Here is a 99,277-nt window from a genome sequence, read left to right as displayed (position 1 = left end):
ACAATTGTAAAATGAGTAATTAATAACTCAGGTAGAATTAACTTTAATAAGTCTAAGGACAGTTCCATTTTTTTTACAAAAATCCAACTTCTATTTTAATTCACACACAACTTTTAGGAATGATCCCATAAGTGGGTGATCACATTTTAAAAAAGTGTAGCTTTCAGCACACTTTTTTAAAATGTGATCGTTCCTACGAATTTTATCGGCTTTCTCTTGTGATTATTGTGCTTATTGGTTTTTATAGCTTTCGGCACACTTTTTAGAAAAGGATCGTTCCTACGGACTCCATCGGTTTTCTTTTATAATTGCGCCTTGTAGATGTTTTTGCTTTCGGCACACTTTTTAGAAAAGGATTGTCCCTACGGATTCCATCGGTTTTCTTTTATAATTGCGCCTTGTAGATGTTTTTGCTTTCGGCACACTTTTTAGAAAAGGATCGTTCCTACGGACTCCATCGATTTTCTTTTATAATTGCGCCTTGTAGATGTTTTTGCTATTGGCACACTTTTTAAAAGATGATCGTTGTTACGGGTTTTATCGGCTTTCTTTTGCTAGTTTGACTCTTATTGGTTTTTTGCTTTCGCACACTTTTTAGAAAATGATCGATACTACGCGACTTCATCGGCTTTACTTTGTATCGGTTTACAAGTTTTTAGAATAGGATTGCTTTTACGTATTACATTGGCTTTTAAAGAAACTGTTTGAAGAGTATTTTTAACTACATATCCTTAGCTATTCGAAGTTTATACTGTTTTGATTATTAAAACCCTTCGACAGGCTCAGGATGACAATTAGTTTGTTGAGGCACTTTTGGAGACATTGCTTAATAAGACACTCATTGTAGCGAATTTTGTTGGTTTTCATTTTGTAATTCCTTTGCAAATTGACTTTCCTTGTTTTAATCACACTTTTTAAAAAGACGACTATGATTATTATAATACTGATTTTGTGAAAGCTATTCCTAAATGAAGTGGTTCTGAGTCCTAATCCTCTCAAAAGTCATTTTTTTTTCATTAATTAGCAATTCTTAACATATATCAATTAGTATACTACTTATGAAAAAAATAATTTTTGCTTTAGCCTTTTTAGGAGTATTCACTGTACAAGCACAACAAAAAGCCGTTACTGAGGTTGGAGATGAAGTACTTCTATTTGATAATGGTACATGGAGGTATGCAGATAACAGGGCATCAGAAACTTCAAATGAGGTGCCTACCAATCCAGAGCGCTTTGTAAAAGATCCAGAAGCTACATTTCTTCTTAAAAGTACCAAAGTTGACATTGGGGTTTGGCTTGATCCTACAGAATGGAGTTTTCAAAAAGCACAAGACAATCCAGAAGCAGAATATGAGTTACAATTAAAAGGGGAAGATTTATACGGCATGATCATCGCAGAAAAGTTAGAAATCCCTATCGAAAATCTAAGGGATATTGCTTTAGAGAACGGAAGAGAAGCTGCTCCAGACCTTAGCGTTATTCAAGAAGAATACAGAATTGTAAATGGACAGAAAGTCCTATTCTTACAACTCAATGGTACCTTACAAGGAATTAAATTTACGTATTACGGATATTACTATTCGAGTCCAAGTGGCACTGTACAATTTATCACATACACCTCACAAGGACTTTTAAATTCGTATATTGAAGATTGTGAAAAAATATTAAATGGCTTTGTAAAAGTTCAATAATAAAGAGTCCGTTAGAGCTCAATATACATCTAACTCAACCAACTAGAGGAATTCCCTGTCTAAATCATTTTAGATGGGGACTTTCATTTTATAGGGTATCGATTATTCTTGGGCAGCTTTTCGCTCTTGGATCAATTTTTCAAGCTGTTTCCCATACTTAGAACGTTTTATTTTATTTGGAAAACGCTTGTATATAGTGTCTAGATACGTCACATTGGCATCTGGAATCTGACTTAAGATAAGAAAGGGAGCCATTTCTAAGTCTGCATGTGTAGATGCAAACTGACCTGTGTACCTATATTTAGATCTAAGTAAGCGTTGTAGAGAATCGTCATATTTAAGAATATCTTCTTGTACACCAGAAACTTGTGCGTCATAAGATCCTTTAATGAGGTCTACATTTTTATCATTAAACTTTTGATTCATTTTTTGAAACTCAGTCCATCTCATTTGGTTTTCTGCACCCATTACAGCGGCAAACCCTTCAAAATTCTTAAGGGAAGTCGTAATATTCATTTCGCCAGGTTCAGCAAAAAACAGGATACGATCATCATATCCCGAAGCATCAACTTTATCTAAGTGTAAGTAAAGAACCTCAGGCTCATCAATGGTAAGGGAAAACTCAAATTCTGGATCACCATCTACTACGATAGAATCTATGTTTACCAATGCAGTATCTTGAATGCGTTGTAAGTAGAGAGTTCCTTTTTTAAGACCTTTTACGGTTCCAGAAACTGTAAAATTGGTTGATTCTGAGCAAGCTACGAGTAGGCCAGTTACTAATAAAAGTGTGAAAAATCTTCTCATTAAAATGGGTTCATTTAAAGCACAAAGATGCTATTATTTTTACTGAAATACTAGCTTGTCGCAGCGATTTCCATTAAAATTGTACACAAAATCGCACCGTAGGTCCCCACCACGTATCCAAAAACAGCTAGTAAGACACCCACACTCGCTAGGGAAGGATGAAACTCAGCTGCAACAACGGGTGCTGAAGCTGCCCCGCCTACGTTGGCTTGACTCCCTACCGCAAGAAAGAAATAGGGGGCTTTAATCAATTTTGCTACTAGGATCAGTAATCCAGCATGGATACTAATCCATACAAAGCCTATGGCAATGAGTCCTGGATTTTCAAAAACACTTCCTAAATCGATACTCATTCCAATAGTTGCCACAAGAATATAAATAAAAACACTTCCGATTTTACTAGCTCCCGCACCTTCATAGTTTTTGGCCTTTGTAAATGATAAACCTACCCCAATAATAGTAGCTATAGTCACTAACCAGAAGAATTGTTTTGTAAATGTATAGGCAGTAGAACTTTTTGGAACATCAGCAAAGAATCCTGTAATATAATCTGCTCCAAAATGCGCAATGCCTGTCGCTCCAAATGCAATTCCAAGGATAATCATCAAGTCATTTAAAGAGGGATTTCTTTTGACACTTTCTGAAAATTCAGATACTTTTTTCTTTAAATTTTCAATAGAAGACCTATCGGCTTTGAGCCATTTGTCTATTCGTTTGGTCTTACTTATACCCAATAGAAGGATGGCCATCCAAACATTTGCCATAAGCACATCTACAAGTATCATTTTACCAAATTCGACCCTGTCATATTCATAAATTTCAAGCATAGCGGCTTGATTAGCACCTCCACCAATCCAACTTCCTGCAATCGTTGACAGCCCTCTCCATACTTCGGTGGGGCCAGAACCACCTACCGTTTCGGGTGAGAAAACAGAGATAATTAATATAGCGATAGGACCTCCTATAATAATACCAACTGTTCCCGTGAGAAACATAATCAATGCTTTAGGTCCTAAGTTGATAATACTTTTGAGATCTACGCTTATCGTAAATAATACAATACATGCGGGAAGTAAATAGCGACTTGCTACAAAATATAGCTGCGAAGATTCAGCGTCTACAAGATCAAACAGATTGAGAACTGCAGGTAACATATAGCATAATAATAATGCAGGTATGTACTTATAAAATTCACCCCAGAATCCTTCTTTTTTATTTGAAGTGTAAAATATGAAGCCAAGAATGATGGCTAATAATCCAAAAACAACGGCATCGTTTGTAAATAAAGCGTGTTCTCCCATAGGTGTTTGTGCTAAAACAGATGATTTCTAATGATTTATTATATGCTTTCGCGAAAGCGTACTTAGCCCCACAATATACTTATAAATATAACCAATAGGTAACTTTTAAATTAAGAGAGCGCACACGAGGAGCAAAGACATTATCTGTAAAGTAGTTGTCATTGTAGACCAAGAAAAGATCTGAAAGCGGTGCAAAACGCCACTGAAGCCTAGAGTTAATACCAAGGTTATCTTGTAATGAGCTGTATTGAATAAGAGTATTCCAAAATAATGTTTTATTAAAGGTCACTTCCATGCGCGGACTAATCAACCAGATTTCATTATCTGAGAAAGGATCTGGTAGGTCTATGTTATCATAGCGTAGATTTAACCCAAAAACCAAATGGGGCTGAAGCCTTAGATTAAGCCCTCCTTGTACCGTGAGTAAATCTCCATTGAAAAATTCACCAAAGGTTGTGTTCACATTATAGGAAAATACACGACGTGTATCAGATTGATACTCGGCTTCTACACTCTCATAATAGTACTCTGTATTTGCAGCAAGTTCTAACCCATCTGAGCGTGATGGATCAAAACCTTCAAAAAGGAAAGTATATCTGGAGCGTCCCGTAACACTAAGATTGCTAGTGTTTTTAAACTCAGCTTGCCAGCGAGGGGCAAAGGTATGGTCTCCTTTTTGAAAATCTAATCCTGGACGGAAAACAAAGAAGGTTCCTAGCGAAAAAATATGTCTGTTAATGATTCCTTTTTTAGGGAATATAAGGCGTTCTACTCTATTAAAAGACCTGTAAATGTCCTTACGAGGAATAAATCCTAAATCTGAATTAAAATCTTCACCTACAAAAATATTAGAAAAAAGGACCCGCCAGTTATTACGATTGTATTCTAATCGTAGACCTCCTGAGAAATCATTACTTGTTGTATTCGGCGTAAAAGATTTGTGTAAGAAAAACTTACCGTTCCAACTATTATCTTTATTGGCTAAGTTGTAATCTAACCCTATAAGTCTATTGTATTCTTCATCTGGAGTAACAAAGGGCTCATTGCTTGTGTTTTGCCGGTTCACATAAATTAAACCTATATTGGAGCGACTAAAGACTCTGTGCTGAAGCGCAACTACGGTATTATTATTTCCAGCAATCTCTTGTTCTGCATCATTTGCAGTTTGTATGTTGAGAAGACCGATTCTAAAGTTATTATTCAACTTTCCGCTTAATCGAGCTCCTGCGAGTATATCATTTTCAGTAGTATTTCCGTCTATATCTGTAGCAATGCCAATTCTTCTAGAGAAGAAAGGGTTTGCAGCACGTGAATCTCCAAAATCTGCAAAGAGATCATTATTTTCAATAAAAAACTGACGACGTTCTGGTAAATTTACTTCAAATCGGGTCAGGTTGGTAATCACATTATCTACTTCTACTTGTGAGAAATCTGGGTTGATGGTGACATCTAGGTTAAGACTGTTTCCGATGGTAAATTTTGCATCACCGCCAACTTTAAAATCAGTTGTTTCTTCGTTAGTTTCAAAATCTTTACCCACTAATCCATTTACGTACGGAATTATAGATATGGGACTACGGGGACTGCCTAGCGGTTTTTCAAAAACCATATCTCCCATGTAGGCTAAATTAAAAATAAACTGACTCTGCGGAATGTTGATCCATGTATTTCGTTCGTTTCCTTGAGTATCAAACTGATAGGAGTTAAAACGCCATTTTGTTTCGCCTTCGCGAAATTTTAATGCTGAGAAAGGAATTGCCCATTCGCAGATATAATACCCATCATATTTTTGAGTTTCACCCACCCATTTTGTATCCCAGCTTGTTGTAAATCCTCTTAAATCAACACCCCCACCAGAAACTAGGGCTTCTCTACGAACACCTTCTGGATTAGACCCAAAAAGAAAAGCATTCACACCATCGTTAAAAGTATCAAACATCAATGTTACATTATCACTTCCGCCAGCTCTAAAGTCACGTCGTAGGGAAGGAACAATATAATCATCAGCAGGTGCGTACACTTTGATTCCTACATACAACTTTTGGTCATCATATAGGAATCTGATTTCTGTTTGATTGATGGCTTGAATGGTATCGGTAGGGAAGTATTCCCAGAAGTTTTTTGCGGGTTCTACTTGACTCCAGAGTTCTTCATCCAACCTACCGTCTATGGTTATTTCTGAATCAATATATTTTACAAAGACTTCTTTCCCTTGTGAAAAGGATAAAAAAGTAGAATGCAAGATGATTAGGAAGAGTAGTTTTCTTTGCATGAAAGCAAATATATACCTAATACTTTGTTAAATTATTTTTTTTATGATCCTTTTAACCAACTTTGACGAAGCCTTAATTCAGGGCCTTCCACAAAGTATTGTAACTCAATGATAGTAGCTTTATTAATCATTGGGATGGTCACTTTGCCTTCTACTATTATTTCTTGATCTTCTCTTAGTATTGTAAAGCTAATAGCATCTCCTTCCTTCCAAGAAGCAGCTTCTCCAATAAGTGCATATACGTTTGACAAGTTATATGAAGTCCCATTAATTGTTTTTATAACATCACCGCCTTGAAGTCCCATCTCCTTAAAAAACGAATGAAGCTCAATACCTTTTCTTATAAAAATAGATTTGTCTACTTGTGAAACATCTATGTAAGGGGTTCTTGTTTCCTGATCTAAAAAATATTCTGTAGGAACTTGATATGAATTGTACTCTAATCCAACTTTACTAAAAAATGCACTGTAGTTAATTGGAACGGTTCCTATCACGTGTTTTTCAAAAAACTCACCTATAGCGGGGTATGTCATGGCTGTAATTTGAGGTATAATCGCTTGATCTTCAAAAGGACGATTAGGTCCATACCGATCTGTAAGTTCCTTCATTAGGGTTAATAAGCTCCTTTCTCCGTTACTGTTCTCACGCATTAATATATCTAAACACATACCTATAAGTGCTCCTTTTTCATATACATTCCCATAATTGGACGCGTAGGGTTCGTCTAAGATATTTTGGCTCATTTCTGTAAAAGACATGTTCTCATCATAGCTTTTAGAATTAGCAATTTTATTAGCGATAGTTGCGTAAAACTCTGTATTTGTAACGAGCCCTTGTTGTACTTGGAAGTGTTGAGCAAAGTATTCTGTAATGCCTTCATACATCCATAAATGCTGACTCATTTCTGGATCATTATATCTAAATTTATGAATTTGTGTGGAGTGTAAATTTAAAGGGGTCACAATATGAAAAAATTCATGAGCAACTACGTCTATGATCGCCTCATCCATAGCTTCTTTAGGGAGCATTTCTGGTAAAACCACCACAGTTGATTTATGGTGTTCTAGTGCTCCAAAGCCCTGAGCATCTTCTGCATCCATGGTACTTAAATACAGTAATATACTGTAGCGATCTGTGGTATTTATATCACCTAAGTATATTTTTTGTGCTTTCATCATACTCTCAACAGTTTCCTTAAGGTCAGCTGCTTTTACAGCGTCATTTGGACTATATACACTGAGTTCGATGGTAATTCCTTCTATATCAAAAACCTCTTTGTTGGGTTTATTATACATGATCGGATTATCAATAACTTCAAAATATCGCTTTGCTAGATAGCTATCTATTTGCTTGGGATTATCAAAAGTAGCTTTCGTATATGTTTGGCTTTCTTGTTTTGATAAAGATGTAGTTCCTTCTATAGTTTCAGGTCTGTTTATGTCTATAGCATAGGTATATTCTTCTTGATCTTTTATGTAACCTACCAATCCGTGGAGATTCAATAGAAACTGTTCATTTTCTTTAAAATTAGTACCCGATGGGGAAAAAATAGAATGCTCTGCCTCTATATCGTAGGTGTCGTTAACTTTATATTGGATATGGTTAAGTTTCTGCGCATCTTTAATGAGCCAAGTGTTGGGAGAGGTTCTTTCTACGTTTAATGTTGATCCTGACTTAGAGAATACTTGTAGGTCATCAACATACGTTCCGTAGTCATCATCACTATAAGTACCTGGTACGGTTTCTGGAATGTAGAATACAACATCAGGAGTGCTTATCGTACCTGGATGAATACGAACATTTACTTTGTCATCAATAACATTTACAAGGTCTATAGCAACTTGAACGTGGGTGTTTTTTGAGTTTGTGGTATTTTGTGTAGGGCCACACGAAATGATAAACGCAATAATAAGAATGTAAAAAGGAATCTTTTTCATAAAAAATTTTCTAAGAAATGTAAAAGTAAGGAAAGCACTGTTTATTTATCAGTAAAATGATTTTTTTAGAGTAAGATATTTGAAATGACTAGTAGAACTAATTCATTTTTATCAAGTATATATAACTCACTTAAATTTTAGAGGAGCGTAGCGCCTAATACTTCGAAGCTAACCTCTAAAATCAAAACATAGCATGTTGCTATTTTTTGATAAAACTAGTAATCACATCAGTGAGTTCTTGCGAAATAGGACGATTGGCTTCGTTATATGATTTTGTATTTTCCAACGCGTCTGTGCTTTCTATAATACGTAAAACATGGTTCATATCTTTAATGAGTACTAATTTAGCATCTGGTTTTGCTTGTTTTAGATCTTCGGCTTCCTTTGTATCTATCTGAACATCATTTGTTCCATTTATGATTAGGACTGGGATCTGTAGTTTTTTAATTTCTTCAGTGGGAATATATTGCATCCAACTAACCATAAAGGGCTGAGACTCTTTTCTGAAAATAGAGGCCAATGCTGGGCTATAGCTTTTTACTTTTCCATTTTCTTTTAATTGTGTAAAAGCTTCTTGCGCATTTTCTTTAAGTTCAGGCATCTGTAATGCTATTTGACTCACAATTGTATTATCTATAGATTTCCCGGGACCTGCTAGTGAAATAAACCCTGTAACATTAGATTGCTGTGCAGCAATCATACCCACTAAGGATCCTTGGCTATGTCCTACAATATATATATTCTGATATTTGTTTCGATCTCTAAAATAGTTGACAGTTGATACAGCATCTTTAACAAAATCTTCAAATCGTAATTTTTCTTCTTCTAAATTCCCTCTTTTTAATAACGTGAGTACTCTTTTATCATATCTAAATGTGGCAATACCTGATGCAGTTAGTTTTTCTGCCAGTAATCGTAAAGCATTATTACGTGATAGTTGTAGGTTGCCATTTCTGTCTGTAGGACCAGAACCAGGAATAATAATAATCAGGTCATTGGCTCCTTCTTTGGGTTGTAATAAGGTGCCATATATGTACTGATTAATTTTTACATCATTCTCTACGGGAGTATTTTGCGTGATTCCAACCTGTGAAATTAAAAAAACAAATGCGCATACATGTAGGTATCTCATAATCTTAACTATTAAATAGAATCTATTTGTAAAGGTACTAATATGTATTGTTAACAATACGCTATTCTTAACGATAACAATAACAAAATGTTTCTATTTTCATCGTATTTTTACAAAAAAACACAAAATGAAACATAGTATCATCGCTTTATTTTTACTGAGTTCTTCCTTTCTACAAGCTGCAGAAATTGTTTGGGGAAACACGGGACATAGGGCTACTGGGGCTATCGCAGAGCAGTACCTTTCGCGAAAAGCAAAAAAAGAAATCAACAAATTACTTGATGGACAGTCCTTAGCACTGGTTTCAACATTTGGAGATGATATAAAGAGTGATGATAGATACCGTTCTTTTGGAGTATGGCATTATGTGAACATTCCTTTTGATAAAACCTATGATACTCACCCTAAAAACGAAAGAGGTGATATCATACAAGGAATCAATACCTGTGTAGAAATTATTAAAAACCCAACAAGCTCTAAAGAAGACAAGGCTTTTTATCTTAAGTTGCTTATTCACTTTATAGGTGATTTGCATCAGCCTTTACATACGGGATTAGGAGAAGATAAAGGAGGAAATGATTTTCAGGTGCAATGGTTTAAAAATGGAACCAACCTTCATAGAGTTTGGGATTCACAAATGATAGAACGTTTTAATATGTCCTATTCAGAACTGGCAACGACCATGCCTAGGTTATCAAAAAAACAGGTGACACTTTTACAAGAAGGAACGGTTAGAGATTGGATGGAAGACAGCCGTACACTAGTTAAAGATATTTATAAGAATACCAAGAAAGGTGATAACCTTGGGTATAATTATATGTATCAATATTTTGATCCGTTACGATCTCAATTACAAAAAGGGGGAATACGATTAGCAGGTTTACTCAATGAATTGTTTGGATAAATAGCGATCATTTTTACATCCTATGATCTTCTTTTAACATCTCATTTTTATATTGTTTTGGGGTTAGGTTGTTGTATTTTTTGAAAATACGTGTAAGATGACTTTCGTCTGTAAACCCTAATTGATAAGCGATTTCAGAGACGGTTAATTCTGTGTTTTTTAATCTGTATTTGATAAGATGCAATTTATACATCAAAATATAGTGATGTATCGATTCTCCAGTTTTCTTCTTGAAGTACAAACTGATACCACTATTTGTCATATTAAAATGAGTTGCTAGTGCGCTGACTTTCATGAGGTTATTTTCAGATACGTGCTGACGTATGTATTGTATGATTTGGTCAATGGTAGTGGGGACGTCTTTAATAGAACTTTCTCTTTCAGGCTGAAAATCTCGTGTAATATTACGAGCAATAATACTTAAAGTAGTACTTACCATATTAGAAATATTATGTTTATAATATTCTTTTTGGCTTATGTACTCTTGGTTAATAACGTCGTGAATATGCCATATAAGCTTTCGATCGTATTTTTCTTTTATGATATCACCAGGTAAAAGGTTAGGGTGATGTATAATTTTTTCTATACGATGGAGCCAGTATGACCTATCAGGAAGGTTCATTTTACTAGAAAATAGCAATTCAGTGAACTGAAAATAGCAAAATGTGGTTTCTTTTTCTATTTCAAAATGATGCTTGTCTTCTGGGGCAACAAGAAAGACATCTCTCTTCTCATAGGTTACAATAAATTCGTTAATAAAGTGTTTCCCAGTTCCCTCTTCAATAAAAATAATTTCAAAATAATTTCTAGGCTCAGGGTCTTTATGATGTCCCGTTTTTTTTATTTTTTTTATCAGGAATATATCTTGTAAACTAAAACTCTTCATCATCATGTTTTTATTTTTTACAATTAGTTAAATTCCTTCTATACAACGAAAACGATATAGTTGTATTAATTATCAGTAAGTTACAAATTTTGTACAATTTTTAATGAAAAAAATACAAGATTTACTATGCGTGCTTAGTATAATTTTGCACCCGGTTAATAAAGTGATTTTCATGAGAGTAGAGGTGCTGTCATATATGATCACTACGAGTGAGATCAACTCATTTATGTGGTCGCTACTAGTATATAAATTATTAGATATTGTTTTTGGATTCATTTATATTTTTTAAAAAGGATTAGTAATTAGAAATTATTTCCCCCAGACAGCGCCTCTTTCCTTTCAATTAATTTGCTTTAAACTCCTACTAATTATAGTCTGATGCTGCTAATTTTCATATAAATTATCAATACAAACATAGTTAGTTGCAAGAATTTGAGCTACTTGTAAAAAAACTCAAGGATATACATCTTGAAGAAAGTATATGCAACCCAATCTAGAGTGAGTGATTTGTATAAAGAGCGTACCCCCTAGGATTTAGCTTTAATGATTTCGCTCTAGATTTTAATAGAATAGCTTTCACCCCTTTATTATCCGGAATGTAAGATTTATCCTAGGTTCCACAAATTTTGAAGTCTTTGGTATTTGATGTTGCCAGTTATGCTGTGTTTCATCTTTCATAAGTAACAAGCTTCCATGTTCAAGAGACATGGAGTGTACCGAAGACTTTGTCGTTTTATCCCTAAATTTAAAGACCCTACTTGCGCCTAAACTTACAGAGGCAATGGTAGGGTTTTTACCTAACTCCTTTTCGTCGTCTGCATGCCATCCATTACTATCTTTTCCGTGTCGGTAAAGATTTAATAAACACGTAGTGAATTTGGCATTTACCAGTGTTTCTACTTTCTTTTTTATTTCGCTTAAAGCGAAAGTAAACGCTAGCGGATGCATGGTAATATTTGAATAGGAGTAGGGGAGGTTATTGGTCGCATACAGAGCCGTGAGCCGAGGTTGCGGATGTACTTTTCCAAATACCTTAATATCATCTTGACGCCAAGGTGTTTCTTTATATAAGATATCATAATAATGAGAGGCCTCTTCTTGAGTCAAAAAATGAGGATGATACGTGACATGAGCATCAGGTAGGTCTAATCGATACGGCTCTAATGGAAATAATGACATTTTTACTATGATGATTTAAAGATAAAAATACGCCCAATACATCAATCCAAATTGTAATAAAAATCGAAACCAAAGCACAGATTTAGGAAATTTTTCATGAAATTTTTTATCTGCAATCATATACCAATGCACCGTCAAAAAAACAATAAGCATCGCAATAATTCCCCAAATAGCATAGGTTCTTGTTACGTCAAAACACAAAGCAATGCCTAAACAAATTTCGGCAATTCCGCTAGCATACACCATTTGTAATTCTGCAGGTATATAGCGAGGCATCACACTTAAAAAAGCCTTAGGTTTGATAAAATGCATACAGCCTATACAGATATACATGATTGCCATAAGATACAGATGCCACGGAGTACTCATACAAAGTAAATAAAGTGATTAATGTTGTGTTTTACTCCAAAGATAACCGACATCTGTGGATAAAAAAATAGTCCTACATATTACTTGCAGGACTATTTTAAAATTAGTAAATAATGTACTTACTGCTTGATCACTCTTTGAGTAGATATTCCAGCAGAAGTTTCTATTTTTAAAATGTATACACCTGTAGCAAGACCACTCATATCTAGTGTATTGTTAATTAATTGAACTTGCGTATTTTTTCCAGTAATATCAATAAGAGATACTTTTTCAATAACAAGTCCAGAAGGTACTGTTAAGCTTAACTGCCCCGCAGTAGGATTAGGATACGTTGTAACCTTAGCTAGTAGCTCATCTTGAATTCCTAAATTACTACAATCACCACCAAATAAGAAGTTACCAAATAACTCACCACTATCATTAGCACCTTCTAGTTCTATAGAACCAATAGGCTCATTTGCATAAAAGCCAAAAAATGTTTGAGTATTTGTTGGTGTGTTTGCGTTGAAGGTGTCTATTAGATCACCACCAAGGCTAAAGACTCTAATGATTGTTACAGGGTCAATATTTTCCCAAATATCGAATGCCACTGCCTGCGGTGACGGATCAAATTCTATAATTGTAAATGCAGCAAAGCTAGTAGCTCCTACAAGCGAATCTGTATTTCCAATAGCTCCAGGAGGAATATTAACAACGCTTGATGGATCTGCACTTGAAGATACGACAAACCCAGTTTCGAGCTCTCCTGCAGGAAAACAAGCACCCCCATCAGCAGCACTAATCGTTTCGCCACATGTGGTAATAGCTCCTGGTCCATTTGTAAAATCTTCAGATTGAAGCGTGTCATCTGTACAGGCTAGTACAGCATCATTAAATTCAGCTAGCGTTGTAAACGTGTCTACAACAGCAGCTCTACCATTATCTACACGTGTGATTGTAGCAATTGTTGTCTCCCCTGTATTTGAAGAAGGTATAGTTTCTGAATTGTAACTTGTTTCTTGTTGTGCAAAGGCAGTTGCAGTTAAAAATGCCAATAAATACGTAGTTTTTTTCATGTGTTCTGTCTTTTATTAATTATAAATAGGATTAAAAATTAAATATACTCAAAAATTACAATAGTTCTTAGCTAATTCTTTGTATTAACTAAGTTTATTTATAAGAGTTTACATAGTACATCCTATAGGATGAATTACTTTTTTACTAAAAAAGATGAATAAGTGTGCGTATTAATAAGAAAGGTCTTTGAAAATCAGAAAACAATATGTACTTTTGCACACCTTTTTGACAACCTTTCGAAAGCCGTCAATGAAGGAATATATAAAACGAAAAAAACCACTTTTACGGTTTTGAGGTTGAAAGAGCTTTCGCGAAAGCGTAAAATACAAAAACCCATCAGTACCATAAATTTAAGTGTATACTGATGTAACTTTTAGCAAATGGCTGAAGAAACAAAAAATCCTGAAGTTCAGGAAGAAGCTGCAGTAGCAGCACCAAAAGTTGAGCAATCTCCTGCTCAAGAAAATCCAGAACAATTTCTTAAAGACTTTAACTGGGTAAAATACGAAGAAGGTATTGATGTAGTAGATGACAAGCAACTAGAAGAATTTGAAGCACTTGTGGCTCAGAATTTTGTAGATACGCTTAATGACGAAGTAGTAGAAGGAACTGTAATTAGTATTACAGATCGTGATGCTATTATAGACATCAATGCAAAGTCTGAAGGTGTAATCTCTCTTAATGAGTTCCGTTACAATCCAGATCTTAAAGAAGGAGACAAGGTAGAAGTACTTATTGATGTGCGTGAAGATGCAACAGGTCAGTTAATACTGTCTCACCGTAAGGCTCGTGTTATTAAAGCATGGGATCGTGTAAATGCAGCTCACGATGAAGGAACGATTGTAAACGGGTTTGTAAAAGCACGTACAAAAGGAGGAATGATTGTAGATGTTTTTGGAATTGAAGCATTCTTACCTGGATCACAAATAGACGTAAAGCCTATCCGTGATTACGATCAGTATGTAAATAAAACAATGGAATTTAAAGTGGTAAAAATTAACCACGAATTCAAAAACGTTGTTGTATCGCATAAAGCACTTATCGAAGCAGATATTGAAGAGCAGAAAAAAGAGATCATTGGGCAGCTTGAAAAAGGACAAGTTCTTGAAGGTGTTGTTAAAAACGTTACTTCTTACGGAGTATTTGTTGATCTTGGAGGTGTTGACGGACTTATCCACATTACAGACCTTTCTTGGTCTCGTATCAACCACCCGAATGAAATCGTTGAGCTTGATCAGAAATTAAATGTTGTAATCCTTGACTTTGATGAGGATAAAACACGTATCCAATTAGGTCTTAAGCAACTTTCTAAGCACCCTTGGGATGCTTTAAGTGAAACGCTTAAGATTGGTGATAAAGTAAAAGGTAAAGTTGTTGTAATCGCTGATTACGGTGCCTTTATCGAAGTAGAAGAAGGAGTAGAAGGATTAATCCACGTTTCTGAAATGTCTTGGAGTACACACTTACGTAGTGCACAAGATTTTGTAAAAGTAGGAGATGAGGTAGAAGCAGTGGTTCTTACCTTAGATCGTGATGATCGTAAAATGAGTCTTGGAATTAAGCAATTAGCTCCAGATCCATGGACTGATATTACTTCTAAATATCCTGTAGGCTCACGTCACGAAGGTGTGGTACGTAACTTTACAAACTTCGGTGTGTTCTTAGAACTAGAAGAAGGTATTGATGGATTAATCTACATCTCTGACCTTTCTTGGACTAAGAAAGTAAAACATCCATCAGAATTCTGTGCAGTAGGAGATAAGCTAGAAGTAGTGGTTCTTGAGCTAGATGTTGAAGGACGTAAGTTAAGTCTTGGTCATAAGCAAATCGAAGAAAATCCTTGGGATAAATATGAAGCTGATTTTGGAGTAGGTACTAAGCACACTGCTAGTGTTGACGAGATCGTAGATAAAGGTGCAACCGTTACTTTTAACGAAGATATCGTAGCATTTGTTCCATCACGTCACTTAGAGAAAGAAGATGGTTCTAAACTAGGAAAAGGAGAAGAAGCTCAATTCCAAGTAATCGAATTCAATAAAGACTTTAAGCGTGTGGTTGCATCTCACATGGTGATCCATAAAGAAGACGAAGCAAAAATCGTTAAGCAACAAGCTAAGAAAGCAAAAGCACAAGCAGATGAGGCAAAACCTACGTTAGGTGATGCTAATGATGCTCTTGCCGCTCTTAAAGCTAAAATGGAAGGTAAATAATCTAATTCTCTCGTAGAATAAGGATTCTATCTTTATCAATATAAAAACCCATCATAGTTCGCTATGATGGGTTTTTTAATGGTATTCAGTGAAGTGTAAGTAATACCATTTACCAATTGAATTTACTGTAATAAAACACCCTTTTTTCCTTTCTATTTCACAAGAAAAAAGAAACCGTAGCTTAGGCTATGCTTTAGTTTTCTTTCTCATATAAAGAAAAAAATCATCGTTTTCTTTTCCAGTAAATTCAATTAATAACTGGTATAAAAATATTTTTAATGTGACACCCTCTGTTTTAATGTCTGTTGGCGCTTCATCTTTTAAGCACATAGTTTTACAAACTCAAAAAAGAAGTGCAATAAAGAGGTGCTCTTCTTTATGAAATTAAAATAGATAGGAGTGTGGGTTCAATGGTTAAGTGATAAGTATATCAGTTAGGGAGAAATCTAGTAGGTTTCTTTTAGTCTCTATACTCATTTTAAGAGTTTATAGATATCTATTTGGTTTTTTTTTAACCAATGATGTTAGAGCACATATTTAAAGATTACAACACGTTAATTAATCTTCGTTACCTTTTTTTTTAGATCTTCTGTCGTTTGAGGTTTTTCGGGTGCTTTACCAAGTTTAAGTCGTTGTGCTTTGGATACCCAGCGGTCATTTTTAATACGATCAGGAAAGAATTTGATAAGTTTTGTGACAGCGGTAATATCCTCGTCTGTAAAGTTACTAATCTGTTCAAACGTAAAAATACCAAGATCATTAAGTTTGGTTTCCGTATATGGCCCTATACCTGTAATTTTTTGAAGATCATCTTTACTTTCTGCAGTCGCAAAACCAATGCGTTCAAAATTAATTTTTGCTAATATTTGCGTATCCGTGGTGCTTTTAGAAAGTACATCTTCAGAAAAGGCTCTTTTTTGAAAATTTACCTGTTCGTATTCTTGATCCATTCGATCTTTGCGGTAGTCAAATTTTCTATGCTGTAATTCGTTTTCTTCTTTTAATTCACGAATTTCTTTTTTGAGAAGATTAATATCATTGTCGGTATCTTTTTGAGCTGTTTTATGTCGATAACGCTCATAAATAGTAGCACCTATATATCCAATAGCAAAAGCGCCAAGCATCATCACAAACGCCTCTACGTAGGCTGTAGGGATAGATATGGTATCTTGGGTTTTAAGTATGTTACTAGTCAACAATAATCTCAATTCTATTATTTTTTTTGCGGCCCCAAACACTTGCATTGCTCTCTATTGGAGTGGATTCTCCTCTAGATATAGCGGTTACTTTTGATCTTTCTATGCCTCTGCGTGCGGTAAGATACCATTTTATTTGTCTTGATTTTTTTAAACCAATCATAAAATTATCTTTAGCATTTCCTACATTATCAGTGTGGCCTATAATCGTTACTTTCTTCGTTGGATTTTCTTCTAATATTTTCTTTAGTTCCGTAGCATATGCAATAAGATCTTTTCCTACGATTAAGTCTGTATTTGCATATCCTGGATAAAAAATTTGAGAAGATACATTAGGGTTATTTTTAATAACAGTTTCTCCTCTATATTCAATCGTAGGTTCGTCTTTATCTATATCTACCGTGTCACTTATCGCTATCGATTTTTTAATTTCATCGGCTAATAACTGAGAATCTACTGTTGTGTTTTCACTAATATAAATGTCTTTATTACTGTCAGGAGATTTAGAAAGCGAATTCATATCTATACCAACAACATTATCAGATATCGAATCAATTTTTAGAGTATTCAAATCAGTGAGCGTGATATCAGATACTATTTTAGTGGTGTCCGCTTCTATTTCAATTTTCTCACTACTATTTTTATAAGTATCTGATTTTAAATCATCAGGGTCTTGTTTTTTGATGGAAATTTGATCAGGGGTATCTATGGAAGCATCTTTGTTCTCCTTTGTGTGTATGTAATATATTCCAGCCGAAGCCCACAATAGAAATATAAAAAAAGTACCCCAAAAACCTTTCATTTACTGTTTTGCCCCAATAGAGTATAAGTGATTTCACATCAAATCTACTAAAAACTTTTTACTGTTAAGTAAATATTAAATTGCGTTATACACTTGTTTTTAACAAAAAATGGAATACTTTTGTACTCGTTATGAAAAACAACACCATACATCATCATCATTTTACTTCTGTCGCTCGAGCGAGGTAAACTGATATGTGTATATATAAGATATCAAAAACCCGTTTGAGTTATTCAAACGGGTTTTTTGTTTTGTATAACTCAAGCACTAATTAGTTAAAGAAAAATGAACACAAAAATTAGAATTGCTGTCCAAAAATCTGGACGACTCAATGAAAAATCATTAGCACTCCTTGAAAATTGCGGGATTTCTATTGACAACGGACAAGATCAACTTAAAACGACTGCGAGAGATTTCCCTTTAGAAGTTTTTTACCTACGTAATGGCGATATTCCTCAATACCTAAGAGATGGGGTGATTGATATCGCTATTCTGGGGGAAAATACACTCATTGAAAAAGGAGAAGACTTACAAATTATTGAACGTCTTGGGTTTTCAAAATGTAAAGTATCCCTTGCCATCCCTAAAAATGAATCCTATACCTCTGTTAAGGACTTTGAAGGAAAACGTATTGCCACTTCATACCCTAATACAGTAAGTCGTTACTTGAAAGAAAAAGGTGTTTCTGTAGAACTGCACGTTATTAATGGCTCTGTAGAAATTGCACCTAATATTGGACTTGCAGACGGAATCTGTGATATAGTTTCCAGCGGAAGCACCTTATTTAAAAATAATTTAAAAGAAGTAGAGGTCATGCTTACCTCAGAGGCGGTACTCACCGTTTCTCCAAAAATTTCAGAAGAACGTAAAGAAATATTAGAAAAACTTCGCTTTAGAATCCGTAGTGTTCTTAAAGGAAAGCAAAGCCGTTATGTGTTGATGAATGTGCCTAATGACAAATTAGATGCTGTTTTCCAAATACTCCCTGGTATGCGAAGCCCTACTGTCCTGCCACTAGCAGAAGAAGGATGGAGCAGTGTACACAGTGTTATTGACCAACATAAATTCTGGGATGTGATTGATCAACTCAAAATAGCAGGAGCCGAAGGTATTCTTGTATGTCCAATCGAAAAAATGGTACTCTAATGAATATAATATACAACCCAGCACCCAGCGATTGGCAGGAGATCCTCATGCGACCTACGCAAACGGTAGAAGATATTGAAGCAACAGTAACAGATATTTTTAAAGAAGTAAAATCAAAAGGGGACACCGCTGTCGCGAAATACACGGCGATCTTTGATGGGATTACGTTAAACACAACAGTGGTGTCTGCTCAAGAAATTGAAGCAGCAACCGCTACTCTAGACCAAGATGTAAAAGATGCCATACAATTGGCTAAAAGCAACATCGAAAAATTTCACCAAGCCCAAAAAACAGAACGCGTTCTTGTAGAAACTACGCCAGGTGTATCTTGCTGGCAAGAAAAACGTCCGATTCAAAAAGTAGGTCTTTATATCCCTGGCGGTACTGCTCCTCTGTTTTCCACCATATTAATGCTCGCTGTCCCTGCAAAAATAGCAGGATGTAAAGAGATCGTATTGTGTACGCCTCCTTCAAAAGATGGTTCTATTCACCCAGCTATCCTTTATACCGCTCAGATATGTGGTGTGACAAAAATCTATAAAGTGGGAGGGATTCAGGCGATTGCAGCGATGACTTTTGGAACAGATACGATTCCTCAAGTGTACAAAATATTTGGTCCTGGTAACCAATTTGTTACTGTCGCAAAGCAGTTAGCAACCAATTATGGCGTGGCGATTGATATGCCCGCAGGTCCTTCAGAATTGCTTGTCGTGGCAGATGATACAGCAGATGCCGCCTTTGTCGCTTCTGATTTGTTGAGTCAAGCCGAACACGGAACCGATAGTCAAGTGATCTTAGTATCTACTTCACGCGATTTGATTACCAATGTCGAAAAAGAAATTCAAGTGCAAATGGGTACGCTTTCGCGAAAGCGTATAGCCCAAAAAGCTATTGATAACAGCAAGCTCATTTATGTGGAAGACGACGCTACAGCACTCGCACTTATTGATGAATATGGTCCTGAGCATTTTATTGTTTGTGTAGCGAATGAAGATTTTTACGTGAACGGAATCCAAAATGCAGGCTCTGTTTTTATAGGAAATTACACACCTGAAAGTGCTGGGGATTATGCTTCTGGAACCAACCATACCCTACCTACCAATGGCTACGCGAAGCAGTATAGCGGTGTGAACTTAGATAGTTTCTTAAAGAGTATGACTTTTCAGAAAATCACAAAAGAAGGGATTAAAAACATCGGAAACGCCATCGAAATCATGGCGACTGCCGAAGGTCTTGATGCACATAAAAATGCAGTCACTTTGAGATTAGAAGCATTAAAGCAAGAGTAATGAGAAAGCCATTTGATATTCAAAACCTTGTCCGCCCTAATGTGGCAAAAATGACCGCGTATAGCTCTGCGAGAGACGAATTTACTGATTTTGATAAAGAAATGGTGTTTCTGGATGCCAACGAAAATCCTTTTGATAATGGCGTGAATCGCTATCCAGACCCACAACAAGGGAAACTGCGACAACTCATTGCTACCCAGAAACAGTTACAAGAAGCGTCTATTCTTTTTGGAAATGGGAGTGATGAAGTACTAGATCTTATTTTTAGAGCTTTTTGTATACCCGGAAAAGACAATGTGATTAGTTTACCACCTACCTACGGGATGTACAAAGTATTGGCAAGTACCAACGATATTGAAAATAGAGAGGTGTTGCTCAACCAGGATTTTCAACCCGATATAGAGGCTATTTTTCAAAACGTAGATGCAGATACAAAACTGATCTTTTTATGCTCACCAAATAATCCGACAGGCAATATTATCGATGCTGAAAAGATCGAAGAAATCCTCACGCGATTTGATGGTCTTGTCGTAATTGATGAGGCGTATATTGACTTTGCTTCCGCTCCAAGTTGGCTCAAAAAACTCGATCAGTTTCCTAATTTGATCGTCACACAAACGCTTTCTAAAGCATATGGAATGGCAGGAATTCGATTGGGAATGGCCTTTGCCTCCGAAGCGATTATACAAGTTCTTAAAAAGATAAAACCACCGTATAATGTAAACGAACTTACGCAACAAAAAGCAGTTCATCATATTACAAAATGCGATTTAATTAAAAGTGAAATCAACTCAATACTAGATAATAAGGATATTTTATATAAAGCGTTACTTGATATTGAATTTGTAGAAAAAATATTTCCCTCAGAGGCAAATTTTTTATTAGTTCGTGTGGATGATGCGGCAAAAAGATACCAGCAATTGATCCAAAAAGGTATCGTCATTCGCAATCGAAGCACACAACCACTTTGTGAAAACACGCTACGTTTTACCATAGGAACCTCGAGAGAAAATCAACAATTAATTGACGCATTAAAAGAGATTTCACGATAAACCAAAATACGTAAGAGAATGTCTTAAACAAGAGTTTGTCCGTTCGAGCGCAGTCGAGAACTCAACATAAATGATCAATAATTAATAAAGGTTTAAGCACTCTTATAAAAACATAGATATGAAGAAAAAAGTTTTATTTATAGACCGTGACGGCACCATTATCAAAGAGACAGCTGATGAGCAAATAGATGCTTTTGAAAAAATGATATTTTATCCGAAAGCCTTTACTTGGTTGGGTAAAATTGCACAAGAACTCGATTATGAGTTGGTGATGATTACCAATCAAGATGGCTTAGGAACTAATGTATTTCCAGAAGACACGTTTTGGCCAGTGCATAATTTCATTCTAAAATCATTTAAGAACGAAGGGGTCGTCTTTGATAAAGTTTTTCTAGATCGAACGTTTCCGCATGAAAATGCAAATACCCGTAAACCAGGGACAGGCCTATTGACCGAGTATTTTTCTGATGCGTATGATCTTGAGAATTCTTTTGTGATTGGTGATCGATTAACAGACATGCAACTCGCCACAAATCTAGGAGCTAAAGGGATATACATCAATGATGAAACGCATTTAGGAACAGGAGAAATCACCATCGAACGCTCAGAACTCGATAAGGATATTGCTTTAGAAAGTAATGATTGGCAGAAGATTTATGAGTTTTTAAAACTAAAAGATCGAGTGCGTACGCTTTCGCGAAAAACAAACGAAACTGATATTCAAATTACGATCAATCTTGATGGTACGGGAAAATCATCGATAGATACAGGGATTGCCTTTTTTGATCACATGCTCGATCAACTCGCGCGACATGGGGCGATGGATTTGGATATCCAGGTAAAAGGCGACTTAGAAGTTGATGAGCATCATACTATTGAAGATACTGCGATTGCTCTGGGCGAGATCTTTGCCGACGCATTAGGAAACAAACTGGGTATCGAACGCTACGGGTTCTGTTTACCGATGGATGACTGTCTAGCGCAGGCTGCTATTGACTTTGGAGGCCGTAATTGGCTGGTTTGGGAAGCCGATTTTAAACGGGAAATGATTGGAAAAATGCCGACAGAAATGTTTTATCACTTCTTTAAATCTTTTACAGATGGCGCTAAAGCCAACCTAAATATCAAAGCCGAAGGCACCAATGAACATCATAAAATTGAAGCTATTTTTAAAGCTTTCGCGAAAGCCATTAAAGTAGCGGTTAAAAGAGATCCAGATAAAATGATTTTACCAAGCACGAAGGGAATGCTGTAGCCCCCTAGCCCCCGAAGGGCGGATAGAAAAGGGATGAACGAAGTTGAGGGTTTGGTTTTTAAAAACAGAGATTCAGCATTTTAAAAATAAATAAGAACGTGTGAGATGAGATATCCGTCTGAATTTACACTGAGTGTAACCGAAGTGCGGATATATAATGAAAAAATAAACACAAGAAGAGAGTTCTCCCTTCAGGGGCTAGGGGACTGCTATAGAAAAGAAGAAATATGGAAAAGGAGAATATTCCCCCTTCGGGGGCTAGGGGGCAAATCGTCATCATAGATTATGGAGCTGGAAATATCCAGAGTATTAAATTTGCGATAGATCGTTTAGGATATACAGCAATATTAAGCCATGATCCCCAGGAAATAAAAAACGCCGATAAAGTAATTTTCCCTGGTGTAGGGGAGGCGAGTAGTGCCATGAAAAAGCTTAAAGAAAGTGGTTTAGATACGCTGATTCCTACCTTACAACAGCCTGTTTTAGGCATCTGTTTAGGCATGCAATTGATGTGTAATTATTCCGAAGAGGGTAATACTGATGGATTAGGAATTTTTGATGTAAATGTGGTACGCTTTAGTGAATCTTCCTCGCCAGCAGGCAGGGATGTGAAAATTCCGCAAATTCAATGGAATAGCATTTCAAAGCTTTCATCGCCTCTTTTTAAGAATGTAGCAGAAGACGCTTTTATCTATATGGTGCACAGTTATTATGCCCCAGTTACTGATCAAACCATTGCAGTGAGTGATTATGGAATTCCGTATAGTGCCGCTTTCGCGAAAGCGAACTTCTACGGAACACAATTTCACCCAGAAAAAAGTAGCCGCGTAGGAGAACAGATATTGAAGAATTTTTTACAATTGTAAAAAATAAAAGTAGAAATTAGAATAACGAAATTTAGAAATAGAATTGAATTGCCCCTCGAGCGCAGTCGAGAGGTCTTAAAATGAAACATAGTAATAGGTTCAGCTTGCGACTAGCAAAAAAAAACAGAGATTAGAAAAACGAAATTTGGAAATTAAGTAGTTATGGTAGACATGAAAATAAGAACGAAGAAATTTGCAGTCGATTGTTGGAATCTCTGCTCACAATTACCTAAAACTCGTGAATACAATAACCTCGTTTTTCAATTATTAAAGAGTTCTAGCTCAGTAGCGGCTAATTGGAGGGCGTCGCAACGTCCAAAATCAGAAGCTGATTTTATAAATAAACTTAAAATCGTTGAAGAAGAAGCAGATGAAACCTGCTTTTGGTTAGAATTAATTATAGAGATAAGAGATGAAGATACGACCGAAGTAGAACGACTTTGGAAAGAATGTGATGAACTGTTACGGATTACAGTAGCTTCAATAAAAACAACAAAAAATAAACAAGTAAAGTAGTTCAACATTCGTTTTTCTACTTTCTAATTTGAGAATTATTAGCCAAGCTATTCGGATTTACAGTAGCTTCCATTAAAACAACAAAATAAACAAGTAAAGTAGTTCAATTTTCGTTTTTCTACTTTCTAATTTGAGAATTATTAGCCAAGCTATTGGGATTTACAGTAGCTTTAATAAAAACAGCAAAAAATAAACAATCAAAGTAGTTCAACATTTCGTTTTTCTACTTTCTACTTTTGAATTATGAGAATCATACCAGCCATAGACATTATAGAAGGAAAGTGCGTACGCCTCTCAAAAGGGGATTATGACACCAAAAAAATATACAATGAAAACCCGCTAGAAGTTGCTAAAAACTTTGAAGCGCATGGCATCAAGTACCTACACCTTGTCGATCTTGATGGCGCTAAAAGCAAACATATTGTCAATCACAAAATTCTAGAGCAAATCGCTTCTAAAACGAGTTTAAAAATTGATTTTGGTGGTGGATTAAAAACCAATGAAGATCTACGAATCGCTTTTGATAGTGGGGCTTCACAAATCACAGGGGGAAGTATCGCGGTAAAAGATCCGGCAGTATTTGAAAATTGGATCACTACCTATGGATCGGATAAAATTATTTTAGGCGCTGACGCCCAAAATGAAAAAATTGCGATCAATGGATGGCAAGAAGAAAGCACCAAAGACTTACTTCCTTTTATTGCTGGGTATATGGAAAAAGGAATTTCGTATGTCATTTGCACCGACATTAGTAAAGATGGCATGTTGGAAGGCCCTAGTTTTGACTTATATGAAAAAATTATACGTTCTTGTCAGCCAGCGCCTGTCAAAGGTCAAAACAAAGAGGTGCTTCGACAAGCACAGCGTGACACTGCCATTAAACTCATCGCCTCTGGTGGAATTTCTACCTTTGAGGAACTTCCTAGATTGGCTGCACTAGGCTGTGAAGGGACGATTATAGGAAAAGCGATTTATGAGAATCGCATTTCTTTAAAACAACTCGAACACTTTATTTTAAATCAATAAGTATGGAATCACCTTGGGTTACTGATTTTAAGGAAAACACACTGTATCGCATTGATGAAAGTACGCGTATGGTGGAGATCGCTTTCGCGAAAGCGGCCTCCTTCACTCATCCCAAACCCGTGGAAGATTTGATATGGAAACGTCCAAACCCTACGAGTAATAGTATTGGGAATCTGATACTACATCTATGTGGAAATATGACGCAGTATGTGATTTCGAGCCTCGGAGAACAAGAAGATACACGTGATCGGGATGTTGAGTTTGAAACCAGCGAAGGGTTTACAGCCTTCCAACTGCTTGAAAAACTAAAAGAAACAGTTACCTCGGTAAAAGAAACCATTCAAAAAGCTACAGAAGCGCAACTTCTTAAGAAAAGAAACGTACAAGGCTTTTATTTTTCAGGAATGGGGTGTGTGATTCATGCGGTAGAGCATTACAGTTACCACACGGGACAAATTGCCTTTTGGGTAAAACAAGTAGTGAATCGTCCGCTTGGATTTTATGACGGACAGGATTTGAATGTTAAAAATGAGTGTGGAGGTACGAGCGACGAGTAGCGAAAGTTTGAACGACGAAAATTTGAGTTTGCAATAATGAATCATTAGCAATTACAGTAGCATGCATTAAAACAGTTAGAAAAAGAATAACCAATTAAAAAAATAGATAGAATTACTGCTTTTGAATTCATTATTCGTCGCTCGTAATTCAAACCTCGTACTTTTAAACATGATAACAAAAAGAATAATACCCTGTTTAGACATCAAAAATGGTAGGACCGTAAAGGGAACTAATTTTGTAAATCTGCGTGATGCAGGTGATCCAGTAGAATTGGCAAAAGTATACTCAGACACAGGTGCAGATGAGCTTGTATTTCTTGACATCTCTGCCACCGAAGAGCGTAGGAAAACCTTATCTGATCTTGTATTACGTGTCGCCTCACAAGTAAACATTCCTTTTACCGTAGGGGGTGGGATCTCTTCTGTAGAAGATGTGGATATCTTGCTTAAAAATGGTGCGGATAAAGTATCCATAAACTCAAGTGCGGTAAAACGCCCAGAACTGATTAATGAATTGTCAGCCAAATTTGGCTCTCAGTGCGTTGTGGTGGCGATAGACGCAAAATATATAGATGGCGAATGGATTGTGCATCTAGTAGGAGGAAAAGTACCTACAGAACGTCGTCTGTTTGATTGGGCAAAAGAAGTAGAACAACGAGGTGCAGGAGAAATCTTATTCACCTCTATGGATCATGACGGTACCAAGGATGGGTTTGCCAATGTAGCACTAGCACAACTCTCTGAGGAACTAAATATCCCTATCATCGCAAGTGGCGGTGCAGGAACGATCCAACATTTTAAAGATACATTTACAGAAGGAAAAGCAGATGCTGCGCTTGCAGCAAGTGTTTTTCACTTTGGAGAAATACCCATACCAGTATTAAAAAAAGAATTAAAAGCGCAAGGTATTACCGTGCGTATCTAACCTCAAAATAAAAGAAAAATGACAATCGACTTTTCAAAATTTTCAGATGGCCTCGTTCCTGCAATTATTCAGGATGCAGAAACAAAATCCGTACTCATGCTTGGGTATATGAATGAAGAAGCGTATGCGCAAACAATAAAAACACAGCGTGTTACTTTTTTTAGTAGAAGTAAAAATCGTTTATGGACCAAAGGGGAGGAGTCTAATAATTTTTTAGATCTCGTAGATATAAAAATAGATTGCGATCAAGACACGCTATTGGTGTTTGTAGAGCCTATGGGACCTGTATGCCATAAAGGAACAGATACGTGCTGGGGAGAGCGCAATGTGCCTCAATATGGTTTCTTTTCACATCTAGAGGAGGTGATACGAGATCGTAAAGACAATCCTGAAGACAATCCAGATTCGTACGTAGCTGGCTTATTCAAAAAAGGAATCAATAAAGTTGCTCAAAAAGTGGGTGAAGAAGCTGTAGAAGTAGTCATCGAAGCAAAAGATGATAATGACTTATTGTTCTTAAATGAAAGTGCCGATTTACTCTTCCATTTTATGGTGCTATTGAGAGCTAAAGGATTTGGTCTTCGTAGTGTCGAAAAGACATTAATCTCTAGGCATAAGTAATCAATAAAACGTACGTATAGTTAGTATCACTAATTGGATATTTTCCTTTTTGGAAAGGTTGAGTACGCTTTCGCGAAAGCGGTATTTGTCAGAAATTATTAATACATCCTCTCATCCCTCTGTAGGAGTGAGAGGATGTTTATCATTGTTTTTTTAAAGATTAGAAACCATATCTATCATGGCTTCTACATTTGGATATTTTAAGAGTTTTTCTTCAGATTCTTTCAGTAAAGCCGCGAGTTCTTCTTTTTTAGTAACAATAGCTTTTACCTTACTATCTATTAGGTTGTGCATCTCATCCGGATCTTTTTCTAAGTTATATAATTCGTACTCGGTAGGATAGCTTCCTAAGGCATGAAAATAGTAGGTATACTTCCAAGTTTTAGTACGTATGGAGCGAACTCTATTAGCCGCAAACACTGCTGATGGGACATCGGCAGAACTTGCTTTGGTATCATCAAAGGTAAACATGATAGATTCCTGAACTTCTGTATTGTCTCTCATAATAGGAACAAGGTTTTTTCCTTGGAGTGACTTTGCAGGTTTCTTAATCCCTACCAAGGCGGCAATCGTGGGCATGATATCAATGAGTGATGCCAAGTTATCTGACGATTTTAAGACTTTATCATCATCTTTTGGAAATAAGATAGGGTTGGAGATGACCATGGGCACTCTTAAAGTCTCTTCATAAGCATTAAACGCTTTTTGTCGCATACCACCATGCGCCATTCCCATTTCTCCATGATCTGAAAGTCGAATTACCACGGCGTCGTTGGCTAATTTCTTGCCATTTGTGGCTTTGTATAACTCATCGATAAACTCACCTATTTGTCCGTCTATTTTTTTAAGGGTATGTCCGTAAAAATTGATGTAATTTAATTTGTCCTCTCTTGTTGGTAATGCGCCTAATAATTTTCCTGCAAATTTCTGAATCTGAAATTGCGCCATAGGCTTATTGTTTTTCAATAGATCTTCTGTGACAGATTTTGGAAGATGAATCTCTCTGGATGACCAATCACTTTCATAATACCCATAATCTGTACCATTAGGATAGGCTAATACATCGTGTGGATTGACCAATGATAAGACGAGGCAATACGGAACTCGGTCGGCGCCAGAGGCTCGTTGTTCTCTAACCTTTTTCAAGTATTCAGTTCCTTGTTTAATATACATTTCATCATGATTTGCATATCCGCCGCCAAAGTTTTCAGGTTTTACATCTTCTCCAGCATCGGGTGCGACCCATCCTTGAAAACCCGTTAAGGCGATTTGTGAAGCGCTTAAATCATTTTCGGTGTCTCCTTTGTTTAAATGCCATTTGCCTCTGTACTGTACGTCATATCCTTCTTCCTGTAACATTCTCGCCATATTAAAAAGGCTAGGATCTAATGTGATTTCTGCATCCGAATAACGACCTCCCCACGTAAGGGTTTGTGTCACGCCATGATGGGCAGGATAAGTGCCTGTAAATAAAGTAGCTCTACTGGGTGAACACATACAGGAATTACAAAAAGCACGATTAAAAGAAAAACCATTTTCTTTCAGAAAGGTCATGGTTTTTAAATTAGTAGTTTCCCAATTTTCAGGAAAATGCTGGGTAGCTCTTTCTTGATCGGTGATAATGATAATTAGATCAGGTTGCTCTGGTAATTGTGCACGTCTTTTAGAAAAACTCATAGTGTATTTTTAAAGGTTAATTTTATAAAATTACATAAGCTTCTGTAGTGATTTTACCGTAGTATTACCTGATTATTAGATAGATAAATGTTTGATCTACCATGTTTTTATTGGACGATCTAGAATGAAAAGAAAAACCATTGCGATTCGAGAAGTCAAACCCGAATGCAATGGTTTTTACAGAAAAACTCTTTGTGCGTTATATTAAGGTAGCTGTTCGTTTATGATGTCTAGTGTTTGTGCTATCCAATCTTTAGAGAAATCTAATGCCATTTGCGGTTGGATACCCACCATCTCATAGTCAATAAACTTATGGAAATTCATATCGGTTGGGTAGAAAAGAAAGTTCCCGGTAGGGGATTCATAGCCTGTTCCGTAGTTGAGACCGTAGGCTATAATTCCGTTGGTACGTTGGCCTAAATGAACTGCATTGTCAAGTTTTCTAAGTTTTAAGGTAAACTGTTCTCCATTACTTCCCGTAAAATAGTTGGTAAGGATATACACCTTTGCACCTGATTTCTTCAGAATCTTTACAAAAGGATCACTGTATTTCGAGTTTCCACCAACGTTGTTGCGTAGATCCACAATAATATTGGACGCTTTTATTTGATCTTTATAGGTAGCGTAAAATGTTTTAAACGCGTCTACATTGCTTTCTCTATTGGAAAACGATCCAAAATATAAATACTGTGTATCTTCTGTGAGTTGTTTAAATTCCCAATCTCCGTTTTCTTCAGGGGCTTCTGTAAAGTTTGGACTATCTAACGGTTTTTGTAATCCCCATAATTTTCCATTGTACGCTAACATTGATTTTTGGAACCATAACATTCGAGTATACGGATGATAGCGTAATACTTGATATTCGTCTCCTTGGATGTTATGAATGTAGTATGCTATTTGCCCTTCACCCCAAAAATCTGACGTCGATTTCAAGACAACCGCGACATATTCTCCAGTCTTAGCGGTCTCATACACTGCTAGCTCACCTACATATTTGTCTACATAAATACCTTCTATAGCGTCAAAAAAGGTTTTTGCTAATCGAGTGCGTAAGGCATTTAGATTTTCAGAAACGGTGGGATGGTTTTTAAAGATTTCTGATTGCTTAAATTGAGCGACATAGAGGCTATCTTTATATTGCTCGGACGTAATAGGTGCGTTATTTGATGAGAGACTTGCATGTTTGTCTTTGACGACACTTAGGAGTGTATTTAGTTTAAACATGCAGTCAACTTGAGTGATAGGTGTTTCCATTTCGGCAGAAAGGGAAGTATATACTTTTTGGAATTCGGCGACTTTATCTCCTTTGATTTGTTTTTTGTAAGAGATCATGTCCTCCATTTTGGAAGCTAAAAAATCTAGGTCTTTTTTACAATCACAGAATTCGGCTGTTTGTGTTGTTTGTGCTCCTGCCTGTCGTGCTATATTTTGCGCACTAGCGGCAGACATGTTCGCGAAAGCGAATACAGTAATACATACAATAGTTACAATAGTAGTTAATGACGTTTTCATAAGTTAGTTTTTTACGTTTGACTTCTGATTCAAAAGTATTAGTAAAAACTCGCTTAGACTAGTATATACGGTGCTTTGGGGTGAAACATGTCTATTTTGTGGTGGAATTTATAGCTGATTTTACCCTAGTGGCGTAGGTCTTGGATATTGGGATGAAAATATCATTAGAAGCGACCACGCCTAACTTGCCATTTTCGGTTTTCCAGGATTGAAAATGATACGGATTTAGTAAAAAAGAGCGATGTGTACGAAGCAATTTTGGGAAACTCGTTTCAATCACGGAGAGTTTATTCCGGATTAATTGTTTTTTAAGGATGTTGTTATCCAAAAAAGAAACCTCCACATAATTATCTGATGATTGCACACAAATTAAATCATTATACAATAATCGTAAACTCTCATAGTTTCCTTCTCCTTGAATTTCGATTTTAGCATCTTCAAGGCGTTTGTTTTTATATTTTCCTAATGCCCATCTTCCTAAAAGAACGATGGGAAGAATCGTGAGTATGGCAGGAATAAAAATGCCTGTAGTGTAGTACCATAAACTATAGGGATTGGGTTCTCCACGCACAATCACAAAGCTATAATAGCTACGTGCTAGGATAAATGAAAATATAACAAATACTAGATTAAATAACACTTCGTTTTTTAGCGACCATTGTTTTTCTGATCGCTTATACATATAGCTTTGCAACGGAAGCATGATGGCATAGCACAACGCACCAATAAGGCCATACACTGGGAGATAGATGAGTTTTTCGCGGTTACTAAACTCATTAACATCCAGCGGTTCTGTAAAGAATAAAAACACAAAAATCCATAGGGCAAGCGCTAAGCCTACGAGTAAATGGTGTTTTAAGGAAGCATCAAAAGGATATTTTTTCAAGCGTATTTTTTTGAGATTCTAAATATACTGCTTCTTGTGTTGCAGTCAAAAGCTGTTTTAAAAACTACCTGTAATACATAAAATTTGCTTGTTCAGATCATCCTAGTCTAGGGTCAGTATTTTGGTATAGGTCACATACTTTTCTGCTTTTAGTACGTCCATTAGTGGAGCATAATCGGCTTCTTTTTGCGTATGCATTAGGATAATTGTGCTTTCTGTATTTTTATCGTAAAACGTAGTCAAAAAGGACGTATTCTTGGGGATTTTCTTAGGGAAGTCTGGAAACTGCTTTTGGAGTATCGGCACAATGGTTTCATGCTCTTGATCTACAACGATGAGTTTTGTTCTATTGCTTTCGCGAAAGCGTGTCAACGATTTTTCATTATTAATAGGACTCATAAAATACGCCGATCGCATTCTAAAACGTTCTCTAACCCCTGCAAAATAGGCATCCATGGTGGATTCTTCTTCACTTTGTGAGAAGAGGTTGAGGTTATTCATAAGAATATCAAGATCTACAATGGCTTTTGGAAAAGCTTCGCCAAAAAGGACAATCGCTTTTTCTATAAACGCCTGATCAATGGTTCGGTTGGTGTCCATATAGGTTTTTACCAAGGGATATAATTTTTTTCCATACCCATTGACATACTCAAAATTATACCATTCTTTAGTGTCTAGTTGGCCATTGAGTTGCTCATACGCCCAACCATTTCCCACAGCCGTGGCGAGTCCTTCATCAAAAAAATCGTATGCTAGGGGCGCATAGGGATTGGTCGATGTTGTAAACCACGCATCAATATTTTCTTGTAATTCCAACGGTTGTGCATCAAATAAAATATGATTCATCTCGTGAATGGCGATGCCTATAATATCTTCGGCTTCTTTTTCTCTTTTAGAAAGATAGGAACAGATCAGGTTATTTCCTTTGGGAATTGCTGTCGTGCCACCTCTTTTAAGCGGAATGGGGTATAGCATGATTTTGAAAGGCGTTGTTTTGGACCAATTACTTCCTAAAAACACATCGACTTTATTAAATAAAGTTTCTATCTGCGAGCTGAAAGGACGTAATGCTTGCTCCATTGCCATGCGTCTCGTTTTGGTAGGTTCCCATATATGCTTGGTGTAATAAGGAAGTACATTTTTTAAAATATCTGTAAGTTCTGTGTGATCATTAGGAGGTAAAAAACCAATGGTTCGGATCGCAAAGTCATCGACACTCGTCGAATTTGCGCTGGCAATCCATAATAAGTCCATGGTGCTCGTAAAAGGATGTCTTTTTTCAGGGAATTGCTTACGGTGAATACTTGATTGTACCTCTATTTTTGAAAAACGTGCTGCTAACGATTGGAATGCCGGATCACTTCCTACAAGAGAATCTATATATGTTTTGTAGGAAGGTGCGGTGCCTGGCTGATTACTCGCAGCAGAAATAAAGGTCAACGAACCTAGAATCTGATTGTGTTCTATTTTTATAAAGTCTTGTTGTGCAAAAAGAAATGCCGGAATGCATAGAAGTATGCATAGAAAAGATCGTGTTTTCATTGATTTGATTGATGTTGATTGGTGATAATTGCTATTGTAAAGGACGAAAAAAATATTGAAACGTTACGTATTTTTCATGATTTTGGCACTACCACCAAACTACAAAACACTTATCAATACTGTGATCTGCTTTCTTAATCCATAGCATAGGTGCTCTTTTTACCTGATGCTTTGCGTGAATTTTGGGGAGTATTTCTTGATGCGAAGACCAAGACACTTCATTATGTGGAATATGAATCCATTCAGATTTATAGGTAATGTAATAGGTATGTGCTTTAAAATCATCCAATTCAAAATCATGCATGTGCACCCAATAGCCTACTATACAGTCTGTTTGCAAAGGCGCTATTGAGGGGACACTTGTGTGATAGGGCGTGAATATCTGTCCCATAAACAAAACTTTCTGATTAATCTCCGTAGGATCAATACCAAGGGTTGTAAGCGTTTGTATTCCTTCTTCTGTAAAAACTAAGGGTAATTGCTTCTGTTTGGTTTTTTCTAGTTTGGCAAAAAAAGCATCTTTCCGATTCGGTCCTACGAGCTGATGTATAGGATCAGCGATGGTTGGATCTATGATGTAAAATTTATAGGTAAGTTCTAGATGAAGGAGTTTTTTACTGTTTTGATTCGTCTCTTGACAGGTTTCGCGGAACTGCCTCGCCGGCAGGCTAGAGCGTATCAAAAAATCTAATTCTCCTACTGTATCATTTCCTTTTTTAATCTGAATATTATGGGCAATCACTTCATACGGATCTAGATGTGATACTAACTGATGAAAAATATATTCTATCTGATGTCCAAGTCGTAATTTCTCAGGAATAGGTGTCGGCTCAAAATGAGTAAGATCCAGCGGTGGGAGTTCAAATTGCTGGAGTCCAAATTGTGTTCCTTTCCAAAGGGGAGAAGATGCTAAAAAACCATGTATATGTTTCACAATTCAAAGATACTATTTGTCTAAGTATCTACGTATTGTTGCGCCTTCTTATATGCGCGTATATTCCTAAGGTAATGAGTAAAGGGTCATCAGTGTCTGTTTCCATAGTACCGCTAGCAAATGATGGATGGTAGGTATAGATGATGTTGTCGTCATGATACATTTTAAAACGGCTACCCAATAAAGAATCATACTTCATTTGATAAGCCGTTTGTTTATATGTTATGGAAACAGATCGTTTCCAAGTATGAAATATCAATATAGCCATAGGTTCTGATGCTCTAGTAGCATATAGTTCGAGGGTTTTTCCTAAAAAACCAGTCCTTTTACAACGATACTCTTGGTGAAGCAACTCCATACGGGTTACCCCAAAAAAATTGATAGAAAAGTACCCAATGTTTTTGTGATCTCTCGCTATTGCTGTTTTAGAACTAAATATGTTTGATTTCCAAGTGTATTGCGTCATCTATAAAGGAGCTGTTTCCTAATAAGTAGTAAAGCTTTCATAGATGTTACATCTTTTTAGTGTAACACACCTTTCTCTGCATTGTTTTTACTAAACAGGTACAAGAATACGCCTACGAGTATAACAATGCTTGGCATTACATATGCATCTACTGGGCCTAAGACATCTCCCCATTTCATAAAAAATATACCGTATCCCATTTGAATAATGATGCATATTAATGATAGTAGAAATAATGGAATGGCAAGTTTCTTACGCATGAGTAGCATAATACAGGCAAGTACGCCACCTATGGTTGCAATACCATACACGATAACTCCCCAAGAAGGAGCACTTTCCATAAGTTCTAATTGTTCTGGAGGTAAAGCAGCTTTAATTTCGTCTGTCATCATAAAGTTTTCTGCTAGCCAAGAAAATAGTCCTACTAAATTCCATAAAAGCGCAATAATCGCTACGACCCAGAAGAGTGTTGTTGGTTTGTTTGAAGAAGTCATTTTTGTCGGTTTTTGGTTGTTTGTACCAACAATGTACAATTTTTTTCAATTTTGTTATTTGAAATAAAAATTTCAAACCTACATTCGTATCTATGTTTGACAAACGATTCTATTACTTATTAAAAATCCAATACTTAGGATTTCGATATCATGGGTGGCAAAAACAACCTGATGTGCTTACCGTAGAGCGTATGATGGAACGCACATTTTCGTATGTGTTAGGTCATAAGAATTTTAAGTTATTAGCTTCTGGTCGTACGGATGCTAAAGTCTCTGCAAATGTGGCGTATGCGGAGTTATTCTTAAAAGATGCTCCTTTGCCAGAAGACGACTTTTTAAGGCTTTTTAATGATAATTTACCACAGGATATTCGTTGTTTGGAAATTACTGAAGTAGATGAGCAATTTAATGTCATGGATGCGCCCAAAGAAAAAGAGTACCTCTATCTTTTTTCTCATGGCGCAAAAAATCATCCGTTTGCTGCACCTTATATGGTGAATATTGCAGCAACACTCGATATTGATCTTATGAAAGAAGCTGCGCAGTTGTTTGTGGGAACCCATGATTTTAGGACCTACGCCTATAAACCGAATCCTGAAACTAGAACTATCAATACGTTAGAAGTCAGTGAGATTGTCACTAACGATTTGTACACGGCTAGCTTTTTTCCAGAGGAGAGTTTTATATTTCGCGTATGCGGAAAAGGATTTAAACGCCATCAAGTGCGCTTAATGATGGGAACGCTTTTTGATCTTGGGCAGAGTAAAATAAATCTGGATTTTATCAAACAAACGCTTGTTCCTGATAACGGCATCAAACTAGAACATATCGCACAACCTAGCGGTTTGATGCTTCATAACGTACGGATTTAATCTTGTGAAAATAGTATCTTAGTATTTTAAAAAAATAGTGATGACAACCATACCCAAGACTTCTTTTTTGTTTTTAAAAGCGCTCAAAGAAAATAATCATCGTGATTGGATGACCGATCATAAAAAGGAATATCAAGCCAGTGAAAAGGCACTCAAAGCCTTTTATGCTGATATCCAAGCTGGACTCAATCAGCATGATGAAATTGAAAAACTGAAGGTGTTTCGTATCAATAGAGATATTCGGTTTAGTAAAGATAAGACGCCGTATAATGTGCACCGAAGTGCGAGTTTCAGTAGGGCAGGGGCACATCGTAGAGGAGGGTATTATTTACGATTAGAGCCAGGTAATAAATCGGTAGTGGCGGGTGGTTTTTTTAATCCAGAGCCAAAAGATTTGTTACGGATTCGCACCGAATTTCAGATGGATAGCACAGAGATTCGTGAGATTCTTTCTGAGCCCGCTTTCGCGAAAGCGTATGGAGGTCATTTTGAAGCTTGGGATCCTGTAAAAACAGCACCAAAAGGCTTTAGTAAAGACGACCCCAATATTGATCTCATCCGACTCAAAAGCTTTTTTGTGTCACACAGCTTTACAGATGCTGAGGTGCATGCTGCCGATTTTGGAGAAAAAGTACTATATCACTATCAGTTGTTACGTCCTTTCTTTGATTTAATGAGTGATGTATTGACTACCGATTTAAACGGCGTTTCTCTGTTGGATTAGTTATTATTCTTGCGTTTCTTTCTAGCCACAAAATACACTACAATCAGCAGTATTGGTAATGCAATAAAGACAATCAACTCCACAGGAGACGACGGATCAATGGGTGCATTACTTTGATTTTTTGGGATTTGCACTAACTTACTTTTGTCAAAGTCAGAGGACGTTCAAATACCTGTACGTTACTAACAAGGCGTTCTTTTGCAATATTCATCATACGCTTATTCAAAGCCGATGAGTTTTGAATATAAGTGAGATATTCTTCGACTGTAAACTGACCAATGATAATCCCTTTAAGGCTATTACGAAATTTCATGTCTTTTTGAATCGCATTCTCCATATAATCGATTCTTTTTTCAATAGAAAGACCGTAAAATACATTTTTGTGCTTTGCAATATAGTTTCTGAAAACTTCAATGAGTAAAGGGCTTTGAAGTTTCATGATCGGTCGGATGGTTTCGTTTTGAAACCGCTCCTCGCTACTCATTTGATCGTATACCCTTGCCGAAGGAATTTCCGGGCGTATGCGTTTAATATCATTAGGCCTGTCGTTCATAATTTGAGTTTTACTAAAAATACGAATAGGAGGTATGCTTTCGCGAAAGCGCACGCAGAGGTTATCAACCAGTTATTAACTAAAAAAAGGTCGTCTAAAAACGACTAGACTTCATTAAGATTATCTTTTTAAAATTGCTTTATAATAGATACTAAAACTACCCCACATAGTATCATAATTATCTGGTGTGAAATCTTGTATGTTACCAATCACTAAACTGTCAGCACTAGCTACTATTAAATCAATATAGTCAGAAGGGTACAGTCCATCATTTAAAATTATTTCGTTTCCTGTGTCTGATAATTTCCAATTGCCGTTTGCAATCGAGTTATCAGATTCATATTTAGTGTAGGTTAAATCATCTGAAAATAGGAAAGACATCTTTTTAGTTTTAAGTGATATTAACTGGGGTAGTTCGGTCTCCCAATATTTACCCATCTGTTTGATTGTATCTAGTTTAATAACTTTATCTATTTTCCATGTGTAATTTTGGATATGATGTTGGATTTCTTGTTTTTTAACCTCTGAGATATATTTTATTTTTTTTAAACTAGCTTGAACATCAGGATTCCTAAGAGATTCTAATGTGACTAGAGAATCTCCCTGATACTTTTTAATTCTATAAAGCTCGTCATCAGTCTGATTAAAGGTCTTAACAAATAGTTGATTGTTATTAATAGTCACCACATCCCATTTATCAATTATATCCATAAAACGACCTTCTTGAAGGTTTTTTTGAATACACAATTTATCTTCTAAATCATCAAAATATGGATAGTCAGTTAGTATTAATTCTCTTTTAAAATCATTGTATGATAGAATCCAATGTTTATGTTTCCACAATGCTGGTTTTTGAATCTCAGTGTGTTCATTGCCTAATCTGACAAATTTTACTCTAGCAATATCAATAATGTCTAATATTATGCTATCAGAGTATTTTGCATATGTAGTAGCCCAGAGTGTATCGTTTACATATAATTCTTCATTATCTAAACGATACTCATGTGATTGGCTATTTTTTTCATAAACGTTTCTAATACTTAATTGACTGTCTGTAAAGTGCAATATTGCTCCATCTACAACACTACATCTAGTGCTTGGAGGAATAGGGGATGAGTCTACTGCTACCCAATAAGAGTTAGCCAAATCATTTTTCGTGCAAGAAATTAGAAGGAATATTATGAATATAGATGGAAGGAATATTTTTTGAATACGATACATAGGAATTAGAAAATTTCGTTTTTTAATGAAAACATAAGTAATCATTTGTGATATCTGTGCTACAAATTACTTTTATGTTACAATGTCATTAGTTATTTTAATACTAAACTATAATTTACTTAATCAGCTAGCTACTAACTAAAAAAAGGTCATCTAAAAATATGCTTTTAGACGACCTTTTAAGTCTGTGTTTGAAATAACGTTGATTACTTCAAGAAATCTTCTTTGCTTTTGAATTCCATAGCAGGAAGGTTTTCTTTTTCTAAATACTTCGTAAACTTTGATAAGCGCTTACTTAAGATTTTGTCCAAATCGGTAGCGGCTTTTTCATATCGATCAGAAAGTAAGGCAAGATTCTCTAATTGCGCTTGACTTGGCGCTTCATAGTTGGCAGCGACATCGCTGTATAACTGGCCTAATTTTTCTCTTAACTGAGGAGGCGCAGAATCTACATAATTATCACCCGAAGTAATCACCAAGGTATTTTTCAAGGCATTGAGTTCGTCGATCAGTGGTTTTGCCACTTTAGATGCTTTTGCATTGGCTTCTATCGCTTTTTCTCCCGTTTTGATCATTTCATCCATCTTATACACCATATAGGCGAGGTCTTCCTGTAGATCAAATAACTTCTGAGCAGTAGCGTGTTGTGCTTCTCTTTCTTTTTTGGTAATGAAAGATTTAGGATCGTTTTGAATCTTAAAGGTAGTTTCATAGGTGTCTTTTCCTTTTTTAAGAATCGCTTTATACGTTCCTGCTTTTGCTCTCATCGGTTGGAATCCACCTTGACTGATGGTTTTTCCAGCAGCATTTTTAGGTGCTTTTGTGTTATATCCCCAACGAACGATATTAATCCCTTTTGATTTTCCTGGGGTTAATGTAGTAACTTCATTACCCTCCATATCTTGGATTTCTAAAGACATTTTTCCAAATGTGTGTCTTTTTTGTAGGTAATACTTTAACTGTAGGGAAGTCCCTGGGTTTCTTCCTACAAATTCTAGTTCAGTGCTTCCACCGCCAAAGCCACCTTCTTCGACCATGGTGCCTGTTTTAGTTTCAAAGAAATGTACTTTTTTGGCTAATACATCCTGTGTTATCTCACGTAAGGTACTAATGTCGTCTATAATAATAACGCCACGTCCATGAGTACCAGCAACGAGATCATTGGTTTTCTTTTGAAGATCCAGAAAATGAACCGCTGTGTGTGGGAAATTGTTTGTGAAATGTGACCAGTTTTTACCGCCGTTTACAGTGATGTATAATCCGTTTTCGGCACCTAGGAATAATAAGTCTTCATTTACATAATCTTCTTGAATATTACGCGCAAAAATCGGAATATCATCGGTAACAATGTTTGTCCATGTAGCACCGTAATCTTTTGTTTTATATACATACGGCTTCATATCGCCACTTGCATGACCGTCAAAAACTGCATAGGCAGTTCCTTTTCCGTGCACACTTGCTTCGATATGATATACCCACGTATTTGCAGGAACACCTGAAATATTTGCCGTTACGTTTGTCCAGTTTTTACCACCATCTTTAGTGACCTGTACATTTCCGTCGTCTGTTCCTACCCAAATGATCTTTTCATCTAGAGGTGACTCAGCAATGGTAAAGATCGTGGTGTGCTTTTCTGCTCCAGAAGTATCGTTAGAAAGCCCCCCTGATTTTACAGGTTGCTTTGCAGGATCATTAGTGGTTAAGTCTGGAGAAATAATTCGCCACGTATCTCCCATATCATCACTTACATGTAGATATTGGCTTCCCATATAAAAACGATCCGGTTGATGAGCACTAATCGCCATTGGCGCATTCCAGTTAAAACGTAAATCATCATATCCACTAACAGGAAGTGGTTTTACATTTTTGGTGTAATTACGCTCCATATCATAACGCCATACATTGTCGGCGCCTTGCATTTCTGAATAGAGGATTTCTTTGGTAGGGTGTTTTAACACTCTAAAACCATCACCTACACCCACACGTACCCAATCACGAGCTTCTATACCACCTGGCGAGGAAGAAGGGCCATACCAAGAACCATTGTCTTGTAAACCACCATAAATGCGATAAGGCTCGGCATCATCTACGCTAATATGGTAAAATTGTGATAACGGTAAGTTACTTACAATCTCCATCGTAGTCCCTTGGTTCCATGAACGGTATACACCACCATCAGTTCCTACGTGCATTCTATCAGAATCATTAATATCAAATACAATATCATGGATATCGGAGTGCATATTTCCTAAAGACACAAAGGTTTCTCCTCCGTCTTTAGAAATTGACCCACTCAAGCCTCCTTTGACTACAACATCTGGATTTTTAGGATCTACCACAATTCTAGAAAAATAAAACGGACGAACGGTTAATGCAAAATCACTATTGGTTAATTCCCACGTTGCTCCCGCATCATTAGAACGGTATAATCCTTTATCTTTTTCAGATTCGATCACCGCATACACTCTATTAGAATCAGATGGAGCTACGGCAATACCGATACGTCCTAAGATTCCATCTGGAAACCCGTTATGTATTTTATTCCACGTAGCACCACCATCTGTAGTCTTGTATAAAGCACTCCCTTTTCCTCCAGAATTGAAATCCCATGCGGTACGTCTGTGTTCCCACATTGCAGCATAAAGTACATTTGGATTATTTGGATCCATCATAAAATCAGCAGCTCCCGTATTTTCATCTACATATAAGATGTTATTCCACGTTTTCCCACCATCAGTTGTTTTATAGATCCCACGCTCTGTGCTTGGACTCCAAAGTGCTCCTAAAACAGAAACATAAACCACATCACTATTTTCAGGATGAATCTCAATACCGGAGATTCGCTCTGAGTTTTCAAAGCCCATTTTATCCCAATTAACACCCCCATCTTTTGATCTGTAAAGGCCGTCACCGACAGAGACAGAGTTACGAGTCCAGATTTCTCCTGTACCTACCCATACTATATTATCTGGATCATTAGGATCTACGGCTACTTGACCTATAGATTGGATATGTTCTTCAAAAATAGGAGCATAGGTAGCACCTCCATCGTTGGATTTCCAGACACCGCCGCCAGCAGTACCTGTGTAAATGATTTGTGGATTGGTTGGGTGGACTTCCATATCGATGATACGTCCACTCATCAGTGCTGGACCGATTTGTCTAGCGGTAATGTCGCCAAAAAGTTCTTTTCCCTTAAGAACAATTTCTTGTGCACTTCCGACTAAAGTAAAGGATGCAAAAAGACATCCTAAAAATAAGTTTTTAGTTTTCATGTATTTTAAAATTTTTATTTCACAAAAAATGAATCAAATAAAAATTTCTTGCATAAATCAACCGCTTTGCTCCTGCCTGCCGGCAGGCAGGTTCGCATAAAAAATTTATTTTGGTTTGGTTGGCATGCAAAAAAATAATTTTATTTATGCTCATTTCATGAGAATTCTGATTGATTAGTTATGTGTATTTCTTTTCGCTTTAAGCGAAATAAAATCTATTAATACATCCTAAGGCAAGCATTGTAATCTGAAAATTGCCCCAAGGGTCTAGTTCATAAACCATATCCCAGTGAAAAGCGGGATTAGCCTGCCTGCCGGCATAGGCAGGTTCGTCAGGTTCAACTAGCTATTTTGAATACATCCTTTGGATTTTTCAAAACAGTGTTTCACTAATAAAAAAACCTCAATCTTTACGATTGAGGTTGTAGTATGTATAAACGTTATTCTTGCTCAGGAAAAGCAAACATTTCGTCTGTTACTTTTGGATTAAGATCTATACTTTTGATTTCTAATGCTTGTCCTCCAAAAACAGTTCTTGAAAGCGCAAAGTATAAGCCTTCTCCTTCTTCTTGCCCTTCAGCTAATACTTCAGCATAATCACTATAGGTATCTTTAGAAACTTGTCCTTTACTTGGTCCAGCCTGTATTTCTGAAGCGGTTTGGATAGGAACGAAGTTATCTGCTTCAAAGTAATAGGTTACCTTATTATCAACCATTTCTCCATCTGCTTTTACAGGATCCATGGTTATTTGCACTTTGTACGTATTTGTACCATCAATCAACTCTTCTCCTAAAAGCTCCACTGCAAATCCTTTGTCTTTGTAGTTTAAAAACGGACTAGGAAAACTTTTTCCAGCTAAAGTTTTAAAATTCTCTAAAGTTTCAGAATCTACTTTTTCTGATTTCATTGATTGAAAATTAGTAGTCCATGCAACCTCCCCATCAAAGGCTAATTGCGTAATGTCTTGTCCTTGAATATTGATTTTGATCATTTGACGTCCATCTTTCATTTCAATGATAGTCACTGGAATTTCAAAACCTTGATTTACAACAGCATTGATTTGAATCCCTTCTAATTTGCTCCAAGCTTCTTCACCACCTGTATTTTCAAAGTAATTCGCAATAATCTCATCTGCAGTTTGTGCTTGCATAGGAATTGCAACAGCGATTAATACTACGGCAATTAATAATTTAATCGTTTTCATAAAAGTGTATTTGTGTATAATTAATGTTTGATGTCTAGGCATAAGACTATGAATGCTATCTTTTGTTACAAATTTATGAGTTTTTTTTAGCTTAAGTCTAAGCCCTCTTAAAATAAGTACCAAAAATGAACGACTTGGTATAAAATGTATCCAAATAGTAAGCGACTAATATCCTCAAATATCTACTTAAAGGTGCTTGATTGTCTTTTTTGTACGCTAACGTTATCGTTGATTTGTCTCATATAAATAAAGGTGATAACATCTAATTATTTTATCTTTAGGTCATACAAAATAGCAACATGAAATTTGGAAAAGTAGCACAACCAGAAGCCATTGATTTTACATTACCTCAAGATCACATAGATACTGAAAGAGTATTAAGCGCCAATAAGGATAAGGATTCAAGTCCTTTGCAAGTCTATGTAGGGTGTGCGAAATGGAATAAACAAGATTTAAAAAACTTTTATCCACGAGGCACAAAAGATGAATTAGGCTATTATTCAAGTCAGTTTAATTGTATAGAGCTCAACGCTACGTTTTACCGACTTTTTCCGAAAGAGCAATATGAAAAGTGGTATGATAAAACACCAGAAGGGTTTAAATTCTTTCCAAAAATCACTAATACTATAAGTCACTTAAAACGTCTTATAGATGCCGAGAAGTATATTCCAGAATACCTTGATCGTACGTTAGCACTTAAAGAAAAATTGGGCACCATCTTTTTACAAATGCATAACAACTTCCAACCTAAAAATTTTGATCGGGTAGATAACTTTATCAATCATTGGCCTAGCCATGTTCCCATCGCATTAGAATTCAGGCATACCGATTGGTTTAATGACCTTCAGGTTGCTGAACGACTTTATCTAGCGTTAGAAGAAAATAATATGGCAAATATACTCGTGGATACAGCGGGGAGGCGTGACATTATGCATATGCGATTAACCAATAATGAAGCTTTTATTCGCTTTGTAGGCGCTAACCACGAGAGTGACTATACGCGTTTGGATGACTGGATTCTTAGATTACAAAAATGGGTAGCTCAAGGATTAACGAATATTCACTTTTTTATTCATCAAAATGTTGAGGTAGAATCTCCCTTACTATCTGCGTATTTTATTAAAAAACTAAATAAAGCCCTGTCTTTGGATTTAAAAATTCCAGTCACATTATCTCAAAATACTACTAATCCACCTACCTTATTTTAATGGCTACTATATACATAGTCATGGGGGTTTCTGGAGTGGGTAAAACTACACTAGGTAAGGCGTTGGCGAAGCGGTTGATAATACCTTTCTATGATGCTGATGACTTTCATTCTCAAGAGAATAAAGCCAAAATGGCTGCTGGTATTCCTTTACAAGATCAAGACCGCTGGCCTTGGTTGGATAGTATTGTTGCACAATACCCACTATGGAAAACCAAAGGCGCTATCTTAGCCTGTTCGGCTCTTAAAGAAAGCTATCGAACACGCCTTAAGGTGGATCAGCTTCAAGTAAAAACGATTTATCTTTCTGCGAACTTTTCATTTGTAGCGCAACGATTAGCGGCTCGAAAAGCTCATTTTTTTAATCCTGATTTATTACAATCACAATTTGACACCTTAGAAACACCAAAATCAGGGATTGTCTGTGATGCCACCTTACCAAAAGAAGCAATAGTAAAACACATTATGAATGCTATACAACGAGATCAAGCCTCACCATTAGGGCTAATTGGATTAGGAGTGATGGGGAAATCGCTTGCGCGAAATTTTGCCAATCACGATATACCCCTGTCCTTATATAATAGACATGTACCCGGTATGGAAGAAGAGGTCGCCCTCCAATGTATACGTACGTATCCAGAGTTGAAAGATTGTAAAGGGTTTGATGATATGGAACTTTTTGTAAATTCTCTTGCGCTTCCGCGAAAAATATTCCTGATGGTCAATGCTGGTCCTGCCGTAGATGCTGTAATAGATTCTTTACTACCCTATTTGACGGAAGGTGATATGATTATGGACGGTGGGAATAGTCACTATCTAGATACCGAAAGACGCGTAAAAGACCTGCAAGACAAAGGAATTCACTTTGTAGGAGTTGGTGTTTCTGGAGGTGAAGAAGGTGCTTTGAAAGGCCCCTCCATCATGCCAGGCGGTACTACCGAAGCGTATCATCAAGTAGCCCCTTTTTTGGAAGCTATTGCTGCAAAAGACGCTCAAGGTAATGCCTGTTGTGCCAAGGTTGGCTCAGGCGGATCTGGACATTTTGTAAAAATGATTCATAATGGTATCGAATATGCAGAAATGCAACTCATTGCTGAGATGTACGATATCTTACACTTTCATGGGAAGATTTCACTAACAGAAATAGCAGATAGATTTGATGAATGGAATAAAGGTGAAACCAACAGTTATTTGCTTGAAATATCTGTAATCATCCTCCAGAAAACCGAAGATGGACAACCACTCATCGATGTGATTCTTGATAAAGCCCAACAAAAAGGCACCGGAAGTTGGAGTACGACTGCAGCCTTGCAAATTGGAGCTCCTTTTGATACGATAGCGCAAGCTGTATTGGCACGAATTATCTCTTCCCAAAAAGAACAGCGTCTTAAGGGGCAGCAATTATATAATATTAAAAGAGAAGAAATTAAAAATATTGACACTACAATCTTACAAAAAGCCTATCAAACGGCACGAATGATCAATCATGCCATAGGTTTTGAAACCCTACGGAAGGCTTCCGCTCATTATCAATGGGATTTGCAACTATCAGAAATTGCACGCATTTGGACGAACGGCTGTATCATTCGTTCTAAGACTATGGAGCGATTAATAGAAATACTTGACGGGTTTGATGACAATATATTATTTCACGAAAGTGTGATCCCACAACTAATAAAAGGAAACGTTGCGTTAAAACACATCGTACAACACGCCCTAGGAGCAGGAGCCGCCATTCCTGTTTTGAGCGCATCATTATCCTATTTTAATGCAATGATACAAGGAGATTCATCGGCAAATATGATACAGGCACAACGCGATTTTTTTGGTGCACATACGTATGAGCGAAAGGATAAAGAGGGTGTTTTTCATACGGATTGGGAGGTGAGTCAATGAGACATGAGTCTTTGAGTGGTGAGTGGTGAGTATTTGGGAAGTGATTTTTTAATAAAAATGATTAATATGTACTATACTATATGAAGAGTAAATACCACTTCCGGTTTGAAGATTTAAATGTGTATCGGAAAGCGATTCAATTTGGAGAAGCTGTGAATAATCAAATAGATACTTTTCCACAAAAAGAAATGTATAGACTCTCTTCTCAATTTGTTAGAGCAGCAGACTCTATTGCATTTAATATCGCTGAAGGCTCTGGGAGTACCGATGCAAATTTTAATAGATATTTGAAAATGGCTTGGGATAGTTCTCATGAATGTGTTGAAGCATCTACTAAGGCTAGATTGAGAGGATATATTGATTTTGACACAGATGAATTAAATAGACAACAATTAACAGAAATTGGAAAGATGATATCTTCATTGAGAAAACATTTGACAAAATGACTTTTATTTTGATTCACCTTTCAAAGACTCACGACTCAAAACTCATAGACTAAAATGGACATACAATTACTAGCAGCAGTACTTATAGGGATATGTGTCCTATTATTTTTAATACTTCGCCTAAAATTTCAGGCATTTATAGCGTTGTTAATTACGTGTATTGTGGTTGGGATTATTGCGGGTATGGAGCCTGCGGCCATTTTGAATAGTGTCGAAAAAGGAATGGGAGGCACCCTTGGTTTTGTGGCGACTATTGTAGGTCTTGGTGCTCTCTTTGGTGCTATATTAGAGCGCTCTGGGGGTGCGCAACAATTGGCGCAAGCAATGCTGAAGCTCTTTGGAATCAAAAATGCACACTGGGCAGTGATGCTTACAGGTTTTTTGGTTGCGATCCCTGTATTTTTTGATGTTGCTTTTATCATTTTAGTCCCGTTGATCTATGCGTTGCAAAAACAAACGAAGAAGTCCTTGTTTCTATATGCCATTCCTTTATTAGCAGGTCTTGCCATTACACATACGTTTATTCCTCCTACACCAGGGCCTATAGCTGTTGCCGACATTCTTAAAGCAGATCTGGGATATGTTATCATTTTTGGTTTTATCACAGGATTGCCCGCGGCTATTATCGCTGGTCCTGTACTTGCTAAACGTTTGTCAAAAAAAATGCATATCACAGTGCCTCAGGACATGATAAGCACAGTTGCTATTCCTGAAAATGCTCCTTCTGCTGGTATGATTTTATTCATTATTGCGATCCCTATTTTCTTGATTGTGTGCAATACGGTAGTAGGTAGTCCGCTTTTTGATCAAAATAGCTTGCCTCAGTGGCTTAGATATGCCACTGGATTGTTAGGACATCCGTTTGTGGCACTTATCATAGCCAATGTAGTCGCTTGGTATGTGTTAGGAATCAAAAAGGGGTTTTCAAAACAAGAGCTTTTAGCTATTTCTACAAAGTCATTATATCCAGCAGGTGTGATTATTTTGCTCACAGGGGCAGGGGGAGCATTTAAGGAGATATTAATAGATACTGGTGCTGGTAAAATGATAGCAACATCATTGAGTGGTGACTTTTTTCCTCCTGTGATATTTGGATTTATCGTTGCGGCTATTGTACGTATTTTACAAGGTTCTGCTACCGTAGCTATGATTACGGCAGCAAGTATCACAGCCCCTTTATTGACTACTATTGTAAATGGAGAAGAGGTATTGCTTTTTACACAACCACAATTAGCTGTTTTGGTGATTGCGATTGCTTCAGGGGCTACGATCTTTTCGCATGTAAATGATAGTGGATTTTGGTTAGTCAAGCAGTATTTAGGACTTACCGAAAAAGAAACGTTTCGATCGTGGACAGTAATGACATCTATTATAGCTGTTATTGGATTGGCAGTTTCTACTATTCTTTGGTATTTAGTATAGGTTCGCTTTCTAGGAGTTATGAAGACGAAGGCGTATATGCTGAGTGTATCGAAGTGCGAAAGCGTATACTAATTTGTATTTTTACGATTCAGTTGAGATGATATACTAATAATGAATGTCGGATAGGATTTCCGACTCCTCGGAAATATAAAAGAAGATGAATTTTCACACACGTAAATGGATAAAACCCGAAGATCTGAATCCCAATGGAACACTCTTTGGCGGCAGATTACTGGAATGGATAGACGAAGAGGCGGCGTTGTATGCGATTATCCAACTCGAAAACCCACGAACGGTTACAAAGTATATCAGTGAAATTGATTTTCGCGCAAGCGCAAAAAAAGGCGATATTATCGAAATAGGCATTGAACCTACAAAATTTGGTACAGCGTCCATCACGCTTGCATGTGAGGTGCGCAATAAAATGACACGGGAAGTTATTATTACGATAGATCGTATTGTCATGGTAGGTCTTGATGAACATGGAAAAGCAAAACCTCATGGGAAAACGGAGATTGAGTATGTAAAGAATCGTATCGCAGACTCAAATGAATCATAGTATGTGTTTTGCCTATCTGTAGGTAATTATGATCGGGATTCCCTTATGCAGGAGAGAGGTTGAGTATATTAGAGATAACTAACTAAACAACTCACAACATGTCTAAATCAATACTTGCTACCTTATTGTGCTGTATTTTTACAATCTCCTGCTCTAATGATGATAAAGTAGCATTTACAAATGCAGATGATAGGGAAATAGGTGCTTATGTGAGAACGACAGAAACGGTCAATGCGGATTTCTCTATTCATAATCCTTCTGATATTTTTAGGGTAGAACTAGAAGTACACGATGAGCAAAATGGTGCATTACTAGATGCTATTGATGTGTATCTTACTTACAAAAAAACCGGCGCATCTCCTTCTAATGAGGTGTTGTTAAAGACGCTCCCTAGTGATATTTTTGTTGTCGGTCAATTTGGAAAACCAGTAAGTCCACTCATAATTTCTTTTGAAGAAGCGTTAAATGCTTTTAATCTCACCATGGCAGATATGTCTTGTAAAGATCAATTTGAAGTGAGAATTAACCAAAAGTTGACAGATGGTCGTTCCTTTACAACGGGGCAATCTAGTTCTAAAATTCTGGCAGCAGATGATTTTTGGAGTTCGCCATTTTGTTATACAATTAATGTGATAGACCCTATCCCTGAAGATCAATTTACAGGGATTTATCAATTAGAAAGTATAGTCGATGGACCTTTAGGACCTACTTTTGGAGAGACGCAACAGGTAGAGGTGTACAAAGGACATTCTACCAACGTGCGAGAAATGCGGTTACGCCATAGACTATCCATAGAACAGGAACAACCTCGTATTTTTAGATTTACCATCGCTTGTGATAAGGTAGTTTTTAGTAAAAATTTATTGTCTAGTAAAATAGGTTTTTGTGGTATTGACCCTGCGATATTATTAGGGCCCGACACAGAAAATGCGACTATAGACCCAAATGACGACACGGTATTTGAATTATGGTTTGTAGAAGGGTATTTAGGTTTTGATGGTAATTGTGGTTTTGGAACAGCACCTTCTAGAATTAAACTTTCTAAACAATAATGAATCGTATTTGTGTATTTTAATAAGGTAATTTTTTATCGGTGTATACGTCAGAAAGTTACATTAATCATACATTTAACTAAATAACCAACTCAATGAAATATAAGTACTCACTTCTCCTTTTATTAGGGGCATTGTTATCTTGTAGCGATGATGAAAAAGCTATTGAAGTCGTTACAGAAGAGGTAGAACGAGGGGCAGTAGTTCGTACTACAGCTATCAACGCTACTGATTTTGATATAAACGATCTTCAAAGTGTTTTTCACATTGAGGTAGAAGAGATGGATATTGAAGATGGAGGTTTGTTGGATGAACTAGAAGTCTCTATATCATTTAAAGACAATACTCCTGATAACGGAACAAATTCTGTTAATGCTACTTTATTGGAAACCATTCCAGCTTCAGAATGGACTACAGGGCCTAATGGACTTCCTATTACTTCGCTTCTATATACGTATCAAGAGCTTTTAACAATCACAGGACTTACAGCAAGTCAAATAGCGGTTACCGATCAATTCTCAGTGCATCTCAATTTAAAACTGACAGACGGGCGCGTTTTTAATGCATCCAATGCGAGTTCTATTATACTCGCTTTTAATACCTTTTTTAGTTCGCCATTTTGTTACACCATTAATATCATAGAGCCTATTCCCGAAGATCTTTTTACGGGAATGTATCTCATGGAGTCTATAGTTGATGGTCCAAATGGACAAACGTTTGTCGATGTGAATGGGCAGCCCTTTAGTAATGGAAGCCTTGTAGAAGTGGTTAAAGGTCATTCGACCAATACAAGAGAGTTTATGGCATGGCATAATTTACATCATGTAAGTATTGAAGCACCAAGGCGATGGGAGTTTACAGTTGTAGATAATCAAATCGTTATGGGAAAGAATCAGCTGTCTTCTCCTGAAGGATATTGTATTTTTAATGCTGCCCCTACATTGTTAGGGCCAGATACTGTAAATGGTCCTGCAAATCCTACTGATGATACTGTTTTTGAGTTATGGTTTGTCGAGGGCTATCTAGGATTTGATGGAGAGTGTGGCTATGTGACAGCTCCATCTAGATATCGTTTTTCAAAACAATAATTGATTAATTGACTCTCTTGGTAATGGGTTAAAAGAATATATTTTGTGTTTAAGACGCAACCTTTTTAATAAAGATAGATACTTAGGTATAAAGACAAATTAAAATTTAAAAGATGAACAAACATACGATAACTTTAACGATTATACTGTTGACATTAGTAGTAGGTTGTAGCTCAGATGAAAAACCCATTGATGTTTTTTTAAACGCTCCTAAAGGTGCCTTACTGATAAATACGGAAGTTGGGAGTGATAATTTTATAATCACTGATTTAGAAAGTGAGTTTTCTGTTGAGGTGAGAGCAAATGACGAAAAAAAAGGAGAATTTTTTGATTTTGTAAGGGTGTATGCAAGCTTCAAGAGTAATACAACCAGTGGGGCGAATAATAGAGATGAAGTTATTTTAGAAGACCTCCCTAGATCAGTATTTTACCTTGGTGAATTTGGTAGACCACGAACTTTATTAAATTATACGTTTCAGGAGATGCTTGATGCTTTTGGACTTACAGCAAATGAGGTCGCACCTGGGGATCAATTTTTTATTCGTCCTGACATGCATTTAAAGGACGGTAGGATCATTGGATATCTAAATAGAAGCCCTAGTATTATAGCTGATTTTTGTGAAAATTCGCCTTTTTATTATCAAGTCAACGTCATTAACCCTATTCCAAATGATTTGTATACAGGTGTATACAACTATGAGGTTATTGCTTCATCAAATATTGAGGCAATTTCTCAATCTGGTATTACGACGATCACCAATGGAGCGTATCCTAACCAGAGACGTTCAAGTTTTCTAGACTTCACGGTTGCTGGGGACTTTATATTACCAGATATTTATCAAGAACGTGGTGGATTGTGTCGTTTTGGGGCAGGGATCGTTTTTTGGGGACCACAGGACAATAGTTTTGGACTTTTAAATATGCAAGATGATAGTGTCTTTGAGGCAGATTTTACCATTGGATATGACGGTTGGGTAGGCGGAGATTTATCGGATGAGCCAATTACAGTTACCTATCGTTTTTCTAAGCAATAGTTCGCTTTCAAGGAGTATAACGACGCAGAAGTTTATACTGAGCAGGGTCGAAGTGCGAAAGCGTATAAAACAATTATTACGATGGAAATAATTCATTTCTTTATGTAGATTATTCATTTTTATAGTACTAAATACTACTAACTCAAAAACTTTATCCTATGAAAAAAATTACATTTTTAATCCTGAGCATGATTGTATGTATCGCTTGTGACGATGAAGAAAAAGCTATAGAAACAGTTCTCGTAGAAGTAGATAGAGGCGCCGTTTTACGAACCTTGAATTTTAACAATGGAGAGTTTGTTGTCAATGATCCCGCAAGTATTTTTAGTGTTGATATAGAGGCACAAGATATAGAGGATGGAGGTCTTCTCAGCACTGTTGATGTTTTTGTTTCCTTTATAGATAATTCTCCTGGAAATTCAGTTTCGACACAACCTGTATTGCTGGAGACATTAACACCAGAAAATTTTAGCTCTACTGATTTTGGATTACCAAGAATCACATTAGAATATACCTACGAAGCGCTTTTAACTGCTACGGGCTTAACGTTAGATCAAACCAATTGTAAAGATCAATTCCGCTTAGATTTAGACCTTAACCTTTCGGATGGTTTGACGTTTAATCTAGATAATTCAGGAGGGACTGTAGTGAATACATCAGGATTTTTTAGGTCACCTTTTACGTATTTGGTTAATATCGTGGAGCCTATAGCCTCAGATCAGTTTACAGGCATATATGAATTAACTAGTATTGAAGATGGTTTTTTCGGACCTACATTTGGTGATGATGTACTTGTTACCATTCGAAATGGACATTCCAATAATGTACGTATTTTTGAAGTGGAAGCTCCTGAAAATGCTTTAGAAATTGAATTTAGTATCGTTTGTGACGTTGCAGTCGTGACAAGATATCAAAGAACTCGATTTGGATGTACACAAGATGATGTATCTGACAGAATATTAATTGGTCCTGATAGCATCCCAGCTACTATTGATCCTTTTGATGATACTGTTTTTGAGTTACATTTCTTAGAAGCTTTTGAAGGATTTGATTCAAGATGTAATATTGCAAATATTCCTTCTAAAGTTCGTTTTTCAAAACAATAATATACCTAGTTAAATCCTATCCCTATGAAAAAAGCTATTTTTTTAATTTTTAGTATGACTTTGTGTTTTTCCTGTAGTGAAGACGATAAGGCTATTGACACCGTTGTAGAAGAGATAGAACGCGGCGCCATTTTAAGAAATATAGATCGGATTTCACCTAATTTTCTACGAACAGATGTACAAAGTGCATTTACAGTTGTTTTAGAAGAACAAGACTTAGAGGAGGGAGGGATTTTTGATTTTGTACGACTCTATCTTCAATATAAAGATAGAACACCAGAAAATGGAGATTTAAGTGCGTCTGAAATCATGTTAAAAGATATTCCTAATACGGATTTTCAGACAGGAAGTAACGGATTGCCAGTGGGAACTGTAGAAGTAGTATATCAAGAAGCTATAGAGGCTTTTTCTTTAGATGCTGGTGCGATTCAAGCTGGAGATCAATTTGAACTACGCATGGAAATTCATCTTACAGATGGTCGAACTTTTAGTACAGAAAATGGAAGTGCTTCGATTTTTACAGATGCTTGTTTTTTCAAATCTCCGTATCGATATGTTATCAATGTAATAGATACTATCCCTGCTGATTTATTTACAGGTGTATATAATTATGAGATTGTTGGTGATCAAACACCATCGCCTACTTCTGGTGTCGATAATCAAGGAATCGTTACCATCACAACAGGACCTACTTCTAACGTACGAAGAACAAGTCTCATAGCAGAAGGGCTTGAATTTACCATTGCCGGAGAAATGGTGTATCCTAAAATATATCAATCGTTAAATCTTTTTTGTAGAAACTCAGCATTTCATGCACTTACAGGACCCGATGAACAAAATTTTGGCTTGATAGATCTTACCGATGATACCGTATTTGAACTTGATTTGGTACTTGGCTATGAAGGGTGGGGAGGAACTGGTAATTTTGATACACCACAGACGATAAAACTACGTTTTTCAAAGCAATAGTAGCTATATTGTGTTTGTAAATGTTAATGTTTTTCTAAACTATTGTTAAGTATTTTGTTATTCTTAATTTGTATGAGTTCTTAGATTCATCAAATCAATAGTTTTATAATGAAGAAAATATTACTCCTTAGCGTATTGTTAAGTTTTTGTTTCACTACTGCTACATACGCCCAAAAAAGAGATAAAAAGAAAAAGAAAAACACCTCAGAAGTAGTAGCGACCCCACCCCAAAAAAAAGATAAAGACGCTATTCAAGAGTATAAAGATGTAGTAACCAAAGAAGCAGTTACAGATAGCGGTCTTTTTCAAGTACATCGTGTAAAAAAAACATATTTATACGAAATTCCTTTTTCGGTATTGGAAAAAGATATGCTATGGGTAAGTCGTATAGCGCAAATTCCTTCTGGATTAGGGGGTGGTTTTTTCAATGCAGGGTCAAAAACCAATGAAGAAGTTGTTCACTGGCAACGCTATCAAGATAAGATTTTACTGAAGGTGAAGTCTTATAGAAATGTTGCTGATAGTACCAAAGCAATTAGTAATTCAGTGCGTGTAAATAATTATGAGCCTATTTTGTACGCTTTTGATATCAAAGCGTTTAATGTAGATTCAACAGCTGTTGTGATAGATGTGACTAAGCTTTTTTCTACGGATGTAAAAGCTATAAGCGGATTACCAGCATACCTGCGTAAACAATATAAAGTAAAAAAATTAGATCCTTCACGTAGTTTTATAAACAGTGTAAAAAGCTTCCCACTTAATATAGAGGTAAAACAGGATTTTACGTATGATGCTTCAGAGCCCCCATCATCGCGTAATTCAGAGTCAATTAGTCTTCAAATGAATCAATCTATGATTCTTTTGCCAGAAGAACCTATGCAAGCTAGAATTGCAGATCCAAGAGTAGGCTTCTTTACGGTAAGCCAATATGATTATGGGAGCGATGCCTTAAAAGCAGATGAGAAAACCTACATCCGAAGATGGAAATTAGAACCAAAAGATCCAGAAGCTTATGCAAGAGGAGAATTGGTAGAACCTGTAAAGCCTATTGTATATTACTTAGATCCTGGTACTCCTGAAAAACTCCAAAAATATATCAAACAAGGCATTGAAGATTGGCAAAAACCATTTGAAACTGCTGGTTTTAAGAATGCAATCATAGCTAAAGATGCCCCGACACCAGAAGAAGATCCTGAGTTTAGCCCAGAAGACATCCGATATTCTGTAGTTCGCTATGTAGCAAGTACTACCCGTAATGCTGTAGGTCCAAGTGTGTCAGATCCGCGAAGTGGTGAAATTATAGAGAGTGATATTATTTGGTACCACAATCATTTACGGAGTTATAGAAATCGTTATTTATTAGAAACCGGTGCAGCAAATCCTAGCGCGCGTACCCTTGATACTCCAGATGAAGAAATTGGAGAGATGATGCGTATGGTGATTGCACACGAAGTAGGGCATGCCTTAGGATTCCCACACAATATGGCGGCTAGCTATGCGTATGATGTAGAATCCTACAGAGACGGAGCATTTACGCAAAAAAACGGAATTGCGGCAAGTATCATGGACTACGCACGCTATAATTACATCGCACAACCAGGTGATCAAAATATACGCTTTGTACGTCAAATGGGCCCTTATGATCATTATGCTGTGAATTGGGGCTATAGATGGTTGCCTAATGCTAAAACACCTGAAGATGAAGTTTCTACTCTAAACAAATGGGTCATAGAAAAAGCAAATGACCCTATCTATAGGTTTGGACGTCAGTCAAATCGTTTTGATCCACAATCACAGACAGAAGGCATAGGAGATGATCCTATCAAAGCAAGCACCTACGGAGTCAAAAACTTGAAATATGTAGCGGCCAATCTCCCAGCTTGGACCTCAGATCAAACGAACAATTATCTAGATCTAGAAGAATTGTACGGTGAGCTATTAGGGGTTTATAGTAGATATGTGGGGCACGTAGTCACCAATATTGGGGGTGTTTATGAAAATATTAAAAATCCAGACCAAGAGGGTATTGTGTACACACATGTAAACAAAAGCTCGCAACAGGCGTCTATGAAATGGCTTCAAGAGAATTTATTTCAAACACAAGATTGGTTAGCTGACAAAGCTATACTTCAAAATATTGATCACGCAGGATACTTTGAGCGTATCCGTAGCCTACAATCACGTTATCTTAATGGTTTGTTGAGTTTTGATCGTATTGGGCGATTAATAGACGCAGAGACCATTAACCAAGAGTATTATAGTGCTTATGAGATGCTATCAGATGTACGCAAAGGTCTGTGGTCAGAAGCATCAAGAGGACAAAATGTTGATATATATAGAAGGAATTTACAAAAATCCTATTTAGAAAGAATGTCATTTTTAATGACCGATGAAGGACCTACGCGAAGACGTGGAAGACCAGGCCTTGAAAGTCCATTTGTATATGACACAAATACCTCTGATATTAAGTCATTAATTCGTGGCGAACTCACTACCTTACGTTCTCGACTTAGAACGGCAAAAAATGGAAATATAAACACGATTACAAAATACCATTACCAAGACATTATCGCAAGAATAGATGCATTACTAGATCCTAAATAAAACCAAAAACTACATTCATATAAAAGCTCTTAAATACACTGTGTTTAAGGGCTTTTTTTTATGATAAATTATTTAGTACAATCAAAATCAATATCTAGGACTTTCAGCCCATAATTTTTAGCATCATAATTAAAATGCCACCATTCAGTTCTGATAGGGGAGAACCCATTCTTTTTCATGACATCCCATAAAAGTTTTCGATTTGCTTTTACGGTATCGTTATGAGGATGATCTATATGTGCTTCCTTTCCAAAATGATCGTAATCACTTCCCATGTCTAGCGGGGTGCCATCTAGTTTTACAATCGTCATATCAATCGCAGCACCTCTATTATGTATGGAGCCACTCTTATAAGGATTCCCTACGTAGGATGGGTTTGGATAGATTGCCCACATTTTCTTTTGAACAGAAAGGGGGCGGTAGCAATCAAAAAACTGAATTTTATAGCCTAACTCACAAAAATCATGATTGGCAGCTGCTATTGCTTCGGCAATTTCGGGTAGTAACAAGCATTGCACACAATCATATACTGTTGTCTTTAAGAAGTTATCATCGGTCGCATATTTGACATCATACGCGTATGTACCACCATAGGCTTCGATATTTACGAGTGGCGACTCTTGGGCATTTACTAAAGTTCCAAAGAGTATCAAACCGATTAAAAAATGAGATATTTTCATAGGGTTAAAGTACAAAAAATGCGAATGTGGTGGTATACGCTTTCGCGAAAGCGTAAAATTCCTTATTCTTGTTTCCTGTACTTACTAATGATCTTATTTTATGCGTTATCCAGAGAACCCTACCCAGCTACCAGATGATTTTACACGTGTTCAGAATAGCTATATACAAAAGGTGATCCTAGCGATTGCAGGATTACTCTTATTCTTTATACTCTATTTTGCCATGATTATTGGTTTAGGAAAACTTGCCTATTGGCAGTTTTTAGAGTTTAAAAAAGTGGAGGGAGATGTATTTAATTTAGCTTTTGCCGTGGGTGCGTTCATGTTGTTTTTATTTACACTTAAATTTATTTTTAGATGGAACAGGCACAAAGACAAAATTAGTGTGGTTGTAAAACCTAAAGACGAGCCCGAATTATATGATTTTATTCATCGAATTGCCAAAGACGCAAAGGCACCTAAACCAAATAAAATCATTATTGATCATGATGTAAATGCTTCTGTATCCTTTCACAGTACTTTTTTAAGTCTTTTTTTTCCTGGAAAGAAGAATTTACGAATAGGATTAGCCCTAGTCAATGGACTAAACCTAACAGAGTTTAAGGCGGTGATGGCGCATGAATTTGGTCATTTTTCTCAATCTAGTATGCGTGTAGGTAGTTATGTGTATATGACTAATACCATCATTCAAAATATGATCTTTGAACGTGACTATTGGGATAGAGCACTTGAAATTTGGCGAAGTATCGATATACGCCTTTCTTTTATTGCGTGGATCATAACACCGTTTGTCTGGTTGATACGGCAACTTCTTTTTTTGTTATATAAACTATTAAACATTCTTCATGCGTCTCTATCGCGGGAGATGGAATTTCATGCAGATAAGGTTGCGGTAAGCCTTACAGGGAGTGAAGCTATTGTAAGTGCGTTGTGGAAACTTGAAAAAGCTTATGAATCTTGGAATAAGACATTGAGTTATACAGCAACAGCTTCTCAGCAAAAAGTACATACATCTAACTTATTTGTACATCAACAAGAAACACTTGATGCCGTACAAGATGATATAGATAAAAGTATTCATGAACGTGACACAGATGATGCAGGTCATCCCATTATATTTAAAGAAGAAGAAACCTTCTCTTCTTTAAACATGTATGCCAGTCACCCTTCAAATAAAGATAGAGAGCAGAATGCTAAAACCCCTTTTATTGAAGGAGTTTGGGATGTGTCAAGCCCTTGGAAGCTTTTTAAAAACCCGAAACAAATACAACGTACAATTACCAAAAATTTATACGTATATGCTATGGGATTAAAGGAAGAGGAGTATATCCCTGCATTAGATAAAATGACATCTTTCATAGCCGAAGAAAAACAAACAGAACAAATATTTGGAAAAGAGTATTTAGGTAATTTTGAACAACGTTACTTTACAGTGCCTAATGCAGAGGAATTGCAACAGGAGAATCTCTTTTTCAATCTAGATACCTTACAAATACATGAGAAGTTTACATCGCTTATAAAAGACCAACTAGTGACGCTTATGGAGCCGGCTAAGCGATTTGAAGAGAACTTTAAGAAACTAGTAGATATAAGCACTGGTGTTGTAAAGGCAAAAGTATTTGAATATGAGGGTACGGTTTATAAAAAGAAACATTTTCAATTGGCTGCTGATCGAATTGAAAACGAAAAATTAACCTATTTCAAGGGGTCTTTTAAGGAATGGGATAAAGAATTGTTTCATTTAAGTTATGCTGCTACACCACTAGAAGATAGAGACAAGCAATTAGATCGTTTTAAATTAATCGAACTATTGCAGCAAAATTTGAAGAGTTTTGTCACTAAAAATGTCTCAATAATAACAGAATATCAAAACTTAGTAGATGCAGGAGATGTTACAGATGGTGATATTACATCGTATGTAGTGCGTACCAATAATATAAGAAATATTTTTGAAGCCTCTCAAAAGCATATAGAAGCGGCTCCCTTTGTATCTCTACCAAACATAGAAACCAAAGAAGAGTTGTTACGTATTTTGGTAACTTCACATACCATAACGCCAATCAATAGCAACTCCTTTAAGAATGGTGATTTTAATACATTTTTGAATACAATAGATTCAATCATATTTCATTACAACCGAATTATTTTTAAACTTACCGCAGATGTTCTAGCTCCTTTGGAGCGAATATCTAAAGAAGCAACTACATAATATCTGTATCATATATGATTGATTTTTTGAGTTTTAAAACGCAACGTCTAGCGATTAAGCTAAAATCCACTGCCGAAAAGCTTGTGAAAAAAGGACACCCATGGGTTTTTGAAGATAGTATCGCTAAGCAAAATAAGGATGGAAAGACGGGAGATATAGCTATTTTATTTGATCAACGTAAAGACAAAGTATTTGCTATTGGACTGTATGACGCGGATTCTCCTATTAGAATCAAGGTTGTTCATTCTACCCCAGCAACACTAAATAGTGTATTTTTTAAAGAAAAAATACGTATTGCCTTTTTGAAAAGAGCCACTTTACTAAAAACAAATACCAATAGCTATCGGTTTATTTTTGGAGAAAATGACGGCTTCCCTGGTCTTATCGCCGATGTGTACAAAGATGTGCTAGTGGTTAAGTTTTATTCAGGAATTTGGTTTCCGTATTTAGAAATGATTTTACCAGAATTGGTTGAAGTCGCTAAGGTGAAAACGCTAGTGGTGCGATTAAGTCGTCAATTACAGAAATCAACATCACATGGTTTTACAGATGGGCAAGTACTTCATGGAATGTTATCATCAGAGGTCGTTTATTTTAAAGAGCATGGGATTCGGTTTTCTGCCAATGTGATCCACGGTCATAAAACGGGTTACTTCTTAGATCACCGTCATAACAGAAAACGAGTTGGTGAGTTGTCTAAAGGCAAAAAAGTATTGGACGTCTTTAGTTATGCAGGTGGATTTTCGGTGCATGCACTGGCTGGCGGAGCTACTGAAGTATTAAGTCTAGATATAAGTGCACAAGCCCTAGAAGTAGCGCTTGAAAATGGTAAACTCAATCCTAGTAAGGGGACACACAAAATTATGGCTATTGATGCTTTTGAAGGCTTACAGCAACTTATTGATAGTGACAAACAGTTTGATATTGTGGTGATAGATCCTCCTAGTTTTGCAAAAAGTGCTAGAGAGATTGAAAGTGCCAAACACAGTTACCATCGATTGGCTGTTTTAGGGGCACAATTGGTTGCTAAAAAAGGAATTTTGGTATTGGCTTCTTGTTCTTCAAGGATAACTGCGCAACAGTTTTTTGATATCTCAGAGCAAGGAATCACAAAAACCAACCGACTTTTTAAAACAATTGATAAAACCTTTCACGACAGTGATCACCCAATAAGTTTTCCTGAAGGAGCCTATTTAAAATGTGGGTATTACCGTCTAGATTTATAAATTACTATCTTTAAGTATATGAAAAAGTATGTATCTTATATCATTATCCTCTTATACATTTGTATAAGTTGTACCCCCGAAAAAACAGCTATTTTCGTTCCTATAACGGAGCGTTCCTTGATTCCGTACCCCAATGAAGTAGTGACTGCTGAGCAAGGCTTTTTGATTGATGCAAATACGACTATTTATGCAGGAACTAGTTTTGATAGTCAGGCGATAGCGCTTCAATTTTCAGATCGTTTTACAAAAGCAAGTGGGATTACTTTGGTTACTAAGAAGGAAAGTCAGCTGGCAAAAAATAGTATTCATTTTGTGCTGGATCCTACTGCCAATGAAATTTCTGATGATGAAGGATACTTTCTTAAAAGCACTAAAGACCGTGTGATTATACGGGCAAAAACCATGTCTGGTTTGTTTATGGGATTGCAAACGTTTTACCAATTATTGCCTGATGAGATCGTTTCAGATACCATTCACCCAAAGGTCGTTTGGGCAATTCCTGGAGTAATCATTAACGATGCTCCACAATACGCGTACAGAGGAGCGATGTTGGACGTTGCAAGGCATTTTTTTCCCGTAGAAGATGTAAAACGATATATAGAGCTCATTGCTAGTTATAAAATAAACAAACTACACTTGCATCTTACCGATGATCAGGGATGGCGAATTGAAATTAAGTCTTGGCCAAAACTTACTGAAATTGGGAGTACGAGTGCTGTCGGTGGTGATCAAGGAGGGTTTTATACACAGGCACAATACAGAGACATCGTTGCCTATGCAAAATTACACCACATTACGATTATCCCAGAAATAGATATGCCAGGACATACCAATGCTGCGTTGGCTTCTTATCCAGCGTTGAATTGTGACGGAGAAGCACGTTCTTTATATACAGGAATGAAAGTGGGTTTTAGTACGCTATGTGTAGATAAAGAGATTACCTATCAATTTCTAGATGATGTGATTAGAGAACTCTCTGCACTTACACTTGGAGATTATATTCATCTAGGCGGTGATGAATCACATGTCACTTCAAAGGAGGATTATAATCTCTTTTTGACAAAAGCGCAAGCGATTGTCAAAAAATATGGTAAGAATGTAATGGGTTGGGAAGATATCCAAAGTGCTGGTATTTCTGATGAAACGATTATCCAGCATTGGACCAATCCTGAGATTGCTAGGCTAGGAGCCAAACAAGGAGCCTCTATCGTATTATCACCTGCACCAAAGACGTATCTCGATATGAAGTATACTAAGGATACTAAAATCGGCCTTACGTGGGCAGGAGTGACCCCTATTGATAGTGCTTATATGTGGAACCCACAAAGCATTCTTAAAGATGTGCCTACTTCTCAAATAATAGGCATAGAATCTCCTTTGTGGACAGAAACGGTAGTAGATATGAATGCGATTGAGTATTTAGCGTTTCCTAGACTTATAGGGCATGCAGAACTTGGATGGACACAAGAAGAAAACAGAACTTGGGATTCTTACCTACAACGGCTTAAAAATCATCAAAACCGTTTGAAGATTAAAAACGTTCATTATTATCCATCGCCATTATTGGAAGAATGATGCTTGTTATATCTTGAGAATTTAGCATGTACCTCTTATCGCTTCTTATTTAATAAAAAGGAATAATGATACACATACACTACCAAATAATTATAAAACCATTGTGTTAGTTCTGACTGTGGGATGGTATTGTGCAACCCAATCTGCTGCATCATGTAAATTTTCAAATGTCTTAATTCTTGATTTGAAAAATATTTTTTCCATCATAACATTAATTAATCCGCTTTTTGAATAAGTTACGACTGCAAAAGTTCTAAGGTTATGTCTTGATTTAAAAAATTTCAACCAATCTTGAGCTTCGATGGAGTACGAGTATACTCTGTTTGAGATATAAGATATTTTAGCATCTCTTCCATAATGATTTAATGCTAATTCAATAACCTCTTGGGCGGTTTCCCAATTAAAATGAACGCCTTCATTTATTTCTGACACAATGAACTCTTCAAAAAAGTAAAATACTCCTGTAGATAGGATATACACATCCTCTAGTTTATATTTTAAATTTGATTCATTTACTAGCATATTATAAAGCTACAGATTTTACAAAAGTAGACTTGCAAAATAGCTTTTTTTGAATCAATATGGATAAAATGCACTATTTATTCGATGAAACACACAATTTGCAATTAGTTTATTGACATCCGCTACTAAACCCTGTTGCATCAAAAGAAGTCTCTACAACCCCAGTTCTTGTATTTGAGATGGCTTGAATCACTAAATTGTTCATTCCGCTCCCATCACGCTTTGGGCTACAATATTCAAATAAGTAAAAGCTATTTGCTTGATTGGCCACATTGTTTGAGACTTCGTTAAAAACGGTTTCTAATTCAGAGCTATCGGTGGCAAATACACTTCCATCAGTACCTATTTGCGATAAGGTGCTTTCATCAATCTCATCACCGAGTCCAATGGTAAAAAATGAAATATTTTCATCGGCATTCGTAACTGCTGTAAGTGCCTCTTGTTGTGTAAAACGAGCCGCCTGATCTGTACCATCTGTAAAAATGACAATAGAAGCCGCTCCAAACACATCTTGTGCTTCTGCATTTGTGATGAGGTTTTCGGCTACTTGCGTTGATTTGATAACAGCGCCATACAAATCTGTAGAAGGATCATTGCTAATATCCGTAGTGATGCTATTGATGGCATCTTCCAATACTGTAGCGCTTGTTGTAGGGGGTTGTAATTCGTGTAATACATCTTCGCCGTCAAACCAATAGATTCCCATTTGGAATGAATTAGTAGGAATCGCAGGGACCACATTGGTGATAAAACTGATAGAAGCGTCTTTTAGTTCTTGTAAACTTGAACTTAATACACTATTACTTAAATCTAATACTAGAATGGTGTTATTGATAAATATCTGAGAATTCGGTGAGATTTCAGCAGAAGACTCAGAACTCGATATTTCGTTAAAACAAGCATCATTACGTCCTTGTTCAAAAATTCTAAAATCAGAAGGATTCAATCCTGGCACTCCTTGTCCGTTGAGATCAGTTACTCTAAAAAACACAGAAACTTTGGAGGGTAGTGTGGTAAAGGCATCTTCTATGGTAAGATTTAACTCCTGAGCTCCTAGATTAAGACACTCTATTCCATTTGTTGAATTTCCGTCGTCATCGCGCGTACTACAGGCAGTAGTGATACATAATAGCGCTACTAAATAATAAAAAATGTTAATTTTCATAAATGATCGATTTGATTGATGCTACCATAACGGTCATCGTTCTGTATTTATTTTAATCTTGTTATGTTAAGACAAGTATAATTTTTCGACCCATGTAAGTATTCACATCCCTAACATCTGTTTTTTTTGGTACAAAACTTGTTAATGGATGTGTTAAGTATTTTCTATTATAGATACACATTTAGTATCTTTACCTAACAAATTGAAATTTTGAAAACTACACCCAAAACATCTATTTTCCAAAGCTTGCTCGTCTGCTCACTTTTTTTGTGTGCTACATTGGGTTACGCACAAATAGATGCACCTCGTAAATCCATCAAAATAGACGGCAAACAACCCAATCAAGCAGAAACACCTATTTTAGTATCCCCAGAAAATGCTTCTTCTAGTGTTTCATCTAGCACAGTCTCTGTAAAAAGTAAAGTTCGTTTAGGACAACCTGAAAGTGGCACTAAAAAAAAGGAGGTTCGCTTTATGGAAGGTGAAGAGTTTGCTAAAAAGGACTACACGGCATTAGAAAATAAAATGAACAATAAAACAAATCATACCAAAGACGCAGGGCTACAACCTGAGTTTTATAATGATCAGTTTTTGGGTGATTTTAGAAGCGGTTCTAAATTTGTTCGTTTCTTATACAGAGACCATCAGTATGTAGATGGCGATAGAGTCAGTGTTTCTGTAAATGACACCATTATTCATCCTAACATCCATCTTGCAGGTGAATTCCAAGGATTTTACATTGACCTTAAAAAAGGTTTTAACAAAATAGACATAACGGCTCTCAATCAAGGAACTTCAGGGCCCAATACAGCTCAATTTGTGATGTATGATGATAACAGACAGGTGATTTCTTCCAATGTCTGGAATCTAGCTACAGGTGTCAAAGCGACTGTGATTATTGTCAAAGATGAAGATTAATTTCTTATCAATTTTCTTTTATACGCTTTCGCGAAAGCGTACCCAGTATAAACTTCTACGTCGTTATACTTCTTGAAAATACCTCATTATTACTTCTTTCCTCTATGTTGATCTTAGGTGTATTTACTCATTAGGGGCATACATCCCAGAGCTCGGTAGCTCAAACAGCTCTAAATCAAAATAGGTTACCGCAGCTAAAAAGTGATCAAATATATCAGCCATGATGTATTCATAATTTTGCCATCGCTTATCACTACTAAAGCAATACACCTCAATAGGAATTCCTTTTGCTGTAGGGGCCAATTGCCTTGCCATAAGCAACATTTCTTTATTGATAGCTGAGTGTTGCGAAATATACGTTTCCATATATTTTCTAAAAACACCAATATTAGTCATGTTGCGTCCATTAAGCAGAAGCTCTTTATTGACTCCAGATGTTGTATTGGAGATATTAATTTTTTCTTGACGATCAGAGAGATAGTTGGTGATTAGTTGAATTTTTTTAAGTTTTTCTATATCCTTAGGAAGTAAGTATTTGATACTGTCTTGTTTTATATACAAGGCTCTTTTGATACGTCTTCCTCCAGAGTCAGTCATTCCTCGCCAGTTTTTAAAGCTATCGGAGATGAGTGCATAGGTAGGTATCGTGGTAATGGTATTATCAAAATTTTGAACTTTGACGGTAGCAAGATTGATTTCGATAACATCTCCATCGGCGCCATATTTATCAAACGTAATCCAATCGCCTATACGTACAATATCGTTTGTAGCGACTTGAATACTTGCTACAAACCCTAAGATGGTATCTTTAAAAACAAGTATGATAATAGCAGAAATGGTTCCTAGTCCCGTTAGAAATTTCCATAAATCCATTTTTGTGATTACTGCAAATCCAAAAAAGATCCCAACAAACCACGCAAAAATCATAAAGACTTGAATATAACTGTCGATAGGCTTATCGCGAAGTTTTGGTTTGGTTTTAAAATAGCTTTTTAAGGTATTTAGTAAAGCGCGTGTAATACGTAGGACAATAACGATGGCTAATAATTGTAAAAATATAGTAGCTAAGTAATTTAATTTTGGGAAATCTTGAAAGATATATGGGATTGTCCAATAGGCAATCATAAAAGGGATTAAATGACCCACACGCCTCGGAACTCGATTCTCTATGAGTAGATCATCAAACTTTGTTTTTGAAGCTAGAGCTATACCACTAGAAAGCTTACGTAACACTTTTCGCGAAAGCAAATCTATCAATAATAGTACAAGAACGAGTAAAATGCATAAAGCGACTAGATTTGTGTATGACGCCCATGTGGGGGAAAACCCGTGGTCTAATAAAAAATTGTAGAGCCAGTGACTTGTTTGTTTCATAATAATAGATACGTATCGATACAAAAATAGTATTATTATGGGTTGGTTAGCGACAAGAATCAATACAACTGTAAAATAACGTACCCAATGTGTCATCATTTTTCTGAATTAAATCCAATCATCACAACACGTTTACAGCTGAGAGTACCTTGTAGGGAGGATAGGGAACCACTATTATTTATGCGTTCAGATCCTGAAGTAAACAAATATATTATGCGCAAACCTCCAATTTCACTTGAAGAAATAGATGTTTTTATTTCTGATCGATTAAAAGATAGGAAAGAAGGAAATAGTATTTATTGGGTTTTAGCCCCGAAAGAAGCTAGTTCAAAATGTATAGGTGCCATATCCCTTTGGCATTTTTCTGATGATCGAAAAACAGCTGAGGTGGGGTATGATTTGGATCCTACATATCAAGGAAAGGGATATATGAGTGAAGCATTAACCGCCGTGTTGGAGTTTGGTTTTAAGACGTTAGATCTTGCTACTATAGAAGCCTACACGCACGTAGATAATATCCCTTCAAGAACGTTGTTAGAACGGCATGCCTTTATGATTACCAATAAAAAAGATGCGAGTGTGCCTACCAATGTGGTGTATTCATTATCTGTCATTTAGTTTCTAGTATATTATGTTTTAACAGACACGTAAAGCAGTTTTAATGGAATATATCTTTTGTTTTCAAGTATCTTTGAATTTCATTCGTTATTGTACTTCATGAAAGAATTTGCACAACCATCTCCTCAAAAAGCGGATACTCAAAAAAAATCCAAAGTGACTATGGGGAAAGCCTTTAAAACCATTATTTGGCCTCGCCGTAAATTGGTTTTTATTGGGTTGTTTTTAATTTTGATAAGTAGATTGGCAGGATTTGTTCTCCCTTTAAAATCAAAAGAGTTACTAGATGAAATTGTTCCTAATAAGGACATGGATAGTCTATATAACTTATTATGGATGGTAGGTTTAGCCTTATTAATTCAGGCGATCACTTCTTTTCTATTAACGCGTATTTTAAGTGTGCAAGCACAATACTTAATATCAGAGTTACGTGCACAGGTACAAAAGAAGGTATTGTCTTTACCTATTAGTTTTTTTGATAATACCAAGTCAGGGGCACTCGTCTCTCGTATCATGACAGATGTTGAAGGCGTACGTAATCTCATAGGAACGGGGTTGGTACAATTAGTTGGCGGAACCATTACGGCGGTTGTTTCTCTTGTCTTGTTAATACGAATTAATCCTTGGATGACTTTATTTGTATTTCTTCCCGTTGCTATTTTTGGATATGTAGCCTTAAAGGCTTTTAAATATATCCGTCCTATTTTTAGAAATCGTGGAAAGATCAATGCTGAGGTACAAGGAAGGTTGACAGAAACCCTTGCAGGTGTTCGGGTGATTAAAGGATTTAATGCCGAAGATCAAGAAAATAAATCCTTTGAAAAAGGCGTTGATTTGTTATTTCAAAACGTCAAAAAGAGTTTGACAGCTACAGCGCTTATGACAAGTTCTTCTACGTTTTTGTTAGGCCTTGCTTCTGTGGGGATTATGGGAATAGGTGGGTACTATATGATTCAAGGAGAGATGACCACAGGGGATTTTTTTTTATTTACACTTTTACTCGGATTTATGATTGCCCCAATTGTTCAGATGAGTAATATTGGAAGTCAACTGACAGAAGCCTTGGCGGGACTAGATCGTACCGAAGAGTTAATGAATATGACCCCTGAGGATGAGTTAGGCGATCGAAATGTCGTCTTAAATGATTTCAAGGGAAATTTAAAGTTTGATAATGTTTCTTTTGCCTATGAAGAGGGAAAAGAAGTCATTCAAAATGTGAGTTTTAAAGCCTCTGCTGGCTCTGTGATTGCCCTAGTGGGAAGTTCAGGATCTGGTAAATCAACGATTGCAGGACTAAGTGCTACGTTTTTGACTCCCAATTCAGGAACTATTTACATCGACGGTCAGGATATTTCCAAAGTTAAACTGAGTAGTTTCAGAAAACACCTAGGCGTCGTTTTACAAGACGAGTTTTTATTTGAAGGCACCATCCGTGATAACATCTTATTTCCAAGACCTGATGCGAGTGAAGCGCAATTACTCCAAGCTGTAAAAGCAGGCTATGTGAACGAGTTTACAGATCGTTTTGAAGATGGATTGGACACTTTGATAGGGGAGCGTGGTGTAAAGCTTTCAGGTGGACAACGCCAGCGGATTGCGATTGCAAGAGCCATCTTAGCCGATCCTAAAATTATCATTCTTGATGAAGCGACTTCAAATTTAGACACAGAAAGCGAAGCACTGATTCAAAAATCGTTAGCCGAGCTTGTGAAAGACAGAACCACGATTGTGATTGCGCACCGATTAAGCACCATTAAAAAAGCAGATCAAATTTTAGTAATTGAATCAGGACGTATTGCCGAGCAGGGAACACATGAAGAATTAATTGCAAAAGAAGGAAGGTATTTTGATTTGTACACGTATCAGGCGAAGATATAATCGTGTCATTTATTGATATGCGATTTCGCGAACTTGCCTTGCTGGTAGGCAGGAGCGTATACATTGGAAATTAGAACAACGTAAACTGTCACAAAATTCAACAAAAAGTGTCTATTTTAGTACACACGAATCATCCTTATGTTGTTTGCACCTCAAATTCCAGAATTACAACGCCATATAGATCACTATTGGATTATTGATAATATTGCGCAGTTATTTCATGGTAATTCATCCTTGTATGCCTATCCTGGTATTACTCCAGATATGCTTATTGTTTTGGATGGATACTACACGATTGATTATTTAGGGAAAAGGTATACGTCTAGTAAGAGTCAGTTGTTTAGCTTTCTTCATAAAGAAGTCGTGATGGATTTGACGCATCTCAAATCCTGCATCATTATTAAGTTCAAATCCAGAGGGCTTTCTTCCTTAAAACCCTTTATGGATCAGAAAACGGATGCGCTAATGAAAGATTCTGTAGCCTATGCAGCTGATGTTTTTGACACGAATATCGAATCTTTTATTACCCATTTGAAAGGACGCTCTGTCTCAGAAATTGCCAGTGAGTTAGACCAGTGGTTGTTTAGGCATTATCAAAAAGAACGCGAAGGATTTGTGGTTCAAATGGCACAAGAAATTAGTCCAAGTTGTGACCTGAAAACAATTATGGAAGCGACTAACTATTCATATTCCACTTTAGAGCGACATTTTAAACGGGATACGGGTTTAACTCCTAAAAAATTCCAATCCTTGCAACGGTATAAACAAGCGATACGCGAACTCTGTACCACGCAAAATGCAGATTGGCAGCATTATATCGAGGCATACGGGTATTACGATCAAAGCCATTTTATTAAAGAAATTAAGCGATATACCTCGTTTACACCTGCTCAATTATTACAAACTCCATCCTTTATACAAGTCCGTCCGAACTATTCATGACGAATTTTTACAATGATAGCTTTCGCGAAAGCGGCATCTTTGCAAAAAAATAAATAAATGACCATTAGATATTACATTTTATGTTTGGCTTTCTGTGTAGTAAGCTGCAAGAGTCAAAAAGCAACAGTTGATTATACAGGATCGCCAGATGAGGTACTCACACGTATTTTACAAGAAGAAATAAGTACCCTTGAATCCAAACCACATGGGGTTTCTCTCACGGTTATCTCCCCTCAATTAGGTATTGATTTTTCGGGTGCTGCAGGATATGATAGTACAAATAACAACCAATTATTGACTGCCAATCAACCCTTTCGAATCGCAAGTTTAACCAAAACGTTTGTGGCGACTAGTATATTACGCTTGCGCGAAAAAGGACTCGTAAACATAGACGCTCCCATCACAGATTATATTTCTAAAGCGCATATTAATATTCTTGAAAAAGGTGGTTACGATCCTACTAAAATCACATTACGTCATTGTATGATGCATACCAGTGGTCTTTTTGATTATGCGGAAGGAAATAGGGACTATATTGCCGAAGCAGCTAAAGACCCAGACAAACGATGGACACGTACCGAACAATTACAATGGGCAATGGATCACGGAAGCCCATACGGAGCTCCTGGAGAAGTACATCATTACAGTGATACAGGATATATTTTACTTGGCGAGATCATAGAGAATACTATGAAAACAGGTCTTGCAGAGGCCATGCGCGAATTGTTACAGTTTGAGGCACTAGGAATGTCTTCTACATGGCTAGAGTCGCTAGAAGATCGCCCTGAAGGATTACCAAGATCTGTTAAACGCTATTTAGCTGATATAGATGCGTCCTCTTGGGATAACTCGGTAGATCTTTATGGCGGTGGGGGTTTACAATCCACCACTAGAGATTTAGCCACTTTCTTGCAAGGCTTATTCTCCAATCAAGTGTATGAGCAACCAGAAACCTTAGCTGTGATGCTCTTAAAATCAGAATATACAGGTGATCCGTTAGCTGAATATCGGTTAGGTCTAGGGTATATCAAAGGAAAAAAGTCGGGTGTTGAGGCCTATATGCATTCAGGCTTTTGGGGCACCTTATTTATACATTTTCCTGCGTATAATTGCTCTATAGCCATCAATCACACGGTCGATGAAAGCAATGGGGCTCTTCAAAAAGTGGTTGATTATATCCAGTGGCTAGACAAAGAACAGTAAGGATAAATAATAGTTCATTCTGTTCGAAATCTGCGCTCGAGTAAGGCTTGCTTTAGCTGAATAGTGATGTTTCAATTAAATAAACCTTCTTAGTTATGATCAGCCATAGGTTAAATAATAAATGTAGGTGTTCGTTATTAATATTCTTTATATCAGAGTTATAAATAAAATAAAGTATTACGTTTAAAGTTTATTTTATTCCACGCATAATGTCAAAGAAATGTTATAAGTTATTTATTTTGAATGTAGTTTCTTTAGATTCGTATGATGAATTATATATTTTCGTGACAACGAACCCTTAACTTTGAAAAATGCGTATACTACCAACAGCCATCGTGCGACCTACCCTATACCTGATAAGTTTTCTATTTGTGATTTCCTGCAAAGAAGTTTCATCTACAACCGTTGAGAAAGAACCTATTCAACAAGAAGTTCTATTTGATCAGGAATTAGCCGCAAAACTTAATACCATGGCTGAAGTAGATCAGCTATATGCAGGGATTCCTCAAGGAAAACATGAAGGCGATTGGGATACATGGATGGTGTTAAGAGACAGTGTGAATAGGTCCCATCAAAAATTTCTCAAAAGCATTATCGATACCATCGGATATCCTGGGTATGATAGGATAGGAGAAGCTGGAGAATCTGACTTTTGGGTAATGGTACAACATTCAGATTTTGATCCTGCTTGGCAAGAAGAAGTACTGGCACTTTTAATCGTGGAGGCTAAAGCAAATAATGCATCTTCAGAGCATGTAGCACTGCTTACAGATCGTGTACGAGTGAATACGGGAAGGCCTCAATTATACGGTACTCAACGTCATTTTAACGACCTTCAACAAGCGTATATCAAAAACCTAGAAGATCGAGAACATGTCAATGAACGTAGAGCAGCATTAGGGATGGAGACTTTAGAAGAGTACCTTAATGAAGCGACTTTGTTACATTTTGAGATGAATAAGGAACAATTTAAAAAAGAAGGCATCACTACGCCCATATTATACCCTGTTCCGGAATAATACTATTTTAGTCGTGCCCGACTAAGACATAAGACCGCTTCGCTTTTAGACATAAGACGTAAGACCTAATTGTTAATGACTTGACAACTAATTATAAATATATATAATTTCTTTACCTATCGTTTAAAGTATTAATATCAAGGACCCCCGGTTTATTCATAAAAAAAAGCCTGCGCAGTGCTATGTATATATAGTCCTAATAAATGTGTATGCACTTTAATCGGACATTGATGATAGCATTTAAAATAATATTTACATTGGCATAGTACTTGATTTGAAGTCTGCAACCATTCAAAGCTTCATTTTTAAACCATCATCATGAAAAAAGCCATTCTAGTAGGACTCCTTTGTCTTTATTCCATTTCTTATTCTTACGCACAAAAAATTCCCTTTGTTAGGGTAAATGACAAACCCTTAGGTCTTTCTTCTTTAGATATAGACGTAGTAGTGACGGGTAATATAGCAACCACGACCTATGATATGCTTTTTTATAATCCTACTGATGCGATTCTAGAAGGACAATTAGATTTCCCATTAGGCGATGGATTTTCTGTATCTCGGTTTGCATTAGATATCAACGGAAAATTACGCGAAGCTGTGGTGGTCGATAAAGAATTAGGGCGTGTTGCTTTTGAAGCAGTGGTACGTAGACGTGTAGATCCTGCATTACTCGAAAAGGGAACAGGAAACAATTATAAAGCACGTATTTATCCCATACCTGCAAAAGGATACAAACGCATTGTGCTAGCATATGAGCAAGAATTGAAGGTGGTAGACGGGAATCACTACTATGATTTACCCCTCGCATTTGAGAATACATTAGAAAATTTTGATCTGGCCATTACCGTATTTGATCAAAAAACAAAGCCCATTATCGAAAAAGGAGCCATCCGCGGACTTGGTTTTACGCCTTGGCAACAAAATTTTAAAACTACCCTTCATAAAGAAAATTTCACTCCAAATTCGCCATTACGTATTCAAATCCCTATTGAGAAAACAGCGATAAAACAGTTGCGGGATGAAGAGTATGTATACGTATACACGACGCTTCGTAAAGAAAAACGACTTCGACAGCCACCTAAAACGATAACGCTATTGTGGGATGCTTCATTAAGCATGAAGTCTAGAGACATAACCAAAGAACTCGCGCTTTTAGACACGTATTTTTCTAAGCTTTCTACGGTAGATGTAGCACTTGTTACCTTTAGTAACACGGTAAGATCTAGCACGACATACACTATAAAAAACAATCAATGGGATGGTCTAAAAGAAGCTTTAGAAAATACCGTCTATGATGGAGGTACCGACTATTCTATACTAGATACCACAACTCTAAAAGGAGATGCTATTTTGTTGTTTACAGATGGGATGCACACTTTAAGTCAACTAGAGCTGTATTCCCAATCACCAGTTTTTACGATTAATAGTTTGGTGAAAGCAAATCATCAAGCATTACGGACGCTAGCAGATACGACCAACGGAGGTTATATAAATCTTATAGACACGGATACGAAAGAAGCACTTACCGTACTTACAGATTTGCCTTTCCGCTTTCTCGGATATACCTGTAGTAATGCTTCGGCGCAGGTGTATCCTAACACACCCGTTACGGTGACCAATGATTTCTCTGTTGCCGGAAAGGGATTTAAAAATGGCGACCGTATCACCTTACAGTTTGGATATGGTAATAAAGTTTTAAAAGAAGTTGTGATTCAAGTGGATGACGCTTTCGCGAAAAGCGATATCATCAAACGCCTATGGGCAAAAGAAAAGCTTCAAGTACTGGCTCAAAACGTCAAAAGAAATAAGGAAGCCATTACACAACTAGGCACTGAGTATCAATTAGTGACTGATTATACCTCACTAATTGTCCTAGATGACGTTATGGATTATGTGCGTTATCAAATTACACCTCCAGCAGAATTAGTAGAGGAATATAATCGTATCGTATCGGAGCAGAAAAGCGTGGGGGGAGAAGAATTAGCTAAACGTACCGAGGTAGCATCTAATGCACGTCGTCAAGCATCACAAAGGAGGGCAGACAGCCCAAGCGAAGATGTTCTTGAAAACTTACAAGAAAACACAGAGGTTTATAACATGAGTGCGCCACCACCTCCAATGGCATCTGATATTATCGAAGTGGTAGAAGACATGGAGATTGTGGAAGGATTGCCAGTAGCATCTCCTTCAGAATCAATAATCACTGAAGATGAAGTTCAGGAGCAACAAAGTCAATCAAAATACAAAGGGAAACTCGAACTAAAAGACAGAACAATCAACACGCAATATCTTAACGAATTACGAGAAATTAAGAATGCCGATAAAGCATACGAGTATTATCTGATACAGCGTACATCGTATCAAGAACAACCAGCGTATTTTATAGATGTAGCTACCTATTTTAAGGATACCTTCAACCATCAAGTGTACGCAAGGCGTATCGTCTCTAATATTCCTGAACTAGATGGTGATAATTACGAACTTTTAAAAGTGTTTGGTTATCAAATGCAACTAGAAGAATCCCATGACATTGCCGCGTATATTTTTGAGCGTATCTTAGAATTACGACCCGAAGACTCACAATCCTACCGTGATCTTGCTTTGGCGTATGAAAACATAGGGAAATGTCAGGAAGCTCTAGATTTACTACTTTCTATTGTTGATGGGACGATTTATAAAAATAACAAACGACGCGTTTTTGAAGGTGTGAAAACCATTTCAGAAAATGAAATTAAACACCTTATTAGAGAATATAAAGATGATCTTAAGCTAGATAGCGTTTCCAATCATTTGAAAGATCTAACGCCTATGGATGTACGTGTCGTTATCGATTGGAATCACAACGACACTGATATCGATTTACACATTATAGATCCTAATTTGGAGGAGTGTTATTACAGTCATAATAAAACCACTATAGGAGGGAGGATGTCACAGGATATGACGCAGGGGTTTGGTCCCGAAGAATATTCAGTGCAAAAAGCCATAAAAGGCGATTATTACGTAAAAGTCCGCTACTATGGAGATAGCTATCAAAAAGTGGAAAATCCTACATTTATGAAGGTAACGATGTACACCCATTATGGAACGAATAAAGAAACCAAAGAGACACAAATCCTACGGCTCACTAGAGCAGACAATGAACAATTGCTTGCAAAACTTACGTTTTAGATAACGAAGTAGAGTTTCAAATTTAGTTTCATGAAAGAAATCTCCTCGTGCTAAGTGTAAATGATTCAGTAAAACAAAAATACCCGCATATCGATACATATACGGGTCTTTTTTTTTATATTTAAAACTATTTAATCGCTTTGATATCAGAATCTCCGCGAGAACTTTGTCTTACTTTTGAAGGATTCCCTGCGTAGCGTAATTCACTATCACCACTTGCGGTAGCATCTAGCATATCGGTAACCGTAAGCGTGGCTTTGCTATCACCAGATAAAGTCACTGTGAGATTTTGTACGGTAAATTCTTTATTGACAAATTCGCTATCAGATTTTAAATTCATGGTCATCGTATTGGCGGCTCCAGAAAGTGTAATCTTCGCATCTGATTTTCCGTTAATGGATAAATTATTAGCAGTCACAGTTCCTTTAAATATGGCATCACCCTTACAGTCTATACGAACCGTATCTGTTGTAAGAGGCGTATTCAAGGTAATAATAGCATCAGATGAAGCTGCAAAATCTGTAATCATAGCCGTGGAAATGTCTACATCAAGAATCATTCTTCCTCTAAACCACGTATTCTTCTTCAGTCGTAAGAAAAGCGTGTTTCCTTCTTTGTAAACAGCTACATAATCCATAAGATTGCTATTTGCTTTTACGGTAATGGCCTCTTCTCCTGCAGCTAATGTAAGATTAACGTTAAAATCACTGGCCACGTCTAGTTTACTGTAATCAGAAAAATCAAAAGATTTTGTAGTAGTATCACTAGAGAGTTTTACTTGTTGAGCTGTTAGGTGGGTTCCTATAAAAATAGTAAGGATACAAACGATGATTGATTTAGACTTCATAATTGTTGTTCTTTAGATGGATGTTTGATGTTGATTTGTAATAGAGACCGTACATAAACACAACTGTTACAGTTTTAATGCAACAGCGTTTTTATATGCTTTCGCGAAAGCGTATAAACAATCACAACAAATCCTGTCCAAAGAGTTACTAATATGGGAGAACCTAGGATCCAATACGTATCAAGCACTCCCATATTAAGCAATGTATTCATCCCGCCAAGAACTATAAAAACATCAATGAATGTAGGTGCGATAAAGAATAAAAGGAACCATAGGAATCGTCTTTTTGTTGGGGTGATGTACGCTTTATATAATGGATACGTACAAACGAATACGATTAAAATGGATCCTAAAATCCAAGCTAGCGTGTCATTATCCATAAAATATTTTAGTGTATAAACTTCATCTCCACCACCCATCGCGACAGCTGTTAGAATACGCGCAAAAGGCAGATTTGCAAACACAAGAGCATATCCTACCGATTTTTGAGAGCTTGTATTTGTTTGTTTTAGTAAAGAAACGCCCCACCACATCATACTAAATGAGAATAGCGGCCCTGCTAAGGTTGCCATAAATCCTAAGTCTTGGGATACTGCACAGGTATCACATAATCCCCAAGCATTAAAATCACGTTGTCCCCAACACCCACATAACAAGCGCCCAATGGAAGTATGCACGATTTCATGAGCTTCGTGCATGATAAATAGCAACGCTAAGAACGCAACACTATTTTTAATTGTTAGTTTTAATTCTGGTGTATTTGAATGCATATTTTGGTCAACAGTTTCCATGAAGATACAAGGGTATATATGTGATTATTGATTTTTTACAAGACCTTCTGATTGCTGATCTATAGGTAGAATTAATTGATAGTCATACCCATCTATTAAAGATTTTATACGATGATAATCTCCATCTGTTGGAAGTATGACGTTTCCATTTTTGATATCATTTCGTATGCTTTTTAAATCAATAAGCGTCCATTGGTCTCTTTTGGCAAGACCCATAAAAAGTTGTAATCTGTTGTAATAATTAGGATACTTTTCTAAATAATCTACTTCATTTCCTTCACTATCTATATAATACCGATGCCATGAATTAAGGATTGTGGCTTGTGTCCCGTTTTGAGTAGCAATTTGTGTAATGAGATCTCCAAGATCATAGCAATCGTTAGTTAGTATTTTTGAAGCGTGTAAACCACCAAATTTTAAGAGTACTTTTGGTTCTTTTTCCTTCTCTAGGGCTTTTGTATACTGTGTCATAAAATTGGTGCGCATATAACTGATGCGATCTGCATGAGAGTCATTACGCCAACGAGAATAGATATCCCAGCTTATTTCTAAGTCTTTAATGATTTGATCTGTATCTGTCCTGTTTCGAAAATGGGATAGATATTTTTGTACAACACTATCTTTTTGGATTTCTTCAAAAAAATCAATCTCAACATTATCATCAGCATTTTTTTCATACCATTTTTTAATAATAGCTTTTACCTCCTTATTTGTAGTTTCCAGATTTTTATACTCGGGGCTGTTTTCTTCAAATGAAAGTAATTCATCCATAAAATATTCGGTGGCATAGAAATATTCCTGATCAAGCCCCCATAACTCCATGCCTAGACTCCGTGTCGTTTTCAAGAACTTGGCGTCTGATGTAGCTCTAAAAAAAGGAATAGGAATTTCGTGGTCTTCTTTACCAGCATATTCTTCAGTAAACGCTGTAAGATTCTTTTTTGTGTCTTCTATTGGAGTACTTAATGCTACCAATTTTTTTGCAGAATGTGGTCCGACTTCTACGGCAAAATGTTTAAATCCTGTGGTATTTAGCATCGGGAGTATGGCATCTACAAGTTGAGAAGTAGCTTCAGAGTCATGGCGCTCTCCCAGCATCACAAATTGCGATGTGGCTATTAATTCCTTCCATACGGCAAGACCGTTGCCTTCTATATGTCCATCGTTAATGGTGAAGTAAGTTGTTTTTTGTGAAATATAGTCTTCACTTAGAGGAATGCTATTGACTTTTGTAGTAGGATTTATGACTGGTGTTTCATTAGAGGTACACGCTAATACAATTAGGATAGGTAAGAATTTAATGATTGTTTTCATGATAAGTTCGTTTTACACAAACCTATAGAATTATAGGGGGTTCATTATTGATATTACATCAAACCTATATTTTATATGATCAAATGGTAGAATTATACTATCAATAGATTTGTTGTGTGTATTGTAGGGTTGGTATAAAGAAATCTAGCATTGGTATGGAATTACCATAGTCATACGCTTCAAACACTTAAATTTGTTGTATGGAACCTATCAAACAGAAGTGGCGATATCACGCATTACTTATTTTCATAATCATTGCATTAGATTTATATGGTGATTATGTATATCTCAATAAACCAGGGTTTGTAAGTAATTTTTTATATCCAGGGTTTTTGTATGTATGTTCTATGTATTTTTCTTTTTTTTCTATATACTATATTAATTTTAGATGGTTATCTCCTTTTACGCTTGTTAAAAAGCGCTATTTTGGATATGTCATAGGCGCTATAGGACTTGCATTTTTATTTGCGGGAATACGTTATCTATTGGAAGAAGTCGTTATTTTTTCTATGACGGGAAATCATAATTATGCGGACCAAACTAGGGTTTTTGGCTATTATGTTTTTGATAACACCTATTATTCAATTAAAGCTATATTATTTAGTACCACGTTGTTTTTGTTATTTCGATTTATAGAAAATAAAGCAAAGCTATTTGAACTACAATTAGAAACTAAAAAAACCGAATTACGTTTTTTAAAATCTCAATTAGAACCTCATTTTTTGTTTAATACGCTAAATAGTTTTTATTCAGAATTAATTGAAAGCCAACCCGAAACAGCTAAAGATATCCATAAGTTATCAGAGCTATTACGATTTGTAACCTATGATTCACAAGAGGATTTTGTTTCTTTGGAAAAGGATTTGAAATTTATTGAATCTTATATTTATTTTCATAAGAAACGTTTTGAAACCAATTTTTTTATTGATTATACCTTTACAGGAACAGTGGCAAATCAAAAAATACCTGCTATGGTTTTAATTCATTTTGTAGAAAATGTGTTTAAACATGGAATTATACATGACGCCTCTGCTGTCGCAAAAATCAACATTAGGATTGACCAAGATAGCATGACGATATATACCAAGAATAAGATTAATACATCAGAAAACTATACGCAAAACGGAATAGGATATACGAGTTTAAAACGTAGATTGGATGTTTTATTTGAAGGAGAATATATTTTAAAAAACAAACAAGAAGATTCTTATTTTGAGGCTTCATTACAAATCCCACTATGAGTCATATAAAATTAAAATGTCTTATTGTAGATGATGAACCACCTGCAATTAGACTTTTAGAAAACTATACAACTAAGGTTTCTTTTATTGAAAGTGTTCAAAGCACAACAAATGCCATAGAAGCATTACAATTTATTGAAACTCAAGAAATAGATGTTGTTTTTCTAGATATCCAGATGCCAGGCCTTTCCGGGATACAGCTCTCTAAAATAATTAAAGGAAAGACTAATATTATCTTCACAACAGCTTATTCTCAGTTTGCACTAGAGAGTTATGACCTTAATGCGGTAGATTATCTCTTAAAGCCCTTTGAATTTGAACGTTTTTACGAAGCTGTTCTTAAAGTGAAACAGCATATAAATAACAAAGAAGTAAAAACCGATGCAAATACTTTTGTATTTGTAAAAACCGATGGGAAGAATAATTTTGAAAAAATATACAAAAATGATATTTGTTATATTGAAGGATTAAAAAACTATGTAGCTGTTCACCTCATTGACAACATGGTTATTACGTATAATACATTAAAACATATCGAAGAATCATTAGGGAATGATCATTTTGTGAAAATCCATAAATCCTATATCGTCGCTATAAAACATATAGTAAAAACAGATTCGTTATCAGTATATGTCAAAGAAAAAGCGCTACCGATCGGTGATACCTATAAAAAACAATTCTTTGAAAAGATTGAAGGTTATAAACTATAAGTAGCATACTTTTTTATGAGTAAGGAATGATTTTTGATATATTTTTCATAAATCCAATGTTATGAAAACGCGTATTCTTATTTGCCTTCTCCTTTTTTCTTTTTCTCAAATTTCCTTCTCGCAATCACGCTCAGAACGCAAAGCGTTGAAAAAAGAAATGGACACCAAAGCTTATGAGCAAACGAAAGCACTGCTAGATAATGGCACTTTTTTCTTTAATGCTGAATGGATGCTTCCTCGGGATGGCACACAAGTACTTCTTATAAACAATCCTGGCTTTATTAAATTTTATGACGCAGCAAAGATCGATATGTACCTCCCATATTTTGGAATTATTCGAATTGGCGGTGGATTAAATCAACCCGCTGCGATACAGCATAAAGGAGAAATAAGTTCTTTTAAAATCACTCATAACGACACCAAACGTGTTTCAATTATTTCTTTTACAGCCAGCGGTACTATAGAACAATATGATGTTACTATAAAAGTATATAGTAATAATACAGCGACGATGTTTGTGAATAGTACAAAAAGAGATGGGATTCGATATAGGGGAGTGGTCACTACCTTAGAAGAAGCGCTATCAACCGAAAAGTAAAACTCATGCCTCTGAAGAAATAACAGAATCCTTTATTGGTTGCACCTCAGAAGGTTGTAAGTTGTTTAGATGGATGTTACCAATACGTACACGTACGAGTCTCAGTGTGGGATATCCCACCGCTGAGGTCATTTTACGTACTTGCCTAAACTTTCCTTCTTTTAGAATCACACGTATCCAAGACGTAGGCCCATGGCGATCATCACGTAGTTTTTTAGAACGCTCAGGAAGTAGGGGAGTGGTCGTTAGTTTTGATACTTCACATGGTTTGGTGCGGTATTTTTTACCATGTAACCCTATGTCTACGCCTTTACGTAAACGTGTAATTGCGTCTTGGTTAATTTCACCATCTACCTGAGCAAAATATTCTTTTTCTATTCCTGAACGATTAATGGTATCACTTAGTTTACCATCCGTTGTCAGTAAAAGGAGACCTTCTGATTTTTCATCCAATCGCCCTATGGCCATGACCCCTTTCGGGAAATCATATAATGAACTCAAAAACTTCTTTTTACGTGATTGCCGCTCGTCGTTACTTAGCATCTGACTAATATAGCCGTACGGTTTATAGAGTTTAAAATGAGAATGGCTCGTTTCTGACATTATGGAATACCTTATCAATTATTCTTACGAATCAATAGCTAGCATTAAAATTCCATATAAGAATACGACTTTTTTTGTTGCCTTGTTCCATATTAACAATGGTATGAAATGCATCAAGCTTATTTAACTGCTTTGTGAGTTTAGGAAGATGTTCATTTTTAGAAATCAAGGTGGTAAAATGACCTACTTGCTTTTTAAACGCAACACTTTGCTTGATCATTCGCTTTACAAAAAGTGCTTCTCCACCGTTACACCATAACTCATTTGAGATCCCTCCAAAATTACGCTTTGTGTCTTTACCAAGATGTAATCGTTTATTTTTTTGTCGATTGACTTTTTTAGCTTCTTCTTCAGAACCAAAAAACGGAGGATTACACATCGTAAAGTCAAAGTACTCGCCTGGGTTGATGATCCCTTCAAAAAGATAGGCTGGGTTGGTTTGTAGGCGTATATCAATATCAGAATCAGCTTGAGACTTCGATGCATTTTGTCTTGCAATTGCCACCGATACCTCACTGATATCTGCCCCAACCATACTCCATTTGTAGATATGGGTTGCTAGTAAGGGATAAATGCAATTGGCACCTACTCCTACATCCAACCCTCTACAGGATTTCTTAGACCCCATAAGGTCTGCTATGTAATGTATATAATCAACTCTACTGGGAATAGGTGGGCAGAGATACCCTTTTGGAAGATCCCAGTGTTTAATTTGATAAAAATGAGCTAATAGTGCTTTATTAAGTGCTTTAACAGCCTCAGCATTCGAAAAATCTATGGTTTTTGTTTGGTGCTCATTTACAAATACATATTCGCTTAAAGCAGGAGTACACGCTTGTAATTGATCAAAATCGTAAGAAGTCGTATGTTGGTTTTTTGGATGCAAAATAATTAGATTTGGGTGAGACAAAGCTAGACAAACTATAGGTGCTTTATACCTGATGAAGATACTTTTCGATAACCATTGAAAAAATATCGTCTAACTCCACAAATGAGTTAAAAACTCTTACATAAAGCAATCGAAAAGCTTCAATCTTATGGGTATTTATGCATTTTGCTTTAGGTTTCTCACATTAAAATGATAGAAAGTCTACTGGAAAATATGCTTTAAATTGTCAAAACATATCTGATTTTCTATAAATCCTTAAGGATTATGTAATATAAGTTATACGCTTTCGCGAAAGCGTACTCATAAAATGAAAAAATGATTTAGAATTACTGATTAAAACCAAAAACAGAAACCTTCCCAATCGGCTATACATTTTAGTGCTTTTCTCCAGGATGGTATGTTTTTTCAGCCCTTTTTAAAACATCTTCTTTATAAAAAGCCACTTCTTTAAATTTCCCGTTTACGTAGGGTTCGATTTGATCATCAAAATGTGGAGAATCGGGATCACCACTTTGCCCTCCTGCAAGACTTGTCTTTGCTTTCACTTTATCCCCAAATTCGACGACAGCTACAAAACTATTACCACGTGTGCCGTAGATCTTCTTCGTATTATTAGTATAACGTTCCCCATAAGCTGCCAGAGCTCCCCAACGTCCTGAAGCGAGGCCTACTGGCGTACTTGGAAGGTTGTCATTAAAGGGTTGTCTAATATCACCGTTAATTCGTTGAAAACGATTCACCTCTCCCCAAGCAATAAGTGCAGTTCCAAAGTCAGCTTCCAGACGTGCTACTACATTTTTAAATAGTTGTAGGCGCTCTTCTAGTGGAGACTGTGATCCAAAATAGGAGAGAAGCTCCATCGGAGTCAGGCGTTGTTCTGGACGTTCTCCACTGGTCAGATATTCGGTTCCATAGTAATGTGCTAAGGTCATTGCTTTAGACGTTACTGAGGTTCTATAATCCCAATTTCGAAGTTCTTCTATAATAGCACCCATTTCTTGGGTGCCTCCTAAGGTATCATAAGCTTCAACAAGGCCTGGAATAAGGGCTTCAAAAGCAGGTAAATAGGGATCGTATCCTAATGCAATAAGGCTGTCTATGGTATAATTCTCTCCTTTTTTGAGAAGCTCAATCGCATGTACCCCTCTAAAATTCTCTCTGTCGATAGACATATAGTTAGGATAGTCTTCTTTTTTTGGACTGAACTCTAATGCGGCAGTAAAAGGGGTGGAATTACAGTTTTGTAGCCACCCATTTTCAGGATTTAAGAGCATAATTGTTTCGTCTACATCATGTAACCCTTGCCAATCTGTTTTTGGATTACTTCCATCCACAGGTTGTGTATAGTCAAAAGAAGTATCGCGTTTAGGAATATAATTCCCATGGAAATAGGCAATATTACCTTCGGCATCGGCATACACGGTATTGTTTGAAGAATTGGTGCGTATATCCATCATTTCTCTAAATCCCTTATAGCCATCTTGCTTGGTTCTAATATAGGATTGTTCTAATGCTTTTACGGGTTCCCACATGAGCGCAGAAGCGACCCATTGTCCGTCTTTAAGGTGGGTGATAGGACCGTGATGAGTTCTGTAGGCAGGAAGTACTTTTTCTTTTAATTGATCGCCATCTTTGTAACGAATCGTCATTTCATACTGTGTGACAGGTCTTAGTTCATCTCCATATTTGTAAACAAGATCTCCATTGGTATCTTTTTGAATGGTTTCTACAAATTCATCAATTACATCGGTATAGGTAGAGGTGTGCATCCATCCTGTTTTTTCATTGAATCCTTGGTACACAAAAAACTGTCCCCATGTCACCGCACCATAGGCATTTAATCCTTCTTCGCTTACCACGTGGACTTCTCCTCTAAAATAAAAAGAGGTATGCGGATTGATCAATAGTAAAGGATTTCCAGAGGCGGTCAAATCTCCAGAAATAGCAATTCCATTGGAGCCTTGGGGTTCTTGCATTTCTTGCGCTTGAAGCAATGCTATTTCTTGTGTTTTTGGAAGTGCCATACCACCTTCATACATAGCTTTTAGCTTTCTAGCGGACACTCGTTCTATATCACCACCTATCGATCCTTCGCTAAAATACATAGGCATCCATGGTTCAAAGTGGGTGAGTAATCTAGGGGTTACTTCAGGATGTGTCTCCAAATAATAATTAATACCATCGGCAAAGGCGACACATAGTTTTTTAAGCCATTCGGGACTGCTTTCATAATTAGCAATTGCTTCTTCTTGTGTCATGTAGAGACGAGCACGCACATCGCTATAAATCGCATCTTCACCTTCTACCTCGGCAAGACGACCTGTCGCCCATATATAATTTTGCTCTACGCGATTAAAATCATCTTCACTTTGCGCATAAAGTAATCCAAAAACAGCATCTGCATCGGTTTTTCCATAAATATGGGGGACGCCAAAATCATCTCTGATAATCGTCGTATTTGCTGCGTGTGCTTCCCAACGTTTTTGTTCGTCAGTTTTGGTAGGTTCTGTTTTACAGGAAACAATAATTAAAAAGGAAGTGAAGAGAATGAGTGAGTGTAATCACATGGTTATGTGTGATTTAATGAGGTGATGATGATTTTATATGCTTTCGCGAACCTGCCTCGCCGGCAGGCAGGAGCGTATACTAGATTAATCTAATAAGTCGTGAATCCCTTTTTCTAAGGTATAAAGTGTTGTAATTTCTTCTTGTGATAAATGTTTATTGTAGATAGAAAGCTCATCCATGAGTCCGATATATCCTAATCCTAGATAGATATTAGATTTCTCTACATCCCACGTAAAAGGGTCTTTGATGTCTTTTCGAATGCCTTTTAGTTCGCCATTCATGTACAAAGCTGCTTTTCCTTGATCGGTGTTTAAGCCTGTATAATTAATAAGAATGTGTGTCCAAGTTCCTTTAGCAAATGGTGGGTTAGAAACTGGGATTAATTGCTTATTGAAAATAGGATTTTCGTTATCAGGTCCTTCGGGAGTAGGATTCCAACTCGTACGATCTCCAATCACACCGAGTCTAAAGTCTCTTGGATTTTCTTTTGTAAAATCGACCCAAATGGAAGCATCATTGTAACTAACATCTGTAATTTGAATAGGATCGCAATAGCCAGGATCAAGATCTGTAGCAGGGTCAAGGCTTAACCAAAATGAAACAGCGCCTTCCCAATTTTTGGTATTGTAAGCAATATTGTTTTTACTAGGGTAGTAGATGTTTCCTTTGCTGTCTTCTGTAAATAAAAGCGCATCTCCATAACGTCCTGCTCCTTCTGAGATGCGTATGCCTGGCTTGTGTAATCCTATTTGCGCAGAGTCTCTAGCCTTTCTATTTGGGACAGAATACAATAGCGAGTCTCCTAAAGCAAAATCTGCATGTACGCCATTGTCAAAAGAAGCATAGAGGGTTAATGCATTTTTTAAGGAAGTTTCTGAGGCATTTATTTCTTTAGTAATAGGAGTTGCCGTATTGTTTTTTGTGGTTTCGGTTTTACAAGAGATACCTGTGATTACTATCAAGGTGTATAAAAATAACTTACGAAAAGTAAAAATCGGGTAATTATTCATAGGTTGTATTTTACAGAATCTATTTTTTTTAAATGTACGAAAATAGATGTTAAAGAACGAACTAGTCAACTAAGGGCTGAAGATCGATGTAACTGTAATTTACGATACCTATGTGCTTGTATTTATCGTCTCCCTCTTTTAATTCTCCCCAACCAAAGTTACGTTCTATAGTTTCTTCTTTGTATTGGTCCATGATATCTTTTGAGAGTAGTAAATACTCATTTTGAGAAATATGATTTTTAAGTAAACGATGTACGATAATCACGTCTTCGCCCAACAATTTTATGTTTTTTCCAATTTGAACCGATCCAATTTCTTTTCCGTAATGCACAACAATTTTTAGTCCTAAAATTTCAGGGATCGTTTTTACTTGCTCGTGATCTTTGTATTGGTTTTTTAGGCGTTTAATTTCTGCATAAAACTCTGTGTAAAATGTACGGCATTGTTCTACAAGGTCTTTAAAGCTTGGTAGTGGCCCTGTTTTATAAAAAAAGACAGCGTCCCCTTCGATTTCTGAAACTTGAAGGTTCAGCTTGTTTGAATAGATAATTTTATTCAAAAGCGAAGGAATAACAACTGCGGTCAACTCATAGTCGGCGTCGCTCATAAACTGTGTAAACCCGCTTATATCAGGAATGCAGAGTAGGGTTGGTTTTGCGTTAGGATTTTTACTCATTGATTTCTTTCTTACTTAATTGTAGTGCCATCTGTGGTAAAAGAAAATGCATGCTGTCCAATCATACCAATCATGACGGCTTGAAAAACTGGTTTCATTGTATTATTGGCGCCCCAATCTATTAAAAAATTGGCACCGCTACCTCCTTCTACATCATCTTCATCTATTACATAATCTATGGTTTCTAGAGGTTTTAGGAAGATAGGTGAATTTATGTAATTTCGCACTAATGTTCCTTCTGTATTGTAATAATCGATCGTATTGATAAATAAAGAATCTTTTTTACTGGTATTGCGTATGCTAAGTGTTGCGGTGAGTAACAATTGAGTATCCCTATTTTTACTGTAAATTGTAGAGTAAATAGGCACATACATCTCGTCTCCGTAGGGATATATGGCATTTTGATCTTCTTTATCGACTAAATTTTCATTTTGAATTTCAGTTTCTATTTTTTTATTCGGGTTTGAATCCACGCATGAAACCGCAGTTAAAACGAGTAAAAAAAGAAGATTGAGTGAATAATTTTTCATGAAATAATAAAGTATTATATCCGTAAAGGTACTTGTTAATGCTATTGAAAAATACGAATCGTTCAATAAATTTTAATGCTAATCACCGAATACATAGTATCCATGGGATTTTGAACGGTATTACATTCGTTAGCTATTTGTTTTTTTTTGCTGATATGGTTGACAGTGGGTTATTTTCAAATTGCAGTGTTCGTATGGGAAAAGGGATGTCTATATCCGCTTTCGCGAAAGCTTTCTTAATCTCAATAATTGCTTTACTTTTTGCTTTAAGCTTAGGAACACCTGAGGTGCCGTCTATCCAAAACCTCACCATAAAGTTGATTGAGCTATCACCAAAATCTGTGTAGTAAAACTCCATCTCAGTGTCGATCGATTCTTGATTAAAATGTTGATTTATGGTCTCAGTTGTTAGCTTCTCAACCATTTCTAAATCTGAATTATAACTTACACCACAGGTAACGGTAACACGTATTTTTGTCGTTAACGAATAATTTTTAAATGAATTCTCTAGGATAGATTTATTTGGAAGTATGACAATGTTATTATCTGCTTCTTTCAACACAAAATAATTTGTATTTATATCCATAACCTCTCCTTGATACCCATTAGTTTCTATCCAATTTCCAATTTTTATGTTTTTCCTGAAGGATAAAATAATTCCTGATAGTGTGTTAGATAACGTTCCCTGTAAGGCAAGCCCTATAACTAATCCAGAAATTCCCGCTGCTGAAAGTATTGTTTTTAAAGTTCCACTTAGGTTTAATACATTTAAAGTAATAAACAACCCAAGAGATATGACAATAATGGCAGAGGTTCTGGCGATTAGCCTAGCGATTGTTATTTTTGGTACTCTTTTATTAACGAGCCTTAATACAACATTGTATACGATTCTTGACAGAAAATAACTTATAACAATAACAATAATTGCTAATATTATATTAGGCAATGCTTTAATAAGCGCATCACCCCATCCACGCACTTTATCTATGCTACTTTGTATTTCCATTATTTTGAAGATTTAATACACTAAAGGGTTATTTTTAATGTCTCTGAATTAATAATTATAAGAGAGGTTTCGAAGGGTTTAGGCACTTGTACCTTTATCTTTAGAAAGCAAGTACTCGTTTTGTTTTTCCAGTTGAGTACTGATCTTATCAAGTAACTCAATATCTTTAGGAGTCTTTACGGTGGCATTCTTAGGATCTTGTCCCTTGTTTTTTAGTTTATTCATGAATTTTACAACCACAAATACCGTAAAACCTATAATAAGAAAGTCTACACTTACTTCTAGTAATTTCCCATACTTAACAGCTATTTCTTGATTGACTATCGTATCTCCGTTCTTAACGGCTTCTTGTAGCACCCATTTTTCATCCTCTAAGGAAACTCCTGTTGTTAAAAACGTAAGCGGCGGTAAAAAAACATCTTTTACCAGCACATCGATTACTTTATTAAAAGCTGCACCTATAATCACACCGATGGCGATATCCATCATGTTGCCTTTTACAGCAAACTCCTTGAACTCTTTGAATAATTTAATTTGCATTTGTTACAATCATAAATTTTAAAATGAAAATAGATTTGTTATTACATCCATTTTTTACGTTTAAAGGTAATTAGGAGTACAACAAATAGAACAAACATAACACCTAATAATACAAAGTAACCATATTTATAGCTTAATTCGGGAATGTATTCAAAGTTCATCCCATATATACCTGCTAAAAATGTAAGTGGAATAAAGATCACAGAAATTAAGGTAAGCAATTGCATCACTTTATTCATTTTAAAACTAACTTCTGCGATAAATAAATCTTGTAAACTATTAAGCATGTCTCTATAAGAATCAATACTATCTACAATTTGAATCGTATTCTCATAGAGGTTTCTAATAAATATGTTTGTATTCTCTTGAATAATAGTATTGTCACTTCTTGAGAAATTACTAATGACTTCGCGTAAGGGGGCTATCGATTTACGTAAAACTAATAATTCTTTTTTAAGCTTGTGGATTTTAGATTTCTCGGCATTATTTTGATCTTCAGAAATACGATCTTCAATCTCTTCAATCATTTCCTCAAACTGATCTAATGTAATATAATAATTATCTACAATACAATCTAATAAGGCAAACAGGAGATAGTCTGTACCTCTTTTTCGTACCCTGCTTTTACTATTTGATATGCGTTTGCGTACTACTTCAAATAAATCAGAACTAGCTTCTTGAAAAGTTAAAAGCGAGTGATCTCTTATAATAACAGCTACGTGTTCTCGCTGCACAGTTAATGTGCTCTTATCAAAAAAAAGTGCTTTAAAAGTTACAAATATAGCATTGTCATGTTCTTCATAATTAGGGCGTTGGTGCACATCTACAATACCTTCTTGTAATAATGGATGCACTTTAAAATGATTAGAAATCGAGGTAATCACTTCAATATCCTGCATTCCTCTAATATCAATCCAATCAATATAATCAGGTTCAAGTGTTATTTTTAAATACTTCTCCTTACGTATTGTAGAGTCCTTAACAGAAGTCGCATTAAACTGTAAATGATGAATAACCATTTCATCTACCTGTTTATTACCTGTGTATATAACTGACCCAGGCGCCATTCCAGTTTTAATTCTACGTTTTTTTGACATGATACTTTTATTCAAATTGAATTTTGGTCTATCTAACAATGGGTATGATTTGTATTTTGTGTATAATGATAAACAATATAAGGATTCTATGATAAGTTTTGTATATTCAAATGCTATGAATAACAAAAAAAAAATACTTCTTACAGGCGCTACTGGATACATAGGAAAACGATTGCTTCCCATTTTAGTAGAACAAGGATATCATGTCATTTGCTGTGTAAGAGATGTAAAAAGATTTTCTCCACCTTCTTCTTTACAAGATTCAATTTCAATTATTAAAGTAGATCTTTTAGAACCAGAGTCACTTCAAGATATTCCTAAAGATATAGAAGGTGCTTATTACCTCGTCCACTCAATGTCTAGTAGTGATGATTATAAAAAGTTAGAACTAGAATGTGCTATAAATTTCAGGAACGCTATAGAAAAAACCAATGTAAGACATGTTATCTATCTTAGTGGTATCGTAAACGAGGAGAATTTATCCAAACATTTATCATCCAGAAAAGACGTTGAAATAGCGTTGTCAAAGGCAAGTTATCATTTCACTACATTACGAGCTGGAATTATCATAGGGTCGGGGAGTGCTTCCTTTGAGATTATAAGAGATATTGTTGAAAAACTCCCCATAATGATTACTCCTAAATGGTTGAATACAAGATGTCAACCCATAGGAATTACTGATGTACTTGCTTTTTTATCCAAGTCTCTTTTTCGTGAAGAAACCTATAACCAAAACTTCGACATTGGAGGATCTGACGTACTTACTTACAAAGAAATGTTACTAGAGTTTGGGAGAAAACGAAATTTAAAACGCTATATCTATACCATCCCTGTGATGACGCCACGTCTGTCTTCCTATTGGTTATATTTTGTAACCTCTACCTCCTATAAACTTGCGACCGCTCTTGTCAATAGTATGAAAGTAGAGGTTGTTTGTAGAGATAATAAATTATCTGAAATTCTTGATATACAACCTTTATCGTATCGACAAGCACTAGATAAAGCCTTTGTGAAAATTCAAAGTAACCAAATAGCTTCTAGCTGGAAAGATTCGCTTATTAGTGGTACTATGGATATCGAAATATCTGATTTTATAGAAGTTCCACGATTTGGATGTTTTATAGATAAGCGATCAAAAACCTATACAAATAGAGAAAAGACCATCGATAAAATCTGGCGTATAGGAGGGAAGACAGGTTGGTATTATGCTACTTGGTTATGGAAAATAAGAGGATATATCGATAAACTTTTTGGAGGCGTAGGTCTGCGCAGAGGAAGAACGAATGAGGATACACTTATTGCTGGAGATTCTGTAGATTTCTGGCGTGTTTTATATTCCAATAAAGAAGAAGGAAGGCTCCTTCTATTTGCCGAAATGAAACTCCCGGGTGAAGCTTGGTTGGAATTTAAAATAGAAGGAGAAGAGTTAAAACAAACCGCTACGTTCCGACCTCTTGGACTTTCAGGAAGGTTGTATTGGTATTCCGTTTTGCCTTTTCATGGATTCATTTTTAAAGGGATGCTGGCTAAACTTACAGCGTAATTAACTTATTTTAATAGTCTGTATATTTGATTGTTAATCAGCATTATATTGTGAGAAATGCTTATGTGATTTAACATAATGATTGTATGAATGAGTACGCTTTCGCGAAAGCGAAATACATTTAAAATCATAGGAGTTTTACAGAAGAATAATTTTAAAAATATCAAAACATTCTCTGTACCTTTCGCATTTCTTATGAAAAAGCAAACGTATCTCATACTCATTGCCTTTTTTTCGATCTATGTTTTTTGGGGATCTACCTATCTATGGAATAAAATTGCTGTAACAGAGCTTCCTCCTTTTATGCTAGCTTCTATGCGATTTACAACAGCAGGCGCTCTCATATTTCTGATCGCTCGTGGCATGGGAATTTCTCTTAAAATTACGGAAAGAGAATTTTTAAACTGTCTACTTGCCGGATTTCTTTTTTTAGGATATGGAAATGGCGTGTTTGTGTGGGCACTCAAATACGTAGACAGTAGTTTTGGAGCTTTACTTGCCTCAACACAACCGTTAGTGATCTTAGTATTAATGAGACTATGGTATCGTAAAGCTATTAAAGTCAAATCTATGATTGGAATTGCTTTAGGCATGATCGGGATGTACGTTTTGGTAAGTCAACAAGAGTTACAAATGCAAGAGGGGAGCACCTTAGGAATCATTATGATTGGGACCTGTATTTTGAGCTGGGGTATTGGAAGTTTATTTGTCGCGGAAGCAAAAATGCCTAAAAACTTTTTTATCACAACAGGCTATCAAATGATTATGGCTGGGGTGATGCTAGCGGTTGGAAGTTTAATTTTTGGAGAGACGTGGATTTCTCCCTTAGACTGGACCTTAAAAACCCAATTGTCGCTTCTCGCATTAATTCTTTTTGGTAGTATTGCTGCTTTTACATCCTTTAATTATCTATTAAAAACGATCTCCACTGAAAAAGTAGCGACGTCTGCGTACATCAATCCAATTGTTGCTATTATTCTAGGGTCATATTTCCTTGATGAAGTCATTACGGTACAAACAGGAATCGCAGCGGCAATTCTACTTACAGGGGTGTATTTTATCAATAGCGCTAAGAAAGGAAAGAAGTACACCTAATACCATATACTATTTACCGATTTAATTCAATTAAAAACATACCTAAAAAGGTGCACTTGAGAACAAGCACACCTTTTTAGGTTTCTGTGTACGCTCCTGCCTACCGGCGAGGCAGGTTCGCGAAAGCGCATAAAAATTAATCCAATCCTCCTTTACGCGTAGGACTTCTTGGGGTTGGCCACTCACGCGGCTCCCCTGTTCTTGAATCGACAGGAAGTACACTTTTGACCCTAGAGGTTTTTTCGGGATCTTCACACGCCATATAGGTCAGGATAGCTGTTAAGATCACGTTATTGCGTACATCATCAAAAATGATTTTGTCATACGTATCTCTATTCGTGTGCCAGGTGTAATTCCAATAGGACCAGTTTAAAGAGCTTAAACTAAAGGCTGGAGCGCCAGCAGCTTGAAATGACGCATAATCAGATCCCCCTCGAGCTGGTGCGCCAGGAAAGGTAGTCTCAATATGTTGTGTGATATCTTTTGGGACAGCGTTTAACCATCTTGATAAATAGTCATAGGAATACAAGAAACCACCACCAGATAAACGTACGACACGACCGGTACCATTATCTTGGTTAAACGAGGCCTGGACGCCTGCTACAATTTCAGGATGATCTTCAACAAAAGCTCTAGAGCCATTTAGGCCTTGCTCTTCACTTCCCCAATGTCCAACAAGGATGGTGCGTTTAGGGTTTGGGTAATATTTCTTTAGAATACGCATAGCTTCCATCATGACTAACGTTCCTGTTCCATTATCGGTCGCTCCAGTACCGCCATCCCACGAATCAAAATGTGCCGATAGGATGACATATTCGTCTGGTTTTTCGGTACCTTTAATCTCTGCGATGGTATTAAAAGTAGGGACTGTTCCTAACTCTTTAGATTGCGCTACGATATGAATTTGTGGTTTATTTCCTGAATTTGCAAGCCTGTAAAGCATACCGTAATCTTCCAACTCAAGATCTACCGTTGGTATTTTTTCTGTGCGTGCACTAAAGATTTTATTAACTCCAAAGCCTCTAGACCAATTGGAAGTGACAATGCCTACTGCACCTGCTTTTTCAAGCGCCTCTGGAAGCGTACGACTTGTATGTCCCATGGCTTTCATATTTTCACGCCAAGCAGTGGTTTGTGCATCACGATCTTCTTTCATTTTGGCAAAAGACGCTTCAGTTGCAAATTCTTCCCAATTGTAATCGGGTCTTCCCGTGGGTTGTAACATAGAAATTAATACAATTTTGCCTTTTACAGATGGAAGCCATTTTTTAAAATCGGCATCATCTTTAACATTATCAGGTAATACGATTACTTCGGCAGTGATTCCTTCTTTTGATGTACTTGGGTTCCAGGCGAGTTGCGTCCCACGAAGGCTTTGAACACGCGGAGAAACCATATCTATATGGGTGATCCCGCGTTCCCAACCGCGCCATTCTCCCCATTGTTCATTGCGAGCAGGGATGCCCCAACCTTTGTATTTGGCAACAGCCCACTCATTAGCATGCTGCATCTGCGGAGTTCCTACAAGACGAGGTCCGATGAGATCTGTGAGTTCGTGACCTAAAACCTCAAGTTGTGAATGATCTGTAGCCTCTTTGATCATACCCTCTATGATAGGATCTGTTTTTTGAGCGAATAACACGCTAGCTCCTAGGAATAAGAAGAGAATAAATGTTTTAATTTTCATACGATTATATAGAGTTTTAGTGGTTTATTTTATTAAGAATGCCATGAAAGTACAAGAAATCTTTGAGTATATACAAGAGAATTATCTTAAAATTCTAGGATGTTTATCTAAGATTCTTTGCTTGTTGTTCATAGAAAAGTGCCTTGATAGGCGGTTATGGCGTATAGAATCTGTATCTTTGCTCTTGAATGAATCACCATAGGTTATTAAAGCGTCTCGTATTCTGTACAACGCCATACTTCTTCTGACATTCAATTAAGAAATAAATTCTAACTTCTAAACTCATTAATGTAAATAATGGCAAAATCGCAACAAACCTTTAATAAACTCGAAAAAGAAAAAAAACGTTTAAAAAAACGAGAAGAAAAACAAAAAAAGAAATTGGCTCGCAAAGCTGAAGCCAAAGAGAATGGAGGTGGAATTCAGTTTGCGTATGTAGATCATTTTGGAAATCTTACTGACACCCCACCAAATCCAGAGGATAAAATAGAGGTAGATGTTGAGGATATCGTTCTAGGTATTCCTAAAAAAGAAGAAAGCGACGAAGATAAATTTGATCCAGTACACAAAGGAAAAGTTTCCTTCTTTGATACGTCAAAAGGATTCGGTTTTATTCTAGACGCAAAATCTCAAGAAAAATATTTTTGTCACGTAAGTGGTCTTATCGATAAGATTGCTGAAAATGACCAAGTCTCTTTCGAACTTGAAAAAGGAGCAAGAGGTATGAATGCTGTCAAAGTCAAAAAAATATAATCCATGCGATATATTGCTGCATTTGTTCTTGTCTGTTTCACAATCGTTAAGACAACAGCGCAGGAATCTAATGAGGCAGATCAATTTTGGGCATCATTACAAGCACTATGCAATACTTCTTACAAAGGCACTTTATTAGTGCCTGAAAACGATCCTCAATTTGCAGGAAAGGAGTTGATTATGCATGTTCGCTCGTGTAATGATACCCAAATTAAAATTCCATTCTTTGTAGGAGAAGATCGCTCTCGTACCTGGGTGTTTACCAAAGAAAACAATCGAATAACCTTACAACACGATCATCGACATGAAGATGGGAGTGAAGATGCAATTACCATGTATGGAGGTACAACCACAAACGTGGGACAAGCTACTTTGCAATTATTTCCAGCAGATGCGCATACGCAAAAAATCATTCCTGCCGCTTCAAGCAATGTTTGGTGGGTAACTATTGATGGAAGTACCTTTACTTATAACCTCCGAAGATTAGGCACAGATCGTCTTTTTACAGTTTCTTTTGATTTGTCTACACCTGTTAAAAATCCAGAAGCTCCTTGGGGTTGGAAAGAATAATCTTATTACCTATCAATAGATTGTAAGTACAATTGTTCTACCTTTTCTCGTGCCCAAGGTGTTCGTCGTAAAAATTTTAGACTCGATTTTATAGAAGGATCTTTCTTAAAACAATTAATGTTGACTTGATAGCCCAACGCTTCAAAACCATATTTCTCTACCAGAAATTCTAGCATATCTATAAGTTTTATACCGTGAAGAGGGTTGTTAGGTTGAGACATATTTTTTAATTAGCCGTTATAATTCTCAAAAATAGTCATTATATCTGACGCTCCATTTCTTATTTTTACACCGTGAATCGTACAACGCATACTTTTACCATTCAGGACGCTGAAACCTTTAAAACGCAACTCTTACATTGGGCACAACAATTTGAAGAAGTTGTATGGTTAGATAGTAATGAATATCCTAATCAACCCCATAAAACCTACGACGCTATTTTGGCTGTTGATGGTTTTACGAGTATAAAAACCTCCTATGAAGATGCTTTTGATCGTTTAGAAGAATATCAGCACACCACCAAAGATTGGCTATTTGGGTATCTTTCGTATGATTTAAAAAACGATATAGAACGTCTCACTAGTAAAAATGAAGATCACGTAGGATTTCCTGACCTCTATTTCTTTCAACCCAAACGTATCTTTCTTATCAAAGGTGCGCAAGTAGAGATGCATTATCTTCCTATGGTAGATGATGAGATCGACTATGATTATAAAGAAATTACACAAACAACTCCCTATCAAGCAGTTTCTAAAAAAGAAACATCCCTTCATATCAAACTAAAAATACACAAAGAAGCCTATAAGGAGAAAGTCCGTACAATGCTTCGGTATATTCAAAAAGGGGATATTTATGAAGCGAATTTCTGCCAAGAATTTTTCGCTAATGGCTCGATAGATCCTTTACAGACCTATCAAGAACTCAATGCGATTAGTAAACCGCCTTTTGCTACCTTTTTAAAACTGGAGGATCTTTTCTTGCTTTCGGCTACCCCTGAACGATATTTAAAAAAAGAAAGAAATACCTTATGGAGTTCTCCTATTAAAGGTACGGCTGCGCGCAGTGAAGATGTGCATGAAGATGCCGCTTTCGCGAAAGCGTTATCAGAAGACCCCAAAGAGCGTTCAGAAAATATTATGATCGTCGATTTGGTGCGTAACGACTTGTCGCGTATTGCCCAAAAGGGGAGTGTAACCGTCCAAGAGTTATGCAAAGTACATCCTTTTAAACAAGTCCATCAAATGATCTCTACCGTAACCGCCAAGATTGGAGTGGGAATATCACCCCTAGACACCATACGCGCTACATTTCCCATGGGAAGTATGACCGGAGCCCCAAAAATACGAGCCATGGAGATTATAGAGGAACTCGAAGAGACCAAAAGAGGCCTGTATAGCGGGGCAGTGGGTTATTTTACACCCGACGGCGACTTTGATTTTAATGTGATTATACGCAGTATTCTTTACAATGCCGCAGCCAACTATATTTCCTATTCCGTAGGCAGTGCGATTACCATACAATCGGATCCAGATAAAGAGTATGCCGAGTGTCTCTTAAAAGCAAAAGCAATGCGTGAAGTTCTTGAGCAAAATTGACATAGGTTTTTGTAAATTAGCACACCAAAAATAAAAACTAATTAAAATGATACGTTCGCTTACGCGAAAATCCACACAACTATGAGTGACGATAAAAAAATAATATTTTCGATGGCTGGGGTTTCTAAAACCTATCCAGGCGCACAAACACCTGTATTAAAAAAAATCTACCTGAGTTTTTTCTACGGTGCAAAAATTGGAATTTTAGGTCTTAACGGATCTGGTAAGTCTACGCTGATGAAGATTATAGCGGGATTAGACACTAATTTTCAAGGTGAAGTAACTTCAGATAAAGAATTTACCACAGGATACCTAGAGCAAGAGCCGAAACTGGATCCTGAAAAAACAGTATTAGAAGTTGTAAAAGAAGGTGCTGCAGAAACCGTAGCCATTCTTGATGAGTATAACAGTATTAATGATCAGTTTGGACTGGAAGAGGTGTATACTGATGCTGATAAGATGGATAAGCTAATGGCAAGACAAGCCATACTTCAAGATGAGATTGATGCGCGTGGCGCTTGGGAACTGGATACCAAACTTGAAATCGCCATGGATGCATTGCGTACGCCTCCTAGTGACCAAAAAATAGGCGTGCTTTCAGGAGGAGAAAAACGCCGTGTAGCTTTATGTAGATTATTATTACAAGAGCCAGATGTATTATTACTCGATGAGCCTACCAACCACTTGGACGCAGAATCGGTCCATTGGTTAGAACACCATCTAGCACAATATAAAGGAACCGTAATCGCAGTGACGCACGACCGTTATTTCCTAGATAATGTAGCAGGGTGGATTTTAGAACTCGATAGAGGAGAAGGGATTCCTTGGAAAGGGAACTACTCGTCTTGGTTAGATCAAAAATCTAAGCGTATGGCACAGGAAAGCAAAACCGCTTCTAAACGCCAGAAAACATTAGAGCGCGAACTTGATTGGGTGCGACAAGGTGCTAAAGGACGTCAGACCAAACAAAAGGCACGTTTGAAGAATTACGATAAACTGATGAGCCAAGATCAAAAACAAGTGGATGAAAAGCTTGAAATCTATATTCCTAACGGACCTCGTTTAGGAACCAATGTGATCGAAGCAAAAGGAGTAAGTAAGGCCTTTGGGGATAAACTATTATACGAAGACCTTAATTTTAATCTTCCGCAAGCGGGAATCGTAGGGATTATAGGACCGAATGGTGCGGGTAAAACCACGATTTTTAAAATGATCATGGGAGAAGAAACACCAGATAAAGGAAGTTTTACCGTGGGAGATAGTGCAAAAATCGCCTATGTAGATCAGAGTCATAGTAATATTGATCCAGAGAAAACCATTTGGCAAAACTTTTCAGATGAGCAGGATTTAATAATGATGGGAGGTCGCGAGGTCAATTCTAGAGCGTATTTGAGTCGTTTTAATTTTAGCGGAAGCGAACAAAACAAAAAAGTATCCACACTCTCAGGAGGAGAGCGTAACCGACTTCACCTTGCCATGACGCTTAAAGAAGAAGGAAACGTATTACTGCTAGATGAGCCCACCAATGATTTGGATGTCAATACGCTAAGAGCATTAGAGGAAGGGCTTGAGAATTTTGCAGGATGTGCCGTAGTGATTAGTCACGACCGTTGGTTCTTAGATCGTATTTGTACACATATATTAGCCTTTGAAGGCAATAGCCAAGTGTATTTCTTTGAAGGTAGTTTTTCTGATTATGAAGAGAATAAGAAAAAACGACTTGGTGGAGATTTAATGCCAAAGCGTATCAAATACAAAAAACTGATTCGATAACTAAAAGTTAACAACATAATCAAGAGCTCAAGATTCAAAAACTTGAGCTTTTTTTATCAGTTTTCATAACCTACCTTTAAACTTAAAATAGACCTATGCCTTCCTCAATAAAATCCATCGCTTTTGATGCAGACGATACCCTTTGGGTAAATGAGACATTTTTTCGAGATGCCGAAGATCAATTTTGTGCTTTATTCAAAGATTATCTATCCTATGAAGAATGTCAAAAGCGTTTATTTGAAATGGAAATGCGTAATCTCCCTAGATATGGGTACGGGATTAAGCCTTTCACACTTTCTTTAATTGAAGCGGCCATTGAGATCACAGACAACCGAGTTTCAATTGCCCAGGTTTCAGAATTAATAGCCTTGGGTAAAGAAATGTTAGAAGCACCTGTAGTGCTCATAGATGGGATAGAGGAGGTGTTGTATACGCTTTCGCGAAAGCATAAACTTGTTGTCGCCACCAAGGGAGATTTATTAGACCAAGAACGTAAGTTGGACAAATCAGGATTGGCAAAATACTTTCATCATATCGAAGTGATGTCTGATAAGCAACCTGAAAATTATACAAAGTTGGTGAATCATTTAGATATTGCTCCTCAGGAGTTTTTAATGATAGGTAACTCCCTTAAGTCAGATATCCTTCCTGTGTTGGAAATAGGAGGGTATGCATTTCATATTCCTTTTCATACCACTTGGATTCACGAGCAAATAGCAGACGAGGTAAAACATGCCAACTTTAAAGAATTATCTCATGCTTCAGAAATTGTGGACATACTTGAGTAGAATGAGCTATCGGACTTTACAAGAAAAATTGATTAGTCAAAACTTGACATACAGAGAAGTTATTTTTAGGTCTATTTACCTACCTTATAGTATCTATTTGCGGTCGATTGTAAATAGAATTAAATTTTATTAAAAAAAAGCGCATTTAACCCCTTTAAAATTTTGTTTTATATGAGATGATAATGTACATTTGCATCCGCTTTACAAAAGCAAGTTCTTTTGAAATAGAATAACGGAGAGGTGCCAGAGTGGTAATGGAGCAGATTGCTAATCTGTCGACGGGTAACTGTCGCCAGGGTTCGAGTCCCTGTCTCTCCGCTTTTTTTTATGGTTTAGATAACCAATTCGGCGTGTACCATGCTAAAGCTTGGTAGATCTAGTCCGGTTATTGCGCCACATTTGGGACGCGAAGGTCGTCACGCTTGAGGCGTGACCACCCAAAAAAAGTATTATTTTTGCATATAGTATATATAGCAAAAAATGTTCAAGATATTATGTAGGTCAAACTGCAAATATTTTATATCAATTGATAACCAATTCGGGGTGTAGCGTAGCCCGGTTATCGCGCCGCGTTTGGGACGCGGAGGTCGCAGGTTCGAATCCTGCCACCCCGACAAGATGGAGGTCGTCACGCCTGAAGCGTGACCACCCCGACAAGATGGAGGTCGTCACGCCTGAAGCGTGATCACCCCGACAAGATGGAGGTCGTCACGCCTGAAGCGTGACCACCCCGACAAGATGGAGGTCGTCACGCCTGAAGCGTGATCACCCCGACAAGATGGAGGTCGTCACGCCTGAAGCGTGACCACCCCGA

Annotated in this window: 87 protein-coding genes and 2 tRNA genes; 48 read left to right on the top strand and 41 right to left on the bottom strand. The window is 36.6% G+C overall.

The genetic code is table 11. From position 1 onward, the window contains the following. Window positions 1–1,058 precede the first annotated feature (1,058 nt). Window positions 1,059–1,691 (top strand): hypothetical protein, encoded by a 633-nt coding sequence (locus tag ACFO3O_RS19870; RefSeq protein ID WP_379982114.1) that lies wholly within the window; start codon window positions 1,059–1,061, stop codon window positions 1,689–1,691. A gap of 102 nt (window positions 1,692–1,793) precedes the next feature. On the opposite strand, the gene ACFO3O_RS19865 is transcribed toward ACFO3O_RS19870, so the two are convergent. From ACFO3O_RS19865 to ACFO3O_RS19845, 5 genes are all read right to left on the bottom strand, one after another. After that, the gene (locus ACFO3O_RS19865) at window positions 1,794–2,498 is read right to left on the bottom strand and encodes a DUF4369 domain-containing protein (protein WP_379982112.1); all 705 of its coding nucleotides are present in this window, start codon (window positions 2,496–2,498) and stop codon (window positions 1,794–1,796) included. A 50-nt stretch (window positions 2,499–2,548) separates the two neighbouring features. Continuing rightward, window positions 2,549–3,799 (bottom strand): DUF819 family protein, encoded by a 1,251-nt coding sequence (locus ACFO3O_RS19860; RefSeq protein WP_379982110.1) that lies wholly within the window; start codon window positions 3,797–3,799, stop codon window positions 2,549–2,551. Between the two features lie 79 nt (window positions 3,800–3,878). Continuing rightward, window positions 3,879–6,071, bottom strand: a complete 2,193-nt coding sequence (locus ACFO3O_RS19855) for a DUF5916 domain-containing protein (protein WP_379982108.1) — start codon at window positions 6,069–6,071, stop codon at window positions 3,879–3,881. A 41-nt stretch (window positions 6,072–6,112) separates the two neighbouring features. After that, on the bottom strand, window positions 6,113–8,008 hold the full coding sequence (locus ACFO3O_RS19850; protein ID WP_379982106.1) for a M61 family metallopeptidase: 1,896 nt from the start codon (window positions 8,006–8,008) through the stop codon (window positions 6,113–6,115). 199 nt (window positions 8,009–8,207) lie between these two features. Continuing rightward, window positions 8,208–9,140 carry an alpha/beta hydrolase gene (locus tag ACFO3O_RS19845; RefSeq protein ID WP_379982104.1) on the bottom strand — a complete coding sequence of 311 codons (933 nt, stop codon included), beginning with the start codon at window positions 9,138–9,140 and terminating at the stop codon, window positions 8,208–8,210. 127 nt (window positions 9,141–9,267) lie between these two features. Between ACFO3O_RS19845 and ACFO3O_RS19840 the strand changes: the two genes are divergently transcribed. Continuing rightward, window positions 9,268–10,044 carry a S1/P1 nuclease gene (locus ACFO3O_RS19840; RefSeq protein WP_379982102.1) on the top strand — a complete coding sequence of 259 codons (777 nt, stop codon included), beginning with the start codon at window positions 9,268–9,270 and terminating at the stop codon, window positions 10,042–10,044. A gap of 13 nt (window positions 10,045–10,057) precedes the next feature. Here ACFO3O_RS19840 and ACFO3O_RS19835 read toward each other — a convergent pair whose 3' ends face one another. The 4 genes from ACFO3O_RS19835 to ACFO3O_RS19820 all read right to left on the bottom strand — a co-directional run bounded on the left by ACFO3O_RS19835 (window position 10,058) and on the right by ACFO3O_RS19820 (window position 13,533). Continuing rightward, a complete protein-coding gene (locus ACFO3O_RS19835; RefSeq protein ID WP_379982100.1) occupies window positions 10,058–10,936 on the bottom strand; it encodes an AraC family transcriptional regulator in 879 nt (292 codons plus the stop codon). 570 nt (window positions 10,937–11,506) lie between these two features. Beyond that, on the bottom strand, window positions 11,507–12,109 hold the full coding sequence (locus ACFO3O_RS19830; protein WP_379982098.1) for an alpha-ketoglutarate-dependent dioxygenase AlkB family protein: 603 nt from the start codon (window positions 12,107–12,109) through the stop codon (window positions 11,507–11,509). 15 nt (window positions 12,110–12,124) lie between these two features. Then, a complete protein-coding gene (locus ACFO3O_RS19825) occupies window positions 12,125–12,478 on the bottom strand; it encodes a DoxX family protein (RefSeq protein ID WP_379982096.1) in 354 nt (117 codons plus the stop codon). Window positions 12,479–12,597: 119 nt separating this feature from the next. Then, window positions 12,598–13,533: a T9SS type A sorting domain-containing protein gene (locus ACFO3O_RS19820; protein ID WP_379982094.1), complete on the bottom strand. Its 936-nt coding sequence runs from the start codon at window positions 13,531–13,533 to the stop codon at window positions 12,598–12,600. A 381-nt stretch (window positions 13,534–13,914) separates the two neighbouring features. Here ACFO3O_RS19820 and rpsA point away from each other — a divergent pair, with 381 nt between their 5' ends. Next, the gene (rpsA, locus tag ACFO3O_RS19815) at window positions 13,915–15,744 is read left to right on the top strand and encodes a 30S ribosomal protein S1 (RefSeq protein WP_379982092.1); all 1,830 of its coding nucleotides are present in this window, start codon (window positions 13,915–13,917) and stop codon (window positions 15,742–15,744) included. A gap of 554 nt (window positions 15,745–16,298) precedes the next feature. On the opposite strand, the gene ACFO3O_RS19810 is transcribed toward rpsA, so the two are convergent. Next, window positions 16,299–16,952, bottom strand: a complete 654-nt coding sequence (locus ACFO3O_RS19810; RefSeq protein WP_379982090.1) for a hypothetical protein — start codon at window positions 16,950–16,952, stop codon at window positions 16,299–16,301. Further along, window positions 16,933–17,742: an OmpA family protein gene (locus ACFO3O_RS19805; protein WP_379982088.1), complete on the bottom strand. Its 810-nt coding sequence runs from the start codon at window positions 17,740–17,742 to the stop codon at window positions 16,933–16,935. The genes ACFO3O_RS19810 and ACFO3O_RS19805 overlap by 20 nt, the downstream gene beginning before the upstream one ends. A gap of 285 nt (window positions 17,743–18,027) precedes the next feature. On the opposite strand from ACFO3O_RS19805, the gene hisG reads away from it, so the two are divergent. The 10 genes from hisG to hisIE all read left to right on the top strand — a co-directional run bounded on the left by hisG (window position 18,028) and on the right by hisIE (window position 26,995). Continuing rightward, window positions 18,028–18,888, top strand: coding sequence for an ATP phosphoribosyltransferase (gene hisG, locus ACFO3O_RS19800; protein ID WP_379982086.1), 861 nt, complete (start codon window positions 18,028–18,030; stop codon window positions 18,886–18,888). After that, window positions 18,888–20,177: a histidinol dehydrogenase gene (gene hisD / locus ACFO3O_RS19795; protein ID WP_379982084.1), complete on the top strand. Its 1,290-nt coding sequence runs from the start codon at window positions 18,888–18,890 to the stop codon at window positions 20,175–20,177. The genes hisG and hisD overlap by 1 nt, the downstream gene beginning before the upstream one ends. Then, entirely contained in the window at window positions 20,177–21,229 is a 1,053-nt protein-coding gene (gene hisC, locus ACFO3O_RS19790) for a histidinol-phosphate transaminase (RefSeq protein WP_379982082.1), read from the top strand. The genes hisD and hisC overlap by 1 nt, the downstream gene beginning before the upstream one ends. 118 nt (window positions 21,230–21,347) lie before the next feature. After that, window positions 21,348–22,484 (top strand): bifunctional histidinol-phosphatase/imidazoleglycerol-phosphate dehydratase HisB, encoded by a 1,137-nt coding sequence (gene hisB / locus ACFO3O_RS19785; RefSeq protein WP_379982080.1) that lies wholly within the window; start codon window positions 21,348–21,350, stop codon window positions 22,482–22,484. Between the two features lie 227 nt (window positions 22,485–22,711). Beyond that, entirely contained in the window at window positions 22,712–23,350 is a 639-nt protein-coding gene (hisH, locus tag ACFO3O_RS19780) for an imidazole glycerol phosphate synthase subunit HisH (RefSeq protein ID WP_379982078.1), read from the top strand. A 171-nt stretch (window positions 23,351–23,521) separates the two neighbouring features. Then, entirely contained in the window at window positions 23,522–23,866 is a 345-nt protein-coding gene (locus ACFO3O_RS19775) for a four helix bundle protein (RefSeq protein WP_379982076.1), read from the top strand. A 243-nt stretch (window positions 23,867–24,109) separates the two neighbouring features. Further along, entirely contained in the window at window positions 24,110–24,892 is a 783-nt protein-coding gene (locus ACFO3O_RS19770; protein ID WP_379982074.1) for a 1-(5-phosphoribosyl)-5-[(5-phosphoribosylamino)methylideneamino]imidazole-4-carboxamide isomerase, read from the top strand. Between the two features lie 2 nt (window positions 24,893–24,894). Beyond that, window positions 24,895–25,449, top strand: a complete 555-nt coding sequence (locus tag ACFO3O_RS19765; RefSeq protein WP_379982072.1) for a DinB family protein — start codon at window positions 24,895–24,897, stop codon at window positions 25,447–25,449. Between the two features lie 169 nt (window positions 25,450–25,618). Beyond that, complete coding sequence (gene hisF, locus ACFO3O_RS19760) at window positions 25,619–26,374, top strand: imidazole glycerol phosphate synthase subunit HisF (protein WP_379982070.1); 756 nt, start codon at window positions 25,619–25,621, stop codon at window positions 26,372–26,374. An 18-nt stretch (window positions 26,375–26,392) separates the two neighbouring features. Continuing rightward, a complete protein-coding gene (hisIE, locus tag ACFO3O_RS19755) occupies window positions 26,393–26,995 on the top strand; it encodes a bifunctional phosphoribosyl-AMP cyclohydrolase/phosphoribosyl-ATP diphosphatase HisIE (RefSeq protein WP_379982068.1) in 603 nt (200 codons plus the stop codon). A gap of 153 nt (window positions 26,996–27,148) precedes the next feature. On the opposite strand, the gene ACFO3O_RS19750 is transcribed toward hisIE, so the two are convergent. The 7 genes from ACFO3O_RS19750 to ACFO3O_RS19720 all read right to left on the bottom strand — a co-directional run bounded on the left by ACFO3O_RS19750 (window position 27,149) and on the right by ACFO3O_RS19720 (window position 34,506). Beyond that, window positions 27,149–28,672 carry a sulfatase-like hydrolase/transferase gene (locus ACFO3O_RS19750; RefSeq protein ID WP_379982066.1) on the bottom strand — a complete coding sequence of 508 codons (1,524 nt, stop codon included), beginning with the start codon at window positions 28,670–28,672 and terminating at the stop codon, window positions 27,149–27,151. 204 nt (window positions 28,673–28,876) lie between these two features. Next, entirely contained in the window at window positions 28,877–30,184 is a 1,308-nt protein-coding gene (locus ACFO3O_RS19745; RefSeq protein ID WP_379982064.1) for a S41 family peptidase, read from the bottom strand. Window positions 30,185–30,275: 91 nt separating this feature from the next. Continuing rightward, on the bottom strand, window positions 30,276–31,070 hold the full coding sequence (locus ACFO3O_RS19740) for a LytTR family DNA-binding domain-containing protein (protein ID WP_379982062.1): 795 nt from the start codon (window positions 31,068–31,070) through the stop codon (window positions 30,276–30,278). Between the two features lie 102 nt (window positions 31,071–31,172). Next, complete coding sequence (locus tag ACFO3O_RS19735; protein WP_379982060.1) at window positions 31,173–32,612, bottom strand: hypothetical protein; 1,440 nt, start codon at window positions 32,610–32,612, stop codon at window positions 31,173–31,175. Between the two features lie 88 nt (window positions 32,613–32,700). After that, on the bottom strand, window positions 32,701–33,546 hold the full coding sequence (locus ACFO3O_RS19730; protein WP_379982058.1) for a DUF1853 family protein: 846 nt from the start codon (window positions 33,544–33,546) through the stop codon (window positions 32,701–32,703). A gap of 28 nt (window positions 33,547–33,574) precedes the next feature. Beyond that, on the bottom strand, window positions 33,575–34,012 hold the full coding sequence (locus ACFO3O_RS19725) for a hypothetical protein (protein WP_379982056.1): 438 nt from the start codon (window positions 34,010–34,012) through the stop codon (window positions 33,575–33,577). A 56-nt stretch (window positions 34,013–34,068) separates the two neighbouring features. After that, complete coding sequence (locus ACFO3O_RS19720) at window positions 34,069–34,506, bottom strand: hypothetical protein (RefSeq protein WP_379982054.1); 438 nt, start codon at window positions 34,504–34,506, stop codon at window positions 34,069–34,071. A 92-nt stretch (window positions 34,507–34,598) separates the two neighbouring features. Here ACFO3O_RS19720 and ACFO3O_RS19715 point away from each other — a divergent pair, with 92 nt between their 5' ends. Both ACFO3O_RS19715 and ACFO3O_RS19710 read left to right on the top strand, forming a co-directional pair. Beyond that, window positions 34,599–35,378: a tRNA pseudouridine synthase A gene (locus ACFO3O_RS19715; protein ID WP_379982052.1), complete on the top strand. Its 780-nt coding sequence runs from the start codon at window positions 34,599–34,601 to the stop codon at window positions 35,376–35,378. A 40-nt stretch (window positions 35,379–35,418) separates the two neighbouring features. Next, entirely contained in the window at window positions 35,419–36,102 is a 684-nt protein-coding gene (locus ACFO3O_RS19710; RefSeq protein ID WP_379982050.1) for a DUF2461 domain-containing protein, read from the top strand. On the opposite strand, the gene ACFO3O_RS19705 is transcribed toward ACFO3O_RS19710, so the two are convergent. The 5 genes from ACFO3O_RS19705 to ACFO3O_RS19685 form a co-directional block, all read right to left on the bottom strand. Beyond that, a complete protein-coding gene (locus tag ACFO3O_RS19705) occupies window positions 36,099–36,236 on the bottom strand; it encodes an adenylosuccinate synthetase (protein WP_379982048.1) in 138 nt (45 codons plus the stop codon). The two genes, ACFO3O_RS19710 and ACFO3O_RS19705, sit on opposite strands and share 4 nt — an antisense overlap. Then, window positions 36,236–36,655 carry a glyoxalase gene (locus ACFO3O_RS19700; RefSeq protein WP_379982046.1) on the bottom strand — a complete coding sequence of 140 codons (420 nt, stop codon included), beginning with the start codon at window positions 36,653–36,655 and terminating at the stop codon, window positions 36,236–36,238. The genes ACFO3O_RS19705 and ACFO3O_RS19700 overlap by 1 nt, the downstream gene beginning before the upstream one ends. Window positions 36,656–36,775: 120 nt before the next feature. Next, window positions 36,776–37,801: a hypothetical protein gene (locus ACFO3O_RS19695; RefSeq protein ID WP_379982044.1), complete on the bottom strand. Its 1,026-nt coding sequence runs from the start codon at window positions 37,799–37,801 to the stop codon at window positions 36,776–36,778. A gap of 281 nt (window positions 37,802–38,082) precedes the next feature. Beyond that, on the bottom strand, window positions 38,083–41,151 hold the full coding sequence (locus ACFO3O_RS19690) for a WD40/YVTN/BNR-like repeat-containing protein (RefSeq protein ID WP_379982042.1): 3,069 nt from the start codon (window positions 41,149–41,151) through the stop codon (window positions 38,083–38,085). Window positions 41,152–41,591: 440 nt separating this feature from the next. Further along, window positions 41,592–42,356 carry an outer membrane lipoprotein-sorting protein gene (locus tag ACFO3O_RS19685; RefSeq protein WP_379982040.1) on the bottom strand — a complete coding sequence of 255 codons (765 nt, stop codon included), beginning with the start codon at window positions 42,354–42,356 and terminating at the stop codon, window positions 41,592–41,594. A 299-nt stretch (window positions 42,357–42,655) separates the two neighbouring features. Between ACFO3O_RS19685 and ACFO3O_RS19680 the strand changes: the two genes are divergently transcribed. From ACFO3O_RS19680 to ACFO3O_RS19630, 11 genes are all read left to right on the top strand, one after another. Further along, window positions 42,656–43,564 carry a DUF72 domain-containing protein gene (locus tag ACFO3O_RS19680; RefSeq protein WP_379982038.1) on the top strand — a complete coding sequence of 303 codons (909 nt, stop codon included), beginning with the start codon at window positions 42,656–42,658 and terminating at the stop codon, window positions 43,562–43,564. Beyond that, a complete protein-coding gene (gene gndA, locus ACFO3O_RS19675; protein ID WP_379982036.1) occupies window positions 43,564–45,459 on the top strand; it encodes an NADP-dependent phosphogluconate dehydrogenase in 1,896 nt (631 codons plus the stop codon). Before ACFO3O_RS19680 ends, gndA begins: the two co-directional genes overlap by 1 nt. A gap of 80 nt (window positions 45,460–45,539) precedes the next feature. After that, window positions 45,540–45,905, top strand: coding sequence for a four helix bundle protein (locus ACFO3O_RS19670; protein WP_379982034.1), 366 nt, complete (start codon window positions 45,540–45,542; stop codon window positions 45,903–45,905). A gap of 54 nt (window positions 45,906–45,959) precedes the next feature. Then, complete coding sequence (locus ACFO3O_RS19665; RefSeq protein ID WP_379982032.1) at window positions 45,960–47,327, top strand: GntP family permease; 1,368 nt, start codon at window positions 45,960–45,962, stop codon at window positions 47,325–47,327. Between the two features lie 157 nt (window positions 47,328–47,484). Further along, window positions 47,485–47,886 carry an acyl-CoA thioesterase gene (locus tag ACFO3O_RS19660; protein ID WP_379982030.1) on the top strand — a complete coding sequence of 134 codons (402 nt, stop codon included), beginning with the start codon at window positions 47,485–47,487 and terminating at the stop codon, window positions 47,884–47,886. 98 nt (window positions 47,887–47,984) lie between these two features. Next, window positions 47,985–48,938, top strand: coding sequence for a hypothetical protein (locus ACFO3O_RS19655; RefSeq protein WP_379982028.1), 954 nt, complete (start codon window positions 47,985–47,987; stop codon window positions 48,936–48,938). A 95-nt stretch (window positions 48,939–49,033) separates the two neighbouring features. After that, window positions 49,034–50,026: a hypothetical protein gene (locus ACFO3O_RS19650; protein ID WP_379982026.1), complete on the top strand. Its 993-nt coding sequence runs from the start codon at window positions 49,034–49,036 to the stop codon at window positions 50,024–50,026. 113 nt (window positions 50,027–50,139) lie between these two features. Further along, window positions 50,140–51,060, top strand: coding sequence for a hypothetical protein (locus tag ACFO3O_RS19645; protein WP_379982025.1), 921 nt, complete (start codon window positions 50,140–50,142; stop codon window positions 51,058–51,060). 158 nt (window positions 51,061–51,218) lie between these two features. Beyond that, a complete protein-coding gene (locus ACFO3O_RS19640; protein ID WP_379982024.1) occupies window positions 51,219–52,166 on the top strand; it encodes a hypothetical protein in 948 nt (315 codons plus the stop codon). 24 nt (window positions 52,167–52,190) lie between these two features. Then, window positions 52,191–53,135, top strand: coding sequence for a hypothetical protein (locus ACFO3O_RS19635; protein WP_379982023.1), 945 nt, complete (start codon window positions 52,191–52,193; stop codon window positions 53,133–53,135). 108 nt (window positions 53,136–53,243) lie between these two features. Then, window positions 53,244–55,739, top strand: a complete 2,496-nt coding sequence (locus ACFO3O_RS19630) for a zinc-dependent metalloprotease (RefSeq protein WP_379982021.1) — start codon at window positions 53,244–53,246, stop codon at window positions 55,737–55,739. A 68-nt stretch (window positions 55,740–55,807) separates the two neighbouring features. Here the strand turns inward: ACFO3O_RS19630 and ACFO3O_RS19625 are convergent, their stop codons facing one another. After that, window positions 55,808–56,419, bottom strand: coding sequence for a M15 family metallopeptidase (locus ACFO3O_RS19625; protein WP_379982019.1), 612 nt, complete (start codon window positions 56,417–56,419; stop codon window positions 55,808–55,810). Between the two features lie 100 nt (window positions 56,420–56,519). Here ACFO3O_RS19625 and ACFO3O_RS19620 point away from each other — a divergent pair, with 100 nt between their 5' ends. The 3 genes from ACFO3O_RS19620 to ACFO3O_RS19610 are packed head-to-tail and all read left to right on the top strand — an operon-like array spanning window position 56,520 to window position 61,429. After that, a complete protein-coding gene (locus ACFO3O_RS19620; RefSeq protein WP_379982017.1) occupies window positions 56,520–58,628 on the top strand; it encodes a M48 family metallopeptidase in 2,109 nt (702 codons plus the stop codon). Window positions 58,629–58,642: 14 nt separating this feature from the next. Further along, window positions 58,643–59,854 carry a class I SAM-dependent rRNA methyltransferase gene (locus tag ACFO3O_RS19615; protein WP_379982015.1) on the top strand — a complete coding sequence of 404 codons (1,212 nt, stop codon included), beginning with the start codon at window positions 58,643–58,645 and terminating at the stop codon, window positions 59,852–59,854. A gap of 18 nt (window positions 59,855–59,872) precedes the next feature. Continuing rightward, the gene (locus ACFO3O_RS19610) at window positions 59,873–61,429 is read left to right on the top strand and encodes a family 20 glycosylhydrolase (protein ID WP_379982013.1); all 1,557 of its coding nucleotides are present in this window, start codon (window positions 59,873–59,875) and stop codon (window positions 61,427–61,429) included. A gap of 90 nt (window positions 61,430–61,519) precedes the next feature. Here ACFO3O_RS19610 and ACFO3O_RS19605 read toward each other — a convergent pair whose 3' ends face one another. Together ACFO3O_RS19605 and ACFO3O_RS19600 are read right to left on the bottom strand one after the other, a co-directional pair. Continuing rightward, on the bottom strand, window positions 61,520–61,951 hold the full coding sequence (locus tag ACFO3O_RS19605) for a hypothetical protein (RefSeq protein ID WP_379982011.1): 432 nt from the start codon (window positions 61,949–61,951) through the stop codon (window positions 61,520–61,522). A 109-nt stretch (window positions 61,952–62,060) separates the two neighbouring features. Further along, complete coding sequence (locus ACFO3O_RS19600) at window positions 62,061–63,116, bottom strand: VWA domain-containing protein (RefSeq protein WP_379982009.1); 1,056 nt, start codon at window positions 63,114–63,116, stop codon at window positions 62,061–62,063. 210 nt (window positions 63,117–63,326) lie between these two features. On the opposite strand from ACFO3O_RS19600, the gene ACFO3O_RS19595 reads away from it, so the two are divergent. Further along, entirely contained in the window at window positions 63,327–64,034 is a 708-nt protein-coding gene (locus ACFO3O_RS19595; protein ID WP_379982007.1) for a hypothetical protein, read from the top strand. 123 nt (window positions 64,035–64,157) lie between these two features. Here ACFO3O_RS19595 and ACFO3O_RS19590 read toward each other — a convergent pair whose 3' ends face one another. Next, complete coding sequence (locus ACFO3O_RS19590) at window positions 64,158–65,408, bottom strand: mechanosensitive ion channel family protein (protein ID WP_379982120.1); 1,251 nt, start codon at window positions 65,406–65,408, stop codon at window positions 64,158–64,160. An 87-nt stretch (window positions 65,409–65,495) separates the two neighbouring features. Here ACFO3O_RS19590 and ACFO3O_RS19585 point away from each other — a divergent pair, with 87 nt between their 5' ends. From ACFO3O_RS19585 to ACFO3O_RS19560, 6 genes are all read left to right on the top strand, one after another. After that, window positions 65,496–66,026 carry a GNAT family N-acetyltransferase gene (locus ACFO3O_RS19585; RefSeq protein WP_379982005.1) on the top strand — a complete coding sequence of 177 codons (531 nt, stop codon included), beginning with the start codon at window positions 65,496–65,498 and terminating at the stop codon, window positions 66,024–66,026. Between the two features lie 99 nt (window positions 66,027–66,125). Then, window positions 66,126–67,904, top strand: coding sequence for an ABC transporter ATP-binding protein (locus ACFO3O_RS19580; RefSeq protein ID WP_379982004.1), 1,779 nt, complete (start codon window positions 66,126–66,128; stop codon window positions 67,902–67,904). Window positions 67,905–68,042: 138 nt separating this feature from the next. Next, on the top strand, window positions 68,043–68,846 hold the full coding sequence (locus ACFO3O_RS19575; protein ID WP_379982002.1) for an AraC family transcriptional regulator: 804 nt from the start codon (window positions 68,043–68,045) through the stop codon (window positions 68,844–68,846). Window positions 68,847–68,903: 57 nt separating this feature from the next. Further along, complete coding sequence (locus tag ACFO3O_RS19570; protein ID WP_379982000.1) at window positions 68,904–70,049, top strand: serine hydrolase domain-containing protein; 1,146 nt, start codon at window positions 68,904–68,906, stop codon at window positions 70,047–70,049. A 311-nt stretch (window positions 70,050–70,360) separates the two neighbouring features. Next, entirely contained in the window at window positions 70,361–71,068 is a 708-nt protein-coding gene (locus tag ACFO3O_RS19565; protein ID WP_379981998.1) for a DUF6624 domain-containing protein, read from the top strand. Window positions 71,069–71,386: 318 nt separating this feature from the next. Continuing rightward, entirely contained in the window at window positions 71,387–74,239 is a 2,853-nt protein-coding gene (locus tag ACFO3O_RS19560; RefSeq protein WP_379981996.1) for a VIT domain-containing protein, read from the top strand. Window positions 74,240–74,366: 127 nt separating this feature from the next. Here the strand turns inward: ACFO3O_RS19560 and ACFO3O_RS19555 are convergent, their stop codons facing one another. The 3 genes from ACFO3O_RS19555 to ACFO3O_RS19545 all read right to left on the bottom strand — a co-directional run bounded on the left by ACFO3O_RS19555 (window position 74,367) and on the right by ACFO3O_RS19545 (window position 77,191). Next, the gene (locus tag ACFO3O_RS19555; RefSeq protein ID WP_379981994.1) at window positions 74,367–75,086 is read right to left on the bottom strand and encodes a head GIN domain-containing protein; all 720 of its coding nucleotides are present in this window, start codon (window positions 75,084–75,086) and stop codon (window positions 74,367–74,369) included. A 74-nt stretch (window positions 75,087–75,160) separates the two neighbouring features. Beyond that, window positions 75,161–75,877: a hypothetical protein gene (locus ACFO3O_RS19550; RefSeq protein ID WP_379981992.1), complete on the bottom strand. Its 717-nt coding sequence runs from the start codon at window positions 75,875–75,877 to the stop codon at window positions 75,161–75,163. Window positions 75,878–75,901: 24 nt separating this feature from the next. Beyond that, on the bottom strand, window positions 75,902–77,191 hold the full coding sequence (locus ACFO3O_RS19545; RefSeq protein WP_379981990.1) for a hypothetical protein: 1,290 nt from the start codon (window positions 77,189–77,191) through the stop codon (window positions 75,902–75,904). A gap of 200 nt (window positions 77,192–77,391) precedes the next feature. Between ACFO3O_RS19545 and ACFO3O_RS19540 the strand changes: the two genes are divergently transcribed. The 3 genes from ACFO3O_RS19540 (at window position 77,392) to ACFO3O_RS19530 (ending at window position 79,740) form a co-directional block, all read left to right on the top strand. Continuing rightward, on the top strand, window positions 77,392–78,432 hold the full coding sequence (locus ACFO3O_RS19540) for a sensor histidine kinase (RefSeq protein WP_379981988.1): 1,041 nt from the start codon (window positions 77,392–77,394) through the stop codon (window positions 78,430–78,432). Continuing rightward, window positions 78,429–79,142 carry a LytR/AlgR family response regulator transcription factor gene (locus ACFO3O_RS19535; protein WP_379981986.1) on the top strand — a complete coding sequence of 238 codons (714 nt, stop codon included), beginning with the start codon at window positions 78,429–78,431 and terminating at the stop codon, window positions 79,140–79,142. Before ACFO3O_RS19540 ends, ACFO3O_RS19535 begins: the two co-directional genes overlap by 4 nt. A 61-nt stretch (window positions 79,143–79,203) precedes the next feature. Further along, the gene (locus ACFO3O_RS19530; RefSeq protein ID WP_379981984.1) at window positions 79,204–79,740 is read left to right on the top strand and encodes a DUF4251 domain-containing protein; all 537 of its coding nucleotides are present in this window, start codon (window positions 79,204–79,206) and stop codon (window positions 79,738–79,740) included. A 3-nt stretch (window positions 79,741–79,743) separates the two neighbouring features. Here the strand turns inward: ACFO3O_RS19530 and ACFO3O_RS19525 are convergent, their stop codons facing one another. From ACFO3O_RS19525 to corA, 9 genes are all read right to left on the bottom strand, one after another. After that, the gene (locus ACFO3O_RS19525; protein ID WP_379981982.1) at window positions 79,744–80,343 is read right to left on the bottom strand and encodes a pseudouridine synthase; all 600 of its coding nucleotides are present in this window, start codon (window positions 80,341–80,343) and stop codon (window positions 79,744–79,746) included. Between the two features lie 31 nt (window positions 80,344–80,374). Continuing rightward, window positions 80,375–81,229 (bottom strand): 23S rRNA (adenine(1618)-N(6))-methyltransferase RlmF, encoded by an 855-nt coding sequence (gene rlmF / locus ACFO3O_RS19520; protein ID WP_379981980.1) that lies wholly within the window; start codon window positions 81,227–81,229, stop codon window positions 80,375–80,377. A 377-nt stretch (window positions 81,230–81,606) separates the two neighbouring features. Then, a complete protein-coding gene (locus tag ACFO3O_RS19515; protein ID WP_379982118.1) occupies window positions 81,607–83,760 on the bottom strand; it encodes an acylase in 2,154 nt (717 codons plus the stop codon). A 123-nt stretch (window positions 83,761–83,883) separates the two neighbouring features. Continuing rightward, window positions 83,884–84,762, bottom strand: a complete 879-nt coding sequence (locus tag ACFO3O_RS19510) for a LamG-like jellyroll fold domain-containing protein (RefSeq protein ID WP_379981978.1) — start codon at window positions 84,760–84,762, stop codon at window positions 83,884–83,886. 109 nt (window positions 84,763–84,871) lie between these two features. Then, entirely contained in the window at window positions 84,872–85,486 is a 615-nt protein-coding gene (locus tag ACFO3O_RS19505) for a DUF2652 domain-containing protein (RefSeq protein ID WP_379981976.1), read from the bottom strand. 11 nt (window positions 85,487–85,497) lie between these two features. After that, the gene (locus tag ACFO3O_RS19500; RefSeq protein WP_379981974.1) at window positions 85,498–86,016 is read right to left on the bottom strand and encodes a DUF3124 domain-containing protein; all 519 of its coding nucleotides are present in this window, start codon (window positions 86,014–86,016) and stop codon (window positions 85,498–85,500) included. A 133-nt stretch (window positions 86,017–86,149) separates the two neighbouring features. Then, window positions 86,150–87,022: a mechanosensitive ion channel family protein gene (locus tag ACFO3O_RS19495; RefSeq protein WP_379981972.1), complete on the bottom strand. Its 873-nt coding sequence runs from the start codon at window positions 87,020–87,022 to the stop codon at window positions 86,150–86,152. Between the two features lie 78 nt (window positions 87,023–87,100). Further along, window positions 87,101–87,562 carry a large conductance mechanosensitive channel protein MscL gene (gene mscL, locus ACFO3O_RS19490; protein WP_379981970.1) on the bottom strand — a complete coding sequence of 154 codons (462 nt, stop codon included), beginning with the start codon at window positions 87,560–87,562 and terminating at the stop codon, window positions 87,101–87,103. A gap of 41 nt (window positions 87,563–87,603) precedes the next feature. Beyond that, the gene (gene corA / locus ACFO3O_RS19485; RefSeq protein WP_379981968.1) at window positions 87,604–88,659 is read right to left on the bottom strand and encodes a magnesium/cobalt transporter CorA; all 1,056 of its coding nucleotides are present in this window, start codon (window positions 88,657–88,659) and stop codon (window positions 87,604–87,606) included. Window positions 88,660–88,774: 115 nt separating this feature from the next. Here corA and ACFO3O_RS19480 point away from each other — a divergent pair, with 115 nt between their 5' ends. Beyond that, window positions 88,775–90,202 carry an SDR family oxidoreductase gene (locus tag ACFO3O_RS19480; protein ID WP_379981966.1) on the top strand — a complete coding sequence of 476 codons (1,428 nt, stop codon included), beginning with the start codon at window positions 88,775–88,777 and terminating at the stop codon, window positions 90,200–90,202. 195 nt (window positions 90,203–90,397) lie between these two features. Further along, window positions 90,398–91,297 carry an EamA family transporter gene (locus tag ACFO3O_RS19475; protein ID WP_379982116.1) on the top strand — a complete coding sequence of 300 codons (900 nt, stop codon included), beginning with the start codon at window positions 90,398–90,400 and terminating at the stop codon, window positions 91,295–91,297. A gap of 136 nt (window positions 91,298–91,433) precedes the next feature. Here ACFO3O_RS19475 and ACFO3O_RS19470 read toward each other — a convergent pair whose 3' ends face one another. Next, window positions 91,434–92,984 carry a M20/M25/M40 family metallo-hydrolase gene (locus ACFO3O_RS19470; protein WP_379981964.1) on the bottom strand — a complete coding sequence of 517 codons (1,551 nt, stop codon included), beginning with the start codon at window positions 92,982–92,984 and terminating at the stop codon, window positions 91,434–91,436. A gap of 297 nt (window positions 92,985–93,281) precedes the next feature. On the opposite strand from ACFO3O_RS19470, the gene ACFO3O_RS19465 reads away from it, so the two are divergent. After that, complete coding sequence (locus ACFO3O_RS19465; RefSeq protein WP_379981962.1) at window positions 93,282–93,737, top strand: cold-shock protein; 456 nt, start codon at window positions 93,282–93,284, stop codon at window positions 93,735–93,737. 3 nt (window positions 93,738–93,740) lie between these two features. Further along, window positions 93,741–94,307: a hypothetical protein gene (locus ACFO3O_RS19460; protein WP_379981960.1), complete on the top strand. Its 567-nt coding sequence runs from the start codon at window positions 93,741–93,743 to the stop codon at window positions 94,305–94,307. 5 nt (window positions 94,308–94,312) lie between these two features. Here ACFO3O_RS19460 and ACFO3O_RS19455 read toward each other — a convergent pair whose 3' ends face one another. Further along, the gene (locus ACFO3O_RS19455; RefSeq protein ID WP_379981958.1) at window positions 94,313–94,528 is read right to left on the bottom strand and encodes a VF530 family protein; all 216 of its coding nucleotides are present in this window, start codon (window positions 94,526–94,528) and stop codon (window positions 94,313–94,315) included. A 72-nt stretch (window positions 94,529–94,600) separates the two neighbouring features. On the opposite strand from ACFO3O_RS19455, the gene pabB reads away from it, so the two are divergent. The 5 genes from pabB to ACFO3O_RS19430 all read left to right on the top strand — a co-directional run bounded on the left by pabB (window position 94,601) and on the right by ACFO3O_RS19430 (window position 99,077). Then, window positions 94,601–95,902, top strand: a complete 1,302-nt coding sequence (pabB, locus tag ACFO3O_RS19450; RefSeq protein ID WP_379981956.1) for an aminodeoxychorismate synthase component I — start codon at window positions 94,601–94,603, stop codon at window positions 95,900–95,902. An 81-nt stretch (window positions 95,903–95,983) separates the two neighbouring features. Further along, a complete protein-coding gene (gene ettA / locus ACFO3O_RS19445; protein WP_379981954.1) occupies window positions 95,984–97,675 on the top strand; it encodes an energy-dependent translational throttle protein EttA in 1,692 nt (563 codons plus the stop codon). Window positions 97,676–97,770: 95 nt separating this feature from the next. Then, window positions 97,771–98,463: an HAD family hydrolase gene (locus tag ACFO3O_RS19440; protein ID WP_379981952.1), complete on the top strand. Its 693-nt coding sequence runs from the start codon at window positions 97,771–97,773 to the stop codon at window positions 98,461–98,463. A 234-nt stretch (window positions 98,464–98,697) separates the two neighbouring features. Then, window positions 98,698–98,781 (top strand) — tRNA-Ser (locus ACFO3O_RS19435). Window positions 98,782–99,002: 221 nt separating this feature from the next. After that, window positions 99,003–99,077 (top strand) — tRNA-Pro (locus tag ACFO3O_RS19430). The last annotated feature ends 200 nt before the right edge of the window (window positions 99,078–99,277 follow it).

This window comes from Dokdonia ponticola (assembly GCF_042653865.1).
Taxonomy (GTDB): domain Bacteria; phylum Bacteroidota; class Bacteroidia; order Flavobacteriales; family Flavobacteriaceae; genus Dokdonia; species Dokdonia ponticola.
This window is presented reverse-complemented; position numbering and strand designations above follow the sequence as displayed.

Bases quoted from the DNA above. Each gene is read 5' to 3' on its own strand.
- ACFO3O_RS19870 (WP_379982114.1), top strand. From the start codon at position 1,059: ATGAAAAAAATAATTTTTGCTTTAGCCTTTTTAGGAGTATTCACTGTA.
- ACFO3O_RS19865 (WP_379982112.1), bottom strand. From the start codon at position 2,498: ATGAGAAGATTTTTCACACTTTTATTAGTAACTGGCCTACTCGTAGCT.
- ACFO3O_RS19860 (WP_379982110.1), bottom strand. From the start codon at position 3,799: ATGGGAGAACACGCTTTATTTACAAACGATGCCGTTGTTTTTGGATTA.
- ACFO3O_RS19855 (WP_379982108.1), bottom strand. From the start codon at position 6,071: ATGCAAAGAAAACTACTCTTCCTAATCATCTTGCATTCTACTTTTTTA.
- ACFO3O_RS19850 (WP_379982106.1), bottom strand. From the start codon at position 8,008: ATGAAAAAGATTCCTTTTTACATTCTTATTATTGCGTTTATCATTTCG.
- ACFO3O_RS19845 (WP_379982104.1), bottom strand. From the start codon at position 9,140: ATGAGATACCTACATGTATGCGCATTTGTTTTTTTAATTTCACAGGTT.
- ACFO3O_RS19840 (WP_379982102.1), top strand. From the start codon at position 9,268: ATGAAACATAGTATCATCGCTTTATTTTTACTGAGTTCTTCCTTTCTA.
- ACFO3O_RS19835 (WP_379982100.1), bottom strand. From the start codon at position 10,936: ATGATGATGAAGAGTTTTAGTTTACAAGATATATTCCTGATAAAAAAA.
- ACFO3O_RS19830 (WP_379982098.1), bottom strand. From the start codon at position 12,109: ATGTCATTATTTCCATTAGAGCCGTATCGATTAGACCTACCTGATGCT.
- ACFO3O_RS19825 (WP_379982096.1), bottom strand. From the start codon at position 12,478: ATGAGTACTCCGTGGCATCTGTATCTTATGGCAATCATGTATATCTGT.
- ACFO3O_RS19820 (WP_379982094.1), bottom strand. From the start codon at position 13,533: ATGAAAAAAACTACGTATTTATTGGCATTTTTAACTGCAACTGCCTTT.
- rpsA (WP_379982092.1), top strand. From the start codon at position 13,915: ATGGCTGAAGAAACAAAAAATCCTGAAGTTCAGGAAGAAGCTGCAGTA.
- ACFO3O_RS19805 (WP_379982088.1), bottom strand. From the start codon at position 17,742: ATGAAAGGTTTTTGGGGTACTTTTTTTATATTTCTATTGTGGGCTTCG.
- hisG (WP_379982086.1), top strand. From the start codon at position 18,028: ATGAACACAAAAATTAGAATTGCTGTCCAAAAATCTGGACGACTCAAT.
- hisD (WP_379982084.1), top strand. From the start codon at position 18,888: ATGAATATAATATACAACCCAGCACCCAGCGATTGGCAGGAGATCCTC.
- hisC (WP_379982082.1), top strand. From the start codon at position 20,177: ATGAGAAAGCCATTTGATATTCAAAACCTTGTCCGCCCTAATGTGGCA.
- hisB (WP_379982080.1), top strand. From the start codon at position 21,348: ATGAAGAAAAAAGTTTTATTTATAGACCGTGACGGCACCATTATCAAA.
- hisH (WP_379982078.1), top strand. From the start codon at position 22,712: ATGGAAAAGGAGAATATTCCCCCTTCGGGGGCTAGGGGGCAAATCGTC.
- ACFO3O_RS19775 (WP_379982076.1), top strand. From the start codon at position 23,522: ATGAAAATAAGAACGAAGAAATTTGCAGTCGATTGTTGGAATCTCTGC.
- ACFO3O_RS19770 (WP_379982074.1), top strand. From the start codon at position 24,110: ATGAGAATCATACCAGCCATAGACATTATAGAAGGAAAGTGCGTACGC.
- ACFO3O_RS19765 (WP_379982072.1), top strand. From the start codon at position 24,895: ATGGAATCACCTTGGGTTACTGATTTTAAGGAAAACACACTGTATCGC.
- hisF (WP_379982070.1), top strand. From the start codon at position 25,619: ATGATAACAAAAAGAATAATACCCTGTTTAGACATCAAAAATGGTAGG.
- hisIE (WP_379982068.1), top strand. From the start codon at position 26,393: ATGACAATCGACTTTTCAAAATTTTCAGATGGCCTCGTTCCTGCAATT.
- ACFO3O_RS19750 (WP_379982066.1), bottom strand. From the start codon at position 28,672: ATGAGTTTTTCTAAAAGACGTGCACAATTACCAGAGCAACCTGATCTA.
- ACFO3O_RS19745 (WP_379982064.1), bottom strand. From the start codon at position 30,184: ATGAAAACGTCATTAACTACTATTGTAACTATTGTATGTATTACTGTA.
- ACFO3O_RS19735 (WP_379982060.1), bottom strand. From the start codon at position 32,612: ATGAAAACACGATCTTTTCTATGCATACTTCTATGCATTCCGGCATTT.
- ACFO3O_RS19725 (WP_379982056.1), bottom strand. From the start codon at position 34,012: ATGACGCAATACACTTGGAAATCAAACATATTTAGTTCTAAAACAGCA.
- ACFO3O_RS19720 (WP_379982054.1), bottom strand. From the start codon at position 34,506: ATGACTTCTTCAAACAAACCAACAACACTCTTCTGGGTCGTAGCGATT.
- ACFO3O_RS19715 (WP_379982052.1), top strand. From the start codon at position 34,599: ATGTTTGACAAACGATTCTATTACTTATTAAAAATCCAATACTTAGGA.
- ACFO3O_RS19710 (WP_379982050.1), top strand. From the start codon at position 35,419: ATGACAACCATACCCAAGACTTCTTTTTTGTTTTTAAAAGCGCTCAAA.
- ACFO3O_RS19700 (WP_379982046.1), bottom strand. From the start codon at position 36,655: ATGAACGACAGGCCTAATGATATTAAACGCATACGCCCGGAAATTCCT.
- ACFO3O_RS19690 (WP_379982042.1), bottom strand. From the start codon at position 41,151: ATGAAAACTAAAAACTTATTTTTAGGATGTCTTTTTGCATCCTTTACT.
- ACFO3O_RS19685 (WP_379982040.1), bottom strand. From the start codon at position 42,356: ATGAAAACGATTAAATTATTAATTGCCGTAGTATTAATCGCTGTTGCA.
- ACFO3O_RS19680 (WP_379982038.1), top strand. From the start codon at position 42,656: ATGAAATTTGGAAAAGTAGCACAACCAGAAGCCATTGATTTTACATTA.
- gndA (WP_379982036.1), top strand. From the start codon at position 43,564: ATGGCTACTATATACATAGTCATGGGGGTTTCTGGAGTGGGTAAAACT.
- ACFO3O_RS19670 (WP_379982034.1), top strand. From the start codon at position 45,540: ATGAAGAGTAAATACCACTTCCGGTTTGAAGATTTAAATGTGTATCGG.
- ACFO3O_RS19665 (WP_379982032.1), top strand. From the start codon at position 45,960: ATGGACATACAATTACTAGCAGCAGTACTTATAGGGATATGTGTCCTA.
- ACFO3O_RS19660 (WP_379982030.1), top strand. From the start codon at position 47,485: ATGAATTTTCACACACGTAAATGGATAAAACCCGAAGATCTGAATCCC.
- ACFO3O_RS19655 (WP_379982028.1), top strand. From the start codon at position 47,985: ATGTCTAAATCAATACTTGCTACCTTATTGTGCTGTATTTTTACAATC.
- ACFO3O_RS19650 (WP_379982026.1), top strand. From the start codon at position 49,034: ATGAAATATAAGTACTCACTTCTCCTTTTATTAGGGGCATTGTTATCT.
- ACFO3O_RS19645 (WP_379982025.1), top strand. From the start codon at position 50,140: ATGAACAAACATACGATAACTTTAACGATTATACTGTTGACATTAGTA.
- ACFO3O_RS19640 (WP_379982024.1), top strand. From the start codon at position 51,219: ATGAAAAAAATTACATTTTTAATCCTGAGCATGATTGTATGTATCGCT.
- ACFO3O_RS19635 (WP_379982023.1), top strand. From the start codon at position 52,191: ATGAAAAAAGCTATTTTTTTAATTTTTAGTATGACTTTGTGTTTTTCC.
- ACFO3O_RS19630 (WP_379982021.1), top strand. From the start codon at position 53,244: ATGAAGAAAATATTACTCCTTAGCGTATTGTTAAGTTTTTGTTTCACT.
- ACFO3O_RS19625 (WP_379982019.1), bottom strand. From the start codon at position 56,419: ATGAAAATATCTCATTTTTTAATCGGTTTGATACTCTTTGGAACTTTA.
- ACFO3O_RS19620 (WP_379982017.1), top strand. From the start codon at position 56,520: ATGCGTTATCCAGAGAACCCTACCCAGCTACCAGATGATTTTACACGT.
- ACFO3O_RS19615 (WP_379982015.1), top strand. From the start codon at position 58,643: ATGATTGATTTTTTGAGTTTTAAAACGCAACGTCTAGCGATTAAGCTA.
- ACFO3O_RS19610 (WP_379982013.1), top strand. From the start codon at position 59,873: ATGAAAAAGTATGTATCTTATATCATTATCCTCTTATACATTTGTATA.
- ACFO3O_RS19605 (WP_379982011.1), bottom strand. From the start codon at position 61,951: ATGCTAGTAAATGAATCAAATTTAAAATATAAACTAGAGGATGTGTAT.
- ACFO3O_RS19600 (WP_379982009.1), bottom strand. From the start codon at position 63,116: ATGAAAATTAACATTTTTTATTATTTAGTAGCGCTATTATGTATCACT.
- ACFO3O_RS19590 (WP_379982120.1), bottom strand. From the start codon at position 65,408: ATGAAACAAACAAGTCACTGGCTCTACAATTTTTTATTAGACCACGGG.
- ACFO3O_RS19585 (WP_379982005.1), top strand. From the start codon at position 65,496: ATGTGTCATCATTTTTCTGAATTAAATCCAATCATCACAACACGTTTA.
- ACFO3O_RS19580 (WP_379982004.1), top strand. From the start codon at position 66,126: ATGAAAGAATTTGCACAACCATCTCCTCAAAAAGCGGATACTCAAAAA.
- ACFO3O_RS19575 (WP_379982002.1), top strand. From the start codon at position 68,043: ATGTTGTTTGCACCTCAAATTCCAGAATTACAACGCCATATAGATCAC.
- ACFO3O_RS19570 (WP_379982000.1), top strand. From the start codon at position 68,904: ATGACCATTAGATATTACATTTTATGTTTGGCTTTCTGTGTAGTAAGC.
- ACFO3O_RS19565 (WP_379981998.1), top strand. From the start codon at position 70,361: ATGCGTATACTACCAACAGCCATCGTGCGACCTACCCTATACCTGATA.
- ACFO3O_RS19560 (WP_379981996.1), top strand. From the start codon at position 71,387: ATGAAAAAAGCCATTCTAGTAGGACTCCTTTGTCTTTATTCCATTTCT.
- ACFO3O_RS19555 (WP_379981994.1), bottom strand. From the start codon at position 75,086: ATGAAGTCTAAATCAATCATCGTTTGTATCCTTACTATTTTTATAGGA.
- ACFO3O_RS19550 (WP_379981992.1), bottom strand. From the start codon at position 75,877: ATGGAAACTGTTGACCAAAATATGCATTCAAATACACCAGAATTAAAA.
- ACFO3O_RS19545 (WP_379981990.1), bottom strand. From the start codon at position 77,191: ATGAAAACAATCATTAAATTCTTACCTATCCTAATTGTATTAGCGTGT.
- ACFO3O_RS19540 (WP_379981988.1), top strand. From the start codon at position 77,392: ATGGAACCTATCAAACAGAAGTGGCGATATCACGCATTACTTATTTTC.
- ACFO3O_RS19535 (WP_379981986.1), top strand. From the start codon at position 78,429: ATGAGTCATATAAAATTAAAATGTCTTATTGTAGATGATGAACCACCT.
- ACFO3O_RS19530 (WP_379981984.1), top strand. From the start codon at position 79,204: ATGAAAACGCGTATTCTTATTTGCCTTCTCCTTTTTTCTTTTTCTCAA.
- ACFO3O_RS19525 (WP_379981982.1), bottom strand. From the start codon at position 80,343: ATGTCAGAAACGAGCCATTCTCATTTTAAACTCTATAAACCGTACGGC.
- ACFO3O_RS19505 (WP_379981976.1), bottom strand. From the start codon at position 85,486: ATGAGTAAAAATCCTAACGCAAAACCAACCCTACTCTGCATTCCTGAT.
- ACFO3O_RS19500 (WP_379981974.1), bottom strand. From the start codon at position 86,016: ATGAAAAATTATTCACTCAATCTTCTTTTTTTACTCGTTTTAACTGCG.
- ACFO3O_RS19495 (WP_379981972.1), bottom strand. From the start codon at position 87,022: ATGGAAATACAAAGTAGCATAGATAAAGTGCGTGGATGGGGTGATGCG.
- mscL (WP_379981970.1), bottom strand. From the start codon at position 87,562: ATGCAAATTAAATTATTCAAAGAGTTCAAGGAGTTTGCTGTAAAAGGC.
- corA (WP_379981968.1), bottom strand. From the start codon at position 88,659: ATGTCAAAAAAACGTAGAATTAAAACTGGAATGGCGCCTGGGTCAGTT.
- ACFO3O_RS19480 (WP_379981966.1), top strand. From the start codon at position 88,775: ATGAATAACAAAAAAAAAATACTTCTTACAGGCGCTACTGGATACATA.
- ACFO3O_RS19475 (WP_379982116.1), top strand. From the start codon at position 90,398: ATGAAAAAGCAAACGTATCTCATACTCATTGCCTTTTTTTCGATCTAT.
- ACFO3O_RS19470 (WP_379981964.1), bottom strand. From the start codon at position 92,984: ATGAAAATTAAAACATTTATTCTCTTCTTATTCCTAGGAGCTAGCGTG.
- ACFO3O_RS19465 (WP_379981962.1), top strand. From the start codon at position 93,282: ATGGCAAAATCGCAACAAACCTTTAATAAACTCGAAAAAGAAAAAAAA.
- ACFO3O_RS19460 (WP_379981960.1), top strand. From the start codon at position 93,741: ATGCGATATATTGCTGCATTTGTTCTTGTCTGTTTCACAATCGTTAAG.
- ACFO3O_RS19455 (WP_379981958.1), bottom strand. From the start codon at position 94,528: ATGTCTCAACCTAACAACCCTCTTCACGGTATAAAACTTATAGATATG.
- ettA (WP_379981954.1), top strand. From the start codon at position 95,984: ATGAGTGACGATAAAAAAATAATATTTTCGATGGCTGGGGTTTCTAAA.
- ACFO3O_RS19440 (WP_379981952.1), top strand. From the start codon at position 97,771: ATGCCTTCCTCAATAAAATCCATCGCTTTTGATGCAGACGATACCCTT.